Origin of the sequence: Streptomyces termitum (genome assembly GCF_014650175.1) — a bacterium.
Lineage (GTDB): Bacteria > Actinomycetota > Actinomycetes > Streptomycetales > Streptomycetaceae > Streptomyces > Streptomyces termitum.
The window spans coordinates 114,557-229,433 of the sequence record NZ_BMUL01000010.1 but is presented as its reverse complement, the minus strand read 5'-3'; the positions used below and the strand labels follow the sequence as shown (position 1 = coordinate 229,433).

The following is a 114,877-nucleotide window of genomic DNA, read 5'->3' as shown; positions in this document are numbered from 1 at the left end:
CACGATGACCCTGGTCCTCCCCACCTTCACCACCAGCCACCAGGGCCCCGAGTTCTCCGGCGCCCAGCTCGCCTTCGCCGCCATCGCCTCCATCGGCCTGTACGGGGTCTTCGTCGCCGTCCAGACCTTCCGGCACCGCGACTACTTCCTCCCCGTCACCTCCGACGGCAAGGAGCTCTCGGAGGACGAGCACGCCGACCCGCCGACCAAAGCGGCCACCTTCTTCAGCCTCGGCCTGCTCCTCGTCGCCCTCATCGCCGTCGTCGGCAACGCCAAGGTGATCTCGCCGACCATCGAGGACGGTGTCGAGTCGGCCGGACTGCCCAAGGCCGTCGTCGGTGTCGTCATCGCCCTGATGGTCCTGCTGCCCGAGACCCTCGCCGCGATGCGGGCCGCCCGCCGCGACCGGATGCAGACCAGCCTCAACCTCGCCTACGGCTCCGCGATCGCCTCCATCGGCCTGACCATCCCGACCATCGCGCTCGCCTCCATCTGGCTGGACGGGCCCCTGGTCCTCGGCCTGGGGCCCCTCCACATGGTGCTGCTCGCCCTCACCGGCGTGGTCAGCGCGCTGACCGTGGTGCCGGGCCGGGCCACCCTCCTCCAGGGCGGCGTCCACCTCTCGATCTTCGCCGCCTTCGTGTTCCTCTCCTTCAGCCCCTGACCGGGAACCCGTCCCCCGGCCGGAAGCCCCCGGCCGGGGTCACCGCTCCCTGACCGGCACCACCTTCAGCGCGGGCGAGCGCAGGATGTCCTTCTCGCAGAACCGGGAGGTCACCCAGCGCTCGCCCGCGTACAGCTTCGTCTGGTCGGCGAAGTGCGGGGAGTTCGGGTTCGAGGACTGGGAGTACGACAGCAGGGTGCGGGCCACCGGGCAGCGCCCGCCGTCCCAGCCCACCGCCTGCACGTGGCTCGTGCCGTGCGCGACCTCCACGTAGCCCCCGCCCGCCGCGTTCCACACGGCCTCCGTCTTGTTCCAGACGCCGAGCGACTCCGTCCCGCCGCCCACCGGGATCCGCTCCCCGCCGCGCACCACGAACTGGTGGTCGCCCAGCCGCGCGTCCAGCGGGATGCCCGCCGCCCGCAGCTCCGCCACCGCGTCCGCCAGCGCCTTCGCGAAGCCCGCCGTGCCCGTCTCGATCCCGCGCGGGGTGCGCACCGGGTCCGCCGCCGAGAACGGCACCCGCCACTGCCGGGCCGCCGGCACCGAGGCCGTGAACCGCCGCCAGAACCGGTCGAAGAGCAGCGCGCCCCGGCTGTCCGCGTCCATCGTCCGGTCCCAGCCGGCGAGCGCCCGGCACGCCTCCGGCTCACCGGGCAGCACCGCCGGGCAGGCCGCGACCACGTCGTCCCCGGCGAGGTCCGCCGCCGGCACCCGCTCGGCGAACTGCTGCCGCTGGAGGTCCGCCACCGTCAGCCGGCCGCGCGCCGCCATCGCCGACACGTCCTCGATCCCGCCCCGGGTCCGCAGCGACCGCTGGGTCGCCTGCGTGCCGAAGACCCGCTCGTAACCGGTCAGCGGACGGTCCGCGTTGGCCAGCCACGCGCTGTCGTTCGAGTTCGCCGCGTACGGCGCGTCCGTCAGCACCGGCATCCGGGACGGCCCGAAGATCCCCGGCTGCACCGCGTCCGGGTCCGAGCCGAGCGCGCACGCCGACCGCGCGCCGTCGAGGACGGCCACGCCCGACGCCGGGTAGACGACCCGGCCGAGCGGCGTCGAGCAGCGCTCCGCCAGCTCGTCGGTGATCCTGGGCAGCACCTGGGACTGGCCGAAATAGGTGCGCCCGGCCGCGTCCGCCGCGATCGTGTTCACCCACGGCAGGCCCTGGGTGCGGCGCAGCGCCTCCGACACGTCCCGCACCGAGCGGGCCTTCCCGAGGGCCAGCGCGGTGTCGGAGCCCCGCAGATTGGCCGCGTTCGGATCGTTGAGCGCGTAGGCGGTGGCCGCCGTCCACGGCAGCGGCAGGGCCGGACCCAGCCCGTCCGTCACCGGCCCGTACCGGGTCCACCACTGGGTACGGGTCACCGGCGCGCCGTCCCGGTCCGCCACCGTCACCGTCCGCGCCGTCATCCGCTCCGGCTTCCCGTCCACCAGGTAGGACGTCGGGTCGCCGGGCACCAGCGCCAGCTGGTGCAGGTTCATCGGCACGCCGGTGGCGACCGTGTGACTCCAGGCCACCTTGTCGTTGAAGCCGATGTTGACGACGGCGGTGCCGAGCAGCGAGGCGCCCGACACGTTCAGCTCGCCGGGAATGGTCTGCTGCGACTGCCAGAACCGGCGGCCGCCCTGCCACGGGTAGTGCGGATTGCCGAGCAGCAGCCCCCGCCCGTTCGCCGTCGTGGCGCCCGAGAACGCCACCGCGTTGGAGCCCATGGTGGCGTTCTCCGGCGCGAACAGCGCCCGCGCCGCCTCCGCCGTCCGCTCCGGGTCGGGACCGGGCGCGGCGGCGGCGCGGGCCGCGGCCCCGGCCGGCGGGGCCGCCGCCGCGATGCCGTCCACCGCCCGCCCCTGCCCGCCGAGCACGGAGACCGCGAAGCCGCGCCGGGCCACGTCCAGCCCGGTCACCGGCCGGACCCAGGAGGCGCCCGCGCACGCCGGGTCGGTGATCCGGTTCTTCCGCAGCCAGGCGTTGTACCCGGCCGCCCACCCCCGCATCAGCTCCTTCAGGTCGCCGCTCGGGCCGGCCGGGGCCGGGGCGCGCAGCAGCGCCTCCACCGTCCCGGCCTCCTTCACGCCCCGGAAGTACAGGTCGCTGGAGAGGTTCGTGGTCGCGGAGGAGAGCGAGCCGTCCGGCGCGCCCGCGGAGCCGAAGTACCGGGAGCGTTCGCCGTTCACGGTCAGGAAGCCGTCCGCGAGCACGCACACCTGGTCGGCGGCCTGCGCCCATCCGGTGCCGAAGCCCAGGTCCGCGTAGCTCCCGGCCAGGATGTGCGGCACCCCGTACTCGGTGTAGCGGACGACGGCGCTCAGGCCCCGGTCGGACGGCCGGTGCTCCCGGCCCCGGTCCCCGCCCGGGTCGGCCGCCGCGGCGCCGGGCAGCAGCCCCGCGGTGACGGCGGCCAGCGAGGCGCCCACCAGCGCCAGCCGTCCCCGGGAACGACGGGAGAGGAAAGTGCGCAGGTGCAAGATGACTCCCAACGGGCAGGTGGTGAAAGCCGGTCGGGCCATCCAGTCAGCCCGGCGCGCACCCTGTCAACAGGCCCTTCCGCGCCGGTCGCGGGGAAGCGCGCGGTCCGGTCGCGGTACTTGACCCGCCGCACCGCCGAGCCCAGGATCCAGCCATGGAACGAGGACTCCTCACCCGCACCGTCGACGGCGTGCTGCGCGCGAGCGCCGGGCGCGTCCCCGGCCGGACCGCCCTGCGGTACGCGGACCGCGCCTGGACCTACGCCGCGCTGGACGCCGCCGTCTCCACCGCCGCGGCCGTGCTGCGCCGCGAGCCCGGACTCGTGCCGGGCGCCCGGGTCGCCACCTACGGCCACAACTCCGACGCGTACCTGATCGCCTTCCTGGCCTGCGCCCGCGCCGGACTCGTGCACGTCCCGGTCAACCACCACCTCACCGGCGACGACCTCTCCTACCTCCTGGACCAGTCGGGGAGTTCCCTCGTCCTCGCCGATCCCGGGCTCGCCGACCGGATCCCCGCGGGCGTGCGGGTCCGGGCCCTGCGGGACGCGCCGGGCTCGCTCCTCGACGCGCTCGCCGACTCGGAGCCGTACACCTCCGACAGCGATCCCCGCGACCTGGCGCAGCTGCTCTACACCTCGGGCACCACCGCCCTGCCCAAGGGCGCGATGATGACCCACCGGGCGCTGGTCCACGAGTACGACAGCGCCGTCGCCGCCCTCGACCTGGCCGAGGACGACCGGCCGGTGCACGCCCTGCCGCTCTACCACTCCGCCCAGACCCACGTCTTCCTGCTGCCCTACCTGGCCGTCGGCGCGGAGAGCACGCTCCTCGAAGCGCCCGACCCGGACACGCTGTTCGACCTGGTCGAGGCGGGCCGCGCGGACAGCCTCTTCGCCCCGCCGACCGTCTGGATCGCGCTCGCCAACCACCCGGGCTTCGCCGACCGCGACCTCTCCGCCCTGCGCAAGGCGTACTACGGGGCGTCGATCATGCCCGTGCCCGTCCTCGAACGGCTCCGCGCGCGCCTGCCCGGCCTCGCCTTCTACAACTGCTTCGGCCAGTCCGAGATCGGCCCGCTCGCCACCGTCCTCGGCCCCGACGAGCACGAGGGCCGCATGGACTCCTGCGGCCGGCCCGTCCGGCACGTCGAGGCGCGGGTCGTCGACGAGGCCGGCGCGGACGTCCCCGACGGCACCCCCGGCGAGGTCGTCTACCGCTCCCCGCAGCTCTGCGAGGGCTACTGGGCGAAGCCGGAGGAGACCGCCGCCGCCTTCCGCGACGGCTGGTTCCGCTCCGGCGACCTCGCCGTCCGCGACGCCGACGGCTACCTGACGATCGTGGACCGGGTGAAGGACGTCATCAACTCCGGCGGCGTGCTCGTCGCCTCCCGCCAGGTCGAGGACGCCCTCTACACCCATCCGGCGGTCGCCGAGACGGCCGTCATCGGCCTCCCCGACGACCGCTGGATCGAGGCGGTCACCGCCGTCGTCGTCCCGCGCGGCGAGGTCACCGAGGCCGAACTCCTCGCCCATGCCCGGGAGAACCTCTCCTCCTTCAAGGCGCCCAAGCGGATCGTCTTCGCCGACGCCCTGCCCCGCAACGCCAGCGGGAAGATCCTCAAGCGGGAGCTGCGCGACCGGTACGCGGGCACCTGACCGGCCGGCTCAGCGCCGCCGCAGCACCTCCGCGGCCCGCGAGAACCCGTCCGCGCCGTGGCCGAGCGCCACGGTGCGGCGGGCCAGCCCCTCGACCGCGCGCATCACGCCCGAGTCGATGGCGTGCTCCTCGGCGGCGTGCACGACGTGCGCCATCGTCGACACCGCCGAGGTCACCGGGTTGATCGCGCCGGAGTAGGTGCCGTCCTGCACGTCCCCGGCGAACTCCTCGAAGAGCGGCGGCAGGATCCGCGCGATGCCCGCCGCGAACGGCGCCAGCTCGCGCGGCGTGACGCCCTCCGCGTCCGCGAGGGCCAGCGCGTGCACGTACCCGGCCATCGAGGTCCAGAAGACGTCGAGGAGCGCGATGTCGAAGGCCGCGGCGCGCGCGACCTCCTCGCCCAGGTGGGTGTGGGTGCCGCCGAGCCCGTCGAGCACCGGCCGGTGCTCCTCGTAGAGGCCGGCCGGGCCGCTGAACAGGAACACGCCGGCCGGCGAGCCGATCGTGCCGGCCGGCGTCATGACGGCGCCGTCCAGGTAGCGGATGCCGCGCTCCCCGGCCCACGCCCCCGTGTCCCGGGCACGGCCGGGCGTGTCGGCGGAGAGGTTGACGAGGGTACGGCCCTTGAGCGCGGCCTCCACCGCGTCCTGCCGCAGCACCGCGTCCGTGGCGTCGTAGTTGACCATGCAGATCACGGTCAGCGGACTCGCCGCGACCGCCTCGGCGGCGCTCGCCGCCGTGACGGCGCCCCGCCCGGTGAGGTCGCCCTCCCGGCCGGGCGTGCGGTTCCACACCGTGGTGCGGATCCCGGCCGCGAGGAACGCGCCGGCCAGGGCACGGCCCATCGGACCGAGGCCGAGCACGGTGACGGCGGGCTGCCGGGAGGCGGTCTCAGCGCTGGTCTGAGAGGTGGTCTCCGGGGTGGTCTCCGGGGTGGCGGACATGCGTGAACTCCTACGGTGCGAAAGCGGATTAGGGTGGGTGCGGCGACGCGGCGGACCGGCCGCGCACGGACGGGGAGGGGACGGCGATGGCGCGCGTCCGGCTCGACGGGGGCGAGGTCTGCGGCGTGGCCGCCGCGGTCTCGGTGATCGAGGGAAAGTGGCGGACCACACTGCTGTGGCTGCTCGAAGCGGGGCCGCACCGGCCCGGCGAACTGCGCCGGAAGGTGCGCGGGATCAGCGAGAAAGTACTGACCCAGACCCTGCGCGAGATGGAGGAGGACGGACTCGTGCACCGCGAGGCGCACGACGGCGTACCGCTCAGGACGGTCTACTCGCTGACCGCGCACGGCCTCGCGCTCTCCCGGGCGCTGGCCCCGCTCTCCGACTGGGGACACGCGCACCTCGACCGCCTCGACGACCTCGACCGGCCGGCCGCCTCTTGACTCCCTCCCTCCGGTCCGGTGCGGCGCCGTCCCCGTCGACACCCTCACCCTCTCCCGGCCCGCCGACGGCGACAAGTACCCACTAAAAGGTGGGTACGCCTCCCGGCCGCCCCGTCCCGCTCCTCCCGCCGGCCCACGATCCGCCGGATCTTGCCCACCGACCGCTCCAGCGCCTCCGGGGCCACCACCTCCACCGAGGCCGTCCCCCTTCCGTCCCGAGCCCAAGCGTTCCAGCGGCACCCGCCGCCCGGAGGCCAACCTGCGGAACGCCCGCGTTTGCCGTCATGTTCTTCCTCGTCTGTACCGTGTGATCCATGACGAAGTCAGTGCTGGTGATGGGCGGTTCCCACTTCCTCGGGCGCGCGGTCGCGGTCGAGGCCCTGCGGCGAGGGTGGTCTGTCACCGTCTTCAACCGGGGCAAGACCGGGAAGAATCCGGAGGGCGCCCACGCCATCCAGGGTGATCGAACCGACCAGGGAGACCTGGAGCATCTGGCCGGAGCAGGACCGTGGGACTCGATCATCGACACGTCCGGCATGTCGGCGGACGTGGTGGACCTGGCGACGCGCACCCTGAGCGAGGCTGCGACCCGGTACGTGTACGTATCCACGGTCTCCGTCTACGCGGGCTGGCCGCTGCTCCCGCTCACGGAAGACCTGCCGACGCTTGCGGAAGCAGAGCCCGTGCCAGGTGTCCCGGCGGATGTGAACGTCGCCTACGGAGTGGACAAGGCCGATGCCGAGAAGGCCGCTCGGACGAACCTCGGGAACGCGCTGACCATCCTGCGTCCCGGCGTGATCCTCGGGCCGGAGGAGTATGTGGGCCGGCTGCCGTGGTGGCTGCGGCGCATCGAGCGCGGTGGGCGTATCCTCGCCCCCGGCGTGCCGGACCAGCCCATTGCCCCGGTGGACGCCCGTGACGTGGCCGCGTTCGCGTGCGATCGGGCGGAGGCCGGCCGGACGGCCGAAGTCTTCAACGTGACGGCCCCGGCGAACCACGCCTCGATGGAGAGTTTCTTGCGGGCCTGCATCGAGGCCACCGGCTCGACTGCCACCCTGGAGTGGCTGGAGGGCGGCTTCCTGCTCGCCCATGGCGCCAAGCAGTGGACCGAGCTGCCGCTCTGGAGGACGTACCCCGGCACCTGGACGGTATCCGGCGCTCGCGCGCAAGAAGCCGGCCTCGTGTGCCGCCCGCTGTCGGAGACGGTGGCCGACACGTGGGCGTGGCTGGCTTCGGGGGAGGCGGCCGTGGACAACGAGAGGGCGGCCCACCACGGCATCGCCGCGGACAAGGAGGCCGCCCTGCTCGCCGCCTGGGACGCGCGCTAACCGCCGATCGCGGTGGACGGGGCTCCGGGGAGCATGGATCGCGCGGAGTCCCGTCCGAAACCTTCGATGTGACGGGCCAGTTCAGCCGCTTCCCGGCGCCCCCGCAGCTCGGGTGCTGCGAGCTGTGAACGCACGCCTCGGAGGCGGGAGAGGAGCCCGTCCACCCTCTTCTCCGGCGGAAGGTCGAAGACCGGCCCCAGCGCTGTCACGGCGGATTCGAAGTCCCTGCTCAGGAGTTGGGCGAGGGCCAGGTCCGCCGACGCCTCCATCTCGACCTTCGGCGAACGCTGCGGACCGGACCTGCCGCGAGCCAGGGCGAGCGCCCGGGTCGAGGCCTCCACCGCCTTGGCGCCGTCCTGCACGAGGAGCCAGGAGCTTCCAGCCGACATCGCGGCCCTCTCAGGGGAGAATCCGAACTCTCCGCCGATCTCGTCGTGGTGGTCGTCGCGGATGCTCATGTCCACCTGGTCGGCCGCGGCCAGTTCGGCGCGGACCCCGCCGGAGTCGCCCAGGTGCCCGTACGTACGCGCGGCGATGCTGTGGAGCCTGAGCTTGGCCGTGCCGGACGTGGCGAGGTCCCGGACCGCCTCCACGTGGCCCAGTGCTTCGGTCGGCCTTCCGTCCCAGTAGGCCAGCAGCGCCAGGTTCCCGCCGCACCATGCGATCAGAGGGGTGTGGTCGATGGGGCGGGCGTAGGCGATGGCCGCCCGGGTCAAGGCTTCCGCCGCCTCGCGGGATCCGAGGTCGAAGGCGGCCGACGCCAGCAGGGCGCAGGACTGTCCGGCGAGGAGAAGGAGGTCCGTGGTCTGGTCAGGGCGATGCGTGAGCGGCATTCGCTGTTCGATCGTTTCTCGGACCCGACGGGCCTTCACGAAGATCTCCGAGGCCGGCTTCTGATGGTAGGCGCGGGCCAGGGTCGACACCTGGCTGCGGAGGAGGTCGATGGACTCGGGGGTCAGGGACGACGAAGCGGCGTCACCGGCGTGCATGCCAGCCGCGTGTGCGGTCATGAGCAGGTCTTCTTCCAGTATGTGCGGGTACTGCGCGGCGGAGAGGGGACGTTCTTCTTTCTGCCGTTGTTCGGATTGAGGTGCCAACAGGTGGGCCACCGGGTGGCCGAATATCTCTTCGAGCACTGCGCGGCCGTATGGCTGGGGAGCTGCCTGCCCTTGAAGCCATCGAGTCCATTGCCGACTGCTGATGGTCTCCTGGCAGAGTCGGTGGTCTCCGGCCTGCTCTCCTAACCTGCGTGCGGTCTGCTCGAACAGGGGGAGAAACAGGGCGTACGGCTCGATGCGTCTCTTTCGTGAGAGGAATCGGAGCAGTGTCTCGTGCGACTCTTCCGCCATGCGGCCCTCCCGCTAAGTGGTGACCTTCCTTCTGGATTATCACCAACACCTTTGCCTGCGGGCTTGGTTGGTGAAGCGATCCGTCAGAAGTCTCTTGAAAGTCACCGAGGTGGCTTTCTTCTCCGCGCGGGACTTGCCGGATGGCGGCACGATGTCGTGGAGAAGTCTCCGCACCCTCTCCGATGCTTTGTCACGTCGAAACGACGGCGGCGAACGGAGGGAGATGCCGGTGGTGAACACCGCAGTGGGCGACCGGAGAGCGGAGCATGTCTTCGTGAACGAGGGGTTGTTCATCAGCACCGACCTCCAGCGCGTGAGCGCCATGAAGATTGGAACCTCGACTCGGGCCGAGATCGATGCCGCGGTCAGGAGCACGATCCGGCACTTGTCGCACCTGCTGACGCTTCAGTGGGACGGCAAGGACGAGACGAGTGCGCTGCTTGACCGGGCCGCGCAGCAGCTCGAACTCTCCAGAAGGCCGCACGCGGGGTCGCAGACCTTCTATGCCTTCAACTGGCTCAAGGTGTCGGCGACCCTGGGATGTCGACTCGCGGGCCTTCGCAAGACCGGCCCGGCGGTGCCCCCCGGTACCTGCCCGCTGACCGTGGAGCCGCAGTGGATCAAGGTGGGCGACTACATCGAGACGCAGGCCGGACTCTTCCGGGCGGTCTCCAACATGGCGACACCTCGCCTCGGCACCAAGCTCCTCCACTTCCACGCCGGTCGACCGATCACGGTGAGCCACCCCACGACGGTGCACCGCCCCGTCGAGCGCATGATCATCTCCGATTCCTACGGCCCGCCGCCGTACGCGCCGACTCGATGATCAACAAGATCGCGATGCTCCTGGCGACCGTCGCGACGGGCGAGGGGGCAGAGCTCTCTACCTCCGCAACGCCCTGTAGACCGGCCTCGCCGGTGATCACCACTGTTCTGAACAGGATGACCATGGGGATAGCCGTTGCCCGCCCCCTCTGCGTCCTCGCCGTCGTCTCGCTGGCGCTCGTCGGCTGCACCGCCGGACCGCCGCCGTCACCGGTGGAGGCCGCCGAGAAGGAACTGCCCTGCCTGACGAGCAGCGCGTACAGCCCAACTGATCTCCTGCCCCCGCCGCAAGGGCCCCGGACAGGAAGGACAGCACGGGGACCGCGATTCGCTCTACGGCAGGGGCGGGGCACCACTCCCGCATCCGGGGGACTTCCCGGGGCTTGCCGGTACCCATCACGGCCGACAGCCCGACGGATGCGGGTTCCGGTTCCGTCTGACGGCGGAACCGCGCACCACCCCCGAGCCCGACCGGGCCGGGACCGACACAGAAGAGAGAGGGGGACCCCGTGTCCGGACTCACCGAGCCTACGACCGAGGACCCGACGACCAGCACCAGCGACACCGAGCCGGCCGAGGACGGCCAGGCCGGCGTGGACCAGGCCGCGCGCCTGCTGCTGGCCGCGTAACGCCGTAGCGCTCTCTGCACTCCCGTCCGGCTGTTCCTCCGTGGGGACGGTCGACAGCCGGACAGGTTTCGCACTACCACCCCTAGCACTGGCGGAAGGAAGCCCCACCATGACCATGCTTGTTGAGCACCCGGTGAAACCGCTTCCCGGCATCAAGTCGTTGGAACTGGAGATCACCGGCAAGTGTCAGCTCACGTGTACGCACTGCTTGGCCGAGTCCAGCCCACAGGCGTCCCACGGCGACATGACCGCCGAGGACTGGTGCGCGGTCATCAGGGACGCCGTCGAACTCGGCATCGGCACCATTCAGCTCATCGGCGGTGAGCCGACCGTTCACCCACAGTGGCGGAAGTTCACCGAACTCGGGCTCTCGCTCGGGCTGCACGTCGAGGTGTACAGCAACCTGTTCCACGTCGCCCCCGCGTGGTGGGAGCTGTTCGAGCGCGAGGGGGTCACCCTCGGAACCAGCTACTACAGCGACGACCCCACCGAGCACGACCGGATCACGGGCAGGCCTGGAAGCTACGTCCGCACCCGGGCGAACATCCGCGAGGCCATCACGCGGGGTATCACCCTCCGAGCCGGAATCGTGGACATCCTGCCGGGACAGCGCGTCACCGAAGCCCGCGCCGAGCTGGAGTCCATGGGCGTCGAGCACATCACCACCGACCGGGCGCGTGCCGTGGGCCGTGCGAGGCTGCCGGGACAGGCGCCGACGCTGACCGAGATGTGCGGCCGGTGCACCCGGGGACGCGCTGCGATCCTGCCGAACGGCGACCTCGCCGGCTGCGTGCTCTCCCGCGACTTCCCGGCGGGCAACGTCCGCGAAACCCGGCTCGGGAACCTGCTCGGAGGGAAGGAGTGGGCCGAACTGTCCGCCATGGTTCCGCCGCTGCGCGCGGACGCCTGCCCGCCGAACGACTCGGGCGACTGCGACCCCGCCAACACGGAAGCATGCGACCCCGCTTACTAGACCGGAAGGCGCAACCGATGGACTGGCAGACCAAAGCTGCTGCCCTCGCGTCCCGGGTGACCGACCCGGATTCGCGTTGGCTCGCCCCCGTCGCGCACACTCCCCGCCACGAACTGGTTCCGCGCTGGTGGGCGCGGGACCCCGCAGGACGCTGGGCACTGATGGACGGCCCCAGCGAGCCGGAAGACTGGCGCCAGTACGCCTACATGGACCGGTCGTTGGTCACCCGGGTTGGCACGCTGCACGCCGACCACGCGGAGCCCGACGACCACCCCGAGGGACAGCCCACGTCGTCCGCGACGCTCCCGAGCCTGGTCGTGCGGATGCTGCGGCACGCCCGGGTCGGCGAAGGGCTGCCGCTGCTCGACCTGGGCACCGGAGCCGGCGGGCTCACCGCGTACGCCTGCCACCGGCTCGGCGGCGCGCACGTGACGAGTCTGGACGTGGACCCGTACCTGGTCAGCGCCGCCGGGGACCGGCTCGCACGGCTCGGCCACCACCCGCGCATGGTCACCGCCGACGCGACCAAGCACGTGCCCGGAACGTACGAACGCATCGTGTCGACAGTCGCCCTCACCCCCGGCTCCGGCCTCCGCCCCGTCCTGGACGCGCTCAGGCCCGGGGGCCGGATCGCAACGACCCTTGCCCGGACGTCGTTGATCGTGACCGGGTGGAAGCACACGAGCGAGGACGTGGTGGGGGTCGTCGAGCGGGACACCGCCGGATTCATGCTCACCCGGTCCGGAGACGACTACCCGCCCGCCCTCGCCGAGCTGTTCGCCCACGCCATGGAGGCGAAGGGGGACGAACGCGGTACGGGCCGCTACCCGGTGGTGGATGTGGCGAACGCGTGGGAACTGCGGTCCATGCTGGAAGTCACGACACCAGGCGTAGAGGTGTCGTACGAGACCAGTGGCCGAATCCGCGTCGCGTACCTCGTCCACCCTGACGGATCATGGGCCCGAGCCGTGGCTGAGTGGACCGACCCACCGGACGTCCACCAGGGCGGACCGCAACGGCTGTGGACCGCACTGGAACGCATCCGGAACCGGCTCAACGCCGAAGGGGCGCTGCCGCTGCTCGGCGCTCAGGTCCGCATCACGCCCGATGGAGTCGTACACCTGTCCCGGGGACAGTGGCGCGCATCCATGGGTAACACGTAAGCCCCGGCATGGTGGAACACCTGTTAGTGCTCCGCCGTGCCGGACTTCCCAGCTCCCCGCCCTCACGGTCGGGGCGTGTAGTCCTCCGAGGGACGGAACCGTCGGTCACTGAGCGGTGACCGTCCCCGCGCGCGGACCCTTGAGAAGGGCTTTCCATGCGGCGCCGACCCCTGGACAGGTCGGCGGGGGGACCGCACAGGGCCCGCCCGTTTGACCGGACCGGGCGGACCCCGGACTCCGAGCCCGGTCGCTCTCGCCGAAAGAGCGGCGACCAGGGCTTGGGCAGGATCCGGCCGGCGCGATGCCGGGCCGTAACCCGTGCTCAGTAGCGGATGAGGGGGTGGAGTACGACGCGCATCGCACTCCACCCCCGCCCCCTGCTGCTCAACTTGATTGAGCGATGTCGGGTGGCGTGGGCCATCGGTAACCGTCGCCGGTGACCGTCGGCCCATGGTGTGCGTACTGTGACCGGCAGAGGGGCCGTCGTTCGACCGAACGGCGATGAGCAGGGCCGATAGGCCACGGGCCGGACCGGACGATCAAGGAGACCAGCAATGGATGACGAGGAATGCTGGCACCGCTACGGGCTTCGCCCCGTCGGTGCGGACCTCGACGAGATCCGTGCACTCCTCAGAGAACACACGGCGCGTGAGCGACGTGCCCAGGGCTCGGGCGACACCGAGGTGATGAGGCTCTGCTGCTTCTACCTGTTCAGCAGCGGCGACCTCGACGACGTGCTCCTGATCTGGAGCGCGAAGCAGGCCAGCTTCGACGCGGCGTGCTCGATCGACATCGAGTTCCTGCTCGGGCACGGGCTCGACGCGACGAAGGCCTACCTCTCGGCCAGCCGTGCGCCTTCGGCGACGGCGGCACTGGACCGACTGCGCGAGTTCGAGGCAAACGGCGTATTCGAGGACTTCTCAGTAGAAGAGCGCTCCGCCTCCTACGACCGGTACTACGGCGACTGACGAATCTGTAGCCGGATCCGCTCCCACACGGCCCTCTCCGCGTCGGTCGGCCCACCGCCCTACGCGCACTTCACAGCTACCGCGGCCGACGGGTCAGCGTCAGGCAAGCATCCCCAACATCACCCGATCAAGTTCAGCAGCAGGCGATGCGGTAGTTCGAACAGCTGTTGAAGGTGGTGCGGGAACGGGGCGGGAACGGGCCTGGTGGCGGCCGTTCGTGGTGTCTGCCGTCGGCGGACCGTGTCCTGATCGTGGCCGTCTGCTGCCGCACGAACCTCGCCATGCGGCAGCTCGCCCCGGTCTTCGAGACCGTCATGGCTGCTATCCGCATTCCGCGAAGCGGACCCGGATGACCGGGGCCCGTCCCGGTGCCGTCCTCGCGGACCGCGCGTAGTCATCCCGCGCGATGCGAAGCCGCCTCCGCCGACGCGGAATCCGCGCTGTCGTCACCCGGCCCTCCGACCGGATCGGCCACCGGCTGCGGCGAGGCGGTGCGGATGGTCGCCCGCTCGCCTTCGGCGCGGAGTCGTACAAGCGGCGCAACGCGGTCGAGCGATGCATCAACCGTTTCGAGCGGTGGCGCGGTCTGGCCATGCGGACCGACGAGTTCGCCATCGCCCACCGGGCCGCGCGCCACCTCGCCGCGATCCTCGTCCGGGCACGGCGACAGCCCGCTCAGCGATCGACCACCCACCGTGCGTCCGCAGGCCATGAGCCCGTGTCAACGATGTGCTCCACGAGCCTGAATGCCTCGCGGATGGGGACGGTGTCCTCGTCCGGATACTCGTCGTCCTGCCCGTTGGAGAGGACGAACCCGTCGCTCGACCCCGCGGTTCCGGGGGTCACGGCGTGCTCGCCGGGATCACCCTCGCCTTCGAGCAGTACCACCATCGCTCGCTCGGCATTCGTCACGAAGGCCAGCAACCGTCCGGACGAACTGGTCAGCCACGTCTCAAGCTGCCCCCTGTCGATCCTCGACCGAAGAGCCTCCACCGCCCCCGCCGACGACACAGGGACAGGGCTGTCGTCATTGATCACCCAAGACTCGATCACGAGCACGACGATCTCATGGACGGATCCAAGAGACAGCCCTGGGCAGCGTCCTTCTTCGGAAAGCGCGGGAGCGGGTTGTCCACGAGCGGGCAGCGCCATCAGGCGGATGAGAGCGGCGACGACGCCGACACCGGGTGCCGTCTCCGGGATGCCGGAGATGTGGGTCGTCCAGGTGGTGGTCATGTCGGACCACGGGGCCCGGTGGTAGTGCTCGCCCTGACGGTCGGCGACACAGGGGGCGGCCGGCACCACCGGCCGCCCCGGGAGTGGCCGTCCCGGTCTACTTCTCCCGCAGGTCCACGATCCGCCGGATCTTGCCCACCGACCGCTCCAGCGTCTCCGGGTCCACGACCTCCACCGAGGCCGCGACGCCGATGCCGTCCTTGACCGCCCGTGCGATCGACCGCGCCGCCGCCTCGCGCTGCTCGGGCGTGGCGTCCGCGCGGGCCTCCGCCCACACGGTGAGCACGTCCAGGCGGTCCTCCCGGGTGAGCCGGAGCTGGAAGTGGGGGGCGACGGCGGGGGTGCGCAGCACGATCTCCTCGATCTGGGTGGGGAAGAGGTTCACCCCGCGCACGATGATCATGTCGTCGCTGCGCCCGGTGACCTTCTCCATCCGCCGGAAGGCGGGCCGCGCGGTGCCCGGCAGCAGCCGGGTCAGGTCCCGGGTGCGGTAGCGGATCACCGGCATCGCCTCCTTGGTCAGGGAGGTGAAGACCAGCTCGCCCTCCGCGCCGTCGGGCAGCACCTCGCCGGTGAAGGGGTCCACGACCTCGGGGTAGAAGTGGTCCTCCCAGACGTGCAGTCCGTCCTTGGTCTCCACGCACTCCTGCGCCACGCCCGGCCCCATCACCTCCGACAGGCCGTAGATGTCCACCGCGTCGATCGCGAACCGCTCCTCGATCTCGGCCCGCATCGCCTCCGTCCACGGCTCCGCGCCGAACACCCCCACCTTCAGGGAGGTGGCGCGCGGGTCGATCCCCTGCCGCTCGAACTCGTCGAGCAGCGTCAGCATGTAACTGGGCGTCACCATGATGACCTCGGGCCGGAAGTCCTGGATCAGCCGCACCTGGCGGGCCGTCATCCCGCCGGAGGCGGGGATCACCGTGCAGCCCAGCCGCTCCGCCCCGTAGTGCGCGCCGAGGCCGCCGGTGAACAGGCCGTAGCCGTACGCCACATGGACCTTGTGGCCCGGCCGGACGCCGGCCGCCCGCAGCGAGCGGGCCACCACATCGGCCCACACCTCCAGGTCGCGTTCCGTGTAGCCGACGACGGTCGGCAGGCCGGTGGTGCCGGAGGAGGCGTGGATCCGGCGCACCTCCGCCTCCGGCACCGCGAACATGCCGAAGGGGTAGGTGGCCCGCAGGTCCGCCTTGGTGGTGAAGGGGAAGCGGGCCAGGTCGGCGAGGGAGCGGCAGTCGTCCGGGCGGACCCCGGCCGCGTCGAAGGCGCGGCGGTGGAAGTCCACGTTCTCGTACGCGTGCCGCAGCGTGTGCCGCAGCCGGTCCAGCTGGAGCGCCGCCAGTTCCTCGCGCCCGAGCCGCTCCCCGTCGTCCAGCAGGTCCGTCATGCGCCGCCGCTCCTTCGCGCCCGTGCCCGCGCCCGGCCGCGCCCCGCGCGGCGGGCGACCGATCATTCGGTCGATCCGTGTGGAGGACAGTCAAGCCGGACGGGGGAGGGGTTTGGCAAGGGGCGCGACGCCGGAGCGGAGAGAAAGGATGACAGAAGGGTTTTCATACCTTGGGGTGGGTTCGTCACGGTCCGCGCATGGCCGGTACGGGGCCGGGGCAAGGCTGGACCGAACCGGGGCCCCGGCCCCGCCAGCCGCCCCCCACCCCGGGCCGGGCGATCCGCCCCGCGCGCCCGGACGGGCCCGCCGGAGCGGGACCCCCGCCCGGACGAAAGCGAACGCCATGCCCCAGCCGCACCGCACCGCCCCCGCGGCGGTGACGCCGTGACCACCACCGCCACCGGCACCCCCGACGCCGCCGACGCCCCCCGGGTCCACTTCTGGGCCGTGCCCGACCTCACCGGCCTCGACTTCGACCCGCTCCTCGCCCGGCTCCTCCACGAGGAACCCGTCACCCGGGTCCGCCTCCCGCACGGCGAGGGCCACGCCTGGCTCGTCACCCGCTACGAGGACGTCAAGTTCGTCACCGTCGACCCCCGCTTCAGCCGCCAGGCCGTCTGGGGCCGCCCCGTCACCCGGCTCGCCCCCCACTTCATCCCCATGGCCGACGCCGTCGGCTTCGCCGACCCGCCCGACCACACCCGGATGCGCCGCGTCGTCGCCCGCGCCTTCAGCGCCCGCGCCCTGCGCTCCCTGCGCGCGCACGCCCAGTCCGTCATGGACGGCCTCCTCGACCGGCTGGAGGAGCAGGGCCCGCCCGCCGACCTCATGGAGACGGTCAACCGGCCCTTCCCGCTGGCCATGGTCAGCGAGCTCATGGGCGTCCCCGCCACCGACCACTCCCTCATGGCCCACTGGTCCGACACGATCATCTCGGCCGGTGCGGGACGGGAGGCCAGCGAGCGGGCCAAGGACGAGATGAGCCGGTACTTCACCGACCTCATCGCCGGCGGCCACGCCCCCGACAGCGACCAGCTCGCGGCCGTCCTCGCCGAGGCCGTCGCCGACGGCACCCTCACCGAGGAGGAGGCCGTCGGCCTCGCCGTCCTCATCCAGATCGGCGGCGCCCACGCCGTCCGCAACAACAGCGCCAACATGGTCTACGCGCTGCTCACCCACCCCGACCACCTGGCCCGGCTGCGCGCCGACCCCGCCCTGATCCCGCAGGCCGTCGAGGAACTCCTGCGCTACATCCCGCACCGCAACGCCGTCGGCCTCTCCCGGATCGCGCTGGAGGACGTCGAGGTGGGCGGCGTCCGCATCCCCGCCGGAGACCCCGTCTACGTCTCCTACCTGGCCGCCAACCGCGACCCGGACGTCTTCGCCGACCCCGCCCGGCTCGACTTCGACCGCGCGTACAACCCGCACGTCGCCTTCGGCCACGGCCCGCACTACTGCCCCGGCGCCACGCTCGCCCGCATCGAGTCCGAGATCCTCCTCGGCTCCCTGTGGACCCGCTTCCCGGGGCTGCGGCTCGCCGTCCCCGAGGAGGCCCTGCGCTGGCAGCGCGGCGCCCTCATCCGGGGCCCCGAGACCCTGCCCGTGACCTGGTGAGGAGGGACCGGCAGCCATGACTGCCCTCGCCATCGGGGCCGCCGGCGGCCTCGTCGTGCCGCCGGGCCACGGCCGCACCCTGAACACGCGGGCCCAGCACGTCACCTTCAAGGTGACCGGGGAGCACTCCCGTACCGCCTCCACCTTCGAGGTCGTCGTCCCGCCCGGCTTCGACGTCGGCGCCCACGCCCACGGGCAGAGCGAGGAGCTGTTCTACCTCCTCGACGGCGAACTCGACGTCCTCGCCTTCGAACCCCTCGTCCGCACCCGCGACAGCTGGCGGGAGTGGGAGTCGGCCTCGGGGCAGCGGACGGTGCGGGCCACCCCCGGCACTCTCATCCTGGTGCCGGCCGGCTGCCCGCACGCCTTCGCCAACCCCACCGGCACCCCGGCCCGGATGCTCTTCCAGGCGTCCCCGCCGCCCGACCACGAGCGGTACTTCGAGGAGCTGATGGAGATCCTCGCGGAGGCGGGGGAGGGCGGCGAGGTCGACCACGCCGCCGTCGAACGCCTCCGGCTCCGCTACGACATCGACCAGATCACCCCGCTCCGGCACGACGCCGGGCGGCCGGGCGGGAGCTGACCCACCGGGGCGGTCCTTCCGTGCGGACACGCGGAAGGACCGCCTCCGCCCCGGTGAAAAGGCGTTGCCCGGCACCGGGCGGGGGCCTTCAATGACCCGGATGCGCTCCGAACCCCCGGCCCCGGTCCCCGGCCCGCCCGCCGACCCCGCCCGCCTGCTCGCCCTGTACGACCTCCGGCTGCGCCGAGAGGCCCGCCCCGACGGCCCCGGCTGCCGGATCGAACGCACCGGCGCCGTCGTGCGGCAGACCGGCCCCGCCCACGCCTGGAACGGCGTCCTCTGGTCCGGCCTCGACGCCCGCACCGCCGACGCCGCCATCGCCGGGCAGATCGCCCACTACCGGGCCCTCGGCCTCCCCTTCGAGTGGAAGCTGTACGGCCATGACGGGCCCGCCGACCTCGGCGAGCGGCTCCGCGCGGCCGGCTTCGTCCCCGAGGAGCCCGAGACGCTGCTCGTCGCCGAGGCGTCCGCGCTCCCGGCCGAGGTGCCCCTGCCGCCCGGCGTCGTACTCCGCGAGGCCACCGGCGAGGAGGGCGTCCGCCAGGTCGTCGAGGTCCACGAGCGGGCCTTCGGCACCGACGGCGGCCCGCTCCGCCGCGCCCTCCTCGACGCGCTGGCCGCCTCGCCCCGCACGGTCACCGCCGTCGTCGCCCTCGCCGACGGCGTCCCCGTCGGCGCGGCCCGCCTGGAGCTGTACCCCGGCACCGGCTTCGCCGGGCTCTGGGGCGGCGGGATCGTCGAGGAATGGCGCGGCCGGGGCCTCTACCGGGCCCTCGTCGCGCACCGCGCCCGCCTCGCCGCCGCGCGCGGCCACCACCTGCTCCACGTCGACGCGCTCCCCACCAGCCGCCCGATCCTCCAGCGCCTCGGCTTCACCGCGCTCACCACCACCACGCCCCACCGGTACGGGTGAGCGGTCAGACCGCCCAGTGGGACGGGCGCTCGAAGCCCCGGGGGAGGACGGTCCTGGCGTCGCCCCGGGCCGCGTTCAGCTGGGGCTGGGTGAGGAACAGGGCGTCGGTGAGGGTCGCGCCGGACAGGTCGGCGTCCCGCAGGTCGGCGCCGATCAGGTCCGCGAGGGTCAGGTCGGCGCCGGTCAGGTCGGCGGCGATCAGCAGCGCGCCGCGCAGGTCGGCGCCGCGCAGGTCCGCCCCGCGCAGCCGCTTCCCGATCAGGTCGGCGCCCCGGCGCGAGCGCGGCTTCCCACCGGCGGTGGCGCGCACGAGTTCGCCGGTGCGCAGGAGCAGCGGGTTCACCCCGGCGCGCACGGGGGCGACGTCGAGGCCCTCCAGCTCCTCGGCGGGCAGCGCGGTCAGCTCCTCCACCCGGGCCAGCGCGGCGCGCAGTTCGCCGTGGATCCGGCGCGCGGCCGGGCGCTCCAGGGCCTCGGAGAGGTAGCGCAGCAGCTCGTGGAGCTGCCGCATCACCGGGAAGACCTCGTACATCCGGCGCGCGGTCTCCGGTGCCTCCCGCCAGGACACCCCGCCGAAGGTCACCTGGGAGACCCGCTGGCCGGCGCCGAAGCAGTCGTACACCGTGCAGCCCTGGAAACCGCTCGGCCGCAGCCGCTCGTGGATCCCGCACCGGAAGTCGTCCCGGAGGTTGCGACAGGGGTCGCCCGCCGGCTTGTTCACCGCGAAGTCGGCCGACTTCGCGAAGGGCAGGGCCACGCAGCACAGGCCGAAGCACTGGGCGCAGTCGCCGCGCAGGGAGGTTTCCCGGATCTCGGGCACGGTGGAACGCTTCCTTCGGCGGTACGGGGACGACTCCCGGGGGCGCGGTGACGGCCCGCCGGGGCGGGGCGGGGGCGGTGCGCGGTGGCCCGGGAGCGGTCCTCGGCGGTACGGGGACGATCGGCCCACCGTACCGCGTGTCCCGGCACCGTCCCGCCCGGCCGGAACCGGTCGCCGGGACGGCCCTCTCCCGGCGGACCCCGGCCGAGGGCGCCGCCACGGGAGTGCGGAGGGACCCCTTCCGGCGGCGTGCGCACCCCTTACCCGGCCCCGTGTCCCCCCTCGTGGACCCCCCCGGCCCGGTCCCGGGCCTCCCGGCTCATGCCCCCGCGTCCGCCTCCGTCGCCACCGCCTTCGCCCACCGGTAGTCCGCCTTGCCGCTCGGCGAGCGCTGGATCCGGTCGGCGAGGACGAGCTGGCGCGGCACCTTGTAGCCCGCCAGGTGGCGGCGGCAGTGCTCCTGGACGGCCGCCAGGTCGAGCGCGGCGGCCCCCGCGCGCAGCTGGACGACGGCGGCCACGTGGCTGCCCCACGTCGGGTCCGGCACCCCCGCCACCAGCGCGTCGTACACGTCCGGATGCGACTTGAGGGCCTGCTCGACCTCCTCCGGATAGACCTTCTCGCCCCCGGTGTTGATGCACTGGGAGCCCCGGCCGAGGACCGTCACCACCCCGTCGGCGTCGACGGTCGCCATGTCCCCGAGGAGCACCCACCGCACCCCCTCCCGCTCGAAGAAGGTCTCGGCGGTCTTCGCCGGGTCGTTGTAGTAGCCGAGCGGGACGTGGCCGCGCTGGGCGAGCCGGCCGATCTCGCCGACGGCCACGGGCCGCCGGGTGGCCGGGTCGACGACCTGGGTGCGCTCGTTGACGTGCAGCCGGAAGCCGTTCTCCGGGCCGGAGTCGTCGGTGGCCCGGCCGTTCGAACCCGACTCGGTGGAGCCGAAGTTGTTGAGCAGCACGACGTTCGGCATCAGCTCGCGCAGTTGCGCCCGTACCGTCTCCGACATGATCGCGCCGGACGAGGAGAGGCTGAAGAGGTGGGAGAGGTCGGTGCCGCGCAGCGGCCCGGCCAGCGCGTCGACGAGCGGCCGGAGCATCGCGTCGCCGACCAGGGAGATGCTGGACACCTTCTCCTTCTCCAGGGTCCGCAGGACCTCCTCGGGCACGTACTTGCGGTGCAGCACCACCCGCTGGCCGTAGTTGAGGGCGATGAAGGTGGTCAGCGTCGAGGTGCCGTGCATGAGCGGCGGGGCGGGGAAGAAGGTGAGCCCGGCGCCGCCGGCCGCGACCCGCTCGGCCAGCTCCTCGGGGCGCTTGACGGGCTCGCCCGCCGGGTCCCCGCCGAAGAGCCCGGCGAAGAACAGGTCCTCCTGCCGCCAGAGCACGCCCTTGGGCATGCCGGTGGTGCCGCCGGTGTAGATGATGAACAGGTCGTCGCCGGAGCGGGGCGCGAAGCCTCGCGCGGGGGAGGCCGCCGCCTCGGCCTTCTCGATCGGTACGGCTCCGAGCGCGGCGGCCCCCTCGGGCGGGGTCCCCACCCGCACCAGGTGCCGCAGCCTCTCCGCCCGGGGCAGGGCCGCCGCCACGCGGTCGGTGAACTCGGCGTCGTAGACCAGGGCGGTCAGGTCGGCGTCCCGGTAGAGGTAGACCAACTCCTCTTCGACGTACCGGTAGTTGACGTTCACCGGCACGATCCTGGCCTTGAGGCAGGCCAGCACGGTCTGGAGGTACTCGACGCCGTTGTACAGGTGGAGCCCCAGGTGCTCGCCGGGGCGGACGCCCGCGTCGAGGAGGTGGTGGGCCAGCCGGTTGGCCGCCTCGTCGAGTTCGGAGTAGGTCAGCCGGCGCTCGGCACCCGTGCCCGGGTGGTCGACGTAGACCAGCGCCTCGCGCTCCGGCACCACGTCCACGACCGATTCGAACAGGTCGGCAAGGTTGTACTCCACCGTTCCTCCTGACCCCGGCGCGTTCGGACTCGGGCGGTCATTAGAGCGCCGCGGGCCCGAGGTGGGAAGGGGGTGCGCCAAAGAATCTGACTGAGTGTCAGAAAACTATTGAACTGACCCGGGCACTGCTGCAACCTGTTCCAGAACTGGAGACGGGAGACGCCCATGGCCGGTACCGAACACCTCACCGTGCGGCGCGAAGGCGCCACGCTCGTGCTCACCCTCGACCGCCCCGAAGCCAAGAACGCGCTGTCCCTGCCGATGCTCGTCGGCCTCTACGACGGCTGGCTGGAGGCCGACGCCGACGACAGCGTCCGCTCGGTCGTCCTCACCGGGGCCGGCGGCGCCTTCTGCGCCGGCATGGACCTCAAGGCCCTCGCCGGAAAGGGCATGGCCGGGGAGGCGTACCGCGACCGCATGAAGGCCGACCCCGACCTGCACTGGAAGGCGATGCTCCGCCACCACCGCCCCCGCAAGCCGGTCATCGCCGCCGTCGAGGGCCCCTGCGTCGCCGGTGGCACCGAGATCCTCCAGGGCACCGACATCCGCGTCGCCGGGACCTCCGCCCTCTTCGGCCTCTTCGAGGTCAGGCGCGGCCTCTTCCCGATCGGCGGCTCCACCGTCCGGCTGCCCCGCCAGATCCCCCGCACCCACGCCCTGGAGATGCTCCTCACCGGCCGCCCCTACAGCGCCGAGGAAGCCGCCCGGATCGGCCTCGTGGGCCGGGTCGTCCCCGACGGGAAGGCGCTGGAGACCGCCCTCGGCATCGCCGAGCGGATCAACGCCTGCGGACCGCTCGCCGTCGAGGCCGTCAAGGCGTCCGTCTACGAGACCGCCGACATGACCGAGGAGGACGGCCTCGCCGCCGAACTGGCCCGGGGCTGGCCGGTCTTCGACACGGCGGACGCGAAGGAGGGCGCCCGCGCCTTCGCCGAGAAGCGCCCGCCGGTCTACCGCCGGGAGTGACCCCGCCCCGCCACCGCCCCGCCCCGTCCGCCCGAGGAAGGTGCCCGCCCGTGACCGTCACCCCACCGCCCGAGATCCTCCGCGCCCCGCTCGTCGTCGAGTTCCCCTTCACCCGCTCCCTCGGCCCCGTCCAGTCCGCCTTCCTCACCGGACTGCGCGAACGCGTCGTCCTCGGCGTCCGCACCGAGTCCGGAAAGGTGCTCGTCCCCCCCGTCGAGTACGACCCCGAGACCGCCGCCGAACTGCGCGAACTCGTCGAGGTCGCCGCCACCGGCACCGTCACCACCTGGGCCTGGAACCCCGCGCCCCGCCCCGGCCAGCCCCTGGCCACCCCCTTCGCCTGGGTCCTGGTCCGCCTCGACGGCGCGGGCACCGCCCTCCTCCACGCCCTCGACGCCCCCGGCCCCGAGTCGGTCCGCACCGGCATGCGGGTCAGGATCCGCTGGGCCGCCGAACGCTCCGGCGCCATCACCGACATCGCCTGCTTCGAGCCGTACGAGGACGACGCGCCCGGCCCGTCCACCGGCACCGGCGAAGGGCGACCCGCCGCGCACGACGGGGAGTTCGCCGACCCCGTCACCGGCATCACCACCCCCGCCCGGCTCGACTACACCTACAGCCCCGGCCGCGCTCAGACCCGCTACCTGTACGGACTCGCCGAGCGCCGCACGGTCGGCGAGCGCTGCCCGTCCTGCGCCAAGGTGTACGTGCCGCCCCGCGGCGCCTGCCCCACCTGCGGCGTCGCCACCACCGACCGCGTCGAGGTCGGCCCGCGCGGCACGGTCACCACGTACTGCGTCGTCAACATCAAGGCGAAGAACCTCGACATCGACGTGCCGTACGTCTACGCCCACATCGCCCTCGACGGCGCCGGTCTCGCCCTGCACGGCCGGATCGGCGGCATCCCCTACGACCAGGTCCGGATGGGCCTGCGCGTCGAACCCGTCTGGACGGAAGGGGCCCGCTACCCCGACCACTACCGCCCCACCGGCGAACCCGACGCCGACTACGACACGTACAAGGAGCTGCTGTGAGCGCCCCCCTGCGCGACGTGGCCATCGTCGCCTTCGCCCAGAGCGACCACCGGCGCCGCACCGACGACCTCTCCGAGGTCGAGATGGTCATGCCCGTCCTCCACGAGGTGCTGCGCCGGACCGGCTGCGAGACCTCCGACATCGGCTTCACCTGCTCCGGCTCCTCCGACTACCTCGCCGGGCGGGCCTTCTCCTTCACCATGGCCCTCGACGGCGTCGGTGCCTGGCCGCCGATCTCCGAGTCCCACGTCGAGGCCGACGGCGCCTGGGCCCTGTACGAGGCGTGGGTCAAACTGCTGACCGGCGAGGCCGACACCGCCCTCGTCTACGCCTACGGCAAGTCCTCGCCCGGCTCCGTCCGCGACGTGCTGACCCGCCAGCTCGACCCCTACTACCTCGCCCCCCTCTGGCCCGACTCCGTCGCCCTCGCCGCCCTCCAGGCCCAGGCCCTCGTCGACGCCGGACACACCGACGAGGCCGCGCTCGCCTCGATCGCCGCCCGCCGCCGCGCCGACGCCTCGGCCAACCCGCACGCCCAGCTCACCGGCGCCCGCCCGCAGGGCGACCACGTGGTGGCGCCGCTGCGCACCGGCGACTGCCCGCCGATCGGCGACGGCGCCGCCGCCGTGATCCTCGCCGCCGGGGACCGGGCCCGCGAACTGTGCGAGCGCCCCGCCTGGATCCGGGGCATGGACCACCGGATCGAGGCCCACTCCCTCGGCGTCCGCGACCTCACCGACTCGCCCTCCACCCGGCTCGCCGCCGAACGCGCCGGAGCCTTCGCACGGCCCGTCGACACCGCCGAACTGCACGCCCCCTTCACCTCCCAGGAGGTCGTCCTCACCCGGGCCCTCGGCCTCGGCGACGAGGTCCGCGTCAACCCCTCCGGCGGAGCCCTCGCCGCCAACCCGGTCATGGCCGCGGGCCTGATCCGGCTCGGCGAGGCCGCCGCCGCCGTCCACCGGGGCGACTCCGACCGCGCCCTCGCGCACGCCACCTCCGGGCCCTGCCTCCAGCAGAACCTGGTCGCCGTCCTGGAAGGGGACCCCCGATGAGCAAGGAGCCCGTGGCCGTCGTCGGCATCGGCCAGACCCGGCACGTCGCCGCCCGCCGCGACGTCTCGATCGCCGGACTCGTCCGCGAGGCCGCCCTGCGCGCCCTCGCCGACGCCGAACTGACCTGGGCGGACATCGACGCCGTCGTCATCGGCAAGGCCCCCGACTTCTTCGAGGGCGTGATGATGCCGGAGCTGTACCTCGCCGACGCCCTCGGCGCCGTCGGCAAGCCGATGCTCCGCGTCCACACGGCCGGCTCGGTCGGCGGCTCCACCGCCCTCGTCGCCGCCAACCTGGTGGCCGCCCGCGTCCACCGCACCGTCCTCACCCTCGCCTTCGAGAAGCAGTCCGAGTCGAACGCCATGTGGGGCCTGTCGCTGCCGGTCCCCTTCCAGCAGCCGCTGCTCGCCGGGGCCGGCGGCTTCTTCGCCCCGCACGTCCGCGCCTACATGCGCCGCACCGGCGCCCCCGACACGGTCGGCTCCCTCGTCGCGTACAAGGACCGCCGCAACGCCCTGAAGAACCCCTACGCCCACCTCCACGAGCACGACATCACCCTGGAGAAGGTGCAGGCGTCCCCGATGCTGTGGGACCCGATCCGCTACTCGGAGACCTGCCCGTCCTCCGACGGCGCCTGCGCCATGGTCCTCACCGACCGGGCCGGCGCGGACCGGGCGCCCCGGCCCGCCGCCTGGGTGCACGGCGGGGCGATGCGCAGCGAACCCACCCTCTTCGCGGGCAAGGACTTCGTCTCGCCCCGGGCCGGGAGCGACTGCGCCGCCGACGTCTACCGGCAGGCCGGGATCACCGACCCGCGCCGGCAGATCGACGCCGTCGAGATGTACGTGCCGTTCTCCTGGTACGAGCCCATGTGGCTGGAGAACCTCGGCTTCGCCGCCGAGGGGGAGGGGTGGAAGCTCACCGAGGCCGGCGTCACCGAACTCGACGGCGACCTGCCGGTCAACCCCTCCGGCGGCGTGCTGTCCACCAACCCGATCGGCGCCTCCGGCATGATCCGCTTCGCGGAGGCCGCCCTCCAGGTGCGCGGCGAGGCCGGCGAGCACCAGATCGACGGCGCCCGCCGGGCCCTCGGCCACGCCTACGGCGGCGGCGCCCAGTTCTTCTCGATGTGGCTGGTGGGCTCCGCACCGCCCGCGGGCTGAGCCCCGGTCAGGCGCGCAGCCGGTCGCGGACCTTCGCCGCCAGGGCCACCGGGTCGCCCTGGGGCGTCACCGGATAGGCGTTCCGCCGCAGGTTCCAGGCGTTCTCCCGGGCGAACCAGTCGATCGCGACGGGCGCCTTCCCGGTGGTCAGCGCGGTTTCCAGGGAGGTCAGGTAGGCGTCCCAGCGGGGTGCGTAGAAGTCGGAGACGAGCCCCGACCACTCGCGGTTGGCGTAGTCGTGCAGTCCGGCCTCGCTGCCCGCCCGGTGCCCCCAGGTGGTGAGCAGCGAGCGGGCGTCGAACTCCAGCGTCGCCCGCTCCGCGTCGCTCCGCCCCCAGGAGCGGGCGTGCTCCAGCCAGGGGCCGAGCAGGAACCGCCGGTCGCTGGCGAGGAGTTCGTCGAGGAGCTTCATCGAGCCGCGCCATTCGGCGGCCAGGGCCCGGAAGGCGGTCAGGTCCCCGGCCTCGTAGGCGGCCCTGATCCGGGGCAGCAGCACCCGGCTGCGGTTGGTGAGCGCCTGCCGGGCGGTGTCGACCAGGTCGAAGCGGTACGCGTCGGTGGCGCGGGCCCCCGGCGCCACCGCGAGGAGTTCGTCGAGGGCCCGCTCGACGGTCGTCGCGTCGTAGCGCATCGCCTTCGGCCCCCAGGAGGCGGCGGTCGTCACGGTGAGGCTCGGGCGCGCGGTGAAGAGGCTGTCCTGCGACTCGCTCCAGCCGTCCGACGCGGTCGCGTACGGCCCCCGGCGCAGCCACTCCCAGGCCCGTGCCGCGTGCGGGTCGGGCGTGCCGTAGCGGCGGGCCGCGTAGGAGGCGAACCAGGCGGCGTGGTCCACCGGCCGGTCCCGCCAGGCCAGTTCGGTGAAGAGGGAGAAGGTCACCGGGTCGGCGGAGGTGGCCTCCGGCAGGAAGGCGATGCCGCGCAGGGTGCTGCCGGGCTTGGTCCGCCACGCCTCGAACCGCTCCGTCCACACGGAGGTGTTGCCGCCGATCGTGGTGTGCCCGCCGAAGTTGGGGATGGTGCCGAAGGCGTACGGGGTGCCCGACCAGGCCGCCTCCCGGTCCAGTCCGTCGTACCGGTCGGAGAGGCCGTCGACGACGAGGAGGCGCGAGGTGTCCACGCCCGCGAGGAGTTCGGCCTTCGGGTTGCGCTGCCAGCCCAGCAGCACCCAGGTCGCGCCGGGCCGGGCGGCGTCGAGCGCGCCGAGGACCCGGGCGGCGGCCTCGCCGACCGGCACGTCGCCCGGCTTCCCGCCCTCGTGCAGCAGGTCCATCTTGTACATGGAGGTGGTGCCGAGCAGCCGTGCCTGGTGGCGGTAGAAGGACTCCGCCACGCGGGCGAAGACCGGGCCGCGCGGGTCGAGCCAGTCCGGCCGGGCGAAGCCGATCCACCGGCCCTGCGGAACCACCCTGCCCTCGGGGTTGCGCTCGGTGAAGCCGGGCGGCACGGTGCCGAAATAGCCGGGCAGCACCGGCGTCATGCCCAGCTCCCGCAGCCGGTCCACGATCCGTCGGCCCAGCTCGGCCCGGCGGGCGACGAGCTGGTCGGTGACCGGGCCGCCGAACGAGGACATGTTCTGCATCAGCCACCACGGCTGGTGCGCGGGGCCCGGGATCCACTTCCGCAGTTCGTCGCCGGTGTAGCCGAACTCCTGGAAGGCGGCCAGGTAGGCGGCCTCGGCGCCCATCTGCACGAAGACCTCGTTCACCCCGTGCAGGGCGAGCAGGTCGATCTGGCGTTCGTACGCGTCCCAGTCCCGGTACGCCCCCGAGTAGCCGTCGTCCGTGTCGTTGAGCGCGAACCGGTGCGGCACCGAGGCCGAGCGGGTCACCGTCCCGGCGGGCGCGGGCAGCCGGGCCGGCAGTGCCGAGACGCTGTCCCCGGGCGAGCCGAGGTCCACCCCCGCCGTGTAGCTCAGGTACCAGTGCACGCCGCGCAGCAGCACCGCCGGGGTGGTGCCGACGACGCGGATCCGCCCGGCCGAACCCGTCAGGGTGAACCGGTCGCCGGCGGACGTGCGCGGCACCAGCACCAGTTCGAACTGGTCGGCGTGCCGGGGCAGCAGCCGCGCCACCGCGGCCCGGGCCGCGTCCACCGTGTACGCGCCCGCGGCGGGGGAGCCCGCGGCCGGCGAGGTCACGGCCTGCGCGGGCGCCTGAGCGGGCAGCGCGGCGAGCGCGGTGGCGCACAGGGCGAGGGAGCACACGGAGCGCACGGTCCAGGACCGGGCACGGGAGAGCGATGGACGCATGGGTCGGGTCTTCCCCTCATGGGACCGGCGGCGATCATGGACTGATCGCCCGTCATATGGGAGTATTTGCCAGGTTGTTGGTCAAGGGCGACACGCAAGCGGAACGGCGGGCGCCGACTCAGAACACTCGTTCGTCGAACGTGATCCGAGTCGGTCACGTCCCTCCCGGTCGATCGTCCTATAGCCCATCGGAAGCCATTGCGCCAATGCGGTTACAGGGGGCGCGTTCCGGCGTACGCTGGGCTTTTCGCGGGGTGATCGGCCCCGGCGCCCCGACCGTGCGCCGGGTTCGCGCCCCCTGTGTGGGGGTGGAACGTGGCACGACAGGACGGCAGGCCGGGCCGCCAGGGCTTCGGCCTCTTCGAACGGGAGGCGGCGCTGGACGCCGCCGAGGAGGCCCTCGACCTCCTGACCGGAATCACCCAGGCCGATCCGCCCCTTCCTCCCGCTCCGCCCGCGCGCCCCGAGCGCGTCCCCGCTCCGCGCCGGCCCGGCGTCGCCCACGTCATCCCGCTGCACGGCCGCACCGGCCAGCCCGAGGTCCCCGACGCCCCCGCCCGGCGCGGCGGCCTCCTCGCCTACGCCGCGCCCGCCGGATTCGGCAAGACCACCCTCCTCGCCGAGATCCGCCGCCGCGCCGCGGCCCGCGGCTGCACCGTCCTCTCCGCCCGCGGCGGCGACCAGGAGCAGCGCGTCGCCTTCCACGTCGCCCGCCAGCTCCTCCAGCCCCAGCTCATCCACGCCTCCGACGCCGAACTCCGCGAACGCCTCGGCTCCTGGTACGACATCGTCGGCCCCGCCCTCGGACTGCGCGCCGCCGCCGGCTCCCCGCCCGACCCCCAGGGCCTGCGCGACGGCCTCGACTGGGTCCTCAACCACCTCGCCGTCCGCCGCGCCCCGCTCGTGGTCGTCCTCGACGACGCCCACTGGGCCGACCCCGAGTCCCTCGGCTGGCTCAACTCCTTCACCCCGCGCGCCGAGGACCTCCCCATGCTCCTCGTCGTCGCCTACCGGCCCGACGAACTCCCCGAGGAAGCCGTCGAGTTCACCGGCCACCGGTCCGGACAGCGCCCGCACGGCCTCGCCCCGCTCACCGCCGACGCCGTCGCCCGCCTGGTCCGCGACCGGATCGGCGACCACGCCGACGACGCCTTCTGCCGCGACTTCTGGACCGTCACCGCGGGCAACCCCTTCGAGACCGTCGAACTCGTCGCCAAGGTCCGCGACCGCGGCCTCGACCCCACCGCCGACGGCGCCCGCGAACTCCGCGACCTCGCCGCCGCCCTCAAGGGCAGCGGCCTCGTCACCCGCCTCGAACGGCTCGGCACCTCCACCGTCCGCCTCGCCTGGGCCTGCGCCGTCCTCGGCACCGAGATCTCCCCGGGACTCGCCGGAGCCGTCGCGGGGCTGGGCGACGAGTCAGTGGCCGACTGCGCCGCCCGCCTCCGGGAGGCCCGCGTCCTCGCCGAGGAGACCGTCCCCGGCGGCCCGCTCGAATTCGTCCACCCGCTGATCGCCAGCACCGTCTACCGCTCCATCCCCGACGCGATCCGCGTCGCCTTCCACGGCCAGGCCGCCTCCTGCGTCATCGACGCCGGACTCGGCCCCGCCGCGGCCGGCCGCCACCTCCTGGAGACCCACCCCGAGAGCGACCCGTGGGTCGTCGCCCAGCTCCGCGCCGCCGCCCGCGAGAACCTCCGCGCCGGAGCGCCCGACGCGGCCCGCCGGCACCTCGCCCGCGCCCTGCGGGAACCTCCCGCCGCCCGCGAGCGCGCCGCCGTCCTCTTCGAACTCGGCTCCGCCTCACTGCTCACCGAACCCGCCACCACCGTCAACCACCTGCGCGCCGCCCTTGAGGAGCCCTCCGCCGACCCGGCCCTGCGCCCCGGCATCGTCTACCGCCTCTCCCAGGTCCTCGCCCACAGCGACCGCCTCGTCGAGGCCACCGAACTCCTCGGCGAGGAGATCGCCAAGACCGCCGACGCCCGCACCCGGCTGCGCACCCAGGCCGAGAAGTTCATGTGGGACGCCCTGCGCGCCGACGAACCCGAGTCGCCCGCCCGCTCCCGGCGCCTCGCCCATCTCGCCGACCGGCTCGTCGGCCGCGACACCGCCGAGCCCGGCGTCACCGAGCGCTACATCATCGGACTGCGCGCCTGGGACGCCACCCTGCGCGCCGAACCCTCCTCCGTCGCCCTCAAGTACGCCGCCCACGCCCTCGAAGGCGGCCTCAGCTGGGCCGACGAGAGCCGGGGCTTCGAGGTCCCGGTCCTGGTCGCCCTCCTCCACCTCTACGCCGATCGGCCCGGCCGCGCCGAGGAACTCTTCGAGGCGGGCACCGCCGAGTTCGAGAAGCGCGGCTGGCGCGGCGCCCACCTCGCCTTCGCGTACACCCTCATCGGCTACATCCGCTTCCGGCGCGGCCGCCTCATGGAGGCCGAGGACTTCGCCCGTGCCGGACTCCGCCTCGCCGAGCGCGTCGGCACCGGAACCCCCGCCCTCTGGTACGCGACCGGCGTCATGATCGAGGTCCTGATCGCCCGGGGCCGTACCGCCCAGGCCGAGCAGGTCGCCCGCGAGCACTCCTTCGGCGAGCCGTTCCCCGCCGCCGTCACCATCCCCGACTGCGAGACCGTCCACGCCGAACTGCTCCTCGCCACCGGCCGCACCGAGGAGGCCGCCGTCGCGCTCGCCGACATCGGCCAGCCGCCTCGATCCGCGCGGCAAGCGCAACCCCTCCTGCTGCCCCTGGCAGCTCCACCTCGCCCTCGCCCAGGCCGCGACCTCCCCGTCGCAGGCCCTCGCGACCGCGCACGAGGCCGTCGCCCGCGCCCGCCAGTACGGCGCGCCGTCCGCGATCGGCCAGGCGCTCCGGGTGACCGCCGAGGTCTCCGAGGGACCCGAACGGATCAAGCTCCTGGAGGAGTCCGTCGACTGGCTCGACCAGTCCCCGGCCGCCTACGAGCTGGCCCGCTCCCTCGTCGCCCTCGGCGCGGCCCTCCGCCGCACCGAGCGGCACGCCGAAGCCGCCGAGCACCTCTACCGGGGCCTGGAGACCGCCCAGGACTGCGGTGCCGACGGCCTCGCCGACGAGGCCAGGATCGAGCTGGCCGCGGCCGGACTGCGCCCGCGCGCCCTGCACACCGCCGACGGCGACTCGCTCACCGCCCGCGAGCGGGCCGCCGCCGACGCCGTCCTGCGCGACGAGGACCCGGCCGCCGCCCTCGACACCGACCCCGCCGCGGCCGCCCGCCTGCTCTCCGCCGTCTACCGCAAGCTGGGCACCGACCGCTCCGGCCTCGCCCACGCCCTGTCCCGCCCCGCCGCCGGCGGGAAGCGGCAGGGCGCCCCGGGCGGAACGGACGGGACGAGCGGGACGAGCGGGGCGGAAGCCGACGACTGAGCCGCCGCACGGGTCCGCGCGGCGCCGGGACGGAGGAACCCGGCGCCGCGCCCCGGCCCCGGGCACGTACCATGGCCGTATGTCCTTCCTCCGCCGCCGCAGCGCCACTCCCGCGGGCCCGGACTTCGATGTCCTGGCCATGGACCCGGGCGACTGGCCCGGCAATCTCGGCGCCGGTCTGCTCCCCGCTCCCGACGGTTCCTGCCAGGGCGTCTTCCTGCGCTACGACCTCTTCGGCGGTCGCGGCCCCGCGATGATCATCGGCAACCTCCCGGAGGGCTCCCCGGCCCGGGAGCTCGCCGAGGGCCAGATCCCCTTCGAGGTGGCCCAGCTCCTCGCCGCCCTGGAGAACGACGAGCCGGTCGAGGTGGTCGGCACCGAGGACGTCCCCGTCATGCAGGGCGACAACCTCCTCATCGTGCGCCGCCTCAAGCTCTCCGAGAGCCGGATCTCCTGCGTCCAGTTCGACCGCAGCGACAACGTCCTGGTGACGATCGCCAGTTGGGACCGGCCGATCACCGACGACCTGTACGCGCTGCTGAAGCCGCTGCCCGCCGAGCTGTTCCAGCAGGGCTGAGCGGGGGAGCGGGGCCGATGAGCGCGCGCGTCGACGCCTGGGTCTGGGCGGTCCGGCTGACCAAGACCCGCTCCCAGGCCGCCGCGGCCTGCCGGGCCGGGCACGTCAAGGTGAACGGCGAGCGGGCCAAGCCCGCCCAGACGGTCAAGCCCGGCGACGAGGTACGGATCTTCCACGGCGGCCGGGAGCGGATCGTCGAGGTCAAGGAGCTCCACGCCAAGCGGGTCGGCCCGCCGGTTGCCGCCGAGGCGTATGTGGACAACAGCCCGCCCCCGCCGCCGCGCGAGCAGGTCGCCGTGGCCGCCGTCCGCGACCGGGGCGCCGGCCGCCCCACCAAGCGGGAGCGCCGCGAGATCGACGAACTGCGCGGCCGCCGCCCCTGAACCCGCGCCGAAGGGCCGGCCCCGGACACCCGGGACCGGCCCTTCCGCCGTCGTGCGCCGACCGTAGTGCGTCAGCGTCAGGCGGTCGGCGCGCCGGCGAAGGCGGTCGCGACCCGCGCCGCCGCCGTGCCCAGCCCCCGCGCCGTGGTCCACTCCGGAGCGACGGCGGCCGCGGAGGCGGCGGGGACGACGGGCGCGCCGGTCACCGCCGGGGCGCCTTCCCCGGGTGCCCGCCGCAGGAGCGGCGTCCCGGCGCCCGCGCGCACGTCCCCGGGGCCGTAGCGGCGGACGCTGCGGTGCCAGTGCAGCACGCCGGCCAGCCACTCCTCCAGCTCCCGCAGCCGCGCCTCGAAGGCCGCCCTGCCCTCGGCGCCGAGCCCGAAGTGCGCGTACATCAGCGGCACCTCACGCTCCTTCAGGTGCTCGTACTGGCGCAGCCGGCCGCGCATCAGCTCGTGGACCATCCCGGCGGCGGTGTCCCGGTCGACGTCGAAGAACTTCTCCAGGACCAGCACCCCGTTGTGCAGCTCGCCCTCGACCTCGACCTCCTTCTGGTAGGAGAAGAGGTCGTTGATCAGCGCCCCGTAGTCGGACACCGCGTCCTCCAGGCTGCGGACCGTGCCGGAGGCGAGCAGCTCCGGCGGCAGCACGTCGCCCGCGCGCAGGCGGCTCATCAGCAGGGTCAGCTCGGAGCCGAAGGTGCTGCGGCGCATCTCGACGTAGTCGACCGGGTCGGGCACCCGGTGCTGGAGCTGGTTGTGCAGCTCCCACAGCCAGCTCTCCAGCATCCGGTCGAGGGCGCTCCACAGCTCGGCCCGGGCCCGCGGCGACATCGGACCGGCGGTGCGCGCCCACACGTCGGCGAGCCCCCGCTCCAGCGGGTTGGCGGCGAAGCCCGGGGCGGCGGCCGGGTCGTCGACCGGCAGGCACGCCTTCAGCCGGGCGGTCTGGGCGCGGGCCCCGGCCAGGTCGCGGGCCCGCCCGAAGACCAGCGGGTAGTAGTCGTCCGCGTAGGTCCCCCAGGTCAGCCAGAGGGCGCTGAGCTCCAGCTCCTCCAGGGTGGCGTCGGGGTCGATGCCGGCCGAGCAGAGCGCCAGGTCGAAGCCCTCCATCAGGGGCCGGTCCCAGATGTCGTCGAGGAGCCCCATCGCCTCCGCCCAGTCCTCCGAGCGGCGCTTGGCCTCGGCGTGGTGCGGGCTGAGGGCCAGCGGGTAGGGGAGGTCGAAGTCGGGCAGCGGGCTGTGGCCGACGGGCTGGTGGGGAGTGTGGGTGAGGGCGCGCAGCCGGGCCTCGGCGGGCCGTCCGAAGAGGGTGTGGACGGAGGGCGCGAACAGGCCGGGGGGACCGGGGAGGGCGGCCGGCCCGTCGGCCATGCCCTCGTTCATGTAGCGGCTGGAGCGCATGTGCCATTCGTGCCCGCCGGACTGCCAGTCCTGGAGTCCCTTGGTGTACGCGGCGACGGCGGCGCACTCGGCCGGAGTGAGGCCCTCCTGCGCGGCGAGCAGGGGCACTTCGGTGAGGGCGGTGTTCTCGAACTGCTGGACCCGGGAGGTGAGCAGGTCGTTGACGGTGTTCGCGGCCTCCTGGGTGGAGCAGCCGAGGAAGTGCTCCAGGACGAGGACGCCGTTGCTGTTCTCGCCCTCCTCCTCGACCTCGCGCTGGTACGAGAAGAGGTCGTTGCGCAGGTGCACGGCGTCGGAGAAGGCGTCGCACAGGACCCGCAGCGGCCGGGAGTGCGCCACCCGGTCGGGGACCTCGGCACCGGCCGCGTACTCCACCAGTCCGGCGGACCAGGGGGCGCCGCCGACCTTGCGGCGCATCTCGATGTATTCGAGGGGGTTGGCGATCCGGCCCTCGTTGATGTTGTCGAGCTCCCAGAGGGACTCGTTGAGGAGGGCCTCGGTGGCGGTGGCGAAGCGGCGGCGCCAGCCGTCGGACATGGCGGGGACGGTGCGCCGCCACAGGTCGGCGAGGCCGGCCTCGACCGGGTTGACCGGGTCGGGCATGCCGGCCGCCGGGTCGGCGGGCATGAAGTGCGGCAGCCGGTCCAGGTACTCCTTGCCGGCCGCCCGGTCCTGGGTACGCTTGAAGACCTCCAGGAAGTGGTCGTCGAAGAAGAAGACCCACGTGTACCAGTCGGTGACGAGGTTCAGCGCCTCCTCGTCGCAGTCCGGGTGGGTGTAGGCGCAGAGCAGCGCGTAGTCGTGGGCGTCGAGGTCGGCCTGCTCCCAGACGCCGGAGCCCTCCAGCATCCCCCTCGCGCGCGCCCAGTCCCGGGTGTGCGTCCGGGCGGCCTCCACGTGCGGATTGAGCCGCGCCGGATACGGGACATAGAAATCCGGCATAACGAAGGGCTGAGGCATGTGCGGGCGGGCCTTTCCGGCGAAGGGTGCTGTTCCGGCCCAGCCTTACCCCTGCTCCGGCGCCCGGATGCGGGCTCAGGAATAGTCATACGATCACAGGAAATGGTGGCGCCGGGAACCGCTCCCGACGCCACCCCACACCTTTCGGCCAGGCCCGCTCAGCCCCGGAAGACCCGCACGTCAGCGGCCTTGACGAAGGCGACGCGATGGCCGAACTGGATCTGGTAGTACTCCTCCTGGCCGCGCACCACCCGATGACCCGACGTATCGAACGTGGGTGCGTAGAAGTACTCGCCGGGCGTCTTGAGCCCCACCACGTACCGCTGCCCCGCGAGCAGCCGGTACGGCAGCGGCGACACCGCCTGCACCGGCACCCCCGCCGGGTACGCCGACGCCTCCGGGTAGGCCCGCCCGTACACCGGCACCTCCGCCAGCCCCGCGCGCGGCGTCAGCAGCAGTCCGCGCCCGTTCACCGCCGTCGGCGCCGCCGCCGGGTTGCGGAACCACGCCTTCTGCCCCAGGTACCAGACCGCCGTCCAGTCGCCCCGGCGCTCCGCCACCGCGTAGCTCTGCCCGGTCGAGGCCCGCGCCCCGGTGTCGTTGACCCCGGTCGTCGACTCCTGCCCGCCCGGCCGCAGCCCGGCGTCCTTCACCAGCGGCGCGTCCTCGCTCGGCGCGGTGCGCAGCCGCACCGCCCCGCTGCCGTGCGGCGCGCACGCCGTCCCGGCGGTCACGCAGCCCGTGTACTCGGCGCGGTTCTCCGCGTACTCCGGACGGATCGTCACCACGGCCGCGCGCGGGCCCGCGCTCGGCGTCAGCGGCCGGCCCAGGAGCCGGAAGTAGTGCGCCCAGTCCCAGTAAGGACCCGGGTCGGTGTGCATGCCGGGGACCGAGGAGGCCACCGTGCCCGGCACGTTGTCGTGCCCGAGGACGTGCTGCCGGTCCAGCGGGATGCCGTACCGCTTCGCCAGGTACCGCACCAGCCGCGCCGAGGACCGGTACATGGCCTCCGTGTACCAGGAGTCCGGCGCCGTCAGGAAGCCCTCGTGCTCCAGGCCCACCGACTTGGCGTTCACGTACCAGTTCCCGGCGTGCCAGCCGACGTCCTTCAGCGGCAGGTGCTGCGCCACGTGCCCGTCCGAGGAGCGCAGCGAGTACTGCCAGGAGACGTACGTCGGGTCCTGCACCAGGCCCAGCGTGACGTCCCAGGTCGCCTCCGTGTCGTGGACGACGATGTAGTCGATCGACTGCGATCCGGGCCGGTCCGCCTTGTCGTGGTTGCCGTAGTCGCCGTCGCCGAACTCCTCGTACGGCGCCGGGACCCACTCGCACGCCACCGTCGGCGGGCACTCCACCGGACCGCCCGCCGGGGCGCGCAGCCCGAGCGACGCCACCTGCTCCTTCTCCGGCGCCACCGCTGGCGCGGCGGCCAGCGCCACCCGCTGCCCGCTGTCCGTGACCCGCGCCTCGCCGGTCCGGATGACGTCGAAGACGTCGTCCGCGTAGGCCGTCGCGGTGGCCGTGTCGTCGGCGCCCGAGTAGCGGGCCACCGCCCCGTACCAGTCGGCCGGGTCCGCGCTCGGCGCCCGTCCGGCCTCCCGCTGGGCCGCCGCGAGCAGCGCCGCGCCGCCCTCGATGTTCGCCGCGCTCTCCGTCCGCAGCCGCTCGGCCGGGATGCCGGTCAGCGCCGCCGCCCGCTCCAGGGTCCGCAGCCGCGCGGGCAGTTCCCCGGCCGTCGGCAGCGCCCGCGCCGCCGTCGCCGCGGTGGCGCGGGCGGGCCGGGCGGTGTCGCCCCGGGCGTCCTCGCCGCCGTCCGAGTGGTGCGGCGCGGACCGGGCCAGCGCGGTGGCCGCGTCGGTCAGGTGCATCGGCCCGTACCCGCCGGTCACGCTGGGCGCGCCGGCGTGCCCGTCCCAGCGCGACTGGAGGTACGAGACGGCGAGCAGCACGCTCTCGGGCACCCCGGTCCGTCCGGCCGCCGAGGCGAACTGGCGCTGGAGCGCGTCCGCCGCCGACGCGTCGGCACCGGCCGGCGGCGCGCCCGCGAACAGGGGCAGGAGCAGGGCCGCGGACGCGGCGGCGGAGAGCACACGTCCTCGGGACGCGGAACGGAGCAAGACGGCCTCCAGGGGTGGGGGTGACGCGGGGGGAGTGCGGGGCCGGACCCGTACAGGGAAGCGGCTCCCGGACCATCCGTCAATCACCCCTCGCCTCGGGCGAGTTCGCACGTCAGCGCGGGAATCGGGGCCGGACCGGCGGTCTTTCGCGGTGACGGCCCGCCCACCGGGGACGCGTCGGTGGTCTCGACCAATGGGACCGTCCGGCGCGGCCCGCGCCCGGGAACGGCGAAGCGCCGCACTCCCGGTGTGTCGGCACCGGGTGCGCGGCGCACCCCCCGTCTCGCGGCCGGACCGCTCAGCGCGTCCCGACCGCCGCGCGCACGGCCCGCCGTGCCATGGCGCAGTCGTCGTGCAGCCGCCTCAGCAGCAGCCGCTGTTCCTCGCCGGGGGAGAGCGCCCCCGACTGCGCCGGGGCCGCGCCCGCCGCCGGGGCCTCCCGGATCGTCCGCTGCACGGCCGTCTCGTACGTCCGGATCTCCCGCGTCAGCACCAGCATCAGGTTCACCAGGAAGGCGTCCCGGCTGGCCGGGCCCTGGTGCTGCGCCATCTGGCTGATCTGGCGCCGGGCGAGCGGCGCCTCGCCGAGGACCGTCCACAGCGTCGCCAGGTCGTAGCCCGGCAGGTACCAGCCCGCGTGCTCCCAGTCGACGAGGACCGGACCGGCGGGGGAGAGCAGGATGTTGGAGAGCAGGGCGTCGCCGTGGCAGAACTGCCCCATGCCCTGGCGGCCGCCCGCGTGGGCCAGGCCGCGCAGCAGCTTCTCCAGGTCGTCGCGGTCCCGGTCGGTGAAGAGTCCCAGCTCGTGGTAGCGGGCGATCCGGGCGGCGTAGTCGAGCGGGGCGTCGAAGGTCCCGGCCGGCGGCCGCCAGGCGTTGAGCCGGGCGATCGCCCCGAGCGCCGCCCGCACGTCGGCCCTCGGCGGGGACTCCACGGGGTGGCGGGAGAGCGCCGCGGCCCGTCCGGGCATCCGCTCGATCACCAGCACGCAGTTCTCCGGGTCCGCCGCGATCAGCCGCGGCGCCCGCACCGGCGGACGGTGGCGGACGAACGCGCGGTACGACGCTATTTCGTGCCGGAACCGCTCGGACCAGGCCGGGGAGCGGTCCAGTAAACACTTGGCGACCGCCGTGGCGCGGCCGGTGGTGCCGACGATGAGGACGGACCGGCCGCTGCGGCGCAGCACCTGCGCGGGGCGGAACTCGGGGCAGATCCGCTGCACCGAGGCGATCGCCGTCTTCAGCTGCGCGCCCTGCGGGCCGGAGAGGTCGATCCTCCCGCTGACCGGCTGGCCGCCGGGGGTCGTGCCGGGTCCGGCCGTCCACGGCCGGGGGCGCACGGCCCGCGGGGCGGGGGCGAGGTACGGTCCGGCGCCGGCCTGCACCGGCCGGGGAGGGGCGGACACGGAGGACGATGCTGTGTACATGGAGGTGACAGATCCCTTCGTGTGCCGACGAATCACGTGCGTCGCCCCCGCCCGCTTCCGGTCCGCACCCTGGGGAAAATGAGGGCCGGTCGACGGGGCGGGGTGGCGCACACCTACCTGACACCCGCGCACGGGTGGCGGAACATCCAGCGCACCCTGGCGAACCCTGGCGAATAGTCGCCAGCCCTATGACAGCGGGCTACTGTCAACTCCAGCCGAGAACCTGGGGGCTCAGACGTGACAGGGCAGACCAACACCCGCCTGGCGGACCTCTTCGGCCTGGCCGGCTGGTCCAAGGGCGAACTCGCGAGGCTCGTCAACCGGCAGGCGGCGGCCATGGGCCACCCCCAGCTCTCGACGGACACCTCACGGGTGCGGCGCTGGATCGACAAGGGGGAGACCCCGCGCGATCCCGTGCCCCGGGTGCTGGCAGCCCTGTTCACCGAGCGACTCGGCCGTGTCGTGACCATCGAGGATCTCGGGTTCGTACGACGCGGGCGTGCCGGAACGCGGCAGGCCGTCAGGAACGACGACGAGAACCCTGACGGAATGCCCTGGGCTCCCGACCGTACGGCTGCGGTCCTCTCCGAATTCACGGGAATGGACCTCATGCTCAACCGACGCGGCCTGATGGGCGCGGGCATCGTGCTCACCGCCGGCTCCGCACTCAACAGCTCCCTGAACGAATGGCTCCGCACCGAGCCCGCCCGCCCCGCCGCGGCCCCCCGCGCCGCCGGCCCCTACCCCGCCGACCCCGCCGGTTTCGACCGCTACGAGGCGGCCCCCATCGGCTCGCAGGAGATCGAGGCCCTGGAGGAGTCGGTCAAGATCTTCCGCGCCTGGGACGCCTCCCGGGGCGGCGGCCTCCAGCGCAAGGCCGTGGTCGGCCAGTTGAACGAGGTGGGCGGCATGCTCGCCTACCGGCACGCCGACCACCTCCAGCGCCGGCTGTGGGGCGTCGCCGCCAACCTCGCCGTCCTGGCGGGCTGGATGTCCCACGACGTGGGCCTGGAGCCCACCGCCCAGCGGTACTTCGTCATCGCGGCCCACGCGGCCCGCGAGAGCGGCGACCGGCCCCGCGCGGGCGAGGCGCTCTCCCGGGCCGCCCGCCAGATGGTCCACCTGGGCCGCCCGGACGACGCCCTCGACCTGATGAAGCTGGCCAAGTCCGGTGCGGGGGAGCGGCTGCTGCCGCGCACCCAGGCGATGTTCCACACCATCGAGGCGTGGGCGCAGGCGTCGATGGGCCGCAGCCAGGCGATGCGCCGCACCCTGGGCGAGGCCGAGGACCTGTTCGTCTCCGGTCCCCCGGACGAGACGCCGGACTGGATGCAGAGCTTCGACGAGGCCGACATGCACGGCATGCAGGCCCTCGCCTACCGCACCCTCGCCGACCACGACCCGGCGGCGGCGGCCCTGGCGCAGCACCACGCCCGGCTCGCCCTGGACCTGCGCAGCAAGGGCCACCAGCGCTCGCAGCTCTTCGACCACATCTCGATGGCCTCGGCCTGCTTCATCGCCGACGACCCCGAACAGGCGGACCGCTACGCCCGGTTGGCGCTCATCTCGATGGGGGAGACCTCCTCGCACCGGACCTGGCACCGGCTGCGCGAGATGTACCGGCTCACCGGGCAGTACGCGGGCCACTCGAAGATCGAGGACCTGCGGGCCGAACTCCAGGCGGAGCTGCCGAAGTCGCCGGAGGCCGAGCCGGAGACGGGGCGGGCCTGACGGCCGGGTCCGCGAAGGGCCCCGCACGGCGGTACGCGTACGCACGGAGGAGAAGGCGGCGCCCGAAGGGGACGCGGCCGGATGCCCCGTGCGCCTCTCCGGGCTGCCCGGAGGCGGTCAGGAGCCGACGCGGACGACCATCACGCAGGCGTCGTCCTCCCGGGCCTCCTCGCCGAACTCCTCCAGGACGGAGCGCAGGCACTCCCGCGCGTCCCGTGCCCCGGTCAGCCGGGGGGCGAGGGCGAGCAGCCGCTCGACACCGGCGTCGGTGTCGAACGCGCCCGGACTCCGGGTCAGGCCGTCGGTGTGGAGCACGAGCACGTCGCCGGGGCGGAGCCTGGTCTCCCGCTCCTCGTAGACGGCGCCGGAGGTCGCTCCGAGCAGCACGCCCTCCGGGCGGCGCAGCGGGCGGCCGGTGCCGTCGCGCAGGAGCAGCGGGGCGGGGTGGCCCGCCTGGGACCAGGAGAGGAGCTGGGTCGCCGGGTCGTAGCGGCAGCACAGGGCGCTGCCGAGCGCGGGCTGGACGGAGGTCTCCAGGAGCTGGTTCAGGTGGCCCATCAGGGCGCCGGGGCGGATCCCGGCCACGGCCATGCCGCGCAGCGCGCCGAGCAGCATGGCCATCGAGGAGGTCGCCGCCACGCCGTGGCCGGTGAGGTCGCCGACGGTCAGCAGGGCGTCGCCGGAGGGCAGCGTCAGCGCGTCGTACCAGTCGCCGCCGATGAGTCCGGGGGCGGCGGCGGGGAGGTAGTGGCCGGCGACGTCGAGCGGGGCGGGGCCGCCGTGGGCGAAGCGGAGCGAGCCGCGCCACGGCGGGAGGACGGCCTCCTGGAGCTCGACGGCGACCCGGTGCTCGGTGCGCTGGAGCTGTCGGCTGCGCTCCAGGCCGTCCCGGCTCTCCCGGACGGCCCGCTCGCCGCGCCGCAGTTCGCTGACGTCCCGCAGGACCGCCCACATGGAGGCGGTGGAGCCGTCGGCGTCGAGGACCGGTTCGCCGGTCATGTGGAGGGTCCGCACGCGGGCGTCGGGGCGGAGGATGCGGAACTCGCCGTCGATCGGCTTCCCGTCGATCAGGCACTCCGTCACCATCGCCTGGAGGCGCGGCTGGTCCTCGGGGAGGACCACGGTCGGCATCTCGTCCAGCGACATCGGACCCAGCTCGCCGGACCGGCCGAAGATCCGGAACAGCTCCTCGGACCAGCTCGCCTCGTCCTTCAGGAGGTTCCACTCGGCGCTGCCGACCCGGGTGAGCAGCGAGCCGGTGCGGGCCGGGGTCTCGCCGTAGGCGGCGCCCGGGGCGCCGGGGAACGACCCGTCGTAGAGGGTGCCGCCGGCCTCGGGCGGGGCGTCGGGGGAGGGCGCGCGCGGGGCGCTTCCCGGGGGATACGGCTCCGGGAGCGGTACGGCGTCCCGCCGTGCGGGTGACGTCGCCGCCGGCGCGCCGTCGCGGAGCTGGCCGAATTGTGCCTTCAGGTCGTCGAGCTGATGGAGCGCCAGTTCGCACAGCGCGCGCTGCCAGCGCCGCCGGGGATCGTCGTGATGGGCGGCGGCGTCCCGTCGTACGGCGTCCACCTCGCCGCGCAGACGGCTCGTCTGCGCGATCAGCGCGTCCACCGCACCCGGCGCCGGAGGCTGGGCGGGATGGTCCGCGAACAGAGGGGACGGCATGGTCGTACTCCGATACAGGCGCGGCGCGGCCCGGGCGGGAAGGCGGGACCTGGGGACGACTGTCGCACAGCCTCGGAGTGCCCGTAAGGCATTCGGCAACACTCGATTCGGTGGTGCTTCTGGCATATGTCAAAGGCCCGGACGTTATCGGCCACGACACGACGGGTTACGGTGCAGTCGTGGTGAGCGACGAGGCGAACGGTACGGCGGGCGCGGTGGGCCCGGACACGGGGGCGGCGACGGCGACTTCGGACGCGGCGGGGACGGCGGTCCTCCTCGCGGCGGCGCCCGCCGGACGGGGCCGGGCGATGGACGCGGCCTCCGTGCTGCCCGCGCTCGCGGCGGTGCCGCCGGGCGTCCTCACCGGCACCGCCACGGCGACGCTCGTCGAACTCGCCGACCCCGTCGACCCGCAGACCGTCCTCACCCGGCTCCGGGCCGCCGCGCAGAGCCCCGGCCCGTTCGCGCTCTACCTCGCGGGCCAGCTCCACCTCGACCGCCGGCAGCGGCTCCCGCACCTCGCCCTGGCCCGGAGCACGTCCGCCGCCCTGCGGTACACCGCGCTGCCCTGGCACTGGCTGGTCGACGCGGTGGCGGGCCGGGCGCCCGGCACCACGACCGTCGTCGCCGACCTGGCCGCCGACGCCGACGCCTGGGCCTGCCTCGCCACCACCCCGCACCTGCTCGACCCGGGCCCGCGCCCCGCCCTCTACGCCCGGGTCACCGCGCCCCCGCGCCGGGGCGACCTGACGGATCCCGCGTACCTGCGGGCCTGGGCCGAGCAGTGGCGCGCGGGCGCCCGCCCCTCCTTCCCCGCCCTCCACGCGGAGGCGGCGGCCCGCACCGGCTCGCCCCGGACACTGTTCCTGGCGCCGACGGGCGGAGCCGTACCCGCTCCCGAGGCTGTACGCCCTCCGGCCCCGGAGGCGCGACCGGTGCCGGAGGCGGCCCCGGCGCCCGTCGAGGCGCCGAAGACGCGGACCCCGGCTCCTGCTCCCGCCGTCCCGGCGCCCGCCGAGGTGCAGAAAGTGCCCGCCCCGGCGGCCGTTGAGGCTCCGAAGGTGCTCGCCCCGGCTCCTGCTCCCGCCGTTCCGGCGCCTGCCGAGGTGCCGAAGGTGCCCGAGCCCGTCGCTTCGGTACCCGTCCCGGCCCCGGCGCCCGCCCCGGCTCCTGTCGCGGCGCCGACTCCCCCCGTGCCGGCCCCCGTTCCGGACGCCGTCCCGGACCCCGTTCCCGCGCCGGTCGTGCCCGAGGCGGTGCCGCCGTTGCCCGCCGGGTTCGTGCCCGCGCCGGTGGGGGAGGCGTCCGGGACCGTGGAGCCGGTGCCCGCGCGGGAGAAGAGGGACGTCGTGGTGCCGCCGGTGCCCGCCGGGCCGCCCGTGGTGCCGCCGGGGGCGGCCGACCCGAGGCGCGCCGGGTACGGGCGGGAGCCCGCCGTGCCCGATCCGCACCCCGCGATCCTGGCCGCCGCGACGGCCGGGCGGCACGCCGAGGCGGCGGAGATGGCCGCCGCCTGGGAGCGGGACGCGCTGCGGCGGTTCGGGCCCCGGTCGGGGGAGGCGGTGCACTGGATGGAGGTCCGCGCCGACCTGGCCCGGCTCGCGGGGGAGCCGGCCCGCAGCTGCGAGCTGTGGCTCGCGGTCGCCGAGGCCCGGCTGGGGCTGCGCCAGCAGCCGGACGACCGGGACGTGGAGGGCGCGGTGGACCGGGCCCACCACCAGTGGGAGCAGATCGAGGACCCGGCCCGCGCCCGCGCCCTCGGCCCGACGCTGGTGGCGCTCCGCCGCCGGGTGCCGGGCCGCCGTCCGGGCGCCCTGGAGGCGCTCCGCCGTCGCATGCACGCCCGCTGAGCGCACCGGGGCGTCCCCACCGCGCCCGGGGGGGCCTGGTCGAGACCGTCGACGGGATCCACCTGCCGTCGGTCCGCGCCCGGAGCGCCGCGACCGGGCGACCCCGCCGTCCGATATGCGGAACGGCACCGGCAGAATGATCTTCATGTCACAGACGAACACGCCGACGACCGCCGGTCCCGCCGACGCCCCGCTGGTCGGTGCCGCTCTGGCGCGGGCCTTCGACGGCGACCCGATGATGCGCTGGTTCTTCCCCGACGACACCACCCGCCCGGACGGCCTCGGCCGCTACTTCACCACCCTCTTCACCCGGCAGTACGCGCCGCACGGCGTCTGCGAGCGGACCGCCTCCGCCGCCGCCTTCTGGGTCTCGCCCGAGGGCGCCGACAAGGCCGTCCCCGACGCGGAGACCATCGGACTGCTCACCGGCATCCTCGGCGACCGCGCCCCCCTCTTCCGGGACGCCGTCCAGGCCGCCGCGGCCCACGGGCCCCAGGAGCCCCACTGGTACCTCGCGGTCCTCGGCGCCGACCCGGCCGCCCAGGGGCAGGGGCACGGTTCCGCGCTGCTCCGCTCGGGCCTCGCCAAGGCCGACGCCGACGGCCTGCCGGTGTACCTGGAGTCCTCCAAGGCCGAGAACCTGCCGGTCTACCGGCACTTCGGCTTCGAGGTCCTGGGCGAGTTCGCGCTCCCCGGCGGCGGCCCCACGCTGTGGGCGATGCGCCGCCCGCCCCGCCCCGCCGCCTGACCCGGCCCCCTCCGGCCCGGCGGGCCCGTCCTGCGATGATGCGGGGCATGACCGTCTCCCCGCCGTGCCGCCCGGCCGCCCCCGCGGCCCCGCCGAAGGTCCCGCCCGGGGGCGTGCTGAGGACCGAGCGGCTGCTCCTGCGGCCCGTGCGCGGCGCCGACGTTCCCGCCGTCACCCGGCTCTGGACCGACCCCGAGGTGCGCCGCCACCTCGGCGGCCCGGTCGTGGAGCAGGTCGTCCGGATCCGGCAGCGGCGGATCGTCGGGGCCGCCGGAGCCCGCGCGGTGGTCCGCGCCGAGGACGGCGCCGTCCTCGGCCTGGTCACCGTGGAGGCCGCCGGGCGGGGCGGCGAGACCGAGGTCTCGTACCAGTTCCTGCCCGAGCACTGGGGCAGCGGCTACGCCCGCGAGGCGGTGGCCGCCGCCGTCGCCCGGGTCCTGGAGACCGCGCCCAGCGTCGTCGCCGTCACCCAGGAGGCCAACGCCCGCTCCCGCCGCCTCCTGGAGACCGTCGGCCTGGAGCACGCCGAGTCCTTCGTGGAGTGGGACGCCCACCAGGTCCTCTACCGCCGCCGCGCCGCCCGCACCGAGGAGCCGTAGCCCCGTGTCCTTCCTGGTGATCGGCGAGTGCGTCGCCGACGTGGTCCGCGCCCCCGGTGCCGCCGACGCCGTCCATCCCGGCGGCAGCCCCGCCAACGTCGCCTTCGGCCTCGCCCGGCTGGGCCGCGCGACGACCCTCCTCACCCAGCTCGCCGACGATCCGTACGGCCGGATCCTCGCGGACCACCTCACCGGGGCGGGCGTCCGGCTCGTGATCGGGGGCGTGCCGGAGCGCACCCCCTCGGCCGTCGTCACCCTCGACGGGCACGGCCGGGCCTCGTACGCCTTCGACATCGGCTGGACCCTGACCGCCGAGGAGCCGCCGCCGGCCGCGCGCCCGGTCCGGCACGTCCACCTCGGCTCGATCGGGGCCGCCGTCGCCCCCGGCGCCGGGCAGGTGCTGGCCCTCGTCCGACGGCTGCGGCCCGCCGCCACCGTCAGCTACGACCCGAACGTGCGGCCCGCGCTGATGGGGGAGCGCGCGGCGGCCGTGGCGCGGGCCGAGGAGTGCGCGGCCCTCGCCGACGTGGTGAAGGCGAGCGACGAGGACCTCGCCTGGCTGTATCCGGGGGAGCCCGCCGAGGCGGTGGCGGCGCGCTGGCTGGCCCTCGGTCCGGCCCTCGTCCTCGTCACCCGGGGCGCCGACGGGGCGCTCGCGGTGACCCGGGAGCACCGGGCGGCCGTCGCGGCCCCGGCCGTCGCCGTCGCCGACACGGTCGGCGCGGGCGACTCCTTCATGTCCGCCGTCCTCGACGCGCTCGCGGGCACCGGCCGCGCCGGGCTCGCCGCGCTCGGCGCCGACCGGCTCGCGGAGCTGCTGGCCCGCGCGAGCGCCGCCGCGGCCGTCACCGTCTCCCGCGCGGGCGCCCGGCCCCCGGACCGGGCCGAGCTCGACGCGGCCCTCGGCGGCGCCCCGGCCTGAGCCGGACCGGACCGGTCAGCCGGTCATCCGGTCGTCGGTCCGGAGGTCCGCCGCGTCCGGATGCCCGTCCGGATGTCCGGACGCGGCGGACGGCGGCGCTCCCGGGGGAGGCGCCGCCGTCCGGGCGGAGAGGCCGCGGCCTCACGTCCCGCGCTTGCTCATCAGCAACCCGCCCGCGGTGAGGGCGAACAGGCAGACGCACGCGCCCGCGATGACGTTGCTGAGCACCATGCCGGTGTCGGGGCTCCGGGTGACGACCCACGGGGCCACGATCGTCCAGGCGCCGAGCAGCAGGACCACGAAGTTGAGGTCCTGGGAGCGCTCGGGGGCCATCGACATGCACAGGCCGAGGACCGCGAGGGCGATGCCGACGATCAGGTTGGTGAGGGCCAGTTCCGGCCGGGCGGCCGCGAAGTGGACGGTGTACGCGGAGACCGCGATCCAGACGCCGGAGAGGATGACGAGCTCCTCCACGGCCGCCACTCCTCTGGTCTGCAGGATCTGCGCGTAGCGCTCCCGCATCTCCGTCGCGTCGGGGTGTCCCGAGATGTCACCGGGACGGTGAGAGACATCGGCCATGTGACTCGCCTCCTTGCTGGCGTACTGCGTGTCGGACCGCGCTCGCGGCACGAATGCCGCATGTCCATTGTGCTCTTACATGTCCTTTATGTGAAGGGGGAACGGGAAGCGATCGGCCCTCCGGCGTAGGCTGGGAGAGGACTCGGGCGGAACCGCTCACCGCCGGGAGGCGGAGACGATGGCCGGCATCGTACGAAGAAGCTTCGACTCAGCGGACGAGACCCGTCCCTTCGCGGACGGCAAGGGCAGGATGGATCTGCTCTCCACCGATCACGGCCCCGTCGGACGCGCCGTGTTCGAACCCGGCTGGCACTGGTCCGAGCACGTGGGGCCGATCGCCGGGACAGACAGCTGCCGGGCGTCGCACGCCGGATACGTGGTCGGCGGCCGGATGCGGGTCGTCATGGACGACGGCGAGGAGGGCGAGGTGGGCCCCGGCGACTTCATGCAGATCGCCCCCGGGCACGACGCGTGGGTGCTCGGCGACGAGCCCTGCGTGGTCGTCGACTGGGTCGGCTTCGGCGACTACGCCCGGGCCGGCTGAGCCCGGCCCCCTCGCGGGGCGAGGACGGGACGAAGGCGGTGGCGGGGCGGACGGCGCGTCGGCAGCGGCGATCCGCCCCGCCACCGGCGTGTCCCCCCCGCCGTCGGCGCGCCCGCCCCGTTACCGGCGCGTCAGGCCGCCGGCTGCTCCGTCGAGGCGCCCGACGCGACGCCGAAGGACGGCTCCGGGACCGAGGACGGCTCCAGGAGTTCCGACGCGCGGCCGTCGACGCCCACCGGCACGTCGCCGTCGATGGTCACCCGGCGCAGCTTGCGGTCGTGGTCGTCGGAGTCGTCCACCCCGTAGTGCTGGGTGGCGCGGTTGTCCCAGATCGCCACGTCGCCCGCCTCCCACTGCCAGCGGACCGTGTTCTCCGGACGCTCCACGTGCGACTGGAGGAGCTGGACCAGGGCACGGGAGTCGGCGCCGGTCAGCCCGCTGATCCGCTGCACGAAGTTGCCCAGGAGCAGGGTGCGTTCGCCGGTCTCCGGGTGGACCCGGACGACCGGGTGCTCGGTGAGGAACTTCGTCGACGCGAAGACGTCGCGGAAGCGGGCGAGCCGCTCCGGGACGGCGTCGGGGCGCAGCGCCGCGTAGTCGTACGCGTTGGAGTGGACGGCCCGCAGGGCGTCGGCGAGGTTCCGCAGCGGCTCGGGCAGGTTCTCGTACGCGGTGGCGGTGTTGGCCCAGAGGGTGTTGCCGCCGTACGGCGGGACGACGACGGCGCGCAGGATGGAGAAGGCCGGGTAGGCGGGGACGAAGGTGACGTCGGTGTGCCACTGGTTGGCGCGGGCGCCGTGGTCGGAGTCGATCGGGAAGGAGTAACGCCCGTCGGTGGACGGCACGGTGGGGTGCGCGACCGGCGTGCCGAGGAGCCGGCCGAACGCCTCGTGGGCCTCCTCGTCCAGGTGGTCCTGGCCGCGGAAGAAGACCACCTTGTGGGCGAGGAGCGCGGAGCGGATCTCCGCCACGGTCTCGGGGGCGAGGTCGCCGCCGAGGCGGACGCCGGAGATGACGGCCCCGAGCCGGCCGCCGACCTTGCGGACGGTGACGGTGGGGGCGGTGACGCTGGGGGCGGGAGCGGTGGCGGTGGTCATGACGTGTGTTCCTTTCGGGTGCGGAACGCTCGGGGAGGCCCCCGGCCCGTACGGACGTCCGTACGCGGGAGGGCGGGTGGTGCTGTCGGGCAATTAATCCCGGAGCGGAAGTAATGGGGGTGTGCGAAGACCCAAGGGGCGGAACGGAAGGGGCGCCGGGCCGCCGGGGGTACGGCTCCGGTGGACGGGGCCGTACGAGAGGGCGGAGGCGCGGGGGCGGTGTGCGCCGGCCCCGGGAGGGTCGCGAGGGTCAGGCGCCGGTGACGGCCGGACAGGAGGTGGTCGCGAACATGTCCCGGAGCCTGGCAGCGCCCGCCGGAGGGCGTCAAGCGCCGGAACGCGCTTCCGGGGAGCCGGCGGGGCACCGGAACCGGCCTTCCTCGGCAGTCGTCGCGGTGCGCCAGAGAATCCTCAATTACCCTGTTCCATGCGGGAGTTGCTGATACGGGAGGGGAGTCGTGCGCGGTGCGAGGACGGTGCTTCCGGCCACCCGTCCCGGCCCCGGGCGAATTCACGCCCCCGCAACAGTTCCCCCTTCCCGGAGGATTCCGGCGACACTTCACCTCTCTCCTCCCGGACGGACCGCCGCCACCGGCCCCGCCCCGCGCACACGCGCCGCACCCCCGTGCCGGGCCCGGCGCCGCACCCCGCGTCTGGTGCGCCGGTCAGCCGGCCGACCGGCCGGGAAGGGGCCCGGGGCGGACGCCGCGTGCGAGCCCGGGCGGAGAGTGAAGACCACCCCGGGGCGGACCCCGGGGCGGAGACGACGGAGAGGAAGCGATGACGAGTACGCCCCCAGGACCCCGGATGGCCGGCGACGGCCGGCGGGAGGCGAACGCGGCGACCGTGCTGCGGACCGTCCTCGACCACGGCCCGGTCTCCCGCAGCGCCGTCGCCCGGCTCTCCGGCCTCAGCCCGGCCGCCGTCTCCCGCCAGGCCACCGACCTCACCCGGCTCGGCCTCCTGCGCGAGCTGCCCGAGCCCGCCGGGAGCGGGGGAGTGGGCCGCCCGCAGATCCCCGTCGACCTGCACCTCGGCACCGGCGGCGGGCCGGTCGTGGCCGCCCTCCACCTCGGTGTGCCCGCCTCCACCCTCGCCCTCGTGGACCTGCGCGGCCGGGTCCTCGCCCGGCGCCGGCACCCGCACGCGGGGATCGCGCCCGACCGGATCCCCGGCGCGGTCGGCGCCGAACTGCGCGCCTTCCTGCGGCGGTACGCCTCCGGCCGCCCGCTGCTCGGGGTCGGCGCCGCGATCGGCGGCCGGGTCGACCCCGCCGCCGGGGTCGTCGTCCGGCACGACGCCCTCGGCTGGCGCCACCGCCCCTTCGCCGCCGAGCTCTCCCGCGCCCTGGGCGGCCCGGCCGTCCGGCTGGACAACCACGCCCGCGCGATCGCCCAGTCCGAGATCCTCTTCGGCCGCCCCGCCGCCCGCCGCAGCCTCGTCCACCTCTTCGTCGGCAACGTCGTGGACGCCGCCGTCGGCCTGGCCGGCGTCGTGCACCGGGGGCCCGGCGCGGCCGCCGGGGACGTCGCCCACCTGCCCGTGCCCGACTCCACCGCCCCCTGCCCCTGCGGCCGTTCCGGCTGCCTGGAGGCCACCGCCTCCAACACCGCCCTCGAACGGACCGCCGTCCGGCGCGGCATCGTCCCCGAGCCCGACACCGGACTCGTGATCGACGCCGCCGCCGCGGGGGACCGGCGGGCCGACCGGCTGCTGCGCGAGCGGGCCCGCGCGGTCGGCCGGGCCACCGCCCTGCTCCTCGACGTCCTCAACCCCGACCTGGTGGTCGTCACCGAGCAGGCCAGCGTCCTCGAACCGTCCTACCTGGAGGAGATCCGGGGCGCCGCGATCGACCACTCGCACGTCTGCGACGACCCCGAACGGATCGTCAGTCCACATGCCGGACCGGCCACGCTTCCCGTCGCGGCGGGCACGGTTCTGCTGAATCCCCTGTTCAAAAGGCCCCTTGAGACGGTCGGAGAGCTCCTGCGCGGAGGGGTCTTCCACTGAGGTCGTCTCAAAATGCGGGCAAGGCCGGTTGACCGGCTCTCGGAGCCGCTGTCATATTGCTCCCGTGAATCCGGACATGCGCCTCATCTCCCGCAGGCACGTCGACCTCTGTCGGCACGCCAGCGCGGTCTGTGCCGTCCGCGTCTGATCCCCGGCGCGGCCGTTCCCGCCGCGCTCCCCGCCGCCCCCGCCGCTGACCCCGGGCCGTCCCCGGCCGGTCCGCGGCCCCCGGCGGCGCCGCCCTCCCCGGGCTTCCCGCCCCGCACGCGCCCGCCCCGTCCGACCCGGACCGGGGCCGTGCCGCGCACCCTCCGGCCGGCCGCGAGCGCCCCCGTGCGTCCCTCCGCGCCCCCGGCCGCCCCTCATTCCTCCCGCAGCGGAAGAAACCCACTCCGCCGAGCGGCCCGACCTCCTCCAGGCAGGCACCGATGACCGAGCTGCACCCCTCCACGCCCACCGCCCCCTCCCGGCGCACCACCCTGCGCGCCGCCGCCGGCGGCACCCTGCTCCTCGGCCTGGGCCTGACCGGCTGCCGCTCGGCCGTCGCCGAGGCGGAGGCCCCGGCGACCGGAGCCGCCGGACCGAAGCGCGGCGGCACCCTCACCGTCGCCGTCAACACCGACTTCACGCCCGCCCTGCTCTTCGCCCAGAGCGGCCAGTCCCTCCAGCACCGGCTGATCTACAACACCCTCACCCGCTACGACGACCGGCTGGAGCCCCGGCCCGAGCTCGCCACCTCCTGGGAGTACGCGCCCGACGGCCGCGCCCTCACCCTCAAGCTCCGCACCGGCGTCGTCTTCCACGACGGCCGCCCCTTCACCGCCGACGACGTCGTCTTCGCCGTCAAGAACCTCCAGAACCCGGTCCGGGCCGCCCAGTTGAGGTCCACCGCCGCCGCCGTCACCGGCTTCGAGAAGCGCGGCGACCACGAACTCACACTCCGCCTCGCCCACCCCGTCAACAACCTCTTCGACCTCTTCGAATTCATGATCATCACGGATCGGAACAGCGTCGAGGACGCGGTCGCGGGCAAGCGGCTCAACGGCACCGGCCCCTTCCGCCTCGCCTCCTGGCGCCCCGGCACCGGCCTCAGCCTCACCCGCAACGAGAAGTACTGGCAGCCCGACCGCCCCCACCTCGACGGCGTCGAACTCCGCGTCATCCCCCAGGCCGACGCCCTCGTCTCCTCCCTGCGCACCGGCCAGTCCCAGCTCTCCTACGCCGTCCCCGGCCGCAACCTCTCCACCGTCACCGCCGTCCCCGAACTCTCCGTCACCCAGTACGACACCGGCGGCGGCGCCTCCTACCTCGGCGTCAACACCTCCGTCGACCCCCTCGGCGACAAGACCGTCCGCCAGGCCCTCGCCTGGGCCGTCGACCGCGAACGCGTCCTCAGCCAGGTCCTCGGCGGCTACGGCCTCGCCTCCGCCACCCCCTGGCCCAAGTCCTCGCCCGCCTTCACCGAAGCCGGCCGCACCCACTACCGGCACGACCCGGGCAAGGCCCGCGAACTGCTCCGCTCCGCCGGCCACACCCGCCTCGACCTCCCCCTCCTCCACGTCAACCTGCCCGGCGAGACCGCGCTCGCCGAGGCCGTCCAGTACGACCTGAAGCAGATCGGCGTCCACGTCACCCTCGAACCCACCGACGCCGCCACCGCCCAGAAGCGGCTCATCTCCCAGACCATGCCCGCCCTCTGGGCCATGGGCCACAGCTTCTCCCAGGTCCAGCCCTCCACCCTGGCCGTCAGCGCCTACCCCTTCAACGCCGCCAAGAACACCTCCCGCTTCCGCTCCGAGACGTACAGCCGGACCGTCCGCGAGGCGTGGACCAGCCGGGCCACCGGCGCCGAGGCCAACGCCCTGCGGCAGCGGGTCACCGACACCCTCCTCGACGAGGCGTTCATCATCGACCTCGTCATCCGGGGCAGCGTCCAGGTCGCCTCCAAGAAGCTCCACGGCGCCACCCTCAACAAGTTCTCCTACCTCAACCTCGACGACGCCTACCTGGCGGCCTGACGTGCGCGGACTCCTCCTGCGGAAGCTCCCCTCCGCCCTCCTCGTCCTCTTCGCCGCCTCCGTCCTCGTCTTCGGCGTCCTGCGGCTCGTCCCCGGCGACCCCGCCGCCGTCCTCGCCGGCCCCGACGCCGGACCCGAGGTCCTGGCCGCCGTCCGGGCCCGCCTCGGCCTCGACGACCCGCTGCCCGTCCAGTACCTCGACTGGATCGGCGGACTCCTCACCGGCGACCTCGGCCCCTCCTACGTCATCGGCGGCGAGACCGCCGACCTCATCACCGACGGCCTCGGCGCCACCACCGAACTCACCCTCGGCGCCCTGCTGTTCGCCGTCCTCATCGGCGGCACCCTCGGCATCCTGGGCGCCACCGCCCGCCGCCCCTGGACCCGCGGCGCCGTCCGCTCCCTCACCACCGCCGCCCTCGCCGTCCCCCCGTACGTCAGCGGCGTCCTCCTCGTCCTCCTCTTCGCCGTCCTCCTCGGCGTCCTGCCGCCCGGCGGCCGCGTCCCCCTCCTCACCGCCCCCGACCTCGGTGTCCAGTACCTGCTGCTGCCCGCCCTCTGCCTCGCCCTGCCCAGCGCCGCCGTCCTCGGCCGCTACCTGGAGGACAGCCTCCGCCGCGCCCTCGCCGAGGACCACGTCCGCACCGCCACCGCCGCCGGCATCGCCCCCCGCCGCATCCTGTGGCGGCACGCCCTCCCGCACGCCCTGCCGCCCGTCGTCACCCTCCTCGGCATCCAGACCGGCCACCTCCTCGGCGGCGCCGTCCTCGTCGAGGCGATCTTCGCCTGGCCCGGCCTCGGTCAGCTCGCCGAACAGGCCCTGGTCCGCCGCGACTACCCCGTCGTCCAGGACCTCCTGCTCCTCCTCGTCGCCGTCTTCGTCCTCGTCCAGCTCCTGTCCGACCTCGTCCACGCCCGGCTCGACCCCCGGATCAGGTGGGAGTGACCGCCATGACCAGCACCCTGCCCGCCCCCGCCGCGACCGGCGAGAAGGCCGCCCGCCGCCCCCGCCACCCGTACCTCACCGCGCTCGCCACCGCCCGCGGCCGCACCGGCCTCGCCCTCGTCGGCCTCGTCGTCCTCGCCGGACTCCTCGCTCCGCTCCTCGCCGGGCACCCGCCCACCGACCAGAGCGGCCTCACCCTCGCCCCGGTCGGCACCCCCGGCCACCCCCTCGGCACCGACGACCTCGGCCGCGACCTGCTCTCCCGGCTCCTGTACGGCATCCGCGCCGACCTCGGCATCATCGCCGCGGCCGTCCCGCTCGGCGCCGCCCTCGGCTGCCTCCTGGCCCTGGCCGCCGCCGCCCACCCGGCCGCCGACACCGCCGTCCAGCGCCTCTTCGACCTGATCCTCGCCTTCCCCGGCCTCATCCTCGCGCTCGCCGTCACCGCCGCCCTCGGCCCCGGCCGGCTCCCCGTCGTCCTCGTCATCGCCCTCGCCGAGATCCCCGTCTTCGGCCGGCTCCTGCGCACCGGCATCCTCGCCCAGCGCGGCCGCGAGTACGTCACCGCCGCCCGCGTCGGCGGCAGCTCCGGCCGCCGGATCCTCACCCGGCACGTCCTGCCCAACGCCGCCGACCCGCTCGTCGTGCAGATCGCCGTCTCCCTCACCGTCGCCGTCTTCCTCGAAGGCGCCATGAGCTTCCTCGGCGTCGGCGTCCGGCCCCCCGAGCCCACCCTCGGAGCCGTCCTCAGCCAGTCCATGCCCCACCTCGCCCAGGCCCCGCACTTCGCCGCGGGCCCCCTCGTCACCGTGACCGCCCTCGTCCTCGGCCTCTCCCTCGTCGCGGAGGCGCTCAACCGGGAGATACGCCGATGACCACCCCGCTGCTCGACGTCCGCGACCTCGACGTCACCTTCACCACCCCCGACGGCCCCGGCCTGCGCGCCGTCCGGGGCGTCTCCTTCACCCTCCGCAGGGGCGAGACCCTCGCCGTCGTCGGCGAGTCCGGCTCCGGCAAGTCCACCACCGCCCTCGCCCTGCTCCGCATGCTCCCCGGCACCGGCCGGATCACCGGCGGCTCGGTCCGCCTCGACGGCACCGAACTCACCACCGCCCCCGAGGACGAGCTGAGGGCCGTCCGCGGCACCCGGATCGGCATGGTCTTCCAGGACCCGATGACCGCCCTCAACCCCGTCCTCACCATCGGCCGCCAGCTCGACGAGGTGCTGCGCGCCCACGGCGGCCGCGACCGGGCCGCCCGCCGCGCCCGCGCCCTCGAACTCCTCTCCCTCGTCGGCATCCCCGACCCGGCCCGCCGCGTCGACGACCACCCGCACCGGTTCTCCGGCGGCCAGCGCCAGCGCGTCCTCATCGCCCTCGCCCTCGCCGGCGAACCCGACGTCCTCGTCGCCGACGAACCCACCACCGCCCTCGACGCCACCGTCCAGGACCAGATCCTCACCCTCCTCGGCGACCTCACCCGCACCACCGGCACCGCCCTCCTCCTCATCACCCACAACCTCGGCGTCGTCGCCCGCACCTGCGACCGCGTCCTCGTCATGTACGGCGGCACCGTCGTCGAGGACGGCCCCACCGCCGAGGTCCTCGCCCGCCCCCGCCACCCCTACACCGCCGGCCTCCTCGCCGCCGTCCCCCGCCTGTCCACCCCCTCCGGCACCCGCCTCACCGGCATCCCCGGCACCCCGCCCGACCTGAGCCTCCCGCTCGCCGGCTGCGCCTTCGCCGCCCGCTGCGCGCTCGCCGAGGACCGCTGCCGCACCGCGGCGCCGCCGCTCACCGCCCTCGCCACCGCCGCCGGTCCCGTCCGGGCCGCCTGCCACCCCGCCGCCGAACGGAGCGTCCCGCTGCCCCCGCCCCCGCCGCCGGTCCGCGCCGAACGCCCCGCGCCCGGCCCCGTCGTGCTGGCCGCCGAGGAGCTGCGCAAGACCTACCGGGGCCGGGGCCGCCACCGGCACACCGCCCTCGACGGCGTCTCCCTCACCCTGCGCGCCGGCGAGACCCTCGGCATCGTCGGCGAGTCCGGCTCCGGCAAGTCCACCCTCGCCCGGATCCTCGCCCACGCCGACCCCGCCGACGCCGGCCGGATCCTCCTCGACGGCCAGGACGTCACCCGGCCCGGCCGCACCGCCCTGCACGCCGTCCGCCGCCGCGTCCAGATGGTCTTCCAGGACCCCTACGCCTCGCTCGACCCGCGCATGACCGCAGGCGACATCGTCGCCGAACCCCTGCGCGCCTTCGGCATCGGCACCCCCGCCGACCGGCCCGCCCGCGTCGCCGCCCTGCTGCGCACCGTCGGCCTCGACCCGGCCGCCGCCGACCGCCTCCCCCGCGCCTTCTCCGGCGGCCAGCGCCAGCGGATCGGCATCGCCCGCGCCCTCGCCCCCGAACCCGCCGTCCTCCTCTGCGACGAACCCGTCTCCGCCCTCGACGTCTCCGTCCAGGCCCAGATCACCGGCCTCCTCACCGACCTCCAGCGCGACCTCGGCCTCGCCCTCGTCTTCATCGCCCACGACCTCGCCGTGGTCCGCCAGGTCAGCCACCGCATCGCCGTCCTGCACGACGGCCGGATCGTCGAGGAGGGCGACGCCGACGAGATCTGCGAACGCCCCCGCGCCGCCTACACCCGCGCCCTGCTCGCCGCCGTCCCCGAACCCGTGCCCGCCGCCCGCGCCGAGGAGTTCGCCGCGTGAACGCCTGCTGCGTCCCCGGCCGCCCCCACCCGGGCGGCGGCCCCGGCGGCCCCGGCGGTCCCGTCCTCCTGGACGCCCCCGCCCGCCGCCCCGCGCCCCCGCCCCCGGCCCCCACCATGGCCGAACTCCCCGGCGGCACCTTCCGCATGGGCGACGCCTTCGGCGAGGGCTACCCCGACGACCGCGAGGGCCCCGTCCGCGAGGTCACCGTCGCCCCCTTCGCCATCGACACCACCGCCGTCACCAACGCCCGCTTCGCCGCCTTCACCGCCGCCACCGGCCACCGCACCGACGCCGAACTCCACGGCTCCTCCTTCGTCTTCCACCTCCTGCTCCACCCGGCCGCCGGCCGCCACGTCCTCGGCCGGGTCGCCGCCGCCCCCTGGTGGCTGGCCGTCGAGGGCGCCTCCTGGCACGCCCCCGAAGGCCCCGGCTCCGGCGTCGGCGACCGCCCCGACCACCCCGTCGTCCACATCAGCCACACCGACGCCCTCGCCTACTGCGCCTGGGCCGGACTCCGGCTGCCCACCGAGGCCGAATGGGAGTACGCCGCCCGGGGCGGCGCCGACGGCGCCCGCTACCCCTGGGGCGACGACCTCACCCCCGGCGGCGAGGAACGCTGCAACACCTGGCGCGGCGACTTCCCCCACGCCTCCGCGCGCCCCGGAGGGCGTACCGGCACCGTCCCCGTCACCGCCTACCCGCCCAACGGGTACGGCCTCCACAACACCTCCGGCAACGTCTGGGAGTGGTGCGCCGACGCCTGGGACCCGGACGGCCGCGAACGCGTCGTCCGCGGCGGCTCCTACCTCTGCCACGCCTCCCACTGCAACCGCTACCGGGTCGCCGCCCGCTCCCGCAACACCCCCGACTCCTCGACCGGCCACGGCGGCTTCCGCTGCGCCCGCTCCCTGCCCCCGGAAGGAACCGCCCGCCCATGAGCACCGGCACCCGCCCCGACCCGTACGACGGCTTCCCCGGCCGTATCGGCCGCACCTTCGCCGACTCCGAACCCGCCTGGCCCACCCGTACGACCCCGCCCGCAGGCGCCCCCAACATCGTCGTCGTCCTCGTCGACGACATGGGCTACAGCGACATCGGCCCCTTCGGCTCCGAGATCCCCACCCCGGTCCTCGACCGGCTCGCCGACGACGGCGTCCGGCTCGGCAACTACCACACCATGCCGCTCTGCTCGCCCGCCCGCGCCGCCCTCCTCACCGGCCTCAACCCGCACCGCGCCGGCTACGCCATGGTCGCCAACTCCGACCCCGGCTTCCCCGGCTACGCCATGCGGATCGCCGACTCCGTCCCCACCCTCGCCGAACTCCTCCACGACGCCGGCTACGCCACCTACGCCGTCGGCAAGTGGCACCTCGTCCGCGACTCCGCCTCCCACGCCGCCGACGACCGCGCCGACTGGCCCCTCCAGAAGGGCTTCGACCAGTACTACGGCGTCCTCGAAGGACTCACCAGCCTCTTCCACCCGCACCAGCTCGTCCGCGACAACAGCCCGCTCGACATCGACGAGTTCCCCGACGGCTACTACTACACCGACGACCTCACCGACCAGGCCGTCTCCATGATCACGTCGCTGCGCGCCCACGACCCCGACAAGCCCTTCTTCCTCTACCTCGCCCACAACGCCGTCCACGGCCCCCTCCAGGCCAAGGCCGAGGACATCGCCCGCCACCGGGGCCGCTACGACGACGGCTGGGACGCCCTGCGCGAGCGCCGCTTCGCCGAACAGATCGCCGCCGGCCTCTTCCCGCCCGGCACCGAACTCCCCGCCCGCAACAGCGAGGCGGGCCAGGACGTCCCCGCCTGGGACTCCCTCACCGAGGAGCGACAGCGGCTCTACGCCCGCTACATGGAGGTGTACGCCGCCCTCGTCGACAACATCGACCACAACCTCGGCCGGCTCACCGACACCCTCGCCGCGCTCGGCGAACTCGACAACACCGTCATCCTCTTCACCTCCGACAACGGCGGCACCGGCGAAGGCGGCCGGGAGGGCACCCGCTCCTACTTCAGCCGCTTCGTCCACCACCCCCGCCTCCCCGGCGACTGGAACCCCGACGTGGACCGCGACCCCGACCTCATCGGCGGCCCCCGCAGCCTCGTCCACTACCCGCGCGGCTGGGGCATGGCCTCCAACACCCCCTTCCGCCTCTACAAGGGCCACACCTACGCGGGCGGCGTCCGCGTCCCCTTCGTCCTCTCCTGGCCCGAGGGCGTCCGCACCGGCCGCATCGCCCCCGGCCTCCGCCCCCAGTACCAGTACGTCACCGACATCACCCCCACCCTCCTCGACCTCGCCGGGATCGCCCGCCCCGCGACCCGCCGCCGCGTCCCCGTCCAGGAACCCGACGGCACCAGCTTCGCCCCCGTCCTCGCCGACCCCGCCCACGCCTCCACCCACCCCGAGCAGTACTGCGAGATGACCGGCAACCGCAGCCACTACCGCGACGGCCGCAAACTCGTCACCCTGCACCGGCCCGGCGCCCCCTACGACGACTCCGAATGGGCGCTGTACGACATCCGCACCGACCCCACCGAGATCCACGACCTCGCCGCCGGACAACCCGGCCTCGTCAAGGAACTGGCCGCCGCCTGGGAGGAGGCGGCCCGGCGCAACGGCGTCTTCCCGCTCCCCGACCACAGCGGCGCCCTCGCCCGCCGCAACCCCGCCGAACAGCGCCTCGCCCGCCCCCTCACCCTCCTGCCCGGCACCCCCGAACTGGAGCGCTACCGCTCCTCCCGGCTGATCTCCCTGCGCTCCTTCGCGATCGAGGTCCTCCTCGACGAACCCGGCGAGGGCGTCCTCGTCTCCCACGGCGACCAGGGCGGCGGCTACAGCCTCTACGTCGAGGACGGCCGGCTGGTCTTCGCCTACAACGAGTACGGTCACCTGCGCGAGACCGACGCCGGACCCCTCGGCCCCGGTCCGCACGCCGTCGTCCTCGCCGCCACCGCCGAGGAGGGGCTGCGCTGGCGCTTCACCGTCACCGTCGACGGCGCCGAACGGGCCGCCCCCGACAGCGTCCACCAGCTCATCGGCATGGCCCCCTTCCAGGGCATCAGCGTCGGCGTCGACCGCAAGTCCCCGGTCTCCTGGCCGCTGTACGAACGCCGGCGCTCCTTCCGGCACACCGGCGGCCTCCGCTCCGTCACCTACCGGCCCGGCCCGCCCGGCCCCGATTCCCCCGAGGCCGTCGCCACCGCCCTGGAGGAGGCCGCCGCCGCCTTCGAGTAGCCCCGCCTCACTCCGGCCGCGCGGCGGCGGCGTCCAGCACCTCGTCCAGCGTCGTCGCCGCCATGATCAGCGACAGATGGGTGAACGCCTGCGGGAAGTTGCCCAGTTGCTCCCCGCTCGGCCCGATCTCCTCGGCGAACAGGCCGACGTGGTTCGCGTACGTCAGCATCTTCTCGAACGCGAACCGCGCCGGCCGCACCCGCCCGGCCCGCGCCAGCGCGTCGACGTACAGGAAGGTGCACAGGCTGAACGTGCCCTCGGCGCCCCGCAGTCCGTCCGGCACGGCCCCCGGGTCGTACCGGTGCACCAGACTGTCCCGGACCAGCCCCCGCTCGATCGCGTCCAGGGTGCTCAGCCACACCGGGTCCGTCGGGTTCAGCAGCCCCGTCCGGGGGATCAGCAGCAGCGACGCGTCCAGCACGTCCGCGCCGAAGGACTGCGCCAGCGCCCCCCGCCGCTCGCTCCAGCCGCGCCGCATCACCTGCGAGAAGATCTCGTCCCGCGCCGCCCGCCAGGCATCCGGTGCCGCCGGCCGGCCGAACTCCTCCGCCAGCCGCAGCCCCCGGTCGAAGGCCACCCAGGACATCACCCGGCTGAAGGTGAAGTCCTTCCGCCCGCCCCGGGTCTCCCAGATCCCCTCGTCCGGCGCGTCCCACGACGCCGCCAGCCAGTCGAGCATCCCCGACACCGCCCGCCACCCCTCGTACGTCGGCTGGGTGTCCAGGCCCCGGCCCTGCGCCAGCGCGTACATCGCCTCCCCGAAGACGTCGAGCTGGAGCTGGTCCGCCGCCGCGTTCCCCACCCGCACCGGCGCCGACCCCCGGTACCCCTCGAACTCGGACAGCACCTCCTCCGGCAGCCACGGATCGCCGTCCACCCGGTACATGATCTGGAGCGGCCGCCCGCCCGCCGGACCCTCCGACCGGTCCGCCAGCCGCGCGGTCAGCCAGTCCGTGAACGCCGCCGCCTCCTCCACGAACCCCAGGTCCAGCAGGGCCCGCACCGCCAGCGAACCGTCCCGCACCCAGGTGTAGCGGTAGTCCCAGTTCCGCTCCCCGCCCACCTGCTCCGGCAGCCCCAGCGTCGCCGCCGCGATCGGCGCCCCCGTCGGCAGGTACGTCAGCAGCTTCAGCGTGATCGCCGACCGGTGCACCATGTCGGGCCAGCGCCCCCGGTACCGCGCCCTGCGCACCCACCGCTGCCAGAAGTCCACCGCCTCCCACAGCGCCGCCTCCACCCCGGCGGCGTCCGGCAGCGGCGGCGCCGACGCCCCCGCCCGGTCCACCGTGAACGCGGCCCCCGCCACCTCGCCCTCCGCCAGCTCGATCCGGCCCCGCACGTCGCCCGGCCCGTCCCGCTCCAGCGGCACGTCCGACTGGAGGAAGGCCGCCATCGCCGGCGTACGGAAGGACGCCGTCCGCCCCTCCACCGAGAGCTCGTGCGGCGTCCGCCCGAAACCGAACCGCGGCCGGCACTCCAGCGTGAAGACCACCCGCCCCCGGGTGCACCGCATGACCCGCGTCAGCGCGTGCCGGTCCGACGGCCGGCCCGTCCGGTCCGGCTCCATCCAGTCCATCAGCTCGCCCACCCCGTCCGGCGACATGAACCGCGTCACCAGCAACGCCGTGTCCGGGTAGTACAGCTGCTTGACCGTCACCCCCGGGCCGTCCACCGACAGCCGGAAGTACCCGCCCCGGTCGTGGTCGAGGAGCGCGGAGAAGATCCCCGGCGCGTCGAACCGGGGCGCCGCGAACCAGTCGACCACGCCCTCGTCCGAGATCAGCGCGGCCGTCTGGAGATCCCCCACCAGACCGTGGTCGGCGATGAGCGGATAGCGCTTCATCCCCCCACTATCCGCGATCGGCCCCCGGCGCGCCCGGCGCCGGGATGCCGCCCGCCGACGAGGGGCGCACCATGGGCAGAGTACGGAGAACCGGCGGGGGAGGAGGACGGACGACCGGCCCGGGAACGCAGCCCCCCGGACACGGCGAGGCCATGAACGCACCGCCCGCCGGGAGCAGGCCGCCGAACCGGTGGCCCGGCGCCCCGCGGCCCGGCACGATGACGGGCATGACCGGAGAAGACGACCGCATCCCCGTCCCGCACGCCGGAGCCGACGAGCGCACCACGCTCACCGCCATGCTCCAGTTCCAGCGCGACACCCTCGCCCTCAAGTGCGCCGGCCTCACCCCCGAGCAGCTCAGGGAACGCGCGGTGCCGCCCTCCGGCCTCTCCCTCCTCGGCCTGGTCCGGCACGCCGCCGAGGTCGAGCGGAGCTGGTTCCGCACCGTCCTGGCGGGGGAGGAGAGCCGCAGCCCCTGGACCCCGCCCGGCTCCACCGGCCGGGCCGACTTCGACGTCGAGGACGCCGACGCCGAGGCCGACCTCGCCGTCTGGCGCGCCGAGTGCGCCCGCTCCCGCGCCGTCGTCGACGCCGCCGCCTCCCTCGACGACACCGGCCGCCTCGGCGACGCCGCCTACTCGGTCCGCTACGTCCTCGCCCACATGATCGAGGAGTACGCCCGCCACAACGGCCACGCCGACCTCCTCCGCGAACGCCTGGACGGCGAGACGGGGGAGTGACGCCGCCGCGCCCGGCCCCCTCGCCCCGCCGGTGTACGGCAGGGAGCGGAGGACCGGTCAGCCCTCGAAGCCGATCGTGCCGTCCGGCAGGACCGCCTCCACCCGCGCGCCGTGCTCCACGGTGCGGCTCACCGTGCAGAACTTCTCGTGCGTGAGCCGCACCCCGCGCGCGAACACCTCCGCCGCCTTCGGATTGCCCTCCGGCAGGTCGAACTCGTAGCTCACCCGCACCCGCCCGATCCGCCCGTCGTCCTCCGGCCCGGAGACCGACTCGACGACGATCCGCAGCTCCTCGTGGTCGACCGCCCGCGCGGTCCGGTCGATGACCAGCCCGCCGCAGCCGCCCATCGCCGCGAGCAGCAGCTCCACCGGCGTGAACGACGGCTGCGCGCCGTCGTCGTCGGCCGCGGCCATCAGCACCTCGGCTCCCCGTTCGTTGCGGGCGGTCCACCGCCGGTATCCGGTACGGACGGTCTCGACGCGGTAGTCGGCCATGGGCGCGCTCCTCAGCAGCTGCGATCGACGGTACGACCCGTACGGTACGGCTCCGGGGCCGCCGGGTCCGGGCAGGCCCGCGCGCCCGTGCTTGAATGCCGCGCATGGACGACTCCGCCCGCCTGTGGACCGGCACCCTCCCGACGCTCGACCCGGACGCCGTGGAGGTGTTCCTCGCGGTCGACCTCCTCTCCGCCGACCCCGCCGAACGCCTCGCCGGTGCGCTCCTCGCGCGCGGCCACGAAGGCGAGGAGGGCGTCTTTTATCTCCTCCCGGACGACCTGACCGCCCGCTACCGGCGGACCGGCGACCGGCTGGCCGTCACGCTGGTCTCCCACCGCGCGGTCGTCGCGGCCTGCGCGGCGGACCGCGACGACGCCCCGGACCCGGCTTCCCTCCCCGCCGACCCCCTCGACCCCGACCGGGTCGTCCTGCTGCGCCGCGAGGCGGTCACCGGCTTCGTCCCCGCCGTCCGGGACGGCGAGCACCAGCCCGTCCTCCTCGTCGAGCACGCGGGCGGCACCCTCGCCCCGGCCGACCTGCCCGGCCTCTTCGCACGCGGCGAGACGGGCGTCTTCGTCGTCCCCGCCGCCCCCGCGCCCGCCCCCGCCGCCGGCTGAGTACCCGTCCCGGTGCCCTGAGTACCGGGGCGGATCCGCCGGACGCCCCCGGCGGGTGCAATGGGGCCATGAACCTCCGTGCCCCGCGCCGCCCCCGCCGTGCCGCCGCCACCGCCCTCGTGGCGGCCCTCGGTCCCGTCGTCGTCGGCGCGCTGCTCGCCCGCTCGGTCGGCGGCGACCCGATGGTCTCCGTCAACGCCCTCATCGCCGGCGGCGGGCGCCGCGCCGAGCTCTCGCGCACCCAGCTCCGCGTCTGCCGGGGCCGGCTCACCGCCCGCCGCGCTCAGGCCGTGCGCGGCCTGCGGGCCAGGACGAAGCCCTGGGGCGAGGCGTCCCCGGGGCCCGGCTCGCACACCAGCCGCGCCGACTCCACCAGCCCGGCCGCCGCCAGCAGGCGGGCGATCCGCTCCGGCGCCCACCGGTAGACGTCCAGCTCCACCGCGTGCCCGTAGGCCCGCTCCAGCCGCCGGTGCTCGCGCTCCGGCCCGCCCGTCGCCTTGAAGGCGAGCAGCAGCCGCCCGCCCGGAGCCAGCACCCGCGCGAACTCCCTTAGTACGAGAGCGAGTTCCGGCTCGTCCAGGTGGACGGTCGAGTACCAGGCCAGGACGCCGCCGAGCGCGCCGTCCGGCAGGTCGAGCGCCGTCATCGACCCGACCTCGAACCGCAGTCCCGGATACGCCTCCCGGGCCACCGCCACCATCCCGGGGGAGAGGTCCACCCCGAACACCTCGGCGCCCAGGTCCCGCAGATGGCGCGTCACCCGCCCGGTCCCGCAGCCCAGGTCCGCGACCGCCGCCGGGATCCGCCCGGCCGCCGCCTCCGCCGCCACCTCCCGCGCGAACAGCTCCAGCACCGCCCGGTCCCGGGGCACGGTCTCCAGATGCCCCTCCAGCAGCCGGTGGTAGTCGGCGGCGACGGTGTCGTACGAGCGGCGGACGGCGTCGGCGCGGGGCCCGCCCGCGCGGGAGGAGGTCTCGGTCATGCCCGGCACCCTACGCCGTCCCGCCGCCCGGCCCCGTACGGCGGGGAAACCCGGCGCACCTGACGGAGAGTGCCGCTGACCAGCACCGACCCCGCACGCTTTCTCCACCGAACCGGCCTCGCCGCACCCTTGGATGCGGGATGATCGCCCCCGCACCCGCGAAGGACCGGCCGCCGGGCCGGGACGACAGCAGCGTCGAAAGGCGATCCCCATGGCGAGGCGGCATCCCGCGCGCGACGACGAACAGAGCCCCCCGACCCCGGAGGGGCCCGGCGTCGGCCGCCGCCGCTTCCTCGGGTACGTGCTCGCCGCGCCCACCCTCACCGTCGCCGCCCAGGCCGGTGCCGAGGCCCTCGCCCCGCACGAGGCCGCCGCCGTCGTGCCCTCCCTGCCGGGTCCGGCCGAACTGCTCGACCTCAACGAGCTGCTGACCGCCGCCGCGCTGCCGACCAGCGGCCTGATCACCATCAGGCTCGACCCGGACGGCACCGCCCACTTCGCGCTGCCGCGCGCCGAGGTCGGCCAGGGCGTCACCACCTCCTCCGCGATGCTCATCGCCGAGGAACTCGACCTGCCGCTGGAGAAGGTGCGGGTGACCCTGGCCGACGCCCGCCCCGAACTCCTCTTCAACCAGCTCACCGGCGGCTCCAACACCACCTTCTCCACCTACACCCCGATCCGGGTGGCCGCCGCCGTCGCCCGCGGCCGGCTGCTGCGCGCCGCCTCCCTCGTCCTCGGCGAGGCCGTCTCCACCCTCACCACCAAGGCCGGCACGGTCCTCTCCCCGGCCGGCGCCGTCCTCGGCTACGGCGAACTCGCCGCCCGCGCCGCCTCGGTGACCGGCACCGCCGTCACCGTCTCCCTCAAGGACCGCGCCGACTTCCGGGTCATCGGCACCGCCCGCCGCCGCCTCGACGCCCTCGACGCCGTCACCGGGCGCAAGAAGTTCGCCATGGACCTCTTCGTCGAGGGCGCCCTGCCCACCATGGTGTGCAGGGCGCCCACCCTCAACGGCACCGTCCGCTCGGTCGCCAACGCTGCCGCCGTCCGGGCCATGCCCGGCGTCACCGACGTCGTCACCGTCTCCACCGGCGTCGCCGTCCGCGCCCGCACCTTCGGCCAGTGCGTCGACGCGGTCCGCGCCCTCGACGTCGACTGGGCGCCGGGCACCGCCGAGGGCGCCACCGACGCCACCGTCCTCGCCGAGCTGCGCCGGGCCGAACTCCCGCTCGTCGTCCCGCCGCTCCCGCTGCTCACCAAGGCCGTCGACGCCCGCTTCACCTTCCACTTCGCCAGCAACGGCGCCCTGGAGACCAACTGCGCCATCGCCGACGTCCGCCCCGGCTCCGCCGAGATCTGGGGCTCGATGAAGGCCCCGATCGTCGCCCAGGAGCAGATCGCGCTCCGGCTCGGCCTGCCGGTCTCCGCGGTGAAGGTGCACGTCACCGAGGGCGGCGGCTCCTTCGGCCGCAAGCTCTTCCACGACGCCGCGCACGAGGCCGCCGAGATCTCGCAGAAGCTCGGCAAGCCGGTGAAGCTGATGTGGCACCGCACCGACGACTTCCGGCAGGGCCGTACGCACCCGATGTCCACCTCGCGGGTCCGGGCCACCCACTCGCTGGGCGAGGTCCTCAGCTACGAGCAGCGGCACACCTCGGTCGCCACCGACTTCGGCCACGGCATCGGCGAGGTCCTCACCGCCGAGGCGGCCCGGCTGCCGGTCGCGGACCTCACCTTCTCCGAGACGATGTTCCAGCTCACCCAGATCAGCCCCTACCACCTCGGCGTCACCACCCAGCTCCTCGCCGAGACCGACAAGGGCTACAACACCGGCTCGATGCGCAACATCTACTCGCCCAACGTGCGCACCGCGCAGGAGCTCGTCCTCGACGAACTGGCCCGGCAGCTCGGCGAGGACGGCTACGCGCTGCGCCGCAGGCTGCTGAAGGAGCCCAGGGCGCGGGCCGTCCTCGACAAGGTCGCCCAGCTCGGCCGGTGGGGGCGGCCGATGGCCCCCGGCACCGCGCAGGGCCTCGCCGTGCACGTCGAGTACCACGCGTACGTGGCGATCCTCATGGAGATCGACTGCCGCCCGGAGACCACCGGCCGCACCGTCCCGGACGCGTACACCGGTCCTCGCGTCACCAAGGCGGTCTGCGCGGTGGACGTGGGCCTCGCGGTCAACCCGCGGGGCCTTCAGGCGCAGATGATGGGCGGCATCTCCGACGGCGTCTGCCTGGCCCTCACCTCCGGACTGCACCTGAGGGACGGCCGGTTCCTGGAGAGCAGCTGGGACAACTACTTCTACACCCGGCAGTGGAACACCCCGCCGGAGCTGGAGATCGTCGTCATGCCGCCCACCGGCGACCGGCCCGGCGGCGCGGGCGAGCTGGCCGTCGCGGCGGCCATGGCCTCCGCCGCCTGCGCCTACGGCCGGGCCACCGGCACCATGCCGACGGTCTTCCCCGTCAACCACGGCGAGCCGCTGCCCTTCACGCCCGCCCCGGCCGTCCCGCCGGTCCCCGCCTCCCCGACCGACGGCCGCGACCGCGTCCTCTAGACCCTCCCGGAGTGCCTTCGTGCCCCAGCACACCTTCATCCTCAACGGCAAGGCCGTCACCGCCGAGGTCGAGTCCGACGTGCGGCTCCTGTGGGTCCTGCGGGACGTCCTCGGCGTCACCGGGCCCAAGTACGGCTGCGGGGTCGGCGTCTGCCGGGCCTGCACCAGCCACCTCAACGGCAGGGCGTTCACCCCGTGCGCGGTCCCGGTCGGCGAGCTCGCCGCCGACGACGAGGTCACCACCATCGAGGGCCTGCCGGACACGGTGGGCGCCGAGCTGCACCCGATGCAGGAGGCGTGGCTCGACCTCGACGTGGCCCAGTGCGGCTACTGCCAGCCCGGCCAGATCATGGCGGCGGTCGACGCCGTCCGCCGGGCCCGGGAGGCGGGCCGCGAGGTCACCGAGGCCGACCTCGACGCGCTGCGCAACATCTGCCGCTGCGGCACCTACCACCGCATCCGGCAGGCTGTCCTGGAGGGCGCCCGCCGGATGGGCTGACCGGGCGGCGCGGAAACGCGCGGGGCCCCGCCGCGCGGTGCGGCGGGGCCCCGTGTCATCCGGGTGCCGTGGTTCAGACGGCGGGCGGGACCCGGGAGGGCCGGCCCGAGCCCCGGGTCAGGGCGTAGCCGCCGATCCCGGCGAGCGCCGCGAGGACGCCGCCGGCGGCGGTCCACAGCCAGCGGTCGGACCACCAGCCGGAGGACCAGCCGTCCTCCGGGGCGGCGGCCTCCACCGGGGTGCGACGGTCGGCCTGCTCCTCGGCCTCGGCGATCTCGGCGGTGGTCGCGCCGGGCACCAGCGGGGCGGCGAGCGCCCCGTCGGTGGCGTACCGGCCGCCCCGGTCGGAGACGTCGACGCCGATCCGGGCGGAGAACGACTGCCCGAGGTCCTCCTCCGGGAGGCCGGTGACGGTCAGCCGCACGTAGTAGCTGCCCGGCAGCGGGTCGTCGGCCCAGGCGTCGGCGGAGGCCCGCACGGGCCGCAGCACGCAGGCGAGCTCCAGCGACGCGGTCTCCTTGGCGGCGCTGCGGGACTGGGACCCGTACATGCACGGCTGGCGGCGGCGCAGCCCGTCGTAGACGTCCACCCGCCAGGTGGAGGGGCCGTGCCGCAGGGCGCTCTCGGGGAGCGTCACGGTGGCCTTCACGGTGGGCCGTTCGCCGGTGTCGGCGGGGAAGACCCAGTACAGGTAGTCGCCGGTGGCGGCCTGCGCGGTGGCCTCCTGACCGGGCCGGAAGGCGGCGGCGGTACGGAAGGTGGTGCCGGCCTCGGTGGGGCCCGCGGCCTTCTCGCCGGACGCGGCGGAGGCGCTGGGCGCGGGCGTGTCGGCGAGGGCGCCGGGCGCGGCCGGGCCGAGCAGGGCGGCGGCGGCCAGACCGGCCGCGGCGAGCATCCGTGCGGTACGCATCAGTGGGTCCTCCAGACGGCGAAGCGCCAGCGGGACAGCCAGCCCCAGATCAGTCCGGCGAGGAAGCCGGCGAGCGCCAGCGCGCCGAGCAGCCACCAGCCGCGGCCGAGGCCGAAGGAGGCCACGTCCGAGGCGCTCGCCGGGCCGTCGACGACGTCCACGGTCAGTTCGATCGGCATGCCGGGGGTGGTCTTGACCGACGGGGGAGCGGAGAAGGAGTTGCTGACCTGGAGGCAGACGGTCTCGGCGGCCGGCTTGTCCGCGTCGGCGCCGTCCCGCGCGGGCTTGGGGTAGCGCAGGCCGGTGGAGAGGACGTCGGTGCGGCCGTCGCCGGCCTCGGAGCCGCGCACGATCTCGCGGCCGTGGACGGTCACCGCCCGCAGCAGCACGCCGTAGTCGTCGTTCACGGCCCGGTCGGCGGAGATGCTGACGGAGGCGCGCAGTTCCTGGCCGGGCAGCAGGTCGACCCGGTACCAGCGGTGCTCGCCGAAGGTCTCGCGGTCGGTGTAGAGGCCGGGCTTGAGCTGCGGGGCGCCGGCGCAGCGGGCGCCGCCCTCGGTGGCGACCGGGGTGACCACCGGGTCGGCGGCGCGGTCCACCAGCTGGCGGACGCGTCGGGAGAGTTCGTCGGTGCGGTGCACGGAGGTGTAGGTGCCGCCGGTGGCCTCGGCGATGCAGGTGAGCTGCTGCCGGGTCTTGGCGTCGGGGACGAGGCCCAGGGTGTCGATCACGAGGTGGATGCCCTTGGCGGCTATCTCGCGGGCGACCTGGCAGGGGTCGAGCGGGGCGCAGGTGTCCTCGCCGTCGGTGATGAGGACGATCCTCTTGGTGGCGCCGTCCTCGCCGAGGTCGTCGGCGGCGCCGAGGAGCGCGGGGCCGATCGGCGTCCACCCGGTGGGGGCGAGGGTGGCGACGGCGGCCTTGGCCTCGGTCCGGTCGAGCGGTCCGACCGGGTAGAGCCGGCGGGTGTCCTTGCAGCCGCGCTCGCGGTCGTCGCCGGGGTAGTCGGCGCCGAGGGTGCGGATGCCGAGCCGGACCTCTTCCGGGACGGCGTCCAGGACCTCGTTGAACGCCTGCTTGGCGGCGCTCATCCGGGACTTGCCGTCGATGTCGCGGGCCCGCATGGAGCCGCTGACGTCGAGGACCAGTTCGACCTTGGGGGATTCCTTGGCCGCCGGTTCGTCGGCGGACGCGCTGGTGGGGAGCAGCGCGGCGGTCAGGGCGACGAGCAGCGCACAGGCCCCGGTCGCCAGCCGTTTTCTCGTGATCATCGGCGGATCGTATTGAGGATCGTCCGACAAACCAAAACCGGGGGCCGGGTTCCCGCCTCGGCGGGGCTCCGGCCCCCGGTCGCGCCGGGCGTCCGGCGGCGGTGACGGACTACCAGATCGCCTCGACCCACTCGGGGTGGTCGACGAACGGGTTCCGGTTGCCCTGGTAGGTGGAGAAGACGAGGTCGTTGCGGCGCTCCTCGAAGGCGCTCGGCGGGTCCTGCTCGTTCCACCGCTTCAGGACCGAGAGGCGGCCGTGGAAGGGCACGCTGCCGTTGCCGGTCGACTCGTTGGGCTCCAGGTTCGGCCAGCCGTCGCCGCCCTCGTACCGCACGGCCATGTAGAGGATCATCCGGGCCACGTCGCCCTTGTCGGCGTCGCGCGGCTCGAAGGAGTCGGCGTCGGTGTAGCTGCCGGGGGCGCCGCCGACCGGGCTGCCGCCGTTGTCGAAGTCCTTGTTGCCGCGGACGCTGTTGACCTGGACGTCGGCCGCGCGCAGGTGGTGCAGGTCGGTGCCGGGGCCGGCCGAGGTGCCGAAGCCGCCGTGCGACTGGGCCCAGGTGTGCTCGCGGTTCCAGTTGCCGACGGCGCCGCCGTTGAGGTTCTTGCTCCGCGAGGTGCCGCTGTACAGGAGCAGGACGTTGGCGGAGTTGTTCGGGTCCTGGTCGAGGGTCTTGAGGGCGTTCCAGACCGCGTCGTACGAGATCTTCTTCTGGTCGCTGACGATGGTGTGCAGCGCGGACTTGAGCGGGGCGCCGGTCTTGCCGACCGCGTTCTTGTAGTAGGTGCTGTCGTACGCGGTCGTGGTGGCGGCGGCGGGGGACGCCGCGACCGCGGGGAGCGTGAGGGCGACGAGGGCGGCGGAGAGCGCGGCCCAGACCTTCCGACTGCGTATCCGTGCGACCGACATGGGGGGCCCTTTCCCGGGGACGGCACGCGGGCGTGCGCCGTCCCCGGCTCAAGGGGGAGGCGCTCTACGCGTGTTGACTACGTGTCATCCGGGAGGATGGCAGGGGGGAGCGGCCCGCCGTGTTACGGGGAGAGAGCCGTTCGATGACTTTTTCGCATCCAGGACAACCCTTCGGGTCCGTCCCGCGTCGCTTCCGCCTCAGGCGCCCCGGACGTCCACCGGCATCCCCTTCGGCTCCTTGACGCGCTTCATGATGATCTGCGAGTTCACCTCGGTGACCCCGGCCAGCGCCGTCAGCTGCTCGATCCACAGCCGCTCGTACGCGGCGAGGTCCGCCACCGCGATCCGCAGCAGGCACCCGGGGCTGCCGAAGAGGCGGTACGCCTCGATCACGTCCGGGATCGTCTGGAGCGCCGCCTCGAACGCCTCCACCGTCTCCCGGTCCCGCCGCACCTCCACCGAGACGAGCACCTCGAAGCCGCGCCCCACCGCCTCCGGGTCGATGACCGCCCGGTACCCCCGGATCACCCCGTCCTGCTCCAGCTGGCGCACCCGGCGCAGGCAGGGGGAGGGGCTCAGGCCGACCCGCTGGGCCAGCTCCTGGTTGCTCAGCCGGCCGTCCTGCTGGAGCTCGCGCAAGATGTGGAGATCGATTCGGTCCATGCGGCAATCATCTGCCACGATGAAACATTTCTCCGCCCGTTTTAGCAATCCTCTGCTCACTCTTCCGGCCTAACCTTGCGGAGAGGGCCCCACGCGGGCCCGGACCCCGTGAACGGACCCCCGAAGGGCGGCGAACATGCAGCGGACGAACGACGGCACCCCCCGCCGGATCGTCGTCATCAGCACCGGCGGCACCATCGCCAGCCGCTGGCAGGGCACCGGCTACGCCGCCGACGCCTCCGGCGACGACGTCCTCGCCACCGCGCCGCTCCCCGAGGGCGTCACCGTCGAGGTCACCGACCTCTTCAACGTCAACAGCTCGCGCCTCACCGCGGCCCACCAGCTCGCCCTGCTCCGCACGGTCCACGAGACCCTGGCGGACCCCGGCGTCGACGGGGTGGTGGTCACCCACGGCACCGACACCCTGGAGGAGACCGCCTTCCTCCTCGACCTGCACCACGACGACGCCCGCCCGGTCGTCCTCACCGGCGCCCAGAAGCCCTTCGGCAGCGGCGACGGCGACGGCCCCGGCAACCTGTACGACGCCCTCCAGGTCGCCGCCGGCGTGCGCGGCCTCGGCGTCCTCGTCGTCTTCGACGGCCGCGTCCACGCCGCCCGGGGCACCGTCAAGACGCGGACCCTCGCCGCCGACGCCTTCGCCGACCCCTCCGCCGGGCGGCTCGGCCGGGTCGGCTTCTCCCGCGTCGACATCGAGCGCCGGCCCGAGCGCCCGGCCGCCCTCCCGCTGCCGCCCGCCGCCCGCACCGCCGCGCCGGGCGCCGACGGCCCCGCGCTGCCCCGGGTGGACGTCGTCTTCCACCACACCGACGGCGACCGGCTGCACCTCGACGCCGCCCTCGCGGCCGGCGCCCGGGGCATCGTCCTCGTCGCCACCGGGGCCGGCAACGCCACCCCGGAGATCGCCGAGGCCGTCGCCGAGGCCACCTCCCGGGGCGTCCTCGTGGCCGTCACCACCCGCGTCCCCTCCGGGCCGCTCGCCGAGATCTACACCGGCGGCGGCGCGGTCGACCTGGTCGCGGCCGGCGCCCTGCTCACCGGCACCCTCCGGGCGGGCCAGGCCCGCATCGCGGTCCTCGCGGCACTCCTCGCCGAGACCGGGACTGAGACCGAGTCCGGGACCGACACCGAGGCCGGGGCGGGGGCCGAGTCCGGGACCGGCCCTGTGTCCGCGTCCGGCTCCGGCTCCGACTCCGGTGAGGGAACCGTGTCCGCCCCCGGCGCCGAGGCGGCCCGTCGCACCGCCCTCCTGCGCCGCCTCCTCGACGCCGGGCCCCGGCCCGAGGAGGCCGTCCCCGCCGCCGATCCCGCGCCGGTCCCGGCGCACGCCTGACGGCGGCACCCCCTGAACACCGGCTCGCGGGCGTGAAACTCCCCCCTCCTCCGCCCGTGAGCCGGTGACGCACCCCGAGGCCCGCGCCGCTCTCCGGCGCGGGCCTTCCGCGTGGGCGCGACGCCCCGTACCCGCCGGAAAGTTACCCGTCGGTTTCTCGTGACTTCCTCGACGCCCGGTCGTAGAACGTGTTCCCATTCACTCGCGAGTGAGGAAGATCACATGAGTGGACACCCCCTGTCCGTCCCGGGAACCGACGGATTCAGCCGCCGCCGCTTTCTCGCGGGAACAGGTTCTCTTCTCGGCGCCGCCGCCCTCGCCGCCCACACCGCCGGACCCGCCCGCGCCGAGGTCCCCGGCCTCGATCTCACCCCCGTCCCCGACGGCTCCCACGTCCGCGCCCTCGTCATCGGCACCGGCTACGGCGGCTCGGTCGCCGCCCTCCGGCTCGCCCGCGCAGGCGTCGACGTCCACATGATCGAGATGGGCCAGGCGTGGGACACCCCCGGCCCCGACGGCAAGGTCTTCGCCAACACCACCAAGCCCGACTACCGCTCCTTCTGGCTGCGCGGCCGCACCAAGCAGCCGCTGAGCCAGTTCCTCGGCTTCCCCCTCGACAAGGACGTCCCCTGCCACACCGGCATCCTCGACGCCGAGGACTTCGCGGGCATCACCGTCTACCAGGGCCGGGGCGTCGGCGGCGGCTCCCTCGTCAACGGCGGCATGGCCGTCACCCCGCTCCGGGACCGCTTCCCCGAGATCCTCCCCACCGTCGACCCGGCCGAGATGTACGCCACCTACTACCCGCGCGCCAACGCGGGCCTGGGCGTCACCGAGGTGGACCAGAACTGGTGGGAGGGCGCCGACGCCTACCAGTACGCCCGCGTCGGCCGCAAGCACGCCCAGCGCTCCGGCTTCCCCTTCGTCTTCGTGCCCAACGTCTACGACTGGGACTACATGAAGCAGGAGGCCGCCGGGGCGGTGCCGAAGTCCGCGCTGGCGGGCGAGGTCATCTACGGCAACAACCACGGCAAGAAGAGCCTCCAGAAGACCTACCTCGCCCAGGCCGCCGCCACCGGCCGGGTCAGCGTCTCCGCCCTCCACCGCGTCACCTCGGTCAGCCCGGCTGCCACCGGCGGCTACACGGTCGCCATCGACCAGATCGACACCACCGGCGCCGTCCTCGCCACCAAGACCGTCCGCGCCGACCGGGTCTTCTTCGCCGCCGGCAGCGTCGGCACCAGCAAGCTCCTCACCCGCCTCAAGGCCACCGGCGCGCTGCCCGGCCTCAACGAGCACATCGGCAAGGGCTGGGGCGACAACGGCAACGTCATGTGCGGGCGCGCCAACCACATGTGGGACCCCACCGGCAAGCTCCAGTCCGCCATGCCCACCGCCGGCATCGACAACTGGGAGGCGGGCGGCGCCTTCGCCGAGGTCGCCCCGCTGCCCACCGGCATCGAGACCTACGCCTCCTTCTACCTCTCCATCACCCGCACCCCGCGCCGCGCCGAGTTCAGCTGGAACCCGGCCACCGGCCGGGTGGACCTCAGCTGGGACCGGGCCTGGAAGCAGACCTCCATCGACATGGCCAAGTCCATCTTCGACAAGATCAACGCCAAGGAGGGGACGATCTACCGCAGCGACCTCTTCGGCGCCTACAAGATCTGGGGCGACCACCTCACCTACCACCCCCTCGGCGGCGCCGTCCTCGACCGTGCCACCGACAACCACGGCCGCCTCCACGGCCACCCGGGCCTGTACGCCATCGACGGCTCGCTCATCCCGGGCAACACCAGCGTCAACCCGTTCGTCACCATCACCGCCCTCGCCGAGCGCAACATCGAGCGCATCATCGCCGAGGACTTCTGAGCACGGCCGCGACGCACGGGGCCGGCCGGTGCGGACACCGGCCGGCCCCTTCGCGCGCACCGCCTCACCCCGTCGGCAGCACGCACACCTCGTCGAGCCCCAGCACCCGGTTGAGCCGGCCGAAGGCCAGCCACGAGCCCAGGCTCATCGTCAGCTCCACGATCTCCGCCTGGCTGTAGCGGGCGGTCATCCGGGACCAGAACTCCTCGTCCAGACCGTGGTGGTCGAGCGCGTACCGCTCCGCGTACTCCGCCGCCAGCCGGGTCCGCTCGTCGAACGACTCCGAGACCTCCGTGGTCCGCCAGGCCGCGACCACCTCGTCGAAGCCCTCCTCGACCTTCACGCCGTCCCGGTCGGTCCGCCAGTCCAGGCAGAAGCCGCAGCCGTTGATCTGCGCGATCCGCAGCCGCGCCGCCTCGAACTCGCGCAGCCCCAGGGTGGTGTGCGCGTACACCGACAGCGAGAAGTTCGCCGCCGCCGTCCCGATCTCCGGGACCATGTCGCCCCACACGTACCCGATCGGCTCCTGCCCCTCGGGGATGTCGATGATCATCGCGGGCTCCTTCCCAGCTTCCCCACCGCCGGGCGCATCGGCACGTCCAGCGCGTCGTACAGCCCCGGCTCCGCCGCCGCGAGCCAGTCGATGGCCCCGACCAGCCGCCCCACCGCCGTGGCGTTCCCGCCCGCGGCCCGGTTCTCGTCCTCGTCGGTGGCCGCCACGGTGACCTCGATCCGCGGCCGCCCCTCGACGATCACCCGGTGCGCCCCGGCCCCGTCCGGCGGCACCGGCCAGTCCGGCGCGCAGGACGGGTGGATCCGGGTCACGTGCTCGATGACGATGCGGGGCTCGCCGCCGACGATCCCCTGCACCTCGAAGCGGACCGCGCCCTGCGTGCCCGCCTCGAAGGAGCCCATCGTCCGGGTCGTGACGGTCTCCTCCAGCGGCCGGCGGTCCACCGTCTCGCGGATCTCCTCCAGTTCGGCGCCGAGCGCCCGCGCCATCAGCCGGATCTGCCCGCCCCACACCATCGTCGGGACCGAGGGCAGGAGCATCGGCGGTTCGTACCCGAGCGGTCTGCCCATCCCGATCAACTCCCGTACGGAGAACTCCTGCTCGTACGTCGAGTAGTCGAAGACCTCCTGGCAGCGGACCGCGTCCACCACCGTGCCGAGCCCGCTGACCAGCAGCGGCAGCACGTCGTTGCCCCAGCCCGGGTCCACCCCGGAGGCGAACAGCGACCCGCCGCCGGAGGCCACCGCCGCCAGCACCGGGTCGCGGAACTCCGGCGGCGCGCCGCGCGGGTCGTACAGCGGGTACAGCGAGGGCGTCACCACCACCGCGCCCGCCCCGACCGCCCGCACCACGTCCGCCAGGGCCCCGTCGGGCCGCACGTCGCCGGAGGCCGCGTACACCACGGCCCGGGGGCGGGCCGCGAGGACCGCCCCGACGTCGTCGGTCGCCGCCACGCCCAGCGCGTGCCCGAGCCCCGCGAGGTCGCCCGCGTCCCGGCCCCGCTTGGCCGGATCGGCGACCAGGACCGCCGCGAGTTCGAGGCCGGGGTGGGCGTCGACGGCCCGGATGGCCGCCCGCCCGACATTTCCGGTTCCCCACACCACCGTCCGTATCATGCGCGGAGGGTAGCGCCGGGCGCCGGAGGTTCCCAGACCCGCGGCGACAATAACTGACGTAACGTCAGATCTGTTCTCGCGTAAGGGAGATCAGTCCAGCAGCAGGTCCACGAACGGGACCGTGTCACCCGGCAGCAGATACCGCTCCACCTCCGTGAAGCCCCGCGCCAGCGCGAACCGCAGCCCCTCCTCGTTCGACGCCAGGACCACCGTCCCCACCCCCGCGCCGCTCAGCGTCCGGGCGTGCGCAAGGCCCCGCTCGTACAGCGCCGTCCCGAACCCCCGCCGCCGGTACGCCGGCAGGATCCGCGCGATCACCGTCACCGCCGGCGTCTCCCCGTCGGGCGGCCGCACCGTCGAACAGCCCACCGCCACCCCGTCCAGGTAGGCCACCTCCAGCCGGTTCCGCCCCGCCCGCTCCCGCACCTCGGCGGGGGAGAGCGGCGCCGTCGGAATGATCGCGTTGTGCACCGCGCGCCAGTCCGCCAGTTCCGCCCCGTCCACCGCCGGCACCACCCGCAGCCCGCCGCACTTCCCAAGATCGTCCATCCGCGCAGCCAACCGCCCCTCCACCGCCCGGTCAACCCCTTTCCGCACCCGCTCCCGCCCGCTCCGCCGTACGGGTGGGCCACCGCCGCCGCGCGCAGCGCCGCGCCCCGATCGGGTACGGATCGGTCCACTGCCCCCGGCCAGGAGGAGCCCTCCCATGCCCGCCCCCGCCCGCAAGGGCGTCCCCGCGCTGCTCGGCGCCGGCACCCTGTGCGCGGCCCTGCTGCTCAGCGGCTGCGCGACCCCCGAGCCCGCCGCCCCGCCCGCCCCCGCCCGCCCGCCGGCCTCCGCCACGGCCCCCGCGGGCCGGGCCACCGACGCCCGCCCCGAAGCCGCCGCGCGCGTCCCCGGCCTCGGCCCGCTCACCCGGGCCCGCGTCCCCGACGGCACCGACCAGGTCCTCGTCGTCACCGGCACCACCGAGAACAGCAACACCGCCACCGCCGTCCTGCACCAGCGGACGAAGGGCCGGTGGACCACCGCGGGCGGCCCCTGGACCGTCCACAACGCCCTGCGCGGCTGGACCGCCGACCACTCCGCCGGCGACCTGCGCACCCCCATCGGCGTCTACCGCATCGGCGACGCCGGCGGCCGGCTGCCCAACCCCGGCTCCCGGCTCCCCTACGACGAGGACCCCCAGTTCGCCATCAGCGGCACCGGCTTCGAGGGCGAACCCCTCGAAGGCTCCTTCGACCACGTCATCGCCATCGACTACAACCGCGTCCCCGGCCGCACCCCGCTCGACAAGGAGCGCCCGCTCGGCGCGGGCAAGGGCGGCGGCGTCTGGATCCACGTCGACCACGGCGGCCCCACCCAGGCGTGCGTCGCCCTCCACCGCGAGGACCTGCGCGCCCTCCTGGTCCTCCTCGACCCGGCCGCCGACCCCGTGATCGCCATGGGACCGGCCCCCGACCTCGCCCGCTGAGGGACGACGGCCGGGGGCCGGACACCGGGGGAGCGGCTCAGCGGGCCGCTCCCCGGAACGCCCCGGTGTGCTCCCGCACCTGCTCCGGTGTCAGATAGGCGTCGGTGTACTCGAAGTCCCGCAGCGTCCCCGCCTTCGAGGCCAGGAACCCCATCCGCACGTAGTCGTCCCCGGCCGCCGCGTTCAGCAGCCAGTTCGTCATCACCCGGGCCTTCGCCACATGGGTCCGCAGCGCCGCCCAGTGGTAGCCGCGGGCCACCGCCTGCGCCGCCGCCCCGTGCAGCTCCACGCCCAGCGGCTTCGACACCCCGTCCATGCCGCCGAGGTCCACCACGAGCCCCAGGTCCTTGTGGGTGTACGGCCGCAGGGCCTCCCCGCGCAGCGTCGCCACCAGGTTGTCGGCGAGCGCCTTGCCCTGCCGCATCGCGTGCTGGGCGGTCGGCGGGCAGACCGCGCCCTCCTCGCCCTTGGCGAGGTCCGGCACCGCCGCCGCGTCGCCGAGCGCCCACAGGTTCTCCACCCCGGGCACCGTCATCTCCGGGGTGACCGCGAGCCGGCCGCGCACGGTCTCCGCGCCGACCGTGCCGATCAGCGGGCTCGCCGCCACGCCGGCCGTCCAGACGAGGGTCCGGCAGGGCAGCACCCGGCCGTCCGTCAGGGTGACGTTCTCGTCGTCCACCGAGGCCACCGAGACCCCCAGCGAGACCTGGATGCCCCGCTCGGTGAGGATCTTCATGGCGGCCGACCCCAGCTTGTCGCCCAGCTCGGGCATGAGCTTCGGCGCGATGTCCACCAGGTGCCACTTGATCAGGGCCGGGTCGAGGCGCGGATAGCGCTTGACGGCGTTGTGGGTGAGCAGCTGGAGGCAGGCGGCGGTCTCGGTGCCCGCGTAGCCGCCGCCGACCACCACGAACTGCAGCCGCGCCGCCCGCTCGGCCTCGTCCTCGCTGGCGTCCGCCAGGTCGAGCTGGGAGATCACGTGGTCGCGGAGGTAGGCCGCCTCGGCCAGCGTCTTCATGCCCCGGGCGTGGTCGGCCAGGCCCGGGATGTCGAAGGTCCGGGTCACACTGCCGGGCGCGAGCACCAGATGGTCGTACGGCTCCACGTCGTACTCCCCGGTGATCGTCCGGACCACCACGGCTTTCGCCGCCGTGTCCACGCCCACCGCGCCGCCGGGCACGATCCGCGTCCGGTGCTTCTGGCTGCGCCGCAGCGACAGGGCCACCGACTGGGGGGTCAGGACGCCCGAGGCGACCTGGGGCAGCAGGGGCAGGTAGAGCTGGTACGAGAACGGGGAGAGCAGCGTGATCCGCGCCTCCCGCTCCGTCAGCCGGCGTTCGAGCCGCTTCACACAGCCCACTCCGGCGAAACCGGCGCCCACCACGAGGATCCTCGGTCGCGTCACGCTGTCCGCCCTTCCGTATGAGCGTGCAAAGTGCCGTCCCCTATGACTGCATAGGAGCATGTGGCAATTTTTCGCTGACTATCCGTGGTTCACCCTTTTTATCGTCATTGCGGCGGGATCGCTCCTCGGCATGGTCCGCTTCGGTCCGGTGAAGCTCGGCGCGGCGGGCGTCCTCTTCGCCGGACTGCTGCTCGGGGCGCTGGATCCGGACATCGGCCCGGCCGTCCCCGCGGGGCTCTCCGTCCTCGGTCTCGCCCTGTACGTGTACACGGTCGGCCTGGAGGCCGGACCGGCCTTCTTCCGCGAACTGCGGCCCCAGCTCACGGTGATGCTCGGCGCCGTCGTCGCCCTCGTCCTCACCGCCCTCGCCGTCGGCTTCCTCGGCAGCGGCCTCCTGGACATCCCCGGCCCCTTCCTGGCCGGCGGCTACGCGGGCATCGGCACCACCACCCCCGGCCTGGCCGCCGCCCAGGCCGCCTCCGACGACCCCACCCAGGCGGCCACCGGCTACGCCATCGGCTACCCCCTGGCCGTCGTCCTCACCATCCTCTTCGTCGCGGGCGTCGCCGCCGTGCGGAACTGGCCCGGCCGCCGCGACCCCGGCACCGGCCTCCCCGACCGGCTCGTCAGCCGCACGGTGGACCTCACCCGGTCCGCCCGCTGGGCCGAGGTCCCCGGCGTCGCCTCGGGTGAACTTCTCGCCAGCGCCCACCGGCCGGCCGGCGGCACGCTCCACATCGTCACCGGCGACCCCGGCCCGCTCGCCCCCGGCGACGCGCTGGTCCTGGTCGGCGGCCCGGAGGCGGTCGAGGCGGGCATCGCCGCCCTCGGCACCGAGGCGCCCGAGCACCTCCTGTACCACCGCGACGTCGTCGACTACCGCCGCATCCTGCTCACCAACCCCGACCTCGCCGCCCGCACGGTCGCCGAACTGGGCCTCGCCGACCGCTTCGGGGCCCGCGCCACCCGGGTCCGCCGGGGCGACCAGGAACTCCTCGCCCACGACGACCTGCTGCTCCAGCTCGACGACCGGATCCGCGTCGCCATGCCCCGCGAGCGCACCGCCGAGGTCACCGCCTACCTCGGCGACACCGAGGCCAGGGTCAGCGAGGTCAGCGCCGTCAGCATGGGCCTCGGCCTCGCCGCCGGCTTCCTCGTCGGCATCCCGAAGCTCACCCTCGGCTCCACCGTCCTCTCGCTCGGCACCGCCGCGGGACCGCTGGTCACGGCCATGGTCCTGGGCCGGCTGCGCCGTACGGGACCGCTGGTCTGGGTGCTGCCGACCCGCGCCAACCTGACCCTGCGCCAGATCGGGCTGCTGGTCTTCCTCGCCTGCGTCGGCCTCACCTCCGGCTACGCCTTCCGCCGCGACGCCTTCTCGCTCTTCGGGCTCAAGCTCCTCGCCGTCCTGCTGGCCGGCGCGGTGCTCAGCTACGCGCTGATGCTGCTGGTCTGCCGCCTCCTGGGCCAGAGCCGCCCGCGCTCGATGGGCCTGCTCGCCGGCTACGTCGGCAACCCGGCCATCACCGCGTACGCCAACAGCCGGGTCTCCGACAGCCGGGTGAACACCGGTTACGCCACCCTCTTCGCCCTCGCCATCCTGGTGAAGATCGTCTGCATCCAGCTCATCGTCGGCCTCTGAACCGGCCCCGCCCGGTCCGGTCGCGGGGGAGCGGCGGCCGGGTTAGGTTGCCCGGGGACCCCGCACGGAAGGCGGAACGGCACGATGACCACGTACCAGGTCGGATACTTCGTCGGCAGTCTGTCGACGAAGTCCATCAACCGGATCCTCTCCAAGGCCCTCATCCGGGTCGCCCCGCCGGGGCTGGAGTTCCGGGAGATCCCCATCAAGGACCTCCCCCTCTACAACCACGACTTCGACGCCGACTACCCGCCCGAGGGCAGGGCGCTGAAGGAGGCCATCGCGTCCGTGGACGCGGTCCTCTTCGTGACCCCCGAGTACAACCGCTCCATCCCCGGCGGCCTCAAGAACGCCATCGACTGGGCCAGCCGCCCCTGGGGCACCAACTCCTTCACCCACAAGCCGTCCGCCGTCATCGGTGCCTCCCCGGGCAAGATCGGCACGGCCGTCGCCCAGCAGAGCCTCCGCTCGGTGCTCAGCTTCTGCAACTCCCCGCAGATGAACGCCCCGGAGGGGTACATCCAGTTCACGCCGGGCCTCTTCTCGGAGGACGGCGAGGTCACGGACCCGACGACGCAGCAGTTCCTGGCGGACTTCATGGCGGACTTCAAGACCTTCATCGAGCGCGTCCTGACGGTCCTGCCCCGCTCCTGACCGCGCGGACCTGTCTCCTCGTGCTCAGAAGACGACGACGCCGAGCGGCCGGGAGCCGGCCGCGAGGCGCTCGACCTTCCCCGAGGCGAGGTCCACCACGCTGATGCCGTCCCAGTACCCGTCCCGGGTGAAGCCGCCCGTCACATAGGCGGTCCGGCCGTCCTTCGACACGGCCACGTCCTCGTGCGGCCCCTCCAGCGGGTAGACCCGCTCGAAGCCCTCGGGGGAGCGGACGGTCAGCGACGGCCCCCGGTCCCCGCTCTGGACCGGCCCGGTGCCGACCGCGAAGAGCGTCCCGTCCGGGGTCACGGCCGCCCCGTGCTGGTGGGTGTTCGCCGTCATCTCCTCGATCTCCACCCGCCCGGTGGCCGGGTCCACCACGGCCAGCCGCTCGCCCTCGAAGGGCAGCAGCAGCCTGCCGTCCGACGGGCGCACGGCCGTGTAGTGCGGCTTCAGCCAGGAACCGAGCCCGCCCTCGGTGCCGTACGGGGCGACCTCGATGCGCCGGGTGGCGAGGGAGCCCGCGTCGACGACGGTCACGTCGAAGGAGTCGTGGTCGGTCGCGTACACCTGCGACCCGTCCCGGCTCACGTCCACGTCGAAGGGCCGGCGGCCCACGCCGACCGCCTCCACGACCTTCGCGGAGGCGGTGTCGATCACCTCCACGGTGCCGTTCCCGCCGGGCACGTTCACACCCACGTACACCCGCTCGCCGTCCGGGGAGAGCGCGATGCCCATGCCGCCGCCCCGGTACTCGCCGGTGGTGACCGGCCCGGTGTCGGTGCGGTACGGGACGAGGGCGAGGCGCGTGCGGGCGGCGGTGTCGACGACGGCCACGCCCTCGGCGGTGGCCACCCAGGCCCGCCCGTCCTTCCCGAGCGCCAGCCCGTACGGCGCGGTGCCCACCCGCACGGAGCCGGTGGCCCCGCGCGCCGGGTCGACGAAGGTGACGGTGTCGGAGCCGAAGTCGGTGACGAGCAGCGTGCCCGCCGCGGGCCCGGTGACGGTCTTCACGGGCGCGGCCGGGGTCGGCGTGACGGTCATGGCGGCGGAGGGCGCGGCCGGCGGGGTGCCGCCGGCGGTCGGGGCGGCGGGCGCCGGGTCCGCCTGGGCGCATCCCGAGAGCAGCGCTCCGGCGACCGCGGCGGGCAGCAGGACGCGGGCGGTGCGGGAGGGTCGGCGGATCTTCGTCATCTCGGGCTCCTCGGGTACGGGACGTGAGGAGGACGCCGAGCGGAACCCGGCCCCTCCCGTACCCGATCCTCCGGCCCGGAGACCCCTGCCGCCCTCGCCCGGGCGGCTACGGCCCCCCGTCCCTCCGGCGGACCCTGGGGTCGGCCGATCGGATGACCCGGAGGCGACGGGGCGCCGGGACGGAGGTACGGACCGGGGCGGCGGCGCGGGTCGGGCCGGAGCGGCGGTACGAGGGGCCGGGGAAGGTCGTGGGGCGGGTCCGTCAGCCCTGCGGGAGCGAGCGCATCGCCACGATGCCGGCGTGGCCGCCCGGACCGCCCTGGCCCGGGACGGACCCCTGCGGGCCCGGCAGGGCGGGGGGACCCGCCATCCCCGGCTGGCCCGCCATCGGCTGGCCGGGCACCCCCGGCAGCCCCTGGCCCGGCATCCCCGGCCGACCCTGTGTCCCGGGCTGGCCCGGCATCCCCGGCTGACCGGGCATGCCCTGGCCCTGCGGACCCGGCTGACCCATCGGGGGCTGGCCCATCCCCGGCTGGCCGGGCATCCCGGGCATTCCCGCCATGCCCATCGGCTGCTGCGGCGCGGGCGCGGGCGCCTTGATGTACCGGCTCAGGTCCCGCAGCACCTCCTCCGCCGTCTGGCGCACGTCACCGGGCACGTCCCCCCGCTCTTGTATGAGCTGGGCGTAGATCGGTGCGGTGCCGTCCGCGTGGTTCATGGGGTCGTCGCTTCCTGTCAGCTGGTCGGTGCCGTCACCGGCGGGCAGACGGCGAGTCTACGGGGCGGCACCGACAGCCGGTGGCGCGGGGAGCCCGCCGCCACCCGGCCGGGGGACCCGCTCCCGGTCCCCGCGCCGCCCCCCGGAGGGGCCGGAGCACACCCCTCCCCGTGTCAGGATCGAAGGATGGTGGAGAAGATCATCGCGGCGTGCGACGGCGCGTCCAAGGGAAATCCCGGTCCGGCGGCATGGGCCTGGGTCATCGGCGGGACCGACGGCGCGGTCGCGCGCTGGGAAGCCGGCCCGCTCGGCCGCGCGACCAACAACGTGGCCGAACTCACGGCTCTGGAGAGACTCCTGGAGACCCTCGATCCGGGGGTGCCGGCGGAGATCCGGATGGACTCCCAGTACGCCATGAAGGCCGTCACCACCTGGCTGCCCGGCTGGCGCCGCAAGGGCTGGAAGACGGCGGCCGGCACCCCCGTCGCCAACAAGGACCTGGTGGTCCGCATCGACGCCCTGCTCACCGGCCGGGAGATCGACTTCGTCTACACCCCGGCGCACCAGGTGGACGGCGACCCCCTCAACGACGCCGCCGACCGGGCCGCCAGCCACAGCGCCCGCACCCAGGAGCCGCTGGGCTCGGACGCCGGATCCGCCCTCCCCGACCCGGAACCCGCCGCCGCCCGCTCCGCCGCGCCCCGGGCCTCCCGGGCGCGCTCCTCGGCGGCGGGCGGCGCCGCCGGTTCCGGGGCCCGTCGCGGTCGCCCGTCCGGCGGCACCCTGAAGGCGAAGTTTCCCGGCCGCTGCCGCTGTGGGCGTGCCTATGACAAGGGGGAGACCATCGCCAAGAACGCGGAGGGGTGGGGGCACCCGACCTGCGTCTGAGCCCGCGGGCCGTTCGCGGGCAGTCCGAGGGGCGGGCGACCACGTCCGCCCCTTGAGACCGCCGTCGGGCCCCTCGCGGCAGGCTTCATCCGCGCGTGGATCCGGGTTTTCCTGAGGTTCTGTTCTCAGGGCTGTTGTGGCTGCATACTGTTCCTCCTCGCACCTGGCGACGAACCGTTTTGCCTGCTCAACAGGCGTCTTTCGACACGATCGGCAGCCAGGCGGGAACCTTCCCCCTTACTTCTCGGCACCACCCGTGCCGGAAGTACCCCCTGCCCGTGAAAGACCCGAGGTTCCGTGCCAGTACCTGTTCTCCTGACCGGGCGCTCCGTGCGCCTGGAGCCGCTGGCGATGCGGCACGCCGAAGCCCTCGCGCGGGCCGGCGAGGCGGACCGATCGGCCTATGCCTTCACTCCGGTGCCCGACGGCCTGGAATCCGCGCTGGACTACATCGCCCGCGCCCTGGCCGATCAGGCCGCCGGGCGCTGTCTGCCCTTCGCCCTCGTCAGTACCGCCGACGAACGGGTGATCGGCTCCACACGCTTCCTCGAACTCGACTACTGGCGTGGGCCCCTGGTCTGGCCGCCGGTTCCCGGCCGCCCCCACGGGGATCCGCTCACCGCGGTCCCCGACGCCGCCGAGATCGGGAACACCTGGATCGCGGGCGACGCCCGGGGCACCGGCATCAACACCGAGGCGAAGCTGCTCATGCTCCGCCACGCCTTCGAAACCTGGGGCGTCCGCCGGATCACCCTCCGCGCCGACGCCCGCAACACCCGCTCCCGCGTGGCCATCGAACGCCTCGGCGCCACCTGCGAGGGCATCCGCCGCGCCCACTCGCGCGGCCTCGACGGCGCCGTCCGGGACACGGCCTTCTACTCGGTTCTCGACGAGGAGTGGCCCACCGTCCGGGACATCATCGAACTGCGCCTGAGCACTCCCCGGCGGGGCCGGGTCCTCCAGGACCTGCTCCCCGCCTGACCCCCGCCGCCGCCCGCGCTGCGGGCGGCGCCCCGGGGTGGTTCCATGGAGACGACGGGAAGGACTCCGTGTGAGGACACGGAGCAGCGGCCCTCACCGGCCGCGCACCGTGCAATCAGGATCCGCGAGAAGCGGGTGAGTCCTTCCCGTCCCCTCCGGATCCGCCACGTCCATCCTGACCTTCACTCCCGCCCGGCGGCGCCGTCCGCCGGACGGTCCCGGGAGGCGGTGCCATGAGCGGCGCGGGCGCGGGCGCGGTCCTGGCCGTCGCGGGCGTGACGGCGGTCTACGCCCTCGGGTCGCGCCGCCTCTCCGCCACCCCCGTCTCCTCCGCCCTCGTCTTCACCGACTGCGGCGCCCTCCTCGGTCCCGCCGCCTCGACGGCCCCACCCCCTGACCCGGCCCCGAACCGGCCCGTCAGCCCGCGAGCTGCGCGACGCTCCGCCCGATCAGCCAGACCCCCAGCACCACGCACAGGCCGATCACCGCCGGCTCCTTGTGCCGCAGCAGCCACCCCCGCAGCCCCCGCAGGATCCGCCCGGTCCGCTCCGGCGCCCCCACCATCCCCAGCTCCATCACCAGCAGCGACGACGTGGCCAGCAGACAGAAGAGGCCCAGCACCAGGAACGACACCGCGTGGGACAGATCGGCCCGCACCACGGTCGCCGCCGCCGCGCCGACCATCCCCCACGGCTGGAGGAGCACCCCGAGGGCCGCCGCCGACCAGGCGGAGGTGCCCTTCCCCTCCGCCGCCGCGGCCGCCCGGACCGCGTCCACCGCCGTGCCGCCCCCGACCCGGCGCCGCCGCCGCTCCCCGTACACCACCAGCCCCACCCCGAAGACCAGCGTGGCCACCAGCGCCGCCACGGACGGCGGGGAGCGGGGCGCGGGCGGCCGCCCGCCGGTCAGCAGGACCACCGCCGTGACCACACCCACCAGGCACGCCACCCACGCGGCGATGAACGCCGCGCCCTTGCGCACCCCGCCCGGCGAGGACACCACCAGCACGAAGGCCATCACCGGCAGCGGGAAGAGGGTGATCGCCAGACCGATCAGCAGCAGATCGAGCACCATCGCGGCACCCTTCCGTCCGGTACGGCCCCGGCCCTCAGGAGCGGGACCGCCGGAACGGGTCCCGGACGCCCCCGGCCCGCCGGCGCGGCTCCCGCGCCTTCTCGCGGACCTCGGCCCGCACCCGGTCGGTCCGGCCCTCGGACTCCGGTCTCTCGTCGCCGCCCGGCTTCCCGGCGAACTCCTTCAGCCTGCCCCTGGCCCTGTCGACGGCGCCGCTCATCTCCGCGCTCCCTGTCTCCGCCCGGCCCCCGTCTCCACGCTAGGACCGCCCGGCCCCGCCCGCCCGCCGACGCCCGCCCGCACCGCCCCCGGACGGCCCCGGCCCGCCGGGTAGCGTGGGCGGCGACACCGTGCCGTGCCCCGGAAGGACCGAGTGATCGCCGTGCCCGCCGAGAACCCCGCCGCCCCCGTCGTCCCCGGCGCGGACGTCCTGCGCCGCACCGAGGGCCGGGCCGGAATCCTCACCCTCGACCGGCCCCGGGCCATCAACGCCCTCACCCACCCCATGGTCCTGGCCCTCGACGCCGCCCTCACCGCCTGGGAGCACGACCCGGCCGTCACCACCGTCGTCCTGCGCGGCGCGGGCGAGCGGGGCCTGTGCGCGGGCGGCGACATCCGCGCCATCCACGCGGACGCCCTCGCCGGCGGCACCGCCACCCCCGCCTTCTGGCGCGACGAGTACCGGCTGAACGCCCGGATCGCCCGCTACCCCAAGCCGTACGTCGCCCTCATGGACGGCATCGTCATGGGCGGCGGCGTCGGGGTCTCCGCCCACGGCTCCGTCCGCGTCGTCACCGACCGCTCCCGGATCGCCATGCCCGAGACCGGCATCGGCCTCGTCCCCGACGTCGGCGGCACCCGGCTCCTCGGCCGCGCCCCCGGCGAACTCGGCACCCACCTCGCCCTCACCGGCGGGCAGGTCGGCGCCGCCGACGCCCTCCTCACCGGCCTCGCCGACCACCACGTGCCCGCCGCCGCGCTCGACGCCCTCGTCGCGGACCTCGCCCGGCTCCCCGCCGACGAGGCCGTCGCCCGGCACGCCACCGCCCCCGCCGACCCCGGCGTCCTCGCCGGGCAGCGTGCCTGGATCGACGCCTGCTACACGGCCCCCACCGTCGAGGAGATCGTCGACCGCCTCTTCGACACCGGCGTCCCGGCCGCCAAGGAGACCGCCACCACCCTCCTCGCCAAGTCGCCGACCGCCCTCAAGGCCACCCTCGCCGTCCTCCGCAGGTCCCGGACCCTCCCCACCCTGGAGGCCGTCCTCGACCTGGAGTACCGGGCCTCCCGCGCCGCGCTCGCCGGCCACGACCTCCCCGAGGGCATCCGCGCCCAGGTCGTCGACAAGGACCGCGACCCGCACTGGTCCCCGGCGACCCTCGCCGAGGTCACCGACGCCGACGTGGCCCGCTACCTCACGCCTCCGTCCGACGGTGACCTCGGCCTCGCACCGGCCACCGCCTGACCCCGGCCGCCGCCCGGCCGCACGCGGCCTCCCCGGGGTCCGTCTCCCCGGGAGCCCGCCCGGCGGCCGGCTCGCCCAGGGCGCGGGCCGCCGTCCGCCACGCCTCCGTCACCGCCCCGTGGGCCAGCGCCGTCGCCGCAGGCACGTCGTCCGGCAGCCGCAGCGGCGCCCCGATGTGCACGTGCAGGCACGGCCGCCGCACCGGGGCCGTCAGCACCCCCGCCAGCTGCTTGACCGTCCCGCCCGAGGTGATCCGGCGCGCCCCGGCCTGCCCGACCGGCACCACCGGGGCGCCGGTCGCCCGCGCCAGCCGCGCCAGACCGGTGCGGAACTCCTGCGGCGGCGCCTCCGCCGCCTCCCGGCGCGGCGGGATCCGCCCCTCCGCGTAGAGCATCACCGGCCGCCCCGAGGCCAGCGCCACCGCCGCCCCGTCCAGGGCGGCCGAGGCGTGCGCGGTGTTCCGGTGCACCGGCACGTACCCGTCCCGCGACAGCGCCGCCCCCAGCCCCGGCACCCGCCACAGCCCGGCCGCCGCGAGCAGCACCGGCTCGACGGCGAGCCGCCGCCGCAGCGCGGCGAGGACCAGCGCCGGATCGGCGAGCGAGGTGTGGTTCACGACGATGATGCTGCCCGGCTCGATCCGGGCGTCCGGATCGGCGGTGACGGTCAGCCGCCCGAAGAACGGGACGAGACGCGAGGCGAGACGACTGAGCACGGGCGGGCCCTCCGGGGCTGGGTGCAAAGCGGGTACGACGGCCCGCACATCGTCGGCCGGAGCCCCCGGCTCCGGCATGGGCGCCGGTACTCACCCGGTACTCAGCCGGCCGCACCGCCCACCTGGTGCCCCGCCCGCGCCGCCGTCCGTCTACGCTGGGCCGACGCGGTGCCACGACGGAGGGCACGCCGGACGACGGGGGTGAGCGGTGCACCGCACGACGCGCCCGCGCCGCCCCGCGCCCGCCCCGCTCCTGGCCCGCCTCCTGCCGGCCCTGCTCTGCGCCCTGTGCGCCTTCCTCATGACCCCGGCCCCCGCCCTCGCGGCGGGCACCCCGGCCATCCCCGCCGCCACCGCCTCCCCGGTGACCGGCCCCGCTTCCGGCGACCCGGGAGCCCCCACGCGTACGGCCTCCGCTGCGGAGGTCCCCGTACCCGTCCCCGGCACCCCGGCGGCCGGCCCGGTCCGGGCCTCGGCCACCGCCCCGGAGGCCGGCCCCGCTCCGGGCGGACCGGCCCCGGTCACGGCGGCCGAGGGCGCCGTCGTCCTCGGCTCCGTGCCTCAGGCCGGGGCCGCCGAGGCGGCGGAGCTGCCGGCCGTCGTCGAGCACTCCGTGCGGTTCCCGGCACCGCCCGTCGCGCCCCCGGTCCTCAGGAGCGCGGCCGACGCGCCCGCGCGCGGGCGCGTCGCGGGGGACCCGCGCCGGGAGCGCGCGCCGCCCCACGTCCCGTACGACCCCCGGACCCCCCGGGGTCCTCCCTCCACCCGGCACAGCTGACGCGTTTTCCCGCGCCGCCGTCCGGGCCTCCGGCATGTCCGCCCCCGGCCGCGGCGCGCACACCCCAGCTCGCCCGGCACGGCCCGCCGCCCCGCGCACGGCCCGTGTCCCGCCCGTGGAGGACCCATGTCTTCGTCCGCCGCGCTCCGGCGCGCGCTCCTCGCGCTCGCCGTCGTCGCGCTCTCCCTCTGGATCGCCCTCACCACCTCGCCCCGCCTCGGACTCGACCTCAGGGGCGGCACCCGCATCGTCCTGGAGACCCAGGACACCCCCCGGCTGAAGGCCGACGCGGAGGCCACCGACCGCGCCCTGGAAGTGCTCCGCAAGCGGGTCGACGGCCTCGGCGTCGCCGAACCCTCGCTCGCCCGCTCCGGAGAGAACCGGATCGTCGTCGAACTCCCCGGCCTGCGCGACCCGCGCGAGGCCGCCGAGGTCATCGGCCGCACCGCCCAGCTCACCTTCCACGCCATCACCGGCGCCACCGCGGGACCGGAGGCGAAGCCCGCCGCCGACGGCAGCCGGGTCCTGCCCGACCCGGACGCCGCCCCCGGCACCTTCCTCGCCCTCGCCGCCCCCGCCCTCACCGGCGACGGGGTGAAGAACGCCGACGCCTCCTTCGACGCGGCCACCGCCCGCGGCTGGACCGTCGACCTCTCCTTCCGCGACGGCGCCTCCGCCGCCTGGGCCGAGCTCACCGGCGCCGCCGCCTGCGCCCCCGCCGGGGACCCCACCCGCCGGGTCGCGATCGTCCTCGACGACCGGATCGTCTCCGCCCCCGCCATGCAGACCGGCGTGCCCTGCGGCAGCGGCATCACCGGCGGCTCCACCCAGATCACCGGCGGCTTCTCCGCCCAGGAGGCCCGCGACCTCGCCGCGCTCGTCGAGGGCGGCGCCCTGCCGCTCCCCGTCACCACCATCGAGCAGAGCACCGTCGGCCCGACCCTCGGCGCCGACGCCATCCGCGCCAGCGCCCTGGCCGCCGTCATCGGCCTGGCCTGCACCGGCCTCTTCGTCATCGTCGTCTACCGGCTCCTCGGCCTCCTCGCCACGATCGCCCTCGCCCTGTACGGACTGATCTCGTACGCGGCCGTCGTCGCGCTCGGCGCCACCCTCACCCTCCCCGGCCTCGCCGGATTCGTCCTCGCGGTCGGCATCGCCGTCGACGCCAACGTCCTCGCCTTCGAACGGGCCAGGGAGGAGTACGCCGCCCTCGGCCGGTCCGCCGCCACCCGCGACCCGCGCCGCCCCCTGCACGCCGCCTTCGGCAAGGTGTGGAGCGCGGTCGCCGACTCCAACATCACCACCCTCCTCGCGGCCGGTCTCCTCTTCGCCTTCGCGACCGGCCCGGTCAAGGGCTTCGGCGTGACCCTCGCCATCGGCGTCCTCGCCTCCATGGTCACCGCCATGATCATCACCCGGCTGCTCGCCGACGCGGCCCTGCGCATCCCCGCCGTCCGCCGCCGCCCCGCGCTCACCGGCATGGCCGGCCTCGGCCGGCTGCGGACCCGGCTGAACCGGCGCCCCCCGAAGCTGATGGGCCGCCGCCGCACCTGGTACGCCGCCAGTGCCGGCCTGCTGCTGCTCGCCCTCGCCGGGATCGGCGTCCGGGGCGTCGAGTTCGGCGTCGAGTTCACCGGCGGCCGGGACGTCCAGTACACCGCCACCCGCCCGGTCGACGCCGACGACGCCCGCGAGGCCGTCGCCGCCGCGGGCTTCCCCGACGCCGTCGTGCAGACCACCGGCGACGGCGGCCGGGGCGTCACCGTCCGGGTCGCGGAGACCTCCGACGCCGCGCAGACCCGGATCTCCGACGCGCTCACGAAGACGGCCGGGCCCGTCACCGTCGAGCGCGACGACCTGATCGGCCCGAGCCTCGGCGACGAACTGCGCACCTACGCGCTGATCGCCCTCGGCCTGGCCGTCGCCGCCCAGCTCCTCTACCTGTCCGTCCGCTTCCGGTGGACGTACGCGGCGGCGGCCGTCGCCGCCATGGTCCAGGACGTGCTGCTCGTCATCGGACTCTTCGCCTGGCTCGGCAAGCCGGTGGACAGCGTCTTCCTCGCCGCGCTGCTGACCGTCGTCGGCTATTCGGTGAACGACTCCGTAGTGGTCCTCGACCGGCTCCGCGAACTGCGCCGCAAGGGCGGCCGGATCCCGCTCGCGGACCTCGCCGACCGGGCCGTCGCCCAGACCCTGCCCCGTACCGTCAACACCGGCATGGGCGCGCTGTTCGTCCTCTTCGCCCTCGCGCTGCTCGGCGGCGACACCCTCACGGACTTCTCCGTGGCGCTCCTCGCCGGCGTCGTCCTCGGCATGGCCTCGACCGTCTTCACCGCCCTGCCCCTCGCGGTCACCCTGGAGGACCGCAGCCCGGCCCCGGCCCGGCCGGTCCGCAAGAAGACCGCCGACCCGACGGGAGCCGTCGTCTGACGACTGCCGGGCCCGCGCCCCCACAAGGAGCGCGGGCCCGCGCGGCACGCCCGGCGCGTGCCCGGCCGGGTCACGCCCGGCGCGCGGCTGTCCGGCGGTCCGCCGTCGCCAGGGCCGTGTTCGCCGCGGCCACCACCGCGAAGACCACCGCCGCCACCGGGTGCCCGAGCCCGGCCAGGGCGAGTGCCGCCGCCCCGAAGACCAGGGCCTTCACCGCCAGGACCGCCGGGAGCGGCACCGCGAAGCGGGCCCTCGGGGCGGCGAACAGCCCCCACAGGACCGCCGTCGCGCCGGGCGCCGCGACCGCGAGCGCGATCCGGCCCGCGACCGGCTCGACGGCGCTCCACCCCCACCAGGCCAGGAACCCGAGGGCGATCACTTCGAGGAGGAAGGCCAGGGCCTCGTTGAGGACGTGCGCCGCACCCTTCACAGGCGGTCCTTTCCGGATGCGGCAGCGAGGCCGCCGGGGGAGGGCCCGTCCGTACGGTCCGGGCCGAGACCGGATCGTAGACGGTCCCGCACACCCGTTCCCCTCCTTTCGGGGATCCGGCGCCGGTCCGCCTCCGCCCGGCTGGGCCGAAGGGGCGGTTCGGGTGACCCCCGCACCGCTGGGTCGTTGCACGCCGTACAACGATCACATGGCGAGGACACGGAGGTGGTTCCCGTGAGCGTGCAGCAGGCCACGGCGGTGCGGACCCTGGAAACGGAGCGGCCGGAGGACGTACGGGAAGCGGCCGAGGCGCTCGCCGCGGGACAGGCCGTCGCCCACGGCTTCGGCCACGGCCGGGCGCTCACCTTCCGCCCCGACCGGGACGTCCTCGCCCGCGTCAACCGGGGGCGGGGACGCCCGGCCGACCGGCCCGCCTCCCTCACCACCGTCCCCGAGCACGTCCCCGCCGCCTTCGACTGGACCCGGCTCCCCGACGACGTGCCCCGGCAGCAGCTCCGGGCCCTGATCGACGAACTCCTCGCCCTCGGCCCCCTCGGCCTGCGCGGACCGGCCGCCGACCGGGTCCCCGCCCACCTGACCGCCACCGACGGGGGCCTGGCCACCGCCCGGGTCGCCGCCCCCGGCACCCGCTGCCCCTCGCACGCCTTCCTCGGCGCCGCGCTCGGCCTCACCGGCGGCACCTTCCTCGCCGTCACCTCCGTCCCCGGCCCCGGCGAGGAGCCCGCCGGGCCGGCGATCCGGGTCCTCGCCCACGCCGCCGGGGAGGCCGCCCGCCGCCACCCCTTCCACCGGCCGGCCCCGGTCAGCGTGCTGTCCTTCCACCGCACCGCCGGACACACCCGCTCCGGGCTGCCCGTCCTCGTCCTCGAACGGCACGGCTCGCTCTCCGCCGACCACATCCGGGCGGTCGCCGCCACCCACGGCTTCGGCCTCGCCGCCGCCGCCCGCCCCCTCGTCCCCCGGGCCTACGACCCGGCCTGACCCGCCGCCGGCACGAGCAGCAGACTCGTGCCCAGGGAGCGTTCGCCCGCGGCGTCCGAGGGCCGGTTGACGATGCCGCCGGCCGTCGCGAGGACACTGGAGCCGCCGCCGTCGAGATTGAGGGCCTGGCGCGCGCCCAGGGACACCATCAGCCGGGCCGCGCCGTCGATCCCCAGGCCCTCGCTCACCCCGGGCCGCCGCCCGTCGGCCACCACGAGCAGCAGCCGCCCCTCCCCGTCCACCCCGATCATCGACCGGGGATTGGCGCGCACCGTCCAGTCGTAGGTGAAGCTCTGGTCCGGCCCCTCGCGGACGACGCCGTCGCCCACCGCGTTCACCGCCACCCGGCCGTCCCGCACCAGGGCCGGACCCACCTGGAGGATCGTCGTGTCCGGGCCCGGCGCGACGGTCCGGTCCCGGCCGTCACGGATCCGCTCGTCGAAGCGGAGCACCATGCCGGCCCGGACGGTCCGCAGCAGCCAGGCGGCGCTGTCACCGGTCGCCTGGAGCGTCGAGCCGCCCGCCGGGACCGGCGCGCCCCGGCCGTCGCGGACCTCGATCACCCGGCCGCGCCCGTCGAGCACGGCCTCCGCGCCGGCCCCCGACGGCGGCGCCCCCCACTCGGGCGTGAAGCGGACGAGCTCGCTCGGATCGGCGCACCGCACGTCGTGCCGCGGCCGCTCGGTCGGCAGGTCGCCGCCGACCCCGCCGCAGTTCCAGATCTCGCCCGGGATCCGGTTCACCCCGTCCACCTCCACCGTCTCCCGGCCCGCCCGGACGGTCACCCGCGCCGTGAAGGCGTCCACGGAGAGGGACCGCCCGCCGCGCTCCAGCCGGACGCCCGCCCGCCCCTGGGTCGCGGAGCCCAGCAGCCGGCCGTCCCGGACGTACAGGCCGCCGGGCGCGTCGTTGTAGAACCACTGCCCGTTGATCCCGGCCAGCGCGCCCGACCGGGCGATCAGGTCGGTCAGCTTCTCGGTGCCGTGCAGCGTGGGGCCGTGCGCGGTCTCCAGCCGGCCGCCGAGGGCGGCCAGGTCGACCCGCAGGACGTGCACGCGCTGCGGGGCGTCCTCGTCGTCGCCGTCCTGCGCCGTGTAGCGGGTACGGCCCGCGAAGCCGGCCGCCCGCACCCGGGCCAGCTCCGCCGCGGCCCCGGCCTCGTCCCCGTACGCCCCCACCCGCACCGTCCAGCCGAGCACCCCGGCCGCCCGGTCCGCGAACTCCGGTGCGTCCACCCGCTCGACGCGCGGCGCGAAGCCCCGCGCCCGCAGCTCCTCCGCCGCGCGCAGCGCCGTCTCCCGGGGCCCCAGGGCCATGGCCGCCCCGGCGAACGGCCCGTCGGGCCGCTCCGGCAGATTGACCTGCGCCGTCCACACGTCGTCCGCGTCGCGCCGCCCGTACACGAGCGAGGTGAGCGTCACCCCCGGCGCCAGTTCCCGGACGTCGGCCGCCCGGGCGGCGGGGGGCACGGCGGTACGGGCCTCCGCGAGCGGCACCGAGGCCGTCGACAGGAGCGCCGCGGCGGCCAGCAGGGCCACGGACCTGCGCTGCATGGGGAATCCTTCCGTCACCGGAACAAGGGAGGGGAGACAGCCGACCAGCCGCCCGTGACCGCGGGACGTACCGGAACCGGCGGGCGGGAGGACGGCGACGGAAGATCCGCCGGCCCCACTGTCCCCGCCCCGTGCTCCACGCGGGGCACGAAGCCGCCGGACGTCACCCGCTCGCCGTACCCCGCCCCCGCCCCGGCCGCCCCGCCGGAGCCCGCCCCCTCGTCCCCCGGCCCCCCGCCGGCCCGCGCGGCCCCGTTATCCTTCCCCGGTGGAGATCCCCTCGTACGACGACATCCGGGCACTGCACCGGAAACACGCCCCCAGCGACGCCGCCTTCGCGCTCGTCTTCACCCACTGCGAGATCGTCGCGGACATCGCCGACCAGCTGATCTCCCGCTCGGGCGTAGACGTCGACCCGGACCTCGTCCGGGCCGGCTGCCTGCTGCACGACATCGGCGTCTACCGGCTGTACGACGCCGACGGCCGCCTCGACGGCTCCGCCTACATCACCCACGGCGTCCTCGGCCACGAACTCCTCGCCGCCGAGGGCCTGCCCGAGACCCTCTGCCGGTTCTGCTCCCACCACACCGGCGTCGGCGTCACCAAGGAGGACGTCCTCGCCCAGAACCTGCCGCTGCCGCCCGCCGACTACGTGCCGGCCACCCCGGAGGAGCGGATGGTCATGTACGCCGACAAGTTCCACAGCAAGAGCACCCCGCCGCGCTTCGTCACCCCCGACAGCTACGCCGCCCGCGTCGGCCGCTTCGGCGCCGACAAGACCGCCCTCTTCCAGTCCCTGCGCCGCCACTACGGCGACCCGGAACTCGCCGCCCTCGCCGCCGCCCACGGCCACGCCCTCACCTGAGCCGCCGCCCCGGCGGCGCCCTGCCCGGTTCCCGACCGCGCCCGGCGGGCCACTGTCAGTGCCGGCTGGCACGCTGGGGCCATGGACAGGCAGAGCGACAGTGCCCGGGGCAGGGGGAAGGACGGCGGCATGGGCGGGGACCGAGACGAGGAGCTGCTGAGGGGCCGGGTCTACGGCCAGGACCACGACGACCCGCACCCGGGACCGCGCCCCGGGCGCACCTACGCGGAGCTGGTCGGCGGCCCGCTCGACGGACTCCTGCTCGACGTCACCGACTGGACCGGCGAGGAGAGACGCGCCGGGGCCGTCCTGGAGACGGAGCTGAGCCGTTACGGCTCCGGGGGGAAGGCGGTGTACGGTCCCCGGGGCGGCGACCCGGCGCGCTTCGACTGGACCGGCGACACCCGCTGACCACGGCCCCGGGCGGGGGACCGGGCGGCGAAAAGGCGGGAGACCTCCCGCCATGTTCAAGGTATAGCGCAAGGGGGGCCTTGCGGCAAGGCCCCCCTCATGCCGCAGAATCGCACATCTACCCTCAGCCACCTGCGGAAACGAGAGTCATGCCTCTGCGCACCACCGGCCCCTTCGCGCTTCCCGACCGTCTCGCCGCCAAGGCCGCCCCGGCACTCGTCGCCGACGACGAGAAGCACTTCGCGGCCATCGCGGAGAGCCTCGAACAGGCCGTCGCCGAACTCTCCGACCGGCTCGACACCGTCCGCCGCGCGCCCGGCGGCGCGGGCCGCGAGGCGATGGAGCGCGACCTGGAGGTCCACCGCCTCGCCGGCCGGCTGCGCGCCCTGCGCCGCTTCGGCCTCGACCTGTGCCTCGGCCGGATCGTCTCCGCCGACGGCTCGGAACCCCTCTACATCGGCCGCCTCGGCCTCACCGACAGCGACGGCGAGCGGCTCCTCGTCGACTGGCGCTCACCCGCCGCCGAACCCTTCTTCGGCGCCACCCACGCCCACCCGATGGGCCTGGCCAGCCGCCGCCGCTACCGGTGGAACGGCGGCCGGATCACCGACTACTGGGACGAGGTCTTCACCGAGGGCGGCCTCGACGCCCACGCGGCCCTCGACGACCAGTCCGCCTTCATCGCCAGCCTCGGCACCCACCGCTCCGAGCGGATGCGCGACGTCCTCTCCACCATCCAGGCCGACCAGGACGCCATCGTCCGCGCGGGCTCGCGCGGCGCCCTCGTCGTCGACGGCGGCCCCGGCACCGGCAAGACCGTCGTCGCCCTCCACCGCGCCGCCTACCTGCTCTACTCCGACCCCCGCCTCGGCCACCGGCGCGGCGGCGTCCTCTTCGTCGGCCCCCACCAGCCGTACCTGAACTACGTCGCCGACGTGCTGCCCAGCCTCGGCGAGGAGGGCGTGCGCACCTGCACCGTCCGCGACCTCGTCCCCGAAGGGGCCGCCGCCCGGCCCGAGAAGGACCCGGAGGTCGCCCGGCTCAAGTCCTCCGGCGCCCTGGTCCGGGGCATCGAGAAGGCCGTCCGCTTCTACGAGGAGCCCCCGGCCGAGGAGACCCGCGTCACCACCGACTGGGGCCACCTGACCGTCACCCCCGACGACTGGGCGGAGGCATTCGACGCCCCCGGCCCCTCCACCCCGCACAACGAGGCCCGCGAACTGATCTGGGAGGAACTCGTCTCCCTCCTGCGCGAGCGGGTCGCCGACGACGTCCCGGACGTCCTCTTCGAGCGGGCCCTGCGGCACGACCGGGAACTCGTCGGCACCCTCGACCGGGCCTGGCCCATGCTGGAGCCCACCGACCTCGTCGGCGACCTGTGGACCGTCCCCGCCTACCTGCGGCTGTGCGCCCCCTGGCTCGACCGGGACGAGGTCCGCACCCTCCAGCGGGCCGACGCCCAGGCGTGGACCGAGTCCGACCTGCCCTTCCTCGACGCGGCCCGGCAGCGGCTCGGCGACCCCCGCTCCAGCGCCCGCAAGCGCCGGGAGAAGGCCACCCTCGCCGCCCGCAAGGAGCGGATGGCCGGCGTCATCGACAGCATCGTGCGCTCCGACGACGACGGCGAGGGCGCCGTCACCATGCTCCTCGGCAAGGACCTCCAGGACAGCCTCACCGACGACGCAGGCCTGCCGCCCGCCCCCACCGACCCGCTCGCCGGACCCTTCGCGCACATCGTCGTCGACGAGGCCCAGGAGCTCACCGACGCCGAATGGCAGATGCTGCTGCTCCGCTGCCCCTCCCGCAGCCTCACCGTCGTCGGCGACCGGGCCCAGGCCCGGGACGGCTTCACCGAGTCCTGGCGCGAGCGCCTGGAGCGGATCGGCCTCGACCGCATCGAGACCGCCTCCCTGAGCATCAACTACCGCACCCCCGAGGAGGTCATGGCCGAGGCCGCGCCCGTCATCCGCGCCGCCCTCCCGGACGCGAACGTGCCGACCTCGGTCCGCGCCTCCGGCATCCCCGTCCACCACGGCACCGCCGCCGAGCTCGACGCCCTCCTCGACGACTGGCTCGCGGACCACGCCGACGGCGTCGCCTGCGTCGTCGCCGCCGAGGGGCACCTGCCCGCGCTCGGCGACCGGCCCCGGGTCAGGGCGCTCACCCCGAGCCTCGCCAAGGGCCTGGAGTTCGACCTCGTCGTCCTCCTCGACCCGCAGGACTTCGGCACCGGCGTCGCGGGCGCGGTGGACCGCTACGTGGCGATGACCCGGGCCACCCGGCGGCTCGCCGTCCTCACCACCTCCTGAGGGGGGTTCACGGGGCGGCCGGCAGCCCGCCGCGCGCGATGACGTCCGCGTACCAGCGGGCGCTGTCCTTGGGGGTCCGCCGCTGGCTCGCGAAGTCGACGTGCACGATCCCGAACCGCTTGCTGTACCCGTAGGCCCACTCGAAGTTGTCCAGCAGCGACCACAGGAAGTAGCCCCGCACGTCCGCCCCGTCCTCGATCGCCCGCCGCACCGCCGCCAGGTGGCCGCGCAGGTACGCGACCCGCTCCGGGTCGCGCACCCGCCCGGACGGGTCGGCGTAGTCCTCGTACGCCGCCCCGTTCTCGGTGATCACCAGCGGGACGCCCGGCAGCTCGTCGCGCAGCCGGGCGAGGAGCTCGTACAGCCCGTCCGCGTCCACCGGCCAGTCCATCGCCGTCCGGGGGCCCGGCGCGGGCAGGAAGCGGACGTGCCGCTCCGCCCCCGCCCACGGCGACGGAGACTCCGAGGAGCCGGCCGCGACGACCGTGGGCGAGTAGTAGTTCAGGCCCAGCGAGTCGATCGGCGCCGCGACCGCCGCCAGGTCGCCGTCCCGGACGAACGACCAGTCGGTGACCCGGGCGGTGTCCCGCACCAGGTCCTCCGGCAGCCGGCCCCGGAAGACCGGGTCCAGGAAGATCCGGTTGGCGACGGCGTCGATCCGGCGCGCCGCGTCCCGGTCCTCCGCCGACTCCGTCAGCGCCCGCACCACGTGCAGGTTGAGCGTCAGCGACACCTCCGTCCCGGCGGGCAGCGCGGTCCGCAGCGCGTCCACCGCCAGGCCGTGCGCCAGGTTCAGGTGGTGGGCGGCGCGCAGCGCGTCCGCGTCGCTGGTGCGGCCCGGGGCGTGCACCCCGTTCCCGTAGCCGAGGAAGGCGGCGCACCAGGGCTCGTTCAGGGTCGTCCAGGTCGCGACCCGGTCCCCGAGCGCCTCGGCGGTGAGGCCCGCGTAGACGGCGAACCGCTCGGCGGTCTCCCGGCGCGGCCAGCCGCCCGCGTCCTCCAGCTCCTGCGGCAGGTCCCAGTGGTACAGCGTCGCCACCGGCCTGATGCCCGCCTCCCGCAGCTCGTCGCAGAGCCGCCGGTAGAAGTCCAGGCCCTTCTGGAGGGCCGGGCCGCGCCCGGTCGGCTGGACGCGCGGCCACGCCACCGAGAACCGGTAGTCCGTCACCCCCAGCTCGCGCATGAGGGCGACGTCCTCGCGCATCCGGTGGTAGTGGTCGGCGGCGATGTCGCCGGTGTCGCCGTTGCGGACCCGGCCCGGGGTCCGGCTGAAGGTGTCCCAGATGGACGGGGTCCGCCCGTCCTCCGAGGCCGCGCCCTCGATCTGGTAGGCGGCGGTGGCCGTGCCCCAGCGGAAGCCCGCCGGGAAGCGGAGGGTCGCGGCGTCGGCGGTGCGGACTTCGGCGCGGGTGTCGGCAGCGGTCATGGGGAGGCAACTCCAAAGGAGGGAGGGGAGGAGGGGGAGCGGGAGGAGGACGCGGGGGGCGGTCAGCCCTTGACGGCGCCCTGCATGATGCCGCCGACGATCTGACGGCCCAGCAGGCCGAAGACCAGCAGCACGGGCAGCGTGCCGAGCAGCGTGCCCGCCATGATCACCGACTGGTCGTGGACGTAGCCGCCGCCGAGCTGCCGCAGCGCGACCTGCACGGTCGGCTCCTGCGAGGAGAGGGCGACGATGGGCCAGAAGAAGTCGTTCCAGGCGGACATGAAGGTCAGCAGGCCGAGGACGGCCATGCCGGGGCGGGCGATCGGCACCACGATCGACCAGAAGATCCGGGCGGTCGACGCGCCGTCCACCCGGGCGGCCTCGATCAGCTCGTCGGGCAGCGACTGCACCAGGTACTGGCGCATGAAGAAGACGCCGAAGGCGGAGACCAGGCCGGGCAGGATCACCGACTGGAGCTGGTTCACCCACTGGAGTTCGGCGATCAGCATGAACAGCGGGATGACGCCGAGCTGCGGCGGGATCATCATCGTGCCGACCGTGACCGCGAGGAGCGCGCCCCGGCCCCGGAAGCGGAGCTTGGCGAAGGCGAAGCCGGCGAGGGTGCAGCAGAGCACGGTGCCGACGGTGATCGAACCGGACACGATCAGCGAGTTGAGGAGCGCCTTGCCGATGTCGGCCTCGTCGAGCACGGCCTGGAAGTTGTCGATCAGGTGCGGGCCGGGGACCAGGGTCGGCGGCACCTGCGCCAGGTCGGCGTTGGTGCGGCTGGCGGCGACGATCGTCCAGTAGAAGGGGAAGGCGGAGACGAGCACGGCCAGGACCAGGACGGCGTACGCGACCGGCCCGGCCCTCATGGTCCGCCCGGCCCCCGACCGGCGGCCCCGGCGGGCGGGCGCGCCCTGCGGCGCGGGGCGGGTGGCGGCGGGCGGGTCGGCGAGCGCGGTCATCGGCCGGCCTCCTTGCGGGAACGGCGGCGCGCGACCAGGGCGTTGGCCCCGACCAGCACCAGGATCAGCAGGAACATCACCCAGGCGATGGCGGCGGCCCGGCCCAGGTGGAAGAAGCCCCAGCCCTGCTCGTACAGGTACAGGCCGAGGGTCTGGTACTGGTGCGAGATGCCGCCCGACATGGAGCCCTCGAACAGCAGCGGCTCGCCGAACAGCTGGGTCGCGCCGATGGTCGAGACGACGACGGTGAAGAGGATCGTGGGCCGCAGCCCCGGCAGCGTCACGTGGAAGAACTGCCGCAGCCGGGAGGCGCCGTCCATCTCGGCGGCCTCGTACAGCTCGGACGGGATGGACTGCATCCCGGCCAGGTAGATCAGCGCGTTGTAGCCGGTCCAGCGCCAGACGACGATCGTGGAGACCGCGATCTGGGAGGCGAGGGTGTCCGACTGCCAGTCGACCGGGCCGACGCCGGCCAGGCCGAGGGCATAGTTGACGAGCCCGAAGTCGCGGCCGAAGAGCTGGGCGAAGACGAGGGTGGCGGCGGCGACCGAGGTGGCGTACGGCAGCAGCATCGCGGTCCGCAGGAAGGTCCGGCCGCGCAGCCGGTGGTTGAGCAGGTGTGCCAGGCCGAGCGCCATCACGAGCTGCGGCACGGTGGAGAGCAGGCCGATGGTGAAGGTGTTGCGCAGCGCGGTCCAGAAGAACTCGTCGCCGAGGAGCGCGGTGTAGTTCCCCAGGCCGCGCCACTCCATGGTGCCGGGGTCCTGGAGCTCGACCCGGTGCAGCGACACGTACGCCGTGTAGACCAGCGGGAAGAGGCCGAAGGCGGCGAAGAGGGAGAAGAACGGGGCGACGTACGCGTACGGGGAGAGGGCCCGCCACAGCCGCCGGACGGCCGGCGGACGCGGGGCGGGAACGGCTTTCGCCGGAGCGGCGAGGGACACGGGGCGGCCCTTCGGGGGTGGAGGACGGGGGAGGGACGGGGCGGGGGCTTCGGCCCGAGGGGCCGGACACCGGCCCGGTGGGGCGGGACGTCCGGCCCCACCGGGCCCGTGCCCGGGGCGGGCCCGGGGCTCCCCGAGGCCCGGGGAGCCCCGGGCCCGGAGCTTCGGGGAGCCCAGGTCCGGGCCGTGGAGGAATCCGGGCCCCGGGCGGGGTCCCGGGCGGGACCCCGGGGATCAGCCGAGGGTGTTGGCGACGCCCTTCTTCGCGTTCTCCCACGCCTTGTCGGGGGCGAGGCCCTTGCGTTCCACCTCGCTCAGCGCGTTGGTGATCTGCTGGCTGATGTTCTGGTCGTGCACGCCGAGGACCTGGACGGGCGCGGCCTTCGCCGCGTCGCCGAAGATCTTCCCGATGGGCGCGCCGTTGAAGTACGGGTCGGTGGTGCCGGCGACCTCGGCGATGGCGGCGGTGGCGGAGGGGAAGTTGCCCTGCGCGGTGAAGACCTTGGCCTGCTGCTCGGGGGCGGTGAGCCACGTGACCAGCTCGTACGCCTCCTTCTTGTGCTTGGCCGCGCGCGGCACCGCGAGGTAGGCGCCGCCCCAGTTCCCGGCGCCGCCGGGGAGCGGGGCGACGTCCCACTTGCCCTTGCCGGTCTCGCCCGCCTGGCCCTTGATGTAGCCGAGCATCCAGGCGGGGCAGGGGATGGTGGCGAAGGAGCCGGCCGCGAACGCCTGGTTCCACTGCGGCGACCACTGGTCGAGCTTGGCGCTGAGCCCGTCCCGGCTGGCCTCGACGGAGGCGTTCCAGGCGGCCTTCAGGGGCGGGTTGGTCTCCCAGATCAGGGCGCCGGAGGCGTCGTAGTAGCGCTCCTTCTCCTGCCCGATCATGATCGAGTAGAGGCTGCCGACGCTGTCGATCCAGGCGCTCTTGCCGGGTGCCTTGGCCTTGTACTGCCGGCCGAGGTCCAGGTAGCCGTCCCAGGTGGACCAGCGCTTGGCGAGTTCGGCGCGGTCGGTGGGGAGTCCGGCCTCCGCGAACAGGTCGGTGCGGTAGCACAGGGCCTCGGGGCCGACGTCGGTGCCGAGGGCGAGGACCTCGCCGTTCTTCCCGGCGGCGGCGGCCCACTTGGCCTCGGCGAACCGGTCCTTGAGGGAGTCGGCGCCGTACTTCCGCAGGTCCTCGAAGCGTTCGGCCTGCTGCTGGGTGACGGAGGCGATCCGGCCGACCTCGATGCCCTGGACGTCCGCGAGGCCGCCGCCCCCGGCGAGCCGGGTCTGGAGCGACTTCCAGTAGTCGGCCTCGTCCTGGGTGTCGCTCTGCTTGATGGTGACGTTCGGGTGGAGCTTCTCGTACTCGGCGTAGAGCCCGGCCTCCTTGTAACCGAAGGAGCCGAAGAGGTCGACGGTCAGGGTGACCTTGCCGCCCGCCCCGTCGGAGGCGGTGCCGGACGTGCCGGAGCCGCAGGCGGCGAGCAGTGACCCGGCGAGGGCGACCGCTCCGAGGCGGAGGACGGCCCGGGCGGCGGCTCGGGTGGTGGGCATGGGCGGGCTCCCTTGGCGTTCGGGGCTGAACGGGCTGGTCGGATCGATCGGGCTGGTCGGGTCGAGGAGACGGGGGCGGGTCCGGCGGTCCCGGGGCTGGTCCCGGAACTGTTCTCCGGACCGTTCCCAAGACCGCCCGGAACCGATTGAGAGCGCTCTCAAGAACGGTCTGGAGCGTGCCCCGGAGAGCCGCCCCCCGTCAAGACTCGAAGGCGTAACGGCTCGGAATCGGAGCCCGTTTACGACTTCGGCGGCCCAAGTCCCGAACCGGTCCGCTCTCTTGACGCCCAGGTTTCGGGAGTTTTACGTTCAGCACCGCTGAGAGCGCTCTCAACGCCTTGTACGGCAACCCCCACCCCCTCCTCCGAGCCAAGAGGTGCTGTCCGTGTCAGCTCCCCGCTCCCGACCGGCCGTCCTGCCGCTGGTCCTCGCCGCCGCCCTGGCCGCCGCCGGTCTCGTACCGGCCGCCGCCGGAGCCGCCTTCGCCGCCACCGTCCCCGTCGGCGCGGGCGGTTACTCCGACACCCGCCCCGCCGGGACCTCCGGCCCCACCACCGACACCGGCGCCCCGGTCACCCCCAAGGTGACCGCCGCCGCCCAGGGCCGGCCCGTCCCCACCAACGACTGGTGGTCCTCGCTCGCCTTCCAGCGCTACGGCGGCAACCCGTACTCGACCCCCATGTACGGCCATCCGCTCACCTACCAGGCCGTCGCCGGCGGCCTGGAGATCGGCTACCCCACCGCCCCGGCGATCGTCGGCGACGGCCGCCAGTACGAGTTCCCCCACAAGGCCGACCTGACCCTCGGCCTGACCGGCCTCAACTCGCCCGACGCCAGGGCCGACGACTGGTCCGACTGGACCGTCACCCCCGCCTGGTCCGACGGCGCCCGCACCCTGCGCACCACCATCGGCCACGGCCTGCCCTACGTGTACGCCAGGGGCACCGGCGGCGACGCCCGGATCACCGCCGCCGCCCCGCCCACCGTCTTCGCCGACCAGGGCAACGTCCTCGGCATCACCGTCGCCGGCCACCACTACGCCCTCTTCGCCCCCACCGGCACCGACTGGAACGTCTCCGGCAGCACCCTCACCGCCGGGCTCGGCGGCAAGGACTACTTCTCGGTCGCCGTCCTCCCCTCCGCCGACGCCCTCGCCACCTACCGCCGCTACGCCTACAGCTTCGTCACCGGCTCCCGCGTCGCCTGGTCGACGGCGGCCGGCCGGGTGAACGCCACGTACACCCTGACCACCGAGGCGAAGGAGGGCACCGAGACCGGCACCCTCCAGGCCCTCTACCGCCACCAGTGGCTCCACTCCACGGACCCCCTCACCCCGTACACCTACGTCTCCCCGCGCGGCACCATGAAGGTCCGCGAGGGCCGCTCCTTCACCACGAGCCGCGCCCAGGCCGCCGTCCTCCCCGGGCTGCCCGCGACCGGCGCCGTCGACCAGGCCCGGCTGCGCGGCTACCTGAACGAGGTGGTGAACGCCGCCGACCCGTTCTCCGGCGCCACCGACACCTACTGGACCGGCAAGGCCCTCGGCCGCCTCGCCCAGCTCGCGCCGCTCGCCGAGCAGCTCGGCGACACCGCGCTGCGCGACCGGATCGTCGGCCTGCTCAAGGGCCGGCTCCAGGAGTGGTTCACCGCGGGCGGCGCGAGCGAGTTCTCGTACGACCGCACCTGGAAGACCCTGACCGGCTACCCCGCCTCGTACGGCAGCGACACCGAGCTCAACGACCACCACTTCCACTACGGCTACTACGTGTACGCCGCCGCGATCGTCGCCCAGTACGACCGGGCGTGGGCCGCCGACTCCGCCTGGGGCGGCATGGTGAAGACCCTCGTCCGCGACGTCGCCAACCCCGGCCGCACCGACACCGCCTTCCCCTTCCTGCGCGGCTTCGACGTCTACGCCGGGCACAGCTGGGCCTCCGGCCACTCCGGCTTCGCGGCCGGCAACAACCAGGAGTCCTCCTCCGAGTCCACTAACCTGAGCGCCGCCCTCGTCCTGTGGGGCTCCGCGACCGGCGACGCCTCCCTGCGCGACCTCGGCGGCTACCTCCTGGCCACCGAGTCCGACGCCATCGGCCAGTACTGGTTCGACGCCGACCAGCAGGTCTTCCCCGGCTCCTTCGGCCACGACACCGTCGGCATGGTGTGGGGGAGCGGCGGCGCCTACTCCACCTGGTGGACGGCGAACCCCGAGGAGATCCACGGCATCAACACCCTCCCGGTGACCGCCGGGAACGCGCTGCACATGGGCTCCTATCCGGCCGCGATCCGGCGCAACCTGGCCGAGATGGAACGGGAGAACGGCGGCCCGGCCGTCGAATGGCGCGACATCCTCTGGGAGTTCGAGTCGCTCGCCGAACCGGCCCGTGCCAAGGCCCGCTTCGACGCCACCGGCGGGAACTACTCCCCCGAGGCCGGCGAGTCCCGCGCCCACACCTACCACTGGCTGACCACCCTGGACGCGCTCGGCGCCCCCGACGCCACCGTCACCGGATCGATCCCCACCTCGGCGGTCTTCCGCAAGGGCACCGAGCGGACCTACGCCGCCCACAACTACGGCCCCGACCCGGTCACCGTCACCTTCTCCGACGGCAAGTCCCTCACCGTGCCCGCCCGTTCCACCGCCACCGGCACGGGCACCGGCGCCGTCCCCTGCGGGCAGCCCGGCGGCCCCGCCTGCCCCGAGCCGGGCACCGGCGACACCTTCCGGCTCGCGGGCGGCGGCCTGCTGACCACCGCGACCGACACCGCCGCCGGCGGCGACACGATCGCCTCCGCCGACGGCGCCAACCACGACGGCAGCCCCTACCGGCCGCTCGTCTACGAGGCCCGGAACGTGACCGGCGCCCTCACCCCCGGCGCCGCCACCTCCTTCCGCCTCGCGGTGGACGCGGGCACCGCCGTCGGCCTCGGCCAGCAGGTCCGGATCAGCTACGACCTGACCGGCGACGGCACCTTCGAACGCACCGAGACCTACCACTACTTCGCCACCGACCCGGTCCCCGGCTGGGAGCGCTACGACCAGGCCCGGGGCCTGAAGTCCGCCACCGGCACCCTCGGCGACCTGCGCGGCGGCACGGTCCGCCTGGAGGTGTGGAGCGCCATCGGCAACGGCCCGGCCACGGTCAGGACCGGCTCGGCCGACTCGGTCCTGGTCATCCCCTACGACTGAGGAGGGACCGGTACCGGCCTCAGGCCGAGGCCCGGCGCACCAGCGTCGTCGGCGTGATCAGCGGGTCCGGGGCGGGCGCCCCGGACCCGCTGTCGTTCAGGATCCGCATGAGCAGCCGGACCATCAGCCGGCCCATGCCCTCGATGTCCTGGCGGACCGTCGTCAGCGGCGGGTCGGTCCGCTCGGCGATCGACGCCACGTCGTCGAAACCGACCACCGCCACGTCCTCGGGCACCCGCAGCCCCCGCTCCCGCAGCACCCGCAGGGCGCCCGAGGCCATCAGGTCGTTCGCCGCGAACACCCCGTCCACGTCCGGGCGCCGCTCCAGCAGCTCCGCCATCGCCCGCGCGCCGCTCTCCGCCGTGAAGTCGCCCTGGCACAGCAGCGCCGGATCCGGGTCGCCCAGCACGTCCCGGTAACCGTCGGCGCGGTCCGCCGCCGAGGTCTGGTCACGCGGCCCGGCGAGGTGCGCGACGGTCCGGCAGCCCCGGCCGACCAGCAGCCGCACCGCCTCGCGCGCCCCGCCCCGGTTGTCGCAGTCCACGTACGGCAGATCGGGGCCGAGCCCGTCCGTCGGGCGCCCGCCGAGCACCGTCGGGACCTTCGCCCGGCGCAGCACCGCCGCCAGTTCGTCCTCGTCGTGCAGCGAGAAGGCGAGCGCGCCGTCCACGTGGCCGCCGCCGAGATAGCGCGCGATCCGGTCGTGGTCGCCGGTGTCCTCCACCCAGAGCAGCACCAACTGCGAGTCGTGGGCGGTCAGTTCTCGGCTGATGCCGCGCACCTGCTCCTGGAAGAAGGGGTCGGAGAAGATCCGGAACTCCGGCTCCGCGATGACCACGGCCACCGCGTCGTTGCGCCGGGTCACCAGGGTGCGGGCCGCGAGGTTCGGCACGTAGCCGAGCTCCTCGACGGCCCGGCGCACCTTGTCGACCAGCGGGGGGGCGCACCCCGGCACCGCCGTTGACCACCCGGGAGGCCGTCGCCCGCGACACTCCGGCGAGGGCCGCGACGGCCTCCAGGGTCGGGCGGGTCCCCGCCGTCTGCTCGGCCACGTGGGCCCCCTTCATCTGCTCCGGTCCGGGCTCAGGATATCCGGCCGGGCCGGGGGCTTGAGAGCGCTCTCGGGAGGCCCGCCGGACCGGCCGCCGCAGGGGCCGGTCCGGGCGCGGGGCCGATCGGGGGGCAGCTCGGAGGCCGTACCGGTGCGGAGGCGGTGTCAGTTCGGTGCCGGGGCGAAGGAGACGACGCGGGGCTGGTGCAGGACGTCGTCGCCGGAGACGGACGAGGGGGCCAGGAGCAGCCGCCCGTCGGCGTACAGGATCCGGCCCGCCATCGTGCCGTACTCGACCGCCGCCGAGGCGGCCGGGAGGCGCAGCAGGTCCTTCTTCGTGCCCGCGGCGCCGCTCGGGTCGAGGCGGAAGAGGCGGCCCGGGGAGCTCGGCGTCGCCGACTCGTAGGCGACGAGCGCCTTCGGGGACTCGGCGTGCACCGGGTAGAGGCGCCGTCCGCCGTCCGCCTTGACCCCCTGGACGAGCTTCCCGGTCGTGAGGTCGTACGAGCCGACCCGGTCCGTCCCGCCGAGGTGCACCTGCCCGTGCGCGACGAAGGCGCCGGGGCAGGGCTGGAGGTCGGCGTCGATCCCGGCGTCGGCGCAGTGCGTGAAGCCCTTGGGCCGCGCGTCGATGGTGCGGCGCACCTCGCCCCGGGGGCCGAGGGCGACGATCCGCCAGTCGTCGGCGAGCCGGTCGACGTCGAGGAGCGTGTACACCACCGGGTCGACCGAGATCACCCGCTCGATCTTCCTGCCCGGCTCCGTGCGGTGGCGCCAGCGCACCGCGCCGGTGCGCGGGTCGAGTTCGCGGAGCTGGTGGGAGGTCTTCCGGCGGTCGACGTCGAGTCCGCAGGTGGCGGAGACCAGTAGCCGGGCGCCGCCGGCCACCTTGTCGGGGTGGCAGCGGCCCGGTTCCTCGGTGGGGATGCCGAAGAGGCGGGAGCCGTCGGAGACGCGGTACGCGGTGGCCACCATGGACTGCACGACGGCGAGGGTGTCGCCGCTGATGGCGACATGGGTGAGGAAGGTGTCGTCCCGGGTGCCGGTCTGCCGCAGTTCCTTGCTCCAGCCCGGCTTCCCGTTTTTGAGGTCGACCATCAGGAGCCGGTCGCACTTCGCCCCGCGCTCCGCGTCGCTGCTGCGGAGCACGAGGACGATCCGGCCGTCCGGGGCCGGGTTCACCGGCGCCTCGCAGACCGGGGTGGGCAGCGGCAGGTTCCACGCCTCGGTGCCGTCCTCGACGCGGTAGGCGGTGAGTTCGCGGTACAGGGCCTGGACGACGGTGCCGCCGACGAGCCAGGGGGTGTGGACGGGGATGGTCCGGCGCGGCAGGTCGGTCGTGTCGTCGGCGATCCACACGGCGGCCTCGCCCGGACGGCGGGCGTCGGCCAGTTCCTCGGCGCCGGGCACGCGGACCGGGGTGGGGGAGCGGACGGCGGGCGGGCCGGGCGCCGGTGTGGTCGCGGACGTCCCGGGGGCCGGGGTGCCGGGCGGTGCGGCGGCCGGCGGCCGGTCGTGCCCGCGCAGGTACCACCCGGTGCCGGAGACGGCCGCGACCAGCAGGGCGAGTCCGAGCGCGAGGAGCGTCCACCGGTGGTCGCGCCGCCGGCGCGGGGGCTTCGGCGCGGAGCCCGGTGGATACCAGGACGGTGGCGTGTACGACATCGGAGGTCCCCCCGTGGGCCATCAGCGATTCAGAACGAGTTTCTAGAACGGGATTCTGTTCTGCGCGCAGCATAGCGACGGCGGCCCGCCCCCCGGCGCCCGCCCGGCCGGGCGGCGCGGTCAGGCGTCCGGGGCGCTCGGGGCGTCCAGGGAGTCCAGGTCGAGCCGCCAGTCGTGGGAGCGCTGCCAGGTGCCCTTGGGATACTCGAAGGAGACCTCGCCGACCAGGTCGAACCCGGCCCTGCGGCACACCGCGTTCGACGCGGCGTGGTCCACGTGGGGGAACGCGTGCAGACGGCGCCGCGTGCCGCGCGCCGCCGCCCGGACCGCGGCCAGCCGCAGGGCCCCGGCCGCGTATCCGTGGCCGCCGAACTCCGGGAGGATCCCGTACCCCGTCTCGTACACCTCCTCGCCGTTCCACTCCCGCTCCCAGTACCCGACCGAACCGATCGCCGTCCCGCCGAGGCGGACGAGCAGCATCTCGCCGCCGGTGAGCCGCAGATAGCGTTCGTGGCGGTCGGCGACCGCCCGCTCGGTCTCGGGGCCGCCGAGGTGCGCGGTCATCTCGGGGGTGTTCTGGCGGCGCAGGACCGGCAGGCCCGCCGCGGACCAGGGTTCGAGGTGGAGGGAGTTCATGGCGCGGAGGGTACGCCCCGCCACCGACAGGGCAGCTCGCGCGGACGGCCGCCGGGCCGGGCGGGTCAGCCGGGGCGCGCCGTTCACCCGTGGCGGTGGTCCCGTCCCGTACCGGCGCCCCGGCCGCGTCCGGGTGCGGCAGCGTGGCGGTCATGAACGTCCGCCGCACCGCGCTCCCGCTGCTCGCCGTCCTCCTGACCGGCGGCTGCGTGACCCTCCCGCAGGGGGCCGGGCCGCCCGCCCCGACCGGGCCGGCGCCCCGGCCGCCCGCCCTCGCCCCCGCCGACCAGCGGCCCCCGTCCGCCCTGCCGACCCGCCCCGCCCCCGCGAAGCCCCGGGAGGAACTGGCCCGCACCGAACCGGAGCGGGGGAATCCCGCGCCCGTACGGGCTCCGAAGGCACCGGCCGGGCGGGCCGCGGGCGCCGGGACCGGACGCGCCCCGGCACCCCCGGCCCCGCGCGGGCCGACCGCCCGGAAACCGGCCGCGCCCCGCGCACAGCCCCGCGTCCGGCCGCCCGCGCCCCGGACGGCCGGACAGGTCCCCGAGATGCGCCGCCTGTGCGGCGAGGCGGTCCGCGTCGGAGCGCCGATGGGCGCGGCCGAACTCTGCCGGGAGATGTACGGACGCTGACGGCGGGGCCGCGCGGGGCGGGGCGGCCACGGGCCCGGCGGCCCGCACCCGGGAGTGACGCGCCCGCGCGGGGGTCAGGCGGCGGGTGCCGGGTGCGGGCGGAGGACCATCAGGGAGTCCTCCCGGGCCGCCACCATGGCGAAGGGGAACCGGTCGAGTTCGAGGCAGAGCGCCACGTCGTCCGGGTGCGAGCCCTCCCGTACGCCCTCCCGCAGCTCGGCGGCGGCGCGCGACGCGCCGGCCCGGCGCAGGAACCCGGCCGGATCGGCCTCCTCCCCGGCTGCCCGCCGCGCGATGTACCGCGCGCACGCCAGGTCCTCCTCGGCCCGCCCCTCCTCGCCGGTCACCACGAAGGTCACCCGCTGCTCCCCGAGGTCCCGCAGGAACCGGGCGGTCGCCTCCGCCACCACGAAGCCGGCGCACAGCACCGTCGACGCCCCCGCGACCGCGAGGGCGCCGACCGTCCCCGCCGTCGTCTTCTGCACGACGGTCCGCCCGGCGAGGTCGGCGGAGCGCAGCAGGGCGGGCGAGTTGACCGCGTCGAAACCGGCCGCCGGAGCACCGTCCTTGAGCGCCAGCCACTCCGGGTGGCGCGCCTTCAGCGCCAGGGCCCCGTCGAGCGAGGGGGCGAGGACGACCTTCTCCGCGCCCCGGCCGAAGAGCCACGCGGCGACGGTGAAGGCGCGCATCACGTCCACCACGACGGCGGTGGAGGGGGTGTCGGTCAGCTCGGCGATGCCGAGGAAGCGAGCGTCCATCCGGTCATGATCGCGCCCGGGAGCGCCCGGGGGAACCCGTCCGGTGACGGGCGTCACCCTACGGGAACCAGGGAGTGTGAGCCACGTCACTGATTCCGGGTTTCCCCTTTGCGTTATCCCCGTCCCCGGCGGAGGCTCTCCCAGGCGCAAGGAGTTCCGGCGACGGGACAACGGGCGAGAACGAGGACGGACAGCATGCAGCGGACCACGGACACCGACCAGACCGCGGAGTGGATACGAGCGGCCCAGTACGGCGACCCCTGGGCGTGCGACCGGCTCCTCGCCGCCCACCGGCCGCTCGTCCAGGGCCTCCTCCAGCGCGTTCTTGTCGGCCGCGCCGCCGACGCGGCCACGGCCGACACCCTGCGCCGCGCGCACGCCTCGCTCCACACGCTCCCCTCCCCGGAGTCCTTCCGCCCCTGGCTCGTCGCCCTCGCCGTCGACGCGGCCCTCGGCCGCGCCGCCGCCGACCCCGGCGCGGCCGCCGGCTGGCTCGACGTCCAGGACGCGCTGCTGGCCGCCCTCGGCGCACTGGAGGAGGAGGGCCGGCTCCTGCGGTACGAGACGGCCGCCGCGCTGCGCTGGTCGCCCGAGGACACCGCCCTGGCCGTCGGGACCGCCCGCGACCGGCTCGCCGCCGCCCGGTCGGTGGCCGGCGCGCTCGCCCACCCCCGGCGCTGCCCCGGGCTGCACGCGCTCACCGGCGGCTGGGACGGCCGCCCCGCCCCGGCCTGGCGCGACCACCTCGCCGCGCACACCACCGCCTGCGGCCCCTGCGCCACGGGCGTCCACGCGCCCGCCCCCGGCTTCGCCCCCGCGGCCCCTCACGCCGCCCCGTACCCGACCGCCGGAGCCGTACAGGAGCAGGCGCACCCCCTGTATCCCGTCGCCGGAGCCGTACGGGAGCCGGTCCACGCCCCGTACCCCGTCGCCGAAGCCGTACAGGAGCAGGCGCACGCCCCGTACCCCGCCGCCGGAGCCGTACGGGAGCAAGCGTCCGACGCGTACGGCCCCGGGGATGCGTACGACCTCGGGGACGCCTACGACCTCGGGGGGCCCGAAGCGGTCGGGGCGGGTGTCGAGCCGGTCGCCGTGCGGGGCGGCGGGCGGCGCGGCAACCGGGCCGACCTCCGGCGCCGCCGCCAGGAGCGGGACCGGAGCAAGCGGCGCGCCGCCGTCGCGGCCGGCATCGCCGTGGTCGCGGTGACCGGCGGCGTCTTCGCGCTCCAGCCCGGACGCGGCGAGGAGGAGCTCCTGGAGGCGAACGGGGCCGCCGTCCCCGCCGCCCCCGACCTCCCGCTCAGCCACTCCCCGGACGGCCGTACCGGCGGCCCCGCCACCGCCTCCGCGCCGCCCACCGCCCCGGCGTCCGCGCCGGGCGCGAAGGCCGGCAAGGCAGCCAAGCCCTCGCCCACCACGGCGACCCCCACCCCCGCGCCCACCACCGCGTCTCCCGCCCCCGCGCCGAAGAAGACCGCCGCCCCCACCGCCGCCCCCCGGCCCACCCGCACCGCCGAGGCGCCGTCCAAGGGCACCGGCGCGGGCACCGGCAGCCGGCGCGCCACCGGCGACAGCTCGGCGGCGGACCAGGTGATCGCCCTCGTCAACGCCGAACGCGCCAAGGCGGGCTGCGGCCCGCTCACCGCCAACGCCACCCTCACCCGCGCCGCCCAGGGCCACTCCGACGACATGGCCGCCCGGGACTTCTTCGACCACACCGACCCGGACGGCGACGGCCCGGGGGAGCGGGTCACGGCCGCCGGGTACCCCTGGACCACCTACGGCGAGAACATCGCCAGGGGCCAGACCACCCCCGAGCAGGTCATGGAGGGCTGGATGAACAGCCAGGGCCACCGCGAGAACATCCTCAACTGCTCCTTCAAGGAGATCGGCGTCGGCGTCCAGAAGGACGGCGGCCCCTACTGGACGCAGGTCTTCGGCGCCCGCTGACCCGGACGGGGCACGAAGACGCGGCGCCGCATCCGGACGGCCGGGTCCGGCGGAAGGAAGGGGTGTGCGGGGCGGTACGCGGCCCCGCGCACGCCGCCCCTCCTCCCGCCCGGAAGCGAACCGCCACCGTGACCGACACCGCCCCCTCCCCGGCCTTCCCGCGCATCGCCGTCGTCCTCTTCACCGCCGACCTCCGGGTGCACGACCACCCGCCGCTGCGCGCGGCCCACGACTCCGCCGACGCCGTCGTCCCGCTGTTCGTGCGGGACCCGGCCGTCGACCGGGCCGGGTTCGCCGCGCCCAACCGGCTCGCCTTCCTCGCCGACTGCCTGGCCGACCTCGACCGCTCGCTGCGGGAGCGCGGCGGCCGGCTCGTCATGCGGAGCGGGGACACGGTGGCCGAGGTGTGCCGGATCGCCCGGCAGACCGGCGCGGACGAGGTGCACGTCTCGGCCGGGCCCACCGCCTTCGCCCGCGCCCGCGAGCTGCGGCTGCGCCGGGCCCTGGAGGCGGACGGCCGCCGGCTGTACGCGCACGACGGCGTCGGGTCCGTCGTGCCGCCCGGCGAGGTGGCGCCGCAGGGGTCCGGCCACTACGCCGTCTTCACCCCGTACTTCCGCCGCTGGGCCGACCGGCCCGCGCGGACCCCGCTGGCCGCCCCGCGCGCCCTGCGGGTCCCGCCGGAGCCGCGCTCCGACCCGCTGCCGTCGCGGGCCGGCGTGCCCGGGGTGTCGGCGGGACTGGCCGCCGGCGGCGAGACGGAGGCGCGGCGGCGGCTGCGGTCCTGGCTGTCCCGGTCCCTCGACGCCTACGAGGAGCGCCACGACGTGCTCGACGACCGGGCGGGCCACGGCACCTCCCGGCTCTCCCCGTACCTCCACTTCGGGGCGCTCTCCCCGGTGGAGGCCGTGCACCGGGCCCGGGCGCGCGGCGGCGCGGGCGCCGAGGCGTTCGTCCGCCAGCTGTGCTGGCGCGACTTCCACCAGCAGGTCCTCGCCGCCCGCCCCGACGCGGCCCGCGCCGACTACCGGCCCGGCCGGGGGGTGTGGCGCAGCGGCCGGGAGGCGGAGCGGGACCTGCGGGCCTGGCGCGCGGGCCGGACCGGCTATCCGCTGGTCGACGCGGGCATGCGGCAGCTCGCCCACGAGGGGTGGATGCACAACCGGGCCCGGCTCGTCACCGCCTCCTTCCTCACCAAGACGCTCCTGCTGGACTGGCGCGACGGGGCCCGGCACTTCCTGGACCTGCTGGCCGACGGCGACGTGGCCAACAACCAGCTCAACTGGCAGTGGGTCGCCGGCACCGGCACGGACACCCGCCCGAACCGGGTCCTCAACCCCGTCCGGCAGGCCCAGAGGTACGACCCCGACGGGGCGTACGCGCGCCGCTGGCTCCCCGAACTGGCCGGGCTCGCCGCCCCCGCCGTCCACGAGCCGTGGCGGCTCACCGGGCTCGACCGGGCCGCGTACGACTACCCGGACCCGCTGGTCCCCCTCGCCGACGGCCTCGCCCGCTTCCGCGCGGCGCACGACGCCGCCTGACCCGCCCGGCCCCTCCGGCACCCGGCCGGTGCGGGAACGGTGCGGGAACGGGGCACGGCGGAGCGGCGGGGACCCGGCGGGGCCCAGCGGCCGTGCGGCGTGGCAGACTTCGGGGCCCATCGACCCCCGTCGGCAGGAGGCGTTCTTCTATGTCCGCAGGACCCCGGTCCGCCGCCGCCCGGACGCTGCTGCTGCGGTCCGGGACCGAGGCGCCGGCCGGCGCCGTGCTCCTGCTGCACGGCGGCCGCGAGGACGGCCTGGAGGCACCGCCGCTGCTGAACCTGCCCGCGCTGCGGATGCGGCCCTTCGCGCAGGCCGTCCGGCGGGCCGCGCGCGGCCGCTCCGTGCTCGTCGCCGAGGCCCGCTACCGGCACCGGGGCTGGAACGGCGAGCGGGCCGACCCCGCCCGGGACGCCGAGGAGGCGCTGGCCCGGCTGCGGGCCCGCTTCGGCGCCGTCCCGGTGGTACTGGTCGGCCATTCCATGGGCGGCCGGGCGGCGCTCGCCGCCGCCGGGGACCCGGCCGTCCGGGGTGTGGTGGCCCTCGCGCCCTGGTGCCCGCCCGACGAGCCCGTCGCCCACCTCGCCGGACGGCGGCTCTACCTGCTCCACGACGAGACGGACCGGATCACGGCCGCCCGGGAGTCCTGGGCGTTCGTCTGCCGGGCCCGCGAGGCGGGCGCGGACGCGACCGGCATCCCCATGCCCTCCGGCGGCCACACCATGCTGCGCGGCGCCGCGCTGTGGCACCGGCGCACCGCCGTCCTCGCCCTGGAGACCCTGGTACGGCCCCGGCCCTGACGGCCCGTCCGGTGCTCAGGCCCCCGCGCGGGCGGTGGCCCCGTCCTCGTCCCCGTACCGCCGGGAGAGCAGGTCCAGCGCCTCCCGCAGCCCCGTCGGGCGGACCGTGCCCGGGGCGGGGGTCCGGCCCGCCC

94 protein-coding genes and 4 pseudogenes (2 of these 98 cut by a window edge) are annotated in these 114,877 nt (G+C 75.0%); 56 read left to right on the top strand and 42 right to left on the bottom strand.

What is annotated here, in order from left to right:
• Positions 1-664, top strand: the 3' portion of a protein-coding gene (locus tag IE219_RS20465) for a calcium:cation antiporter (protein WP_189979511.1). The gene continues 437 nt to the left of window position 1, outside the view; the window shows 664 of its 1,101 coding nt (coding positions 438-1,101); the start codon falls outside the window, past its left edge; it ends in the stop codon at positions 662-664.
• 39 nt (positions 665-703) lie between these two features.
• Here IE219_RS20465 and IE219_RS20460 read toward each other — a convergent pair whose 3' ends face one another.
• The gene (locus tag IE219_RS20460; RefSeq protein WP_229849890.1) at positions 704-3,127 is read right to left on the bottom strand and encodes a penicillin acylase family protein; all 2,424 of its coding nucleotides are present in this window, start codon (positions 3,125-3,127) and stop codon (positions 704-706) included.
• 155 nt (positions 3,128-3,282) lie between these two features.
• Here IE219_RS20460 and IE219_RS20455 point away from each other — a divergent pair, with 155 nt between their 5' ends.
• A complete protein-coding gene (locus IE219_RS20455; protein WP_189979507.1) occupies positions 3,283-4,785 on the top strand; it encodes a fatty acyl-CoA synthetase in 1,503 nt (500 codons plus the stop codon).
• Positions 4,786-4,794: 9 nt separating this feature from the next.
• Here IE219_RS20455 and IE219_RS20450 read toward each other — a convergent pair whose 3' ends face one another.
• Positions 4,795-5,730, bottom strand: coding sequence for an NAD(P)-dependent oxidoreductase (locus IE219_RS20450; protein ID WP_189979505.1), 936 nt, complete (start codon positions 5,728-5,730; stop codon positions 4,795-4,797).
• An 86-nt stretch (positions 5,731-5,816) separates the two neighbouring features.
• Between IE219_RS20450 and IE219_RS20445 the strand changes: the two genes are divergently transcribed.
• Positions 5,817-6,173, top strand: a complete 357-nt coding sequence (locus tag IE219_RS20445) for a winged helix-turn-helix transcriptional regulator (protein ID WP_189979503.1) — start codon at positions 5,817-5,819, stop codon at positions 6,171-6,173.
• Positions 6,174-6,217: 44 nt separating this feature from the next.
• On the opposite strand, the pseudogene IE219_RS32580 reads toward IE219_RS20445, so the two are convergent.
• Positions 6,218-6,400: pseudogene (locus IE219_RS32580) on the bottom strand (hypothetical protein); the annotation flags it as partial.
• 87 nt (positions 6,401-6,487) lie between these two features.
• On the opposite strand from IE219_RS32580, the gene IE219_RS20440 reads away from it, so the two are divergent.
• Positions 6,488-7,501, top strand: a complete 1,014-nt coding sequence (locus tag IE219_RS20440) for an NAD-dependent epimerase/dehydratase family protein (protein WP_229849889.1) — start codon at positions 6,488-6,490, stop codon at positions 7,499-7,501.
• Here the strand turns inward: IE219_RS20440 and IE219_RS20435 are convergent.
• Complete coding sequence (locus IE219_RS20435; protein ID WP_189979501.1) at positions 7,498-8,850, bottom strand: NsdA family TPR-like regulatory protein; 1,353 nt, start codon at positions 8,848-8,850, stop codon at positions 7,498-7,500. The two genes, IE219_RS20440 and IE219_RS20435, sit on opposite strands and share 4 nt — an antisense overlap.
• Before the next feature lie 19 nt (positions 8,851-8,869).
• Here IE219_RS20435 and IE219_RS20430 point away from each other — a divergent pair, with 19 nt between their 5' ends.
• The 5 genes and pseudogenes from IE219_RS20430 to IE219_RS32575 all read left to right on the top strand — a co-directional run.
• Entirely contained in the window at positions 8,870-9,676 is an 807-nt protein-coding gene (locus IE219_RS20430; protein WP_189979499.1) for a hypothetical protein, read from the top strand.
• Positions 9,677-10,413: 737 nt separating this feature from the next.
• Complete coding sequence (locus tag IE219_RS20425; RefSeq protein WP_189979497.1) at positions 10,414-11,277, top strand: radical SAM/SPASM domain-containing protein; 864 nt, start codon at positions 10,414-10,416, stop codon at positions 11,275-11,277.
• A gap of 17 nt (positions 11,278-11,294) precedes the next feature.
• The gene (locus IE219_RS20420) at positions 11,295-12,440 is read left to right on the top strand and encodes a methyltransferase domain-containing protein (RefSeq protein WP_189979495.1); all 1,146 of its coding nucleotides are present in this window, start codon (positions 11,295-11,297) and stop codon (positions 12,438-12,440) included.
• A gap of 554 nt (positions 12,441-12,994) precedes the next feature.
• Positions 12,995-13,408 carry a hypothetical protein gene (locus IE219_RS20415; RefSeq protein ID WP_189979494.1) on the top strand — a complete coding sequence of 138 codons (414 nt, stop codon included), beginning with the start codon at positions 12,995-12,997 and terminating at the stop codon, positions 13,406-13,408.
• Positions 13,409-13,701: 293 nt separating this feature from the next.
• A pseudogene (locus IE219_RS32575) lies at positions 13,702-14,123 on the top strand (IS5/IS1182 family transposase); the annotation flags it as partial.
• On the opposite strand, the gene IE219_RS20405 reads toward IE219_RS32575, so the two are convergent.
• Positions 14,084-14,644, bottom strand: coding sequence for a hypothetical protein (locus tag IE219_RS20405; protein ID WP_229849887.1), 561 nt, complete (start codon positions 14,642-14,644; stop codon positions 14,084-14,086). The pseudogene IE219_RS32575 and the gene IE219_RS20405 overlap by 40 nt on opposite strands.
• Before the next feature lie 97 nt (positions 14,645-14,741).
• The gene (paaK, locus tag IE219_RS20400) at positions 14,742-16,031 is read right to left on the bottom strand and encodes a phenylacetate--CoA ligase PaaK (protein ID WP_189979491.1); all 1,290 of its coding nucleotides are present in this window, start codon (positions 16,029-16,031) and stop codon (positions 14,742-14,744) included.
• Between the two features lie 384 nt (positions 16,032-16,415).
• Between paaK and IE219_RS20395 the strand changes: the two genes are divergently transcribed.
• The 3 genes from IE219_RS20395 (at position 16,416) to IE219_RS20385 (ending at position 19,141) form a co-directional block, all read left to right on the top strand.
• Positions 16,416-17,645, top strand: a complete 1,230-nt coding sequence (locus IE219_RS20395) for a cytochrome P450 (protein ID WP_189979489.1) — start codon at positions 16,416-16,418, stop codon at positions 17,643-17,645.
• 16 nt (positions 17,646-17,661) lie between these two features.
• Positions 17,662-18,228: a cupin domain-containing protein gene (locus tag IE219_RS20390; RefSeq protein WP_189979487.1), complete on the top strand. Its 567-nt coding sequence runs from the start codon at positions 17,662-17,664 to the stop codon at positions 18,226-18,228.
• Between the two features lie 100 nt (positions 18,229-18,328).
• Complete coding sequence (locus IE219_RS20385; RefSeq protein ID WP_189979485.1) at positions 18,329-19,141, top strand: GNAT family N-acetyltransferase; 813 nt, start codon at positions 18,329-18,331, stop codon at positions 19,139-19,141.
• 4 nt (positions 19,142-19,145) lie between these two features.
• On the opposite strand, the gene IE219_RS20380 is transcribed toward IE219_RS20385, so the two are convergent.
• Positions 19,146-19,961 (bottom strand): pentapeptide repeat-containing protein, encoded by an 816-nt coding sequence (locus IE219_RS20380; RefSeq protein ID WP_189979483.1) that lies wholly within the window; start codon positions 19,959-19,961, stop codon positions 19,146-19,148.
• 319 nt (positions 19,962-20,280) lie between these two features.
• On the bottom strand, positions 20,281-21,906 hold the full coding sequence (locus IE219_RS20375) for an acyl-CoA synthetase (RefSeq protein WP_189979481.1): 1,626 nt from the start codon (positions 21,904-21,906) through the stop codon (positions 20,281-20,283).
• Positions 21,907-22,071: 165 nt separating this feature from the next.
• On the opposite strand from IE219_RS20375, the gene IE219_RS20370 reads away from it, so the two are divergent.
• The 4 genes from IE219_RS20370 to IE219_RS20355 are packed head-to-tail and all read left to right on the top strand — an operon-like array spanning position 22,072 to position 26,124.
• Positions 22,072-22,872, top strand: a complete 801-nt coding sequence (locus tag IE219_RS20370) for a crotonase/enoyl-CoA hydratase family protein (protein WP_189979479.1) — start codon at positions 22,072-22,074, stop codon at positions 22,870-22,872.
• A 50-nt stretch (positions 22,873-22,922) separates the two neighbouring features.
• Positions 22,923-23,906 carry a Zn-ribbon domain-containing OB-fold protein gene (locus tag IE219_RS20365; RefSeq protein ID WP_189979477.1) on the top strand — a complete coding sequence of 328 codons (984 nt, stop codon included), beginning with the start codon at positions 22,923-22,925 and terminating at the stop codon, positions 23,904-23,906.
• An 8-nt stretch (positions 23,907-23,914) separates the two neighbouring features.
• Positions 23,915-24,961: a thiolase family protein gene (locus IE219_RS20360; RefSeq protein ID WP_189979668.1), complete on the top strand. Its 1,047-nt coding sequence runs from the start codon at positions 23,915-23,917 to the stop codon at positions 24,959-24,961.
• Positions 24,958-26,124, top strand: a complete 1,167-nt coding sequence (locus tag IE219_RS20355; RefSeq protein WP_189979467.1) for a thiolase family protein — start codon at positions 24,958-24,960, stop codon at positions 26,122-26,124. The genes IE219_RS20360 and IE219_RS20355 overlap by 4 nt, the downstream gene beginning before the upstream one ends.
• A gap of 7 nt (positions 26,125-26,131) precedes the next feature.
• On the opposite strand, the gene IE219_RS20350 is transcribed toward IE219_RS20355, so the two are convergent.
• Positions 26,132-28,372, bottom strand: a complete 2,241-nt coding sequence (locus tag IE219_RS20350) for an alpha-N-acetylglucosaminidase (RefSeq protein WP_189979465.1) — start codon at positions 28,370-28,372, stop codon at positions 26,132-26,134.
• A gap of 315 nt (positions 28,373-28,687) precedes the next feature.
• Here IE219_RS20350 and IE219_RS32645 point away from each other — a divergent pair.
• From IE219_RS32645 to IE219_RS20335, 3 genes and pseudogenes are all read left to right on the top strand, one after another.
• Positions 28,688-31,775: pseudogene (locus IE219_RS32645) on the top strand (ATP-binding protein).
• Between the two features lie 79 nt (positions 31,776-31,854).
• Positions 31,855-32,352 (top strand): hypothetical protein, encoded by a 498-nt coding sequence (locus IE219_RS20340; RefSeq protein WP_189979463.1) that lies wholly within the window; start codon positions 31,855-31,857, stop codon positions 32,350-32,352.
• Between the two features lie 17 nt (positions 32,353-32,369).
• On the top strand, positions 32,370-32,735 hold the full coding sequence (locus IE219_RS20335; RefSeq protein WP_189979462.1) for an RNA-binding S4 domain-containing protein: 366 nt from the start codon (positions 32,370-32,372) through the stop codon (positions 32,733-32,735).
• Positions 32,736-32,812: 77 nt separating this feature from the next.
• Here the strand turns inward: IE219_RS20335 and IE219_RS20330 are convergent, their stop codons facing one another.
• The 3 genes from IE219_RS20330 to IE219_RS20320 form a co-directional block, all read right to left on the bottom strand.
• Positions 32,813-35,098: a terpene synthase family protein gene (locus IE219_RS20330; protein WP_229849886.1), complete on the bottom strand. Its 2,286-nt coding sequence runs from the start codon at positions 35,096-35,098 to the stop codon at positions 32,813-32,815.
• Between the two features lie 158 nt (positions 35,099-35,256).
• The gene (locus tag IE219_RS20325; protein WP_229849885.1) at positions 35,257-37,188 is read right to left on the bottom strand and encodes an N-acetylmuramoyl-L-alanine amidase; all 1,932 of its coding nucleotides are present in this window, start codon (positions 37,186-37,188) and stop codon (positions 35,257-35,259) included.
• Between the two features lie 325 nt (positions 37,189-37,513).
• Positions 37,514-38,641 carry an aminoglycoside phosphotransferase family protein gene (locus tag IE219_RS20320; protein ID WP_189979458.1) on the bottom strand — a complete coding sequence of 376 codons (1,128 nt, stop codon included), beginning with the start codon at positions 38,639-38,641 and terminating at the stop codon, positions 37,514-37,516.
• A gap of 237 nt (positions 38,642-38,878) precedes the next feature.
• On the opposite strand from IE219_RS20320, the gene IE219_RS31855 reads away from it, so the two are divergent.
• Positions 38,879-40,372 carry a DNA-binding protein NsdB gene (locus tag IE219_RS31855; RefSeq protein WP_229849884.1) on the top strand — a complete coding sequence of 498 codons (1,494 nt, stop codon included), beginning with the start codon at positions 38,879-38,881 and terminating at the stop codon, positions 40,370-40,372.
• A 117-nt stretch (positions 40,373-40,489) separates the two neighbouring features.
• On the opposite strand, the gene IE219_RS20305 is transcribed toward IE219_RS31855, so the two are convergent.
• Positions 40,490-42,037, bottom strand: coding sequence for a PP2C family protein-serine/threonine phosphatase (locus IE219_RS20305; RefSeq protein WP_189979455.1), 1,548 nt, complete (start codon positions 42,035-42,037; stop codon positions 40,490-40,492).
• Between the two features lie 179 nt (positions 42,038-42,216).
• Here IE219_RS20305 and IE219_RS20300 point away from each other — a divergent pair, with 179 nt between their 5' ends.
• The 4 genes from IE219_RS20300 to IE219_RS20285 all read left to right on the top strand — a co-directional run bounded on the left by IE219_RS20300 (position 42,217) and on the right by IE219_RS20285 (position 46,156).
• Entirely contained in the window at positions 42,217-43,887 is a 1,671-nt protein-coding gene (locus tag IE219_RS20300; protein WP_229849900.1) for a hypothetical protein, read from the top strand.
• A 145-nt stretch (positions 43,888-44,032) separates the two neighbouring features.
• Positions 44,033-44,635 carry a GNAT family N-acetyltransferase gene (locus IE219_RS20295; RefSeq protein ID WP_189979452.1) on the top strand — a complete coding sequence of 201 codons (603 nt, stop codon included), beginning with the start codon at positions 44,033-44,035 and terminating at the stop codon, positions 44,633-44,635.
• Between the two features lie 47 nt (positions 44,636-44,682).
• Positions 44,683-45,234: a GNAT family N-acetyltransferase gene (locus tag IE219_RS20290; protein ID WP_189979450.1), complete on the top strand. Its 552-nt coding sequence runs from the start codon at positions 44,683-44,685 to the stop codon at positions 45,232-45,234.
• 4 nt (positions 45,235-45,238) lie between these two features.
• Complete coding sequence (locus tag IE219_RS20285) at positions 45,239-46,156, top strand: carbohydrate kinase family protein (protein WP_189979448.1); 918 nt, start codon at positions 45,239-45,241, stop codon at positions 46,154-46,156.
• Positions 46,157-46,297: 141 nt separating this feature from the next.
• Here IE219_RS20285 and IE219_RS20280 read toward each other — a convergent pair whose 3' ends face one another.
• Positions 46,298-46,735 carry an SPW repeat protein gene (locus tag IE219_RS20280; RefSeq protein ID WP_189979446.1) on the bottom strand — a complete coding sequence of 146 codons (438 nt, stop codon included), beginning with the start codon at positions 46,733-46,735 and terminating at the stop codon, positions 46,298-46,300.
• Positions 46,736-46,913: 178 nt separating this feature from the next.
• On the opposite strand from IE219_RS20280, the gene IE219_RS20275 reads away from it, so the two are divergent.
• Positions 46,914-47,279 (top strand): cupin domain-containing protein, encoded by a 366-nt coding sequence (locus tag IE219_RS20275; RefSeq protein WP_189979443.1) that lies wholly within the window; start codon positions 46,914-46,916, stop codon positions 47,277-47,279.
• Between the two features lie 131 nt (positions 47,280-47,410).
• Here the strand turns inward: IE219_RS20275 and IE219_RS20270 are convergent, their stop codons facing one another.
• Positions 47,411-48,376 (bottom strand): TauD/TfdA dioxygenase family protein, encoded by a 966-nt coding sequence (locus tag IE219_RS20270; RefSeq protein WP_189979441.1) that lies wholly within the window; start codon positions 48,374-48,376, stop codon positions 47,411-47,413.
• Between the two features lie 780 nt (positions 48,377-49,156).
• On the opposite strand from IE219_RS20270, the gene IE219_RS20265 reads away from it, so the two are divergent.
• The 8 genes from IE219_RS20265 (at position 49,157) to IE219_RS20235 (ending at position 59,313) form a co-directional block, all read left to right on the top strand.
• Positions 49,157-50,386, top strand: coding sequence for an ROK family transcriptional regulator (locus tag IE219_RS20265; protein ID WP_189979440.1), 1,230 nt, complete (start codon positions 49,157-49,159; stop codon positions 50,384-50,386).
• Between the two features lie 76 nt (positions 50,387-50,462).
• On the top strand, positions 50,463-50,534 hold the full coding sequence (locus IE219_RS32570) for a putative leader peptide (protein ID WP_356725282.1): 72 nt from the start codon (positions 50,463-50,465) through the stop codon (positions 50,532-50,534).
• Between the two features lie 280 nt (positions 50,535-50,814).
• On the top strand, positions 50,815-52,404 hold the full coding sequence (locus tag IE219_RS20260; protein WP_189979438.1) for an ABC transporter substrate-binding protein: 1,590 nt from the start codon (positions 50,815-50,817) through the stop codon (positions 52,402-52,404).
• 1 nt (position 52,405) lies between these two features.
• The gene (locus IE219_RS20255; protein WP_189979436.1) at positions 52,406-53,350 is read left to right on the top strand and encodes an ABC transporter permease; all 945 of its coding nucleotides are present in this window, start codon (positions 52,406-52,408) and stop codon (positions 53,348-53,350) included.
• A 5-nt stretch (positions 53,351-53,355) separates the two neighbouring features.
• Positions 53,356-54,225: an ABC transporter permease gene (locus tag IE219_RS20250; RefSeq protein WP_189979433.1), complete on the top strand. Its 870-nt coding sequence runs from the start codon at positions 53,356-53,358 to the stop codon at positions 54,223-54,225.
• Positions 54,222-56,060, top strand: coding sequence for an ABC transporter ATP-binding protein (locus IE219_RS20245; RefSeq protein WP_189979431.1), 1,839 nt, complete (start codon positions 54,222-54,224; stop codon positions 56,058-56,060). The genes IE219_RS20250 and IE219_RS20245 overlap by 4 nt, the downstream gene beginning before the upstream one ends.
• 116 nt (positions 56,061-56,176) lie before the next feature.
• Positions 56,177-57,001, top strand: a complete 825-nt coding sequence (locus IE219_RS20240) for a formylglycine-generating enzyme family protein (RefSeq protein WP_189979664.1) — start codon at positions 56,177-56,179, stop codon at positions 56,999-57,001.
• Positions 56,998-59,313 carry an arylsulfatase gene (locus IE219_RS20235; RefSeq protein ID WP_189979429.1) on the top strand — a complete coding sequence of 772 codons (2,316 nt, stop codon included), beginning with the start codon at positions 56,998-57,000 and terminating at the stop codon, positions 59,311-59,313. The genes IE219_RS20240 and IE219_RS20235 overlap by 4 nt, the downstream gene beginning before the upstream one ends.
• 7 nt (positions 59,314-59,320) lie before the next feature.
• Here the strand turns inward: IE219_RS20235 and IE219_RS20230 are convergent, their stop codons facing one another.
• Entirely contained in the window at positions 59,321-61,156 is a 1,836-nt protein-coding gene (locus tag IE219_RS20230) for a glycoside hydrolase family 15 protein (protein WP_189979427.1), read from the bottom strand.
• A 227-nt stretch (positions 61,157-61,383) separates the two neighbouring features.
• Between IE219_RS20230 and IE219_RS20225 the strand changes: the two genes are divergently transcribed.
• Complete coding sequence (locus IE219_RS20225; protein WP_189979425.1) at positions 61,384-61,896, top strand: DinB family protein; 513 nt, start codon at positions 61,384-61,386, stop codon at positions 61,894-61,896.
• Between the two features lie 57 nt (positions 61,897-61,953).
• Here the strand turns inward: IE219_RS20225 and IE219_RS20220 are convergent, their stop codons facing one another.
• Positions 61,954-62,391, bottom strand: coding sequence for an OsmC family protein (locus IE219_RS20220; RefSeq protein ID WP_189979423.1), 438 nt, complete (start codon positions 62,389-62,391; stop codon positions 61,954-61,956).
• A gap of 104 nt (positions 62,392-62,495) precedes the next feature.
• Here IE219_RS20220 and IE219_RS20215 point away from each other — a divergent pair, with 104 nt between their 5' ends.
• Positions 62,496-63,011 (top strand): hypothetical protein, encoded by a 516-nt coding sequence (locus IE219_RS20215; RefSeq protein ID WP_189979421.1) that lies wholly within the window; start codon positions 62,496-62,498, stop codon positions 63,009-63,011.
• 283 nt (positions 63,012-63,294) lie between these two features.
• Here IE219_RS20215 and IE219_RS20210 read toward each other — a convergent pair whose 3' ends face one another.
• Entirely contained in the window at positions 63,295-63,993 is a 699-nt protein-coding gene (locus IE219_RS20210) for a class I SAM-dependent methyltransferase (protein ID WP_189979419.1), read from the bottom strand.
• A gap of 211 nt (positions 63,994-64,204) precedes the next feature.
• On the opposite strand from IE219_RS20210, the gene IE219_RS20205 reads away from it, so the two are divergent.
• The gene (locus IE219_RS20205) at positions 64,205-66,553 is read left to right on the top strand and encodes a molybdopterin cofactor-binding domain-containing protein (protein ID WP_189979417.1); all 2,349 of its coding nucleotides are present in this window, start codon (positions 64,205-64,207) and stop codon (positions 66,551-66,553) included.
• Between the two features lie 19 nt (positions 66,554-66,572).
• Positions 66,573-67,052 carry a (2Fe-2S)-binding protein gene (locus IE219_RS20200; protein WP_189979415.1) on the top strand — a complete coding sequence of 160 codons (480 nt, stop codon included), beginning with the start codon at positions 66,573-66,575 and terminating at the stop codon, positions 67,050-67,052.
• 73 nt (positions 67,053-67,125) lie between these two features.
• On the opposite strand, the gene IE219_RS20195 is transcribed toward IE219_RS20200, so the two are convergent.
• The 4 genes from IE219_RS20195 to IE219_RS20180 form a co-directional block, all read right to left on the bottom strand.
• Positions 67,126-67,962: a hypothetical protein gene (locus IE219_RS20195; RefSeq protein ID WP_189979413.1), complete on the bottom strand. Its 837-nt coding sequence runs from the start codon at positions 67,960-67,962 to the stop codon at positions 67,126-67,128.
• Positions 67,962-69,233: a VWA domain-containing protein gene (locus IE219_RS20190; protein WP_189979411.1), complete on the bottom strand. Its 1,272-nt coding sequence runs from the start codon at positions 69,231-69,233 to the stop codon at positions 67,962-67,964. Before IE219_RS20190 ends, IE219_RS20195 begins: the two co-directional genes overlap by 1 nt.
• Before the next feature lie 109 nt (positions 69,234-69,342).
• Positions 69,343-70,143 carry an endonuclease I family protein gene (locus IE219_RS20185; RefSeq protein ID WP_189979409.1) on the bottom strand — a complete coding sequence of 267 codons (801 nt, stop codon included), beginning with the start codon at positions 70,141-70,143 and terminating at the stop codon, positions 69,343-69,345.
• Positions 70,144-70,341: 198 nt separating this feature from the next.
• Entirely contained in the window at positions 70,342-70,806 is a 465-nt protein-coding gene (locus IE219_RS20180) for an Lrp/AsnC family transcriptional regulator (protein WP_189979407.1), read from the bottom strand.
• A 136-nt stretch (positions 70,807-70,942) separates the two neighbouring features.
• Between IE219_RS20180 and IE219_RS20175 the strand changes: the two genes are divergently transcribed.
• Positions 70,943-72,157 (top strand): asparaginase, encoded by a 1,215-nt coding sequence (locus IE219_RS20175; protein ID WP_189979405.1) that lies wholly within the window; start codon positions 70,943-70,945, stop codon positions 72,155-72,157.
• 222 nt (positions 72,158-72,379) lie between these two features.
• On the top strand, positions 72,380-74,029 hold the full coding sequence (locus IE219_RS20170) for a GMC oxidoreductase (protein ID WP_189979403.1): 1,650 nt from the start codon (positions 72,380-72,382) through the stop codon (positions 74,027-74,029).
• Positions 74,030-74,093: 64 nt separating this feature from the next.
• On the opposite strand, the gene IE219_RS20165 is transcribed toward IE219_RS20170, so the two are convergent.
• The 3 genes from IE219_RS20165 to IE219_RS20155 form a co-directional block, all read right to left on the bottom strand.
• Positions 74,094-74,582: a carboxymuconolactone decarboxylase family protein gene (locus IE219_RS20165; RefSeq protein WP_189979399.1), complete on the bottom strand. Its 489-nt coding sequence runs from the start codon at positions 74,580-74,582 to the stop codon at positions 74,094-74,096.
• Entirely contained in the window at positions 74,579-75,658 is a 1,080-nt protein-coding gene (locus tag IE219_RS20160; RefSeq protein ID WP_189979398.1) for an NAD(P)H-dependent amine dehydrogenase family protein, read from the bottom strand. Before IE219_RS20160 ends, IE219_RS20165 begins: the two co-directional genes overlap by 4 nt.
• A gap of 90 nt (positions 75,659-75,748) precedes the next feature.
• Complete coding sequence (locus IE219_RS20155) at positions 75,749-76,207, bottom strand: GNAT family N-acetyltransferase (protein ID WP_189979397.1); 459 nt, start codon at positions 76,205-76,207, stop codon at positions 75,749-75,751.
• Between the two features lie 157 nt (positions 76,208-76,364).
• On the opposite strand from IE219_RS20155, the gene IE219_RS20150 reads away from it, so the two are divergent.
• On the top strand, positions 76,365-77,132 hold the full coding sequence (locus IE219_RS20150) for a L,D-transpeptidase family protein (RefSeq protein WP_189979396.1): 768 nt from the start codon (positions 76,365-76,367) through the stop codon (positions 77,130-77,132).
• Between the two features lie 37 nt (positions 77,133-77,169).
• Here IE219_RS20150 and IE219_RS20145 read toward each other — a convergent pair whose 3' ends face one another.
• Positions 77,170-78,537 (bottom strand): NAD(P)/FAD-dependent oxidoreductase, encoded by a 1,368-nt coding sequence (locus IE219_RS20145; protein ID WP_189979395.1) that lies wholly within the window; start codon positions 78,535-78,537, stop codon positions 77,170-77,172.
• 58 nt (positions 78,538-78,595) lie between these two features.
• Here IE219_RS20145 and IE219_RS20140 point away from each other — a divergent pair, with 58 nt between their 5' ends.
• Both IE219_RS20140 and IE219_RS20135 read left to right on the top strand, forming a co-directional pair.
• A complete protein-coding gene (locus IE219_RS20140) occupies positions 78,596-80,179 on the top strand; it encodes an aspartate-alanine antiporter-like transporter (RefSeq protein ID WP_189979394.1) in 1,584 nt (527 codons plus the stop codon).
• Positions 80,180-80,263: 84 nt separating this feature from the next.
• Positions 80,264-80,833: an NADPH-dependent FMN reductase gene (locus IE219_RS20135; protein WP_189979393.1), complete on the top strand. Its 570-nt coding sequence runs from the start codon at positions 80,264-80,266 to the stop codon at positions 80,831-80,833.
• A 24-nt stretch (positions 80,834-80,857) separates the two neighbouring features.
• On the opposite strand, the gene IE219_RS20130 is transcribed toward IE219_RS20135, so the two are convergent.
• Together IE219_RS20130 and IE219_RS20125 are read right to left on the bottom strand one after the other, a co-directional pair.
• The gene (locus IE219_RS20130) at positions 80,858-82,027 is read right to left on the bottom strand and encodes a YncE family protein (protein ID WP_189979392.1); all 1,170 of its coding nucleotides are present in this window, start codon (positions 82,025-82,027) and stop codon (positions 80,858-80,860) included.
• Between the two features lie 262 nt (positions 82,028-82,289).
• Positions 82,290-82,745: a polyadenylate binding domain-containing protein gene (locus tag IE219_RS20125; RefSeq protein WP_189979390.1), complete on the bottom strand. Its 456-nt coding sequence runs from the start codon at positions 82,743-82,745 to the stop codon at positions 82,290-82,292.
• Between the two features lie 186 nt (positions 82,746-82,931).
• Here IE219_RS20125 and IE219_RS20120 point away from each other — a divergent pair, with 186 nt between their 5' ends.
• Entirely contained in the window at positions 82,932-83,633 is a 702-nt protein-coding gene (locus IE219_RS20120) for a ribonuclease H family protein (RefSeq protein ID WP_189979388.1), read from the top strand.
• A gap of 297 nt (positions 83,634-83,930) precedes the next feature.
• On the top strand, positions 83,931-84,614 hold the full coding sequence (locus tag IE219_RS20115) for a GNAT family N-acetyltransferase (protein WP_189979387.1): 684 nt from the start codon (positions 83,931-83,933) through the stop codon (positions 84,612-84,614).
• Between the two features lie 417 nt (positions 84,615-85,031).
• On the opposite strand, the gene IE219_RS20110 is transcribed toward IE219_RS20115, so the two are convergent.
• The gene (locus IE219_RS20110) at positions 85,032-85,688 is read right to left on the bottom strand and encodes a GAP family protein (RefSeq protein ID WP_189979386.1); all 657 of its coding nucleotides are present in this window, start codon (positions 85,686-85,688) and stop codon (positions 85,032-85,034) included.
• 34 nt (positions 85,689-85,722) lie between these two features.
• Entirely contained in the window at positions 85,723-85,908 is a 186-nt protein-coding gene (locus IE219_RS20105; protein ID WP_189979385.1) for a CsbD family protein, read from the bottom strand.
• A 162-nt stretch (positions 85,909-86,070) separates the two neighbouring features.
• Between IE219_RS20105 and IE219_RS20100 the strand changes: the two genes are divergently transcribed.
• Positions 86,071-87,153 carry an enoyl-CoA hydratase/isomerase family protein gene (locus IE219_RS20100; RefSeq protein ID WP_189979384.1) on the top strand — a complete coding sequence of 361 codons (1,083 nt, stop codon included), beginning with the start codon at positions 86,071-86,073 and terminating at the stop codon, positions 87,151-87,153.
• On the opposite strand, the gene IE219_RS20095 is transcribed toward IE219_RS20100, so the two are convergent.
• Positions 87,104-87,868: a lysophospholipid acyltransferase family protein gene (locus tag IE219_RS20095; protein ID WP_189979383.1), complete on the bottom strand. Its 765-nt coding sequence runs from the start codon at positions 87,866-87,868 to the stop codon at positions 87,104-87,106. The genes IE219_RS20100 and IE219_RS20095 overlap by 50 nt on opposite strands.
• A 208-nt stretch (positions 87,869-88,076) precedes the next feature.
• On the opposite strand from IE219_RS20095, the gene IE219_RS20090 reads away from it, so the two are divergent.
• Positions 88,077-88,646 carry a hypothetical protein gene (locus tag IE219_RS20090; RefSeq protein WP_189979382.1) on the top strand — a complete coding sequence of 190 codons (570 nt, stop codon included), beginning with the start codon at positions 88,077-88,079 and terminating at the stop codon, positions 88,644-88,646.
• Between the two features lie 126 nt (positions 88,647-88,772).
• Positions 88,773-91,076, top strand: coding sequence for a protein translocase subunit SecD (gene secD, locus IE219_RS20085; protein WP_189979381.1), 2,304 nt, complete (start codon positions 88,773-88,775; stop codon positions 91,074-91,076).
• Positions 91,077-91,146: 70 nt separating this feature from the next.
• On the opposite strand, the gene IE219_RS20080 is transcribed toward secD, so the two are convergent.
• Entirely contained in the window at positions 91,147-91,506 is a 360-nt protein-coding gene (locus IE219_RS20080) for a YrdB family protein (protein WP_189979379.1), read from the bottom strand.
• A 234-nt stretch (positions 91,507-91,740) separates the two neighbouring features.
• Here IE219_RS20080 and IE219_RS20075 point away from each other — a divergent pair, with 234 nt between their 5' ends.
• Positions 91,741-92,508, top strand: coding sequence for a hypothetical protein (locus tag IE219_RS20075; protein WP_229849883.1), 768 nt, complete (start codon positions 91,741-91,743; stop codon positions 92,506-92,508).
• Here the strand turns inward: IE219_RS20075 and IE219_RS20070 are convergent.
• Positions 92,493-94,061 (bottom strand): phosphodiester glycosidase family protein, encoded by a 1,569-nt coding sequence (locus IE219_RS20070; protein WP_189979378.1) that lies wholly within the window; start codon positions 94,059-94,061, stop codon positions 92,493-92,495. The two genes, IE219_RS20075 and IE219_RS20070, sit on opposite strands and share 16 nt — an antisense overlap.
• Before the next feature lie 268 nt (positions 94,062-94,329).
• Between IE219_RS20070 and IE219_RS20065 the strand changes: the two genes are divergently transcribed.
• From IE219_RS20065 to helR, 3 genes are all read left to right on the top strand, one after another.
• Positions 94,330-94,926 (top strand): HD domain-containing protein, encoded by a 597-nt coding sequence (locus IE219_RS20065; RefSeq protein ID WP_189979368.1) that lies wholly within the window; start codon positions 94,330-94,332, stop codon positions 94,924-94,926.
• Positions 94,927-95,055: 129 nt separating this feature from the next.
• Positions 95,056-95,337 carry a hypothetical protein gene (locus IE219_RS20060; RefSeq protein WP_189979661.1) on the top strand — a complete coding sequence of 94 codons (282 nt, stop codon included), beginning with the start codon at positions 95,056-95,058 and terminating at the stop codon, positions 95,335-95,337.
• 149 nt (positions 95,338-95,486) lie between these two features.
• Entirely contained in the window at positions 95,487-97,646 is a 2,160-nt protein-coding gene (gene helR, locus IE219_RS20055; RefSeq protein WP_189979367.1) for an RNA polymerase recycling motor ATPase HelR, read from the top strand.
• A gap of 7 nt (positions 97,647-97,653) precedes the next feature.
• Here the strand turns inward: helR and IE219_RS20050 are convergent, their stop codons facing one another.
• From IE219_RS20050 to IE219_RS20035, 4 genes are all read right to left on the bottom strand, one after another.
• Positions 97,654-99,072 (bottom strand): GH1 family beta-glucosidase, encoded by a 1,419-nt coding sequence (locus tag IE219_RS20050; RefSeq protein WP_189979366.1) that lies wholly within the window; start codon positions 99,070-99,072, stop codon positions 97,654-97,656.
• 62 nt (positions 99,073-99,134) lie between these two features.
• Positions 99,135-100,040, bottom strand: coding sequence for a carbohydrate ABC transporter permease (locus IE219_RS20045; protein WP_189979365.1), 906 nt, complete (start codon positions 100,038-100,040; stop codon positions 99,135-99,137).
• Positions 100,037-100,984: a carbohydrate ABC transporter permease gene (locus tag IE219_RS20040; protein ID WP_189979364.1), complete on the bottom strand. Its 948-nt coding sequence runs from the start codon at positions 100,982-100,984 to the stop codon at positions 100,037-100,039. The genes IE219_RS20045 and IE219_RS20040 overlap by 4 nt, the downstream gene beginning before the upstream one ends.
• Positions 100,985-101,218: 234 nt before the next feature.
• Positions 101,219-102,523, bottom strand: coding sequence for an ABC transporter substrate-binding protein (locus IE219_RS20035; protein ID WP_189979363.1), 1,305 nt, complete (start codon positions 102,521-102,523; stop codon positions 101,219-101,221).
• A gap of 385 nt (positions 102,524-102,908) precedes the next feature.
• On the opposite strand from IE219_RS20035, the gene IE219_RS20030 reads away from it, so the two are divergent.
• Positions 102,909-105,710 (top strand): glycosyl hydrolase, encoded by a 2,802-nt coding sequence (locus IE219_RS20030; RefSeq protein ID WP_189979362.1) that lies wholly within the window; start codon positions 102,909-102,911, stop codon positions 105,708-105,710.
• Between the two features lie 19 nt (positions 105,711-105,729).
• Here the strand turns inward: IE219_RS20030 and IE219_RS20025 are convergent.
• The 3 genes and pseudogenes from IE219_RS20025 to IE219_RS20015 form a co-directional block, all read right to left on the bottom strand.
• A pseudogene (locus IE219_RS20025) lies at positions 105,730-106,777 on the bottom strand (LacI family DNA-binding transcriptional regulator).
• A gap of 149 nt (positions 106,778-106,926) precedes the next feature.
• A complete protein-coding gene (locus IE219_RS20020; protein ID WP_229849882.1) occupies positions 106,927-108,426 on the bottom strand; it encodes an outer membrane protein assembly factor BamB family protein in 1,500 nt (499 codons plus the stop codon).
• 120 nt (positions 108,427-108,546) lie between these two features.
• On the bottom strand, positions 108,547-109,062 hold the full coding sequence (locus IE219_RS20015) for a GNAT family N-acetyltransferase (protein ID WP_189979360.1): 516 nt from the start codon (positions 109,060-109,062) through the stop codon (positions 108,547-108,549).
• Positions 109,063-109,214: 152 nt separating this feature from the next.
• On the opposite strand from IE219_RS20015, the gene IE219_RS20010 reads away from it, so the two are divergent.
• Entirely contained in the window at positions 109,215-109,694 is a 480-nt protein-coding gene (locus IE219_RS20010) for a hypothetical protein (protein ID WP_189979357.1), read from the top strand.
• A 74-nt stretch (positions 109,695-109,768) separates the two neighbouring features.
• Here IE219_RS20010 and IE219_RS20005 read toward each other — a convergent pair whose 3' ends face one another.
• Complete coding sequence (locus IE219_RS20005; RefSeq protein WP_189979355.1) at positions 109,769-110,452, bottom strand: 2-phosphosulfolactate phosphatase; 684 nt, start codon at positions 110,450-110,452, stop codon at positions 109,769-109,771.
• A 195-nt stretch (positions 110,453-110,647) separates the two neighbouring features.
• Here IE219_RS20005 and IE219_RS32300 point away from each other — a divergent pair, with 195 nt between their 5' ends.
• The 3 genes from IE219_RS32300 to IE219_RS19990 all read left to right on the top strand — a co-directional run bounded on the left by IE219_RS32300 (position 110,648) and on the right by IE219_RS19990 (position 114,743).
• Positions 110,648-112,402: a CAP domain-containing protein gene (locus IE219_RS32300; protein ID WP_189979353.1), complete on the top strand. Its 1,755-nt coding sequence runs from the start codon at positions 110,648-110,650 to the stop codon at positions 112,400-112,402.
• A 128-nt stretch (positions 112,403-112,530) separates the two neighbouring features.
• Positions 112,531-113,943 (top strand): cryptochrome/photolyase family protein, encoded by a 1,413-nt coding sequence (locus IE219_RS19995; RefSeq protein ID WP_229849881.1) that lies wholly within the window; start codon positions 112,531-112,533, stop codon positions 113,941-113,943.
• Positions 113,944-114,092: 149 nt separating this feature from the next.
• On the top strand, positions 114,093-114,743 hold the full coding sequence (locus IE219_RS19990; RefSeq protein WP_189979350.1) for an alpha/beta hydrolase: 651 nt from the start codon (positions 114,093-114,095) through the stop codon (positions 114,741-114,743).
• A gap of 15 nt (positions 114,744-114,758) precedes the next feature.
• Here the strand turns inward: IE219_RS19990 and IE219_RS19985 are convergent, their stop codons facing one another.
• Positions 114,759-114,877, bottom strand: partial view of a B12-binding domain-containing protein gene (locus IE219_RS19985; RefSeq protein WP_189979348.1) — the 3' end only. 853 nt of this gene lie beyond the right edge of the window; the window shows 119 of its 972 coding nt (coding positions 854-972); its start codon lies beyond the right edge, outside the window; it ends in the stop codon at positions 114,759-114,761.

Bases quoted from the DNA above. Each gene is read 5' to 3' on its own strand.
- IE219_RS20015 (WP_189979360.1), bottom strand. From the start codon at position 109,062: ATGAACTCCCTCCACCTCGAACCCTGGTCCGCGGCGGGCCTGCCGGTC.
- IE219_RS20320 (WP_189979458.1), bottom strand. From the start codon at position 38,641: ATGTACACAGCATCGTCCTCCGTGTCCGCCCCTCCCCGGCCGGTGCAG.
- IE219_RS20250 (WP_189979433.1), top strand. From the start codon at position 53,356: ATGACCAGCACCCTGCCCGCCCCCGCCGCGACCGGCGAGAAGGCCGCC.
- IE219_RS20290 (WP_189979450.1), top strand. From the start codon at position 44,683: ATGACCGTCTCCCCGCCGTGCCGCCCGGCCGCCCCCGCGGCCCCGCCG.
- IE219_RS20295 (WP_189979452.1), top strand. From the start codon at position 44,033: ATGTCACAGACGAACACGCCGACGACCGCCGGTCCCGCCGACGCCCCG.
- IE219_RS20335 (WP_189979462.1), top strand. From the start codon at position 32,370: ATGAGCGCGCGCGTCGACGCCTGGGTCTGGGCGGTCCGGCTGACCAAG.
- IE219_RS20455 (WP_189979507.1), top strand. From the start codon at position 3,283: ATGGAACGAGGACTCCTCACCCGCACCGTCGACGGCGTGCTGCGCGCG.
- IE219_RS20060 (WP_189979661.1), top strand. From the start codon at position 95,056: ATGGGCGGGGACCGAGACGAGGAGCTGCTGAGGGGCCGGGTCTACGGC.
- IE219_RS20440 (WP_229849889.1), top strand. From the start codon at position 6,488: ATGACGAAGTCAGTGCTGGTGATGGGCGGTTCCCACTTCCTCGGGCGC.
- IE219_RS20155 (WP_189979397.1), bottom strand. From the start codon at position 76,207: ATGGACGATCTTGGGAAGTGCGGCGGGCTGCGGGTGGTGCCGGCGGTG.
- secD (WP_189979381.1), top strand. From the start codon at position 88,773: ATGTCTTCGTCCGCCGCGCTCCGGCGCGCGCTCCTCGCGCTCGCCGTC.
- IE219_RS20265 (WP_189979440.1), top strand. From the start codon at position 49,157: ATGACGAGTACGCCCCCAGGACCCCGGATGGCCGGCGACGGCCGGCGG.
- IE219_RS20385 (WP_189979485.1), top strand. From the start codon at position 18,329: ATGCGCTCCGAACCCCCGGCCCCGGTCCCCGGCCCGCCCGCCGACCCC.
- IE219_RS20180 (WP_189979407.1), bottom strand. From the start codon at position 70,806: ATGGACCGAATCGATCTCCACATCTTGCGCGAGCTCCAGCAGGACGGC.
- IE219_RS20240 (WP_189979664.1), top strand. From the start codon at position 56,177: ATGGCCGAACTCCCCGGCGGCACCTTCCGCATGGGCGACGCCTTCGGC.
- IE219_RS20125 (WP_189979390.1), bottom strand. From the start codon at position 82,745: ATGAACCACGCGGACGGCACCGCACCGATCTACGCCCAGCTCATACAA.
- IE219_RS20160 (WP_189979398.1), bottom strand. From the start codon at position 75,658: ATGATACGGACGGTGGTGTGGGGAACCGGAAATGTCGGGCGGGCGGCC.
- IE219_RS20390 (WP_189979487.1), top strand. From the start codon at position 17,662: ATGACTGCCCTCGCCATCGGGGCCGCCGGCGGCCTCGTCGTGCCGCCG.
- IE219_RS20235 (WP_189979429.1), top strand. From the start codon at position 56,998: ATGAGCACCGGCACCCGCCCCGACCCGTACGACGGCTTCCCCGGCCGT.
- IE219_RS20150 (WP_189979396.1), top strand. From the start codon at position 76,365: ATGCCCGCCCCCGCCCGCAAGGGCGTCCCCGCGCTGCTCGGCGCCGGC.
- IE219_RS20215 (WP_189979421.1), top strand. From the start codon at position 62,496: ATGGACGACTCCGCCCGCCTGTGGACCGGCACCCTCCCGACGCTCGAC.
- IE219_RS20350 (WP_189979465.1), bottom strand. From the start codon at position 28,372: ATGCGTCCATCGCTCTCCCGTGCCCGGTCCTGGACCGTGCGCTCCGTG.
- IE219_RS20225 (WP_189979425.1), top strand. From the start codon at position 61,384: ATGACCGGAGAAGACGACCGCATCCCCGTCCCGCACGCCGGAGCCGAC.
- IE219_RS20275 (WP_189979443.1), top strand. From the start codon at position 46,914: ATGGCCGGCATCGTACGAAGAAGCTTCGACTCAGCGGACGAGACCCGT.
- IE219_RS20205 (WP_189979417.1), top strand. From the start codon at position 64,205: ATGGCGAGGCGGCATCCCGCGCGCGACGACGAACAGAGCCCCCCGACC.
- IE219_RS20280 (WP_189979446.1), bottom strand. From the start codon at position 46,735: ATGGCCGATGTCTCTCACCGTCCCGGTGACATCTCGGGACACCCCGAC.
- IE219_RS20210 (WP_189979419.1), bottom strand. From the start codon at position 63,993: ATGACCGAGACCTCCTCCCGCGCGGGCGGGCCCCGCGCCGACGCCGTC.
- IE219_RS20435 (WP_189979501.1), bottom strand. From the start codon at position 8,850: ATGGCGGAAGAGTCGCACGAGACACTGCTCCGATTCCTCTCACGAAAG.
- IE219_RS20165 (WP_189979399.1), bottom strand. From the start codon at position 74,582: ATGATCATCGACATCCCCGAGGGGCAGGAGCCGATCGGGTACGTGTGG.
- IE219_RS20135 (WP_189979393.1), top strand. From the start codon at position 80,264: ATGACCACGTACCAGGTCGGATACTTCGTCGGCAGTCTGTCGACGAAG.
- IE219_RS20260 (WP_189979438.1), top strand. From the start codon at position 50,815: ATGACCGAGCTGCACCCCTCCACGCCCACCGCCCCCTCCCGGCGCACC.
- IE219_RS20170 (WP_189979403.1), top strand. From the start codon at position 72,380: ATGAGTGGACACCCCCTGTCCGTCCCGGGAACCGACGGATTCAGCCGC.
- IE219_RS20355 (WP_189979467.1), top strand. From the start codon at position 24,958: ATGAGCAAGGAGCCCGTGGCCGTCGTCGGCATCGGCCAGACCCGGCAC.
- IE219_RS20185 (WP_189979409.1), bottom strand. From the start codon at position 70,143: ATGTCGGTCGCACGGATACGCAGTCGGAAGGTCTGGGCCGCGCTCTCC.
- IE219_RS20450 (WP_189979505.1), bottom strand. From the start codon at position 5,730: ATGTCCGCCACCCCGGAGACCACCCCGGAGACCACCTCTCAGACCAGC.
- IE219_RS20120 (WP_189979388.1), top strand. From the start codon at position 82,932: ATGGTGGAGAAGATCATCGCGGCGTGCGACGGCGCGTCCAAGGGAAAT.
- paaK (WP_189979491.1), bottom strand. From the start codon at position 16,031: ATGACGGACCTGCTGGACGACGGGGAGCGGCTCGGGCGCGAGGAACTG.
- IE219_RS20140 (WP_189979394.1), top strand. From the start codon at position 78,596: ATGTGGCAATTTTTCGCTGACTATCCGTGGTTCACCCTTTTTATCGTC.
- IE219_RS20105 (WP_189979385.1), bottom strand. From the start codon at position 85,908: ATGAGCGGCGCCGTCGACAGGGCCAGGGGCAGGCTGAAGGAGTTCGCC.
- IE219_RS20035 (WP_189979363.1), bottom strand. From the start codon at position 102,523: ATGCCCACCACCCGAGCCGCCGCCCGGGCCGTCCTCCGCCTCGGAGCG.
- IE219_RS20190 (WP_189979411.1), bottom strand. From the start codon at position 69,233: ATGATCACGAGAAAACGGCTGGCGACCGGGGCCTGTGCGCTGCTCGTC.
- IE219_RS20130 (WP_189979392.1), bottom strand. From the start codon at position 82,027: ATGACGAAGATCCGCCGACCCTCCCGCACCGCCCGCGTCCTGCTGCCC.
- IE219_RS20405 (WP_229849887.1), bottom strand. From the start codon at position 14,644: ATGACCACCACCTGGACGACCCACATCTCCGGCATCCCGGAGACGGCA.
- helR (WP_189979367.1), top strand. From the start codon at position 95,487: ATGCCTCTGCGCACCACCGGCCCCTTCGCGCTTCCCGACCGTCTCGCC.
- IE219_RS20050 (WP_189979366.1), bottom strand. From the start codon at position 99,072: ATGACCGCTGCCGACACCCGCGCCGAAGTCCGCACCGCCGACGCCGCG.
- IE219_RS20070 (WP_189979378.1), bottom strand. From the start codon at position 94,061: ATGCAGCGCAGGTCCGTGGCCCTGCTGGCCGCCGCGGCGCTCCTGTCG.
- IE219_RS20245 (WP_189979431.1), top strand. From the start codon at position 54,222: ATGACCACCCCGCTGCTCGACGTCCGCGACCTCGACGTCACCTTCACC.
- IE219_RS20230 (WP_189979427.1), bottom strand. From the start codon at position 61,156: ATGAAGCGCTATCCGCTCATCGCCGACCACGGTCTGGTGGGGGATCTC.
- IE219_RS32300 (WP_189979353.1), top strand. From the start codon at position 110,648: ATGCAGCGGACCACGGACACCGACCAGACCGCGGAGTGGATACGAGCG.
- IE219_RS20110 (WP_189979386.1), bottom strand. From the start codon at position 85,688: ATGGTGCTCGATCTGCTGCTGATCGGTCTGGCGATCACCCTCTTCCCG.
- IE219_RS20270 (WP_189979441.1), bottom strand. From the start codon at position 48,376: ATGACCACCGCCACCGCTCCCGCCCCCAGCGTCACCGCCCCCACCGTC.
- IE219_RS20045 (WP_189979365.1), bottom strand. From the start codon at position 100,040: ATGACCGCGCTCGCCGACCCGCCCGCCGCCACCCGCCCCGCGCCGCAG.
- IE219_RS20415 (WP_189979494.1), top strand. From the start codon at position 12,995: ATGGATGACGAGGAATGCTGGCACCGCTACGGGCTTCGCCCCGTCGGT.
- IE219_RS20340 (WP_189979463.1), top strand. From the start codon at position 31,855: ATGTCCTTCCTCCGCCGCCGCAGCGCCACTCCCGCGGGCCCGGACTTC.
- IE219_RS20420 (WP_189979495.1), top strand. From the start codon at position 11,295: ATGGACTGGCAGACCAAAGCTGCTGCCCTCGCGTCCCGGGTGACCGAC.
- IE219_RS20010 (WP_189979357.1), top strand. From the start codon at position 109,215: ATGAACGTCCGCCGCACCGCGCTCCCGCTGCTCGCCGTCCTCCTGACC.
- IE219_RS20220 (WP_189979423.1), bottom strand. From the start codon at position 62,391: ATGGCCGACTACCGCGTCGAGACCGTCCGTACCGGATACCGGCGGTGG.
- IE219_RS19990 (WP_189979350.1), top strand. From the start codon at position 114,093: ATGTCCGCAGGACCCCGGTCCGCCGCCGCCCGGACGCTGCTGCTGCGG.
- IE219_RS20370 (WP_189979479.1), top strand. From the start codon at position 22,072: ATGGCCGGTACCGAACACCTCACCGTGCGGCGCGAAGGCGCCACGCTC.
- IE219_RS20425 (WP_189979497.1), top strand. From the start codon at position 10,414: ATGACCATGCTTGTTGAGCACCCGGTGAAACCGCTTCCCGGCATCAAG.
- IE219_RS20020 (WP_229849882.1), bottom strand. From the start codon at position 108,426: ATGTCGTACACGCCACCGTCCTGGTATCCACCGGGCTCCGCGCCGAAG.
- IE219_RS20445 (WP_189979503.1), top strand. From the start codon at position 5,817: ATGGCGCGCGTCCGGCTCGACGGGGGCGAGGTCTGCGGCGTGGCCGCC.
- IE219_RS20195 (WP_189979413.1), bottom strand. From the start codon at position 67,962: ATGCGTACCGCACGGATGCTCGCCGCGGCCGGTCTGGCCGCCGCCGCC.
- IE219_RS20330 (WP_229849886.1), bottom strand. From the start codon at position 35,098: ATGCCTCAGCCCTTCGTTATGCCGGATTTCTATGTCCCGTATCCGGCG.
- IE219_RS20005 (WP_189979355.1), bottom strand. From the start codon at position 110,452: ATGGACGCTCGCTTCCTCGGCATCGCCGAGCTGACCGACACCCCCTCC.
- IE219_RS20305 (WP_189979455.1), bottom strand. From the start codon at position 42,037: ATGCCGTCCCCTCTGTTCGCGGACCATCCCGCCCAGCCTCCGGCGCCG.
- IE219_RS20175 (WP_189979405.1), top strand. From the start codon at position 70,943: ATGCAGCGGACGAACGACGGCACCCCCCGCCGGATCGTCGTCATCAGC.